This window comes from Flavobacterium sp. NRK1 (genome assembly GCF_024054175.1).
Taxonomy (GTDB): domain Bacteria; phylum Bacteroidota; class Bacteroidia; order Flavobacteriales; family Flavobacteriaceae; genus Flavobacterium.
Map to the genome: position 1 here is coordinate 2,248,651 of NZ_JAMXLA010000001.1, position 111,885 is coordinate 2,360,535.

Sequence of the window (111,885 nt, forward strand, 5' to 3'; positions counted from 1 at the left end):
TACTTCATGATGTTGCGGTTTTTAGTTACTGGTTATTGTTTGCATGCTTCCAGATACCATGATCAACTTATCTTGAAAGCCAATTGTATAGTTTTTCTGCATTTTCTATTGTAAAAAGCCCGGTACCTTTGCTCATGGTAGTAGCTGTACCACACGCAACGCCCATACGGGCCATTTCGGTAATGCTGCCTCCTTTTGCAAGTATTGCGGTCATGCCTGCTACCATGCTGTCCCCTGCGCCTACAGTACTTAATTTTTTTACCGATGGTGCCGGCACATGTACTGTTTCATTTTTTGATATAAGATAAGCCCCCTGAGGCCCCATAGATATAGCCACAACTTCGGCTTTGCCCTGGGCTATAAGTTTTTTGGCAGCTTCGGCAGCCGAATCATTATCAAGCTCTTCATGGCCTGTGAATTTGCTAAGTTCGCCAAGGTTTGGTTTTATAAGGTAAACACCTTCTTTTAAAATTTCGGTAAGTGCATCGCCCGAGGTATCTGCAACAACTTTTACATTTCGGGCTTTAAGTTCTTTAATAAGTGTTGTTAAAAAACCGGGTTTCAATCCTTCCGGCAGGCTGCCGCTTATTACCACAATTTCAGGAAAAGGCGAAGCATTTAATATTGCTTCATGAATGGTTTCTGCTTCAGTTTTAGAAACAGCTTCGCCGGGCATGCCAAAGCGGTACTGACTATTATTAGAAGTATCAACAACTATAAAGTTCTCTCTTGTTTCGGCTTCGGTTTCTACAGCCAGAAAATGTATGTTTTCTTTTTTAAGAAGATCCTGCATCAATTTGCCTGTGCGTCCTCCTGAAGGGAATAATGCCACTGAAGAAATACCAAGCCGCTCTAAGGCACGTGATACATTTATACCGCCACCGCCGGGTTCATAAACAGGGGCAGAGCACCTTAGTTTTTTTTCCGGCTGTATATTGTTTACAGTACTGCTTTTGTCTACTGCAGGGTTGAGTGTTACGGTAAGGATTCTTGAGGTCATGGCAAATAAAGAATTTTGGTAAAAGCTAATTTACCAATTTTAGTTATATAAATGCCATAAGTGTGTGTTAATAGTAAGCCGGGGGGACTTGGCTTAATCTGCGAATCTTTGTAGAATACTGTATTCATTACTCAGTTCGATGTAATAGCATCCCTGAGGAATTTCAACATCCAGCCGCGAAATTTGATTTTCGCTGTAACCACGTTGTTTTAATTCGTCTTTTGTGTGCAGCAAAACAGGTTCGTCACCCACGTAGTATAAATTATCTTCAGATTTATTTATTTCAGATACAGGGCCTGAAATTCCATAATCCATAGAATTATACAACAACTCCTTTTCAAGTTCTTCGTCAGACAATTTGCTGAGCCAAAGTTTAAGTTCTTTTAACTTCATTGTTGTTAATAAATTAATTAATAGTAAGTATTTTTAGCTGTGGAGCCGTAACCCTTTAATAACAAAGAATTAACGGGATAAATATATATAATATTTGTAAGAAGGGCTTAATTTTTATGCGGATATTTTACAATCAGGTAGTTATGGTATATTTGCAACTATGGTTCTGAACGTTAAATTTATTCGCGGATGCTTTATTTTAATTGACTTTGGCAATTTGTGAAGCCAATTGGTCTGAGTTTCGCCTTTCATTACCAATAAACTTCCGCTATCCAGAATTGTATCTCTTTTCTCACCGGTTCTCTTATGCTTGAAACTGAATTTTCTTACAGCTCCAAAACTAAGAGAGCCTATAACGGTATTTTTTCCTAAAGATTTTTCATCATCACTGTGCCATGCCATGCCTTCGTCGCCATCATGATAAAGATTTAAAAGGCATGAGTTAAATTTTGTCTCACACTTTTCTTCAACAAGTTTTTTCAGTTCCAGTAACTCTTTTGTCCATAGCAATGCGGTTTTGGTAGTGCCCGAATAGGTATAGCTATAAGTATCATCACCATACCAGGCTACTTTTCGTTTAGTAACTATTCTTTTGCCATAAATAACTGCTTCATCATATTGCCAGGGTATCTGGTTAAGCAAAATGTTATAATAATGTTTTGCATCATTCTCATTAAGTATATGTCCGTAATATATAACCTCACCATCATAGGGTAACAGGTTGGTTTGTTCTTCGGTATCAAATAAGTTCATTGTTTTGCTTCCAAGTTTTATATTCCTGTTTCATGCAATGTCCGCAGGGTCTAAACCCAAAGTGTTTGGCTTCATATACGTTCGAAAAGAATACACGGTTTTGTTTTAGCATCCTTTTTCCTGAAGGGCAGTTTAATTTGCCATATATCTTTAGTTTCCGGTTGCCTCCCAATGTTATTACACCTGCTTTTATAAGTGCTCTTACATCAGTAGCAATAAGCTTGCCATGTATGATCATGTTACAGCATCGTGAAAAACAATTCCCATAGCCATTCGTTCTCCTTTATGTATCTGGCTTATGCCGTGTTTCATACTGGCACGATAGTAGCCATTGCTGCCTTTTACAGGTCTGAAATTTGTAGTAAAAATAAGCATGTCACCTTTTTGAGGGGTTAAAACAATAGCTTTAGATTGTGCTCTTGGCACCTGCTCCGTCAGTACAAATTCGCCGCCTGTATAATCTTTGCCATACTCGCTAAGTACAATAACTGCCTGCATAGGAAAATATACGTCACCATAAATATCCTGATGCAGGGTATTAAAACCACCTTCACCATATTTTAAAATAAGAACGGTAGGTTTTGTCTGATTATTGTCTGTGCATTGTTTATGCAGGGCTTCAATGCGGGACGGGAAAGAGTTGTTTATATTAAGGGCTTTCATCCATGTATTGGCTATTGCCGAGAGATACGGATAAATATTTTCTCTTATTGATGCTATAGTTTCCGGCAGCGGATAATTGAAATATTTATATTCGCCAAGGCCAAAACGGTGTCTTTCCATAACAACAGTTTTTCTGTATAATAATGGATTGTCATATAGGGCTGATAAGCTATCACATTGATAATTATCTAAAAATTGCGGTATAATGGCATAGCCCTTATCATTAAGGCTTTCGGCTATGCAGCTCCATTCCAGTGTAGCTGTTTTTTGTTTAATGCCTTCCATAGTGTTTTTTATAGTTCTGCTTTTGCCATTTCCCAGCCTACCATGGCTGCCTTTCGGTTACTGCCCCAATGATAGTTGCCTAAAACCCCTGTAGATTGTATAACCCTGTGACAGGGTATTATATAGGCTACAGGATTATCGCCCACGGCAGATCCTACTGCTCTTGATGCTTTTGGGGATGCTATAATTTTAGCAATACTACCGTAAGTTACAAGGTTGCCCGTAGGAATATTTAAAAGGGCTTCCCAAACTTTAAGCTGAAAAGCCGTGCCTTTAAGATGCAGTTTTATTTTCTCTGCCGATGATGGTTCGTGCAAAAAAGCGGTAAAAGCTTTTTGGTGATTCGTGTCCTGCAAATGTTTATAAAGAGCATTTGGAAATTTTTGCATCAACACATTAACAGCATCGGCTTCATTATCGGCAAATGCCAGATGGCAAATACCCTTAGGGGTAGATGCAGCCAAAATAACACCAAATGGCGTTTGGGCGAAGCTATAGTTAATACTAAGGTTTTCGCCACCATTTTTATATTCGCCAGGAGTCATTCCTTCAATAGTTATAAAAAGGTCGTGCAGTCTTCCTGTGCCCGAAAGACCTGTTTCAAGAGCAGTGTCAAAAAGGGTGGAAGAGGTTTTGGCTAACAGTTTTTTTGCATGTTGTATACTTAGGTACTGTAAGAACTTTTTAGGACTCACCCCCGCCCAGTCTGTAAACAGTTTCTGAAAATGAAACGGACTAAGGTGTACCTTACCTGCAACCTCATCTAAATTAGGCTGATCTTTAAAATTATCTTTAAGATAACCTATCGCCTGTGTTATTCTTTCAAAATTTATATTATTTTGCTCTTTCATGGTTTATTTGCCTTAGTATTACAGTACAAAGGTATTTTTAGCACTTGTGTGCTGCAACCCGAATCTTGCCAACTTTTGTAATTGCAGGTTTTCAATAAAATTACATAAAGTTGCGTTATAGTTTTGTTTTTAAGTATATAAGATCAGTATTTAATAATGAGAAAAATAGATAGCCGGCACCTTGTATTTCATATTTTAGTGGCCCTTTATTTTATATGGATGGTTGTTTTTGCAATACTATTAGGTATGGCAGTTTACAATACCTACGGCAATAGAGCCAATTCTTCATTATCGATGCTTTTTAGAGACTGGATACTTACCAATCTTGTAATGGGTTCTGTACTGTTTATGGTAATACGTATGTTTAGAAACAGAACTCTGCTGGATAAAATTATATTTTACTCTTTTTGTTTTATGGGAACGGCTTCTATTATTGTTCTATTACTGCAATAATTTTAATAAAAAAAGACCGCTGCATGAAGTCAGCGGTCTTTTCAAAATAACCAATTCATAACCTAAACCTATATGTTATAGATGCTAAAAAATAAAAAGGTTGCGTAAGGATATAATTTTTTTTATTTTACGCTTGAAAAGAATACGCGCAGGTTATAATTAAAATACAGAAAACGCAACACTTAGTGCCTAAAATAAAAAAACAATAGCAAACCGTTAATAAAGCGCCAGAGCTTGATATTTTTTTAGATACTTGGTTCTATATACGTATATTTGCCTTTATTTTATGACGAATGGATAAGAAAAGCGAAGAATTTTACGCAAGGCTAAAACAGGAACTTACTGATTCTACCCTGTGGCCGTCGGAATATTTATTTAAATTTATTGTACCATCACTTCCTGCCAATGTAGAGAAAGTTGAAGATGCTTTTAATAACATGGGCGCAGTTATAGAAACTAACCAGTCGAAAACGGGTAAATATACCGCTGTTTCTATAAATGTTAGAATGGTAAGTGCACAATCGGTTATAGATAAATATATTGAGCTCTCTGAAATTGAGGGAATTATATCATTATAAAAAAACCATTAACAACAGATGAAGCGATATCACCCTGAAGAAGCCGTTAACTATCTTGAATACAATGCCGAAAGGCCTCACCTTATTATACCGGAATATGGCCGCCACCTGCAAAAACTTATTGAGCAGGCTGTTGCACTGGAAGATAGAGACGAGCGAAACAAGGCTGCGAAATATATAATATCTGTAATGGGCAGCCTTAATCCGCATCTTAGGGATGTGCCTGATTTTCAGCACAAACTTTGGGATCAGATATTTATAATGTCTGATTTTAAACTGGATGTAGATTCACCATACCCGACACCTTCTAAAGAGTTACTGCAACAAAAGCCTGAAAGGCTGGCGTATCCGCAAAATTTTCCTAAGTACCGTTTTTACGGCAACAACATTAAGTATATGATTGATGTTGCCAATAAATGGGAAGATGGCGAAATGAAGAACGCACTGATCATGGTTATTGCTAACCATATGAAAAAATCATACCTGAGCTGGAATAAAGATACCGTAAAAGATGATGTGATATTTGAACATCTTTATGAACTTTCTGGAGGTACTATAAATCTTCAGGCTACAGAAGAAGAGCTTTCTAACTCTACTGACCTGATGAGGGTTAACAAAAAACTGAGCAACAAAACTCAGTTTGGCAACCCTAAACAAAAAATGCAGCACAAAAACAATGGCAAAAACGGCCAGAACAATAAAAACAACCGAAAAACATAAATTCTATTATCACACTGCATGGGAACATTTAAAATTGAAGGAGGCACACCCTTAAAAGGTGAAATTACGCCTCAGGGCGCTAAAAACGAGGCATTACAGGTACTGTGCACCGTGCTTCTTACACCCAAAAAAGTAACCATAACAAATATTCCGGATATTATAGACGTTAATAAGCTTATAAACTTATTGCGCAATCTTGGGGTTAAAGTAGAAAAACTTGCTCACGGTTCCTATACGTTCCAGGCAGATGAGGTAAATATGAGCTACCTTGAGTCTGAAGCTTTTAAAGAAGAAGGCAAATCGCTAAGGGGTTCAATCATGATAGTAGGTCCGCTATTGGCACGTTTTGGAAAAGGTTACATTCCTAAGCCGGGAGGTGATAAAATAGGCCGCAGAAGGCTGGATACCCACTTTGAAGGCTTTATAAATCTGGGTGCTACCTTTAGATATAACAGAGAAGACCATTTTTATGGTGTTGAAGCCGACAGGCTAAAAGGTACTTATATGCTTCTTGATGAGGCATCTGTTACCGGTACTGCAAATATTGTTATGGCAGCCGTACTTGCCGAAGGTAAAACAACAATATATAACGCTGCCTGCGAACCTTATTTGCAGCAGCTTTGCAACATGCTTAACCGCATGGGTGCAAAAATTACGGGTGTAGGCTCTAACCTTCTTGAAATTGAAGGTGTAGAAAGCCTTGGCGGATGCGACCACCGCATACTTCCGGATATGATCGAGATAGGAAGCTGGATTGGCCTTGCAGCTATGACACGCAGTGAAATAACCATTAAAAATGTTAGCTGGGATAATCTTGGTGTTATACCGGGTACTTTTAGAAAACTGGGTATTACTTTAGAGCGCAGGGGAGACGATATTTATATTCCGGCTCATACCGATGGTTATGAGATTCAGAATTATATTGACGGATCTATACTTACTATTGCCGATGCGCCCTGGCCTGGTTTTACTCCCGATCTTTTAAGTATTGTGCTTGTTGTGGCAACACAGGCAAGAGGAAGCATACTTATACATCAAAAGATGTTTGAAAGCCGTTTGTTTTTTACAGACAGGCTTATAGATATGGGTGCAAAAATTATTCTTTGCGATCCGCACAGAGCTACTGTTATTGGTCTTGACTTTAAATCTTCCCTAAAAGGTATTACTATGTCATCTCCGGATATCAGGGCGGGTATATCATTGCTTATTGCCGCGCTTTCTGCAACAGGAGTAAGTACTATTCAGAACAGCGACCAGATTGACCGTGGTTATGAAAGAATAGATGAAAGGCTTCGTGCAATTGGTGCTAAAATTGAAAGAATAGACTAGCTATTGGTCACCGATATCATACTATAGAGACCGCTTTGTGCGGTCTTTTTTTGTGTAAATTTGTAAGGCAAACTCAAGTACTTTTATGGATAATCCTCTTTTTATAGAAAAACAATACTTCAGGCAATGGTGGATATGGACACTGCTTTTAGGCTTAAACGGAGTAACAGTTTTTGGTGCTATTTCGCAGGTAGTTTTTGGACATACCTTTGGCGATAAGCCTATGAGCAATATTGGAATTATTATATTTACAATCGTGTTTGCTGTATTCATGATCTTTTTCCTTTCTCAAAATTTAACTACTAAAATTGATGAGAAAGGAGTTTATATAAAGTTTTTCCCCTATCATAAAAAATGGCGTTTATACACATGGGAACAAATTGCCAATTGTGAAATTAAAAAATATAAACCTCTTTCCGATTACGGTGGCTGGGGAATAAGGCAGGGTGCTTATAGTATGTCCGGTAATAATGGGTTATTATTACAATTTAAAAGTGGCAAACCCAGTCTTATGATAGGTACACGAAAACCGGAAGAAATGCGGGTAGTATTGGAGAAACTGAATAAATTATAATTATGGCAGTTACTAACCGACGATTTAAATGTGTTATTGATTTAGAAAAAGAACAGTAAAATTTGTAATTTATAGATAGATAATAGTATGAGTAATAAGATATCTGTTTCTGCAACAATAAATGCAGATGTAAAAAAGGTCTGGGATTATTATACGGCCCCTGAACATATTACAAAATGGAATTACGCAGATCCTTCATGGCAATGTCCTTCAGCTACAAATGATATGCGTGTAGGCGGTAAATACAGCGCCAGAATGGAGGCAAAAGACGGAAGCTTTGGCTTTGATTTTGAAGCCACCTACAACGAAATTGTCAAGGGCAAAAGCTTTACCTATACAATGCCTGATGACAGGGTGGTAAATGTTGTGTTTGATGGTGATGGAGATAAAACATCTATAAACGTAACATTTGATGCTGAAGATCAAAATCCTGTAGAAATGCAGAAAAATGGCTGGCAGGCAATACTTGATAATTTCAAAAAATATACCGAAGCAAACTAAGTCGTAAAGAATAGTCTAGTTAATTGAGAGCTAAACGCAGTCTAGTCGATGACCTATTACATACAATATTATTTTGAAATCAGGATTTACGTATATACTTACTAATTACAATAACACAACATTATATGTTGGCGTTACTTCTAATTTGTATGAAAGAGTAAAACAGCATAAACAGAAGTTTTATCCAAATTGCTTTACAGCTAAATATAACTTAAATAAGTTAGTTTATTTTGAACAATTTCAAATGATAGGAGATGCTATTGGCAGGGAAAAGCAACTGAAAGCAGGCTCAAGAAAAAAGAAAATAGAACTTATACAAAATATTAATCCTGAATGGAAGGATTTATACTTTGAAGATATTTTTTAGATTGCTTCGTCGTTTCTCCTCGCAATGACGGTACGCAACGTGTTTTGCATATAGCTGGTCATTGCGAGCGAAACGCAGTGTAGCGTGGCAATCTATTATACAAGGTGTTTTTGAGACAGTATTTATTAATTACACTAACACGAGATTGTATGTGTTAGATTGCTTCGTCGTACCTCCTCGCAATGAAGGTACGCAACGTGTTTAATTAATCTAAAAAGAAGTGCAATCCAAATATCACTCCATCCGTTTGGAAACCGCCCTGGTAAGAGCGCACATAATCAAGTCTTAAAAACCTGAAAGGGCCAATACCTACATTATCAAAACCTAAGGTAAACTCATGGTATGGTTTATAATCAGGCGATGCTACGCTGTGGTAACCTGCAATAAGATTCCATTGCAGATAGTTTAAAACGGGGATCTTGTTCATAATATAGCCTTTAAAGTTATGCTCTATATGCGTTTCAAGATAAGAATCGTTTGTGCTGTGGCTGTAGTAGGGTAACAGGTTAAATACATCCAGATAACTTTCTTTTGTACCTATATGGGTTTGGTTTCCGTTAAAATGTTTGTAATCCATAAAGGCAATGCCGTCGGCATTAAAAAACTTACCGGCTTTAACGCTAAAACCAAACTTACCTTTGTTGTCTATATCAAATTTGTAGGATGCCTGTGCTGATATAAAATCGTATTCGTATTGCTTTATACTTCCGGCAAAAGCCTTTTGGTACATAAACGATATATCAGGATAATTACCGCCATATACGGGTGACTTGTATTTACCGTAAGAAATATAGTCTTTAGTAAATACAATGCTTCCGCTAATGGTGGCTTTTACAATATTATGTTTTTCAAAAGGTGCAGACGTATAGTTGTAAGGATCTATGGGATTATTTGAAGTATAATCGTGATCGTTTTTTATAAATACCCAATCTGCATTGTTATATAAAGGCCTCCTGCGCAGGTATTCTACACTACCGTTTAAAGCTAATTTTTTAAAGAGTGTTCTTCCGTATGAAATCTTTGCAAAAGTATTATCATAGAGCTTCATGTAATTGTCTTTAAAAAACAATGTGCTTATACTGTTTATTAATGGCGAAATGGGTTCGTTAGGATTAAACTGCTCTATAGTATTTCCTCCTGAAAAAAAGAATGTGCCAATTTTGCCTATACGTTTGGAAAACTGTCCACTAACTCTTAGGCGATCTTCAGCAAAACCATAATTGAATTTGGCAGAAGCAGAAAAATATTTTTTCTTTTTTGCATTAGAGTAAGTAAAAGATACGTCCGACGTAAGATTCCAGCCCTGCACAGTATTGTAAGCAGGCTTGTCCAGCAGTCCCGAATAATTAAATGATTTATAACTGATAGAATCATTTTTGTAGAAATTATAACCACCAACTATATCGAAAACATTAAACTTGTTTCTGTTTTTATATATGGAATCCTGAAAGGTTTTTGATTTTTTTACAGTTAATATGCTGTCTTTCTTTTTATAATCGGCTACTTCATCTATGCTTAACGGTACAGGACGGGTAGTGTTCCAGTAGGTACTGTCTTTTTTACTGTAGCCATCTTCTATAATAGCTATTTCTTTTCCAAAAGTGTCTTTGTCAAACTCTTTATGAAACACATAGTTGCTGTACACATGGGTATATTTGCCCGAAAACGTCATGCCAAACATTCCGGCAGTAAAGTCAAGCGTTTGCGAGTTTTTTGCCCATATTCCGTTTGTTTGGTTGTAGCTGTAGTTTTGCTGCAGGTTAAAGTTTTGAATTATAGGTTGCTGTATTCTGTACCCTTTAATGTTAAGATCTACTGCATAAATGGCCCAACTGCCGTCTATAATATAAATATACCCTTCAAATACAGGTTCTTTATCACGGCGTGGTATTACTTTTATCTTGTTTATTATAGTGTTATTATCGTCAAAAGTACTGCCTTCAAATTTATATTTATAATACCCCATAGCACCTTTGGCTATAGGAGATATCATTTTAATATCTTCAAACTCTATGTAGTCGTCATAAAAATTATAATTGTTCTCACGGGCCGCATTATAGCTAAGGCCATTATCTGTACCGCTTACTTTTGAGGCTATTACACGCTCTTTTATTTTATCTGGGTGTTGAAAAGTAATATGCGATACCGTTTCGGAAAGATAAATAATACCACTTCGTGTGGAGTCCAGCACTTCTCCCTCGGTATCTACCTTAATGCCCATTATTTTTTTGGGTACATTTTTTACCCTGTACATTCCTTTAGAGTAAAAATCGGCTTCAAAGCGTCCGCTTTTTTCACCATTTTCCTGTCTGTGCTTTATAGCCTGTCTAATAATAGCATAGGCAGGGTCTTCACTGTTGGATATGGTAAGCTCTTTCAGTTCATAATTTTCGTCAGCCAGCATAATATCAAGCAGGTGAGGAAATTTATCTATCCTGGCAGTTACGGTTTTTGTTTTAAAACCAATAGACTGAAATACTATGGTATAATTACCGGGTGCTTTTATTGGCAATTCATATTGTCCGTCTTCATTGGCAGTAGTACCAATATAAGTGTTTTGTATAGTGATGCTCACAAAAGGAATACCCTGACCGTTACCCGAAGTTACTTTTCCTCTTATTTGGCTGTGCATAACTATACCTGATAAAAGAAAAAGGGCTGTAAATAATTTTTGCATGGTTTATAAAGTAGGTATATGCATGTCCGTATTGCGGAGATGCATAGTATAAGTTTTATTTAATATTAATTAAAGGTATTGTATTAATCAAGAATACCAAGGAATTTAAGACCGAATACAACACCGTCTGTCTGGAAACCACCCTGATAAGCACGAACATAATCTATACGCAGCATTCTAAATTTGCCAAAGCCAATATTGTCAAATCCGGCTGTAAATTCCATATAAGGTTTATATTCGGGAGTTGCAATTTGGTGATAACCTACAACCAGGTTCCATTGCAATAGGTTAAGTACAGGTATTTTATTCATTATATAGCCTTTAAAGTTATGCTCGGCATGGGCTTCAAAGTAAGAATCGTTGGTGCTGTGGCTGTAATAAGGCAATAGATTAAATACATTAAGATAGGATTCGCCTGTACCCACATGCGTTTGGTTTCCATTAAAATGTTTAAAATCAGGGAAAGCAATACCATCAGCATTAAAAAATTTACCTGCTTTAAGATTAACGCCAAAGTCGCCTTTATTACCAAAAGAGGTATTATACGTAGATCGTACGGCTACAAAATCATACTCATATTTTTTATCGCTGCCAGCAAAAGCCTTGTCATATTTAAAGGACAGGGTAGGGTAGTTGGTTCCTCTAACAGGTATTTTGCCATCTGGGCGGGTAATGTATTTCATACCAAAACGAACAGCTCCGCCAATACTGGCTTTATATAGGGTATGAGTGTCAAAAGGTGTTGAGGTATAGTTGTTAGGATCAAGCGGATTATTCGATGTATAATCATGATCGTTCTTTATTAAAACCCAGTCGGCGTTGTTAAACAAAGCTTTTCTTCTAAGGTATTCCACACTGGCGTAAGCATTAAAACCTGTGGTAATTTCTTTGTTGTATTGCAGTCTTGCAAAGGTTTTATCATACAATTTCATATAATTGTCTTTAAAAAACAATGTGCTTACTGCATTTACAATATCGCCTATTGGTTTTTCAGGATTAAACTGTTCTATAGTATTACCTCCCCATAAATAAAATGAACCTGAATTTTTGCTAAAGCTTTTCATGATCCAGCCATTAACACGCAGTCTGTCTTCTGCTAAGCCATAATTAAAACGGGCGCCTGCTGAGAAATATGAGTTTTTCTCTTCATTATTTTTAAAGAAAGACAGGGAAGAAGTAAGATTCCATCCTTGTACAGTATTGTACCCCGGAAGTTTTAATATACCATCATAATTAATATTGTATTTCTTGTCGGAGTTTTTATAGTTATAGCCGCTTACAATATCAAAAATCCTAAACTTATTATTCTTTTTATCTATAGAATCTAAATAGGTTTTAGACTTATGCAGCGTTTGTATGCTGTCTTTTTTAGTATAATCGGTAACTTCTTCTTCCGTAAGCGGAATCGGTCTCATTGCATTCCAGTACAGAGAGTCTTTTTTGTTAGCCTCTTCTTCTATAAACACCACCTCTTTCCCAAAGGTTTTCTTCTCAAAACTATCGTGAAATACATAGTTGGTATATACATGGGTAAACTTACCAGTAAACTTAATACCGAAAGCTCCGGCTTTAAAATCAAATGTCTGAGAGTTTTTAGCCCATATTCTGTTGGTGCTGTTATAGCTAAAGTTTTGCTGTAGCTTAAGCGTTTCCAAAAAAGGCTGCTGCATTCTGTAGCCTTTAATGTCAAGATCTATGGCATATATCGCCCAACTGCCATCTACAATATAAATATAGCCTTCAAATACAGGCTCTTTATCACGGCGGGGTATAACTTTTATTTTATTAATCTGGTTATTGTTCTCGTCAAAAAAAGTACCCTCCATTTTAAAACGATAGTAATTAAAAGCACTGTTTGCAAGGGGCGACACCATTTGTATATCAAACTCTACATAATTATCATAAAAGTTATAATAAGTACTTAAAGCAGTATTATAACTAAAACCATTGTCGTTTCCGCTAATTTTAGAAGCAACAATACGTTCCTTTAATTTATCGGGCTGTTCAAATGTTATGTGTGATACAGTTTCTGAAAGGTAAATAATACCGCTTCCGGTAGAATCAACCATGCCATCAGGGGCATCAACCTTTACACCCATTATTTTTTTAGGAAGGTCTTTCACTCTAAAAATACCCTTAGAGTAAAAATCGGCTTCAAAGCGTCCGGTCTTGGCTGAATTTTCTTTTTTATGGGCAATAGCCTGACGGATTACCTCATAAGCAGGATCTTCCGTATTAGAAATAGTAAGCTCTTTAAGCTCATAATTCTCATCTGCCATTACGATATTAAGTACATGCGGAAAAGATTTTGCATCTACAGGTACTTTTTTGGTTTTATATCCTATAGACTGAAAAATAACGGTATACGTACCTGGCTTTTTAACGTTAAGCTCATACTGGCCTAATTCATTAGATGTTGTGCCGTTATAGGTGTTTTCTATAGTAATACTTACAAAGGGTATTCCTTCACCATTGGCTGAGGTTATGTTTCCCTTAATTTGGGAATAGGATACTACTCCTGTTAAAAAGAGTATAGCGGTTAATAATTTGTGCATTGGTTGGTTATAGTTAAGGTTATTGAGTACTAAATATAAGACGTATCCCGTCTTAAAATGGTTGCATCATGTGTAAAAAATTATAGCTACAGCAATAAATAACGCAATTGCATTTGTTTTCTTACAAATACTTCTTTTAAATAACAATAAGTAAAAAACTTTAACAAGAGATTGAAAGCAAAACCTTTTAAATTTGCGGCATGAGAGAAAAACGATTTAACCTTGCCAGCAGGCTTCTTCACTGGGCTATTACATTTACCTTTTTATATATTCTGTTAACGGTATTCCTTAGAATGGGATGGATGAATAAAGGAAGTGTGGGAACTATAATTCATGATAATCTTGCCGAGCAGAATGTTGTTATTACTAATGATGCCGCTGCCACTATAGGTAAAAAGGTACGCAGGCCTATGTGGGAAACGCATATTATAGCCGGTTATATAATGGTTGGGTTGTTCGTGCTGCGCATTATATTAACCTGGGTACAGGGAATGGGTTTTGCTAATCCGTTAAAAAAAGGCATATCGCAATATGATAAATTTAAGTCGTGGGTATATATTGTTTTTTATCTGTTGCTTGGCGCAGCCCTCTTTACAGGTATGATGAAAGAACTTGGACCCCGAAGCATTGGGCATATTATGGAAGATATACACGTACAGTCACTCTATTTTGCCATTCCTTTTATTGTACTGCATACTTTTGGTGTACTTATTGCCGATGCTGGTAAAGAAAGAGGAATTATCTCTAAAATAATTAGTGGGGACAGACCTATAGAATAACATTCTTACTTTTATGTTCTATTGCGTATTTAGGTTATCTTTGAATAAATATGAATTACCATGACCACAATACAGGATCTTAGGCTTGCTGTTTTAATTGATGCCGATAATGTACCTTATGCTAATGTAAAGGAGATGTTTGAGGAAATAGCCAAATATGGTACGCCTACTTTTAAGCGTATTTATGCCGACTGGACCAAACCAACCGTATCAGGATGGAAAAAAGTACTGCTTGAAAATGCTATTACTCCTATACAGCAGTACAGCTATTCTACAGGTAAAAACGCTACCGACAGCGCTATGATAATAGATGCTATGGATATACTATATACAGGTAAAGTAGATGGTTTTTGCATAGTTTCGTCTGATAGTGATTTTACAAGACTTGCCACCCGGCTTAGGGAAGCAGGTATGAAGGTAATAGGTATAGGCGAGAAAAAAACACTGGTTCCTTTCATTTCGGCTTGCGATAAGTTTATTTACATAGAAATTTTAGGTGGCGGAAAATCGGATACAGATCATGAAGATGATGCTAAAGAAGAGAAGGCAGCACCTGTACAAAAAGAGACTATAAGCAAGGTAGATCCGGGGTTTATAAAGTTACTAAGCCGAAGTATTAACGATGTTGCCGATGAAAACGGTTGGGCATTTTTGGGTGAACTGGGTAATTTAATACTTAAAAAACGACCTGATTTTGACCCCCGCAACTACGGATTTACCAAAATGCTGGCACTTATAAAAAGTATAAACCGTTTTGAGGTTGATGAGAGAAGTACAGGAAAAAGCAAGATTAAACACGTATTTGTAAAAAATAAATAATTACTGCATTACAAATGAAAAAGCTCACCGAAGCAGTATTGCAAAAAGATACTACGGTAAACAAAATACAATTTGATAAAGAATGGTTCTATTCTGTAGAAGATCTTGAAGATTATCTTAAAGAAGACCTTACAGGTATAGAAGCCGTAACACTTCCGTTAGATTTTGACGGTGTAAAATATCCCATAAAATGTACTACATGGGAAGACCTGGGACGTTTTTTACAAAAAGATCCTGTAGAAGGTTTTAGAGGTAGTGTTTTAAGAAAGAAGAAATAGCATCTCTTTAAGAGTAGATGCTATTCAAGTATATCCAAAAACGTTAAGCCAAAAACTACTCCATCGGTTACAAAGCCGCTTTCATAGGCACGCACATAGTCTATCCTCAAAAAGCGTGCTTTGCCCCAGCCTACATTGTCCAGTCCTGCAGTAAACTCCATATATGGGCTGCGATTAGGTATTGCAAGTAAATGATAACCTGCAACAAAATAATAGTTAAGCTTATTTATCAGCGGAATAGAATTGGCTAAAAATCCCTGAAAATTATGCTCCATATGGGCTTCAAAATAGCTGTCGTTGGTGCTGTGGGAATAATAAGGCAGCAAATTAAAAACATTTAAATAACGTTCTGATTTACCAACATGAGTTTGGTTTCCATTAAAATGTTTATAGTCAGTAAAAGCAATGTTGTCAGAATTAAAGAATTTCCCAACCCTGAAGCTCGTGCCTAACTCTCCTTTATTACCAAGTGTAATATCATAATTCACTTTTGCCGATACGTGATCAAAATTATAATCGCTTATACTTGATTCAAACCCTTTTTCATACTTAACATATAATAGAGGGTATTTTTCATTGCTTATAGTTTGTCTGCCGTCAGGTCGGGTTCTGTATTTTTGCCCAAAACTTATGCGCGCAGCTATAGAAGTTTTAAACATGTGGTGCTTTTCAAAAGCATGTAGATCGTTATTGTATTGTGTCGCGGGATCATACAATAACAACGGATTGTTTGATGTATAAGGTTTGTACAAATTTTTAAGGGTAGAAAAAGTAGTGTTATTAACGAGGGGACGTTTTTCGGTATATTCTGCCGTACCATACAGGTATATACCGTTTATTACTTCTTCCTCATAACTAAGGCGTAAAAAACTATTATTATACAGCTTCATATAATTATCCCTGAAAAATAACGTGCTTATACTGTTTACAATTTTATTAATTGGGTTTTCAGGATTAAACTGTTCAATACTTGCACCTCCTTTTAGGGTTACTATCCTCTTAGAAAAATTATTGAATTTATGCGAAATAGTTCCTGTAGCCCTAAAGCGTTTTTCCGCAAATCCGTAGCTTAGATCTGTTCCAAAAGTTGTGTATTCTGTTTTGTTGGCGTTATACTGAGTAAAATAAAATCCGGGTGAAAGATGGTATGCCTGAACAGAGTTAAAGGCAAGCCTTCGTATTATTCCTGTGTAGCTTATCTCCCAGTTTTTATAAGAGTTATGATAGGTGTATCCAACAGGTATTGAAGTCCATTTGAATTTATTTCGAGCTTTATCAAAAGCTTTCATATATTCTTTAGTGTTTCTTATTTCCTGAAGACTGTCTTTCCGGCTGTAATCTTTTATTTCTTCCTGTGTTAATGGTATTGGGCGGTTGTTTTTCCAGTAAGAATCAGTTTTTTTATTGGCATCGTTTTCAAAACGCTGTATCTCGGCAGTAAAAGTTTTGTCTTCAAATTCCGGATTAATTATGAAATTACTGTACACGTAAGAAAATTTTCCCTCTAAGCTTATACCAAAAAGGCTTGCATCAAAACTAAGTACCTGAGTGTTTTTTGTCCATAAATGCTCTTTGGCATTATAACCAAAATACTGTCTTATATTAAGGGTATTTAGCAATTCCTGTTCAATCTGGCTGCCTTTAATATTCAAATCTACAGAATAAAGCTGCCATGTACCATCAATGATATAGATATAACCATTAAAAGCGGGTTCCTTTTCCCTTTTTGATGTTACCTTTATTTTATTAATAAGTGTATTATCAGGGGTGTAAAAAGTACTTTCTAAATGGTAGATGTAATAGTTAAAACCATTATCAGCAATAGGGGAGACAGCATTTACCTCAAAGGCAAGGTAATTATCATAAAAATCGAAATCGGCGGCTTCTGCATTATTAAAGCTAAAACCACTATTATTTCCACTTACTTTAGAAGCTATAACCCGCTCATTTATTTTGTTAGGTTTCTCATGTTTGACTTTTGATACTGTTTCCGACAGATAAATTATTCCGTCACCGTTACTATTCAGTGATGCGCCCAAATCACCTATTTTTTGCCCCAGTATTTTATCAGGTACATTTTTTAGTTTTATTACACCCCGTGAATAAAAATCGGCTTCAAACCCTGATATTTTATTACCATTGAGATCTCTGTTTTTTATTGCATTACCTATAATTATATCGGCAGGATTTTCTGTATTTGATATAACCACTTCATTAAGCATAAACTGTTCTTCTTCAAGAGTAACATTAAGTATGTGCGGAAATGAGGTGATATCTACTGTTACTTCACGGGTTTTGTAACCAATAGACTGAAATATAAGTGTAAAAAGCCCTTTTTTATTGATGTTTATAGTATAGCTTCCATCTTCATTAGAAGAGGTGCCGTTATACGTATTGGCAACAACTATGCTTGCAAATGGAATGGGTTCGCCACTCTTTGTTTTTACCCATCCTTTTACCTGCGCTAAAGCCGGTATTCCGATAAGGAGGAAAAATAATAAAATGGCTTTTTTCATATATAATTTATGGTAAAAATGATTGTATAGCCAGTTCGTAACTCCTTAAGCCAAAGCCTATAATTACACCTGCAGCAACAGGAGAAAGATAGGACTTGTGCCTGAAACTTTCGCGTGAAAAAGTATTGGAAATATGTACTTCAATAACAGGAGTAGTTATTGCCTTTACGGCATCTGCAATGCCTATAGAAGTATGTGTATATGCACCTGCATTAAGTATAATTCCATTATAAGTAAAACCAATATCCTGAATTTTGGTAATAATTTCACCCTCAATATTACTTTGATAATATTCCAGCTTTATACCTGTAAATTTCTGCTGTAATTCTATAAGATAGTCTTCAAAAGAACGACCGCCATATATTTCAGGTTCACGGGTTCCCAGTAAGTTAAGGTTGGGCCCATTTATTATCATGATCTTCATAAGGTGTTTTTTGTAAAAGTAATTATAAGGCAACAAGTGTGTATATGGTTTAATATTATTTTTAACATTTAAGGATATAAAAAAACCGGCTTGACCATAAAAGACAAACCGGCTTTGTTATTATTAGCTCTTTTTAAAAAAAGTATCCTACAGATAATTGAAATACATTGTTTTTAACATCAAAATTTCCTTCGCCGTCGTTAACATTGCTTAAACCAACATTATAACGTGCCTGCGCAAAAAGGCCTGCAATAATTTTAAGTTCTACACCTCCTGAAGCAGCAAGGTCAAATTTCTTAGTTTCAAAAATGTCGTCGGCATCATTTACAAGAAAAGAGAATTGGGGACCTGCAGTTATACTAAGCCTGTCTGGTAATACATAAAATTTAGCAAGAACAGGTACTGCGATATAATCAAGATTGATGTCTTTTGTTACAGCTACAACGCCGCCATCATCATAAGTTGACTTACCGCCCTGAGAAGAGAATAACCCTTCTGCCTGAACAGAAAACATTGGAACAATGTTAAGTTCAAGAACTGCACCTGCATGGAAATTTGTTATTCCGTCAGAATCAATGTCTCCCGAAAAGTTAGCAAAGTTAGCTCCGGCTTTAACACCAAAATTTATGCCCTGTGCCTGCATTGCAAAGCTTCCCGCCAGCGCAGCAAATAAAAAAATGATCTTTTTCATGGTTATGAATTTATTAAAGTTGGTTAAAATAAAAATTCAATAATAAGCTTTATTATGTTTAGGCAAAAGTAAGGAAAAGTAGTACTAATAAAAGTTTTTTAACCCTATTTTGGCTTTTTTAACCCTTATATTTGTCAGATAAAAGTTTAATCAGAATGTAAAATAAGTATAGAATGAATATAGGGTTTTAGCGCAAGGAAGTTATATTAATACATAAGTGTTTTCTTAATATTAATTTACTGTAAATTTTGTTTTTTATTAAAAATACCTACTATTAGGTAGTCTTTTTGTTAAATATTTTGATATTTTTGCTTCACACAAATCTAAAAATTAAACACAAAATGAAAAAAATCTTATTATCAGCTGCTGCTGTTATTGCTTTTAGTTTTGCAGCACAGGCACAAAGTGAAGAAATTAAATTTGGTGTTAAAGCCGGAGCTAACTTTACCAATTTTGGTGGAGATGCCGATACTGACGGGAAAACCGGATTTTATGTTGGTGCGTTAGCAGATCTTCCAATTTCTGGTAATTTTCATATTCAGCCAGAGGTTCAGTATTCTAATGAAGGTGCTGACGATGATAACAATATTGATTACATCAGAATTCCAATCATGGCAAAATATTATGTAATGGAAGGGCTGAGTTTACAGGCTGGTCCGGAAGTAGCTTTTAAAATTGCTGCTGATGATTTTGTTGATGAAGCTACTAAATCTATCGACTTTGGTCTTGGCGGTGGCGTAGGTTATGAATTACCTATGGGATTATTTTTTGATGCCAGATATAATGTAGGTCTTTCAAACATAAGTGATGTTGATGGATTTGACCTTAAAAACACAGGATTCCAGATTGGTGCAGGATACCGTTTCTAAGAATTCTAAAAATATATTTCTTAACCTCTGCTATAGCAGAGGTTTTTTATTGAGTGAAATTAAGAAAAAGTGAAATCATTAATCTACAATATTTTACTTGTTAAATTTTTTTATAGATTTGTTTAAAATTTAAAAATAACCAATATCAATCAAATGAAAAAAATTTTATTATCAGCCATAGCTATTATGGCTTTCGGTTTTGCAAATGCTCAGGATTCGGAAACTGCAGGTTTTTCTAAAGGAGATTTTTTTGTTTCAGGTGGCTTAGGCTTCAATTCAACAAAGACAGGAGATTTTAAAACAAATAATTTTAATTTTTCACCAATGGCAGCCTATTTTATAACCGAAAATATTGCTCTTGGCGGACAATTAAACGTAGGTATCGGTAAAAGTGAGGCAGGTGATTCAGAAACTAAAAATACTTCTTTAGGAATTAATGCTATAGGAAGATATTACTTTACACCTGGTAATGCGTTTTCAATTTTTGGCCAGGCCCAGGTGGGATATTTCAGTAACAAAATGAATCCTGAATTTGGTGAAGATGTAAAAACAGATGGTTTTAATATTGGTGTAGGTCCTGGAATGAATTATTTTGTATCAAGCCACTTCGCTTTAGAGGCCGGTTTGGGTATTTTAAGTTATTCAACTGCTAAACCTGACTTTGATGGTGCAGAGTCTACAGATACTTTTAATCTTAACCTCAACCTGAGTAATGTAACTTTTGGTGTAGTATATAAATTCTAATTTTTTAGTATTTAAAAATACAAAATCCCCTGCATTTGCAGGGGATTCTTATTTTAAGGCAATGGCGCAACCTTAAAATTTATATCCTATTCCTATCTGGAAAACAGAGTTTTTTGCATCGCTGTTTTCAAAAATATCAGTTACACCCATAGTGTATCGTCCTGAAGCAAATAGTCCCATTTGTGTTTGAAAAGTTACACCTGCCGCAACACCAAATTCAAAATCTTTAGCTTCGTCAAGATCAAGGTCTCCGTCGTCAGCATTAGCATCGGCATCAACTTCCTCATTTACTTTAAAACTTGCCTGCGGACCAACTTCAAGGCTAAATCCTTCCAGTAAATAGACTTTGGCTAATACCGGTACATTAATATAGTCAAGCTGATATTCTACTTTACCATCTCCACCAAAAATACCGCCGTCCACATCACTTTTAAATCCTTGTCCGGAATATAATGCTTCTACCTGTAGTGAAAAGATTTCTGCTAAAGGAAATTCTGCCAATACACCTACATTAAAGCTGGTTCTTGAATCCGGGCTGTCAAAATCGTCACCTGTTATAGTTGCAAAGTTAACACCACCTTTTACTCCAAAACTTGGAGTCATCCCTTGTGGGTTTTGTGCATAACCAATTGTACCTGCAAATAATAATGCACTTACTGATAATAATTTAAATAGCTGTCTCATTTTTATAAGTTTTAGTTTTGTATTTCAAAATTATAGCATTAAAATTGGCGCAATTCTGAAAAGATTCTTAATTCACATAACTTTAACCGTGTATGAAAAGTTGGATTAAATTTATAAATGACTATAAGACCTACCTTAAAATTGAACGGGGACTGTCTGTGAATTCAATTGAAAATTATTGTTTTGATGTGCAAAGACTGGTAGATTACCTTAATAGCAAGTCTATTGAAGTTAGCCCGGTGGCAATAACTGAAGAAACAATTCAAGAGTTTATATACCATATTGCGGCAGAATTAAACGCCCGAAGCAGGGCGAGAATAATATCGGGCCTTAAGAGTTTTTTTAACTATTTAATATTTGAAGATTATAGAAAAGACACTCCTATGGAGCTTATTGAAGTACCAAAAATAGGCAGAAAGCTGCCAGATACGCTTTCAACTTCAGAAATTGATGCATTAATAGGAGCGATAGAACTGAATAAAGTGGATAAGGAAGGTAAGTCGCAGGGAGAACGTAACAGAGCTATGCTTGAAACTCTTTATAGCTGCGGGCTTCGTGTATCTGAGCTTGTGAATTTAAAATTATCAGACCTTTTTTTTGACGAGGGCTTTATAAAAGTTACAGGAAAAGGCAATAAGCAGCGCTTTGTGCCAATAGGCATCTTTACACAGAAATATATTAATATGTATATAGAAACAGATCGCAATAAACTGGCTATTCAGAAAGGTCATGAAGATACCCTTTTTCTTAATCGCAGGGGAAAAAGCTTAACCCGTGCTATGGTATTTACCATTATTAAAGATCTTGCTGTAAGAATAGGACTTAATAAAACAATAAGTCCGCATACTTTTAGGCATTCTTTTGCAACACATCTGCTTGAAAATGGAGCAGATCTGCGTTCTATCCAATTAATGCTGGGCCATGAATCTATCACGACTACAGAGATTTATATGCACCTGGACAGAAAATTCCTTAATAATATTTTAAATACATACCATCCGAGACGATAATTTTTAAGTAAAAATCCGTTTTTCTTAATAAAAGTTCTTAATTTTAAGACGTACACTAATTTTCAAAAAGGGGGGAATGAAGATTTTTGATAACCCGGATTTACATGATGGCGAAAGCTTAAATGCTTTTTATAAAAAACTGCTGGACCAGGTGCCGGATCTTATTTTTAAGATACGCTGGGATAATAAAACCGAAAAATATTCTATTGTTTTTATAAATGAGAGCATTAATGATCTTTACGAAGTGCCTCACGATTTATTCAGGGTAGACCCCCGCAGGGTTTTTTATGAAAGAATGGTGCAGGATGATATTGAGCCTTTTATTAAAAGCCTGCAGGCATCGAGAAAAAATCTTACTAAGTGGGATCATAGCTACAGGCTTCAACTACCAGAAAAGGGATTGCGATGGATGCGGATTACGGCAAAACCGGAACTGACTCCAGACGGTTCTGTTAGTTTTTATGGCAGGGCTATAGATATAACAGACCATAAACAGCAGGAAGAAAAACTACATATTTCCGAAGAGCGATACCATTATGCTTTAAAGGCCGCATCTGAAGGGATATGGGATTGGGACTTAAAAACTAATATTGTTTATTTTTCTGCACAATTAATGAAAATACTGGGTAAAAGAGAAGTGCCGGGTTATTTTCCCAATACTTTCTGGTTAAGCAGGATACACCCTGATGACATAGAAGCTTATAATAAAAGCAAATGGGATTATTTTAAAAGGAAACAGACTTCTTACGAAAGTATTTACAGAATACTTACCGACCAAGGTAAATACCGTTGGGTGCTTAGCAGGGGAAGTGCTGTTAGTTTTGATGAAAATAATAAACCTACAAGAGCCATAGGTACGCTTAAAGATATCAATCAGTTAAAAGAAAAAGAAGTTGAACTGGGAAACACTATAAATATTATAGTAAGCCAGAATAACAGGTTAAACAATTTTGCACATATAGTATCTCATAACCTTCGTTCGCATGCAAGCAATCTTAAAATGCTGCTTGACCTTTTTAAAACAGCAAATGAAGAAGAAAGGCAGGAGATGATGGAACATCTTGAAGCAATATCGGACGGATTAAGTATTACTATAGGGCACCTAAAAGAACTGGTAGAAATTCAGACTGAAATTAAAAATGTAAAAGAAGAACTTAATCTAAGGCATTATCTTAAGAATATTCTTAATATATTACATAATGAGATTAAGAAGCATGGTGTAGATATTGAAATTAATATACCTCTTGATGTGACAGTAAGTTATAATCCTGCCTACCTTGAAAGTATATTGCTTAATTTTACTACTAATGCTATTAAATATTCAAATCCTGAAAGAAAACCTATGATTTCTTATGATTTTGAGATCATTAATGGAAAAAAAGCGCTCTCAATAACAGATAATGGATTAGGTATAGACCTTAAAAAGCATAAAAACTCTCTGTTTGGAATGTATAAAACCTTCCATAAAAACCAAAATGCCAGAGGTATTGGGCTATTTATTACCAAAAATCAGGTTGAGGCTATGGGAGGAAAAATTGAAGTTAGCAGTGAATTAAATAAAGGAACTACATTTAAAATTTACTTTAATGAAGAGGATTAGCAACCTTTATGTAATTGATGATGATAAGATTTATCATTTTTTACTGAAAAATCTGTTTAAACAGAATGGAATAGATGTAGCTTCAACATTTTTTATAAATGGATATGATGCTATCGAACATATTAAAAGCAATAAAGATAAGGATTCAGATATTTTACCCGATCTTATACTTTTGGATGTTAATATGCCTATTATGAACGGATGGCAGTTTTTGGAAGAATTTGGTAAACTGTCCCCGGGCTTGCAGAAAAAACCAACTATATATATGATAAGCTCATCTAACAATGAGGTTGATATTAATAAATCGAAAGAATTTGAAGGCGCAGTTAAGGGCTACTTTTTAAAGCCAATATGCAAAGAAGACCTTGATAAAATCTTTGTTTAGCAAAACTATAAATTTTGGCTATACTTGCTATAAGAAAAAGTGATAAAGAAAAATTGTAAACATAAAATATAAGGTATTACCTTTGCTTAACGCTGTTAAGTAATTTAAAAGCTATAAAATGGGAAGTAAAGAGAGAATATTAAGACAGAAGGAAGAAACCCGTTCTAACATACTTAAAGCAGCCAGAAGCATTGTAAAAGAAGAAGGATGGCAGGGCTTGAGTATGCGTAAAATTGCAGATAAAATTGAATATACGGCTCCTATTATTTACGAATATTTTTCTAATAAGGAGGCTATATTACAAGAACTTACCTGTAAAGGGTTTAGTATTTTATCAAAAGACCTGGAAGCTGCAAAAATTGAATCGGTAGATCCTGCCGAACAGCTTGAAGCCATGTGGCTTGCTTACTGGAACTTTGCTTTAAAAAACAAAGAAATGTACCAGCTTATGTATGGCGTAGAAATGACGTGTTGTGCACAACGCAATACAGAATCGGATTATCCGTATGTATTAATTAGCAATGTTATTGCAGAGCTAATGGGTGAACAAGATCCCAAGCCTGAAATAATTAAGCAAAAGTATTTTACTTTTTTTTCGGTTATACATGGCCTGATATCTATAAATATTGTGGGTAACGGTTTATCTGATGAAATTAATAAGCAAATATTAAAAGATGCTATTACCGGCATAATTCGGTATATAAAAGAATAAAAATTTTTTTTCATTTCACTTAACACCATTAAATAATTTAATACTATTATATAAATCATGAACACACTACTTTAGTTTTTTTTGCCTAATCACTTAACGTTGTTAAATGGTTTATGAGGCATAAATCAAATCACATCAATCACATTAAAATTTTTTTGGACTATCACTTAACATCATTAAATAATTTAATACTATTATGAAACGTATAATTTTAATCATAGCTATTGTACTGGTTGCAGGTATTGCTTTTTACGGATTTTCCGGTAAGGGCGAACAACAGGCAGCTGCACCTCAAGCTGTTTCGGTTCCTGTACTTACTATAGGGTCTGCTAATGCAGTTACCTATCAGGAATATCCGGTAACTGTTGAAGGTAGGGTGAATGTAGAAATTCGCCCGCAGGTAGATGGCTACTTGGATAAAGTATTTGTAGATGAAGGATCTTTTGTAAAAGCAGGACAGCCTTTATTTAAAATAAACGAAAACCGTTACCGTGAATTGCTTAATAACGCTCAGGGATCATTAAACGGAGCCGAAGGAGCACTTATAAATGCTAAACTTGAGGTTGAAAAAATGACACCGCTTGTAGAAGGGAAGGTAATATCTGAGTATCAGCTTAAAAATGCTAAAGCATCTGTAAAAATAGCAGAGGCTAATAAAAAACAGGCAGAGGCTGCTGTTGCTTCGGCAAAAATAAATTTGGGCTATACGCTTATTACAGCACCTGTTGACGGATATATTACAAGATTGCCTAAAAAACAAGGTAGCCTTGTATCGGCAGCAGATCCTACACCGCTTACATTATTATCAGATATTAAAGAAGTTCATGCTTACTTCTCAATTGGAGAGTCGGAGTTTATTGCATTCAGAGAAAAATATGCAGGCAACAGCATAAGCGAAAAGCTTAAAAACCTGCCGCCTGTAACATTAGTACTTGCAGATAATAGTGAGTATGAGCAAAAAGGTAAAATTGATATGGTAGATGGCCAGTTTGACAGAACTACCGGAGCTATTACATTGCGCGCGAGTTTTCCTAATGCAAAAGGTTTTCTTCGTTCAGGTAATACAGGCAGGGTTCGCCTTGGTATAAGCCATGAAAATGCTATTGTAATTCCACAATCTGTAACTGCAGAAGTTCAGGACAAAGTTTTTGTTTATATAGTAGATAAAGACAACAAGGTGACTAAAACACCGGTAATAATACTGGGTAAAAGCGGTACAGATTATCTTATAAAAGATGGCCTTAAAGCAGGCGACAGAATTGTATTTAAAGGCTTTGAAACCCTACAGGATGGCACTGTTATAATTCCTGAGAAAATTCAGGAAGAAGTTGCTGTTAAATAATTACATACTAATCACTTAAGTAAAAACAAAACATGTTAAAAAGATTTATAGACCGGCCGGTTCTGGCTACGGTCATATCCATCCTATTGGTAATTTTGGGGGTTCTTGGCCTTGTAAATTTACCTTTACAGCAGTTCCCTGATATTGCTCCTCCGGCAGTTCAGGTAACGGCACTCTACCCGGGTGCAAATGCAGAAACCGTACTTAGGTCGGTAGCACCATCGCTGGAAGAATCTATAAATGGTGTAGAAAACATGACCTATATGAGCTCTACTGCCAGTAATGACGGATCGCTTGTAATTACAGTTTATTTTAAACTGGGTACAGATCCTGATCAGGCGGCAGTAAACGTTCAGAACAGGGTATCTCAGGCAACGAGTCAGCTGCCTGCCGAGGTTATACAGGCAGGGGTAACAACTGCAAAACAGCAAAACAGCCTTATTATGGTGGTTTCTATGTATTCTGAAAATGAAACTGCTTACGATCAGACATTCCTGGCTAACTACTCTCAAATAAATATTATTCCTGATATTAAAAGGATTCCGGGTGTAGGGCAGTCAATGATCTTTGGAGGAAATAAAGATTATTCTATGAGGGTATGGCTTAATCCTTCCCAAATGAGTTCTTACAATATTACTCCGCAGGAAATAACTGCTGCAATACAAGACAAAAGCCTTGAGGCTGCTCCGGGTAAATTTGGAGAAAACAGCCAGGAATCCTTTGAATATGTAATCAAATATAAAGGAAAGCTTAACAAGCCGGCAGATTATGAAAATATAATTGTACGTACAAATCCTGACGGTTCACTTTTACACCTTAAAGATGTGGCGCGCGTTGAGTTTGGTTCTTATTCTTATGGCAATTTTACCAGGGTAGATAGTAAACCGGGCGTAAATATTGCAGTTATACAGTTACCAGGGTCAAATGCTAATGATATTCAGGTATCTATAGCAAAGCTTATGGAAAAAGCATCTAAAAATTTCCCTAAAGATGTTAAGTATCTTATACTTTATAATACTAAGCGTAATCTTGACGCATCAATATCTCAGGTTGAACATACATTATTAGAAGCTTTTATTCTTGTATTCATTGTGGTTTACCTTTTCCTTCAGGATTTCAGGTCAACATTAATTCCTGCCATTGCGGTTCCGGTAGCCATATTAGGTACATTCTTTTTCATGTCGCTATTTGGTTTTTCCATTAACCTGCTAACCCTGTTCGCGTTAGTACTGGCTATCGGTATCGTTGTGGATGATGCCATTGTGGTTGTAGAAGCAGTACACTCCAAGCTTGAAAGGGGTTATCAGCCAAAACAGGCAACCATTTCTGCAATGAGCGAAATCACCGGAGCCATTATCTCTATTACGCTGGTAATGTCGGCGGTATTCCTTCCGGTAGGTTTTATGGAAGGTTCAACGGGGGTATTCTACAGGCAGTTTGCCCTTACCCTTGCTATTGCTATTGTTATTTCGGCAGTAAATGCCTTAACGCTTAGTCCTGCTCTTGCAGCCTTATTCCTTAAAGCACATGACAATCACGGGCATGGACATGGTAAAGACCACGTTTATAAAGCACCTAGCTTTAAAGAAAAATTCTTTAAAGGTTTTAATGTTGGTTTTGATAAAGTAACCAACCGCTACATAGGCAGCCTTAAGGTACTTGTAAAATACAGATGGTTAAGTCTGGGAGGTCTTGCTGTAGTTGTTTTGGCAACAGCATGGATGATAAAAACCACCCCATCAGGATTTATACCTTCTGAAGATCAGGGCTTCATAGCCATATCGGCTTCCATGCCGGCAGGTACATCATTAGAGCGTACAACACAGGCTTTATCTGAAGTTGAAAAAGTACTGGGTGCTGCAGAATATCAGCGTACTATAAATGTACTTTCCGGATTTAATATGCTTACACAATCCTCAAGTCCATCATTTGGCGTAGCATTCGTGCTGCTTAAAGAAGATAAAGAAAGAGGTGCAATACGTAACATAGACGAAATTATGAATGATGTAAGACAAAGGCTTTCGGCTATAAAAGGCGCTAATTTCTTTGTATTTACATTCCCAACCGTACCGGGTTTTAGTAATATAGATGGTTTGGATTTTGTACTTCAGGATCGTACAGGCGGTAAACTGGATAAGTTTAGCGGTATAGGTAATAACTTTATTATGGAACTGATGAAAAGGCCGGAAATTGCCGTAGCATTTACTCCATTTAGAGCCGATTACCCACAGTATGAGATGATGGTAGATGATGTTAAAGCCGAACAGCTTGGCGTTAGCGTTAAACAGCTTATGCAAACCATTCAGGCGTACTATGGTAGTGCCCAGGTGTCAGATTTTAACCGTTTTGGTAAATACTACCGTGTAATGGTTCAGGCAGATAAAGATACCCGTGCTACACCGGAATCTTTAGGAGGCGTGTTTGTGAAAAATAAAACAGGTGAAATGGTACCTGTAAGCACTTTGGTTAAACTTGAAAGAGTTTACGGTCCGGAGAATGCTTCAAGGTATAACCTGTTCAATTCTATGGGAGTTAATGCTATTCCCAAACCGGGCTATAGTTCGGGAGCTGCTATTAAAGCTGTTGAAGAGGTAGCTGCAAAACATTTACCACCTGGATATTCTTATGAGTTTTCGGGTATGACCAGGGAAGAGATCATATCAGGAGGTCAGTCTGCGGTAGTGTTTATGCTAAGTTTACTATTTGTTTACTTCCTGCTTGCAGCACAGTACGAAAGCTACATACTTCCAATGGCGGTAATTCTTTCTATCCCTACAGGAGTGTTTGGAGTATTTGCAGCTATAGGTTTAACGGGTATATCTAACAATATTTACGTACAGGTGGCACTTGTAATGCTTATAGGCCTGCTCGCCAAAAATGCCATTCTTATTGTAGAGTTTGCCGTACAGCGCCGAAGAGCAGGCAAAACATTGCTGTCTTCTGCTTTAGAAGCTGCCAAACTTAGGTTACGACCTATTATTATGACATCGCTGGCGTTTATCGTAGGGCTTATACCTATGATGGGTGCGGTAGGGCCATCTGCTCAGGGTAACCATTCTATTAGTATTGGCGCAGCAGGAGGTATGCTTACAGGTGTTGTGTTAGGATTGTTTATTATACCGGTGTTGTTTATAATATTCCAATATCTTCAGGAAATGGTAACCGGTGTGCCTAAAAAAGCAGAAGGTGCCGAAGCATTAGAGCATCTGAAAGAGGAATTAGAATTAGTAAAATAAGACAATAATCCCCTCTGCGGAGGGGAAACTTAAAATATACCACCATTAAAAATGAAAACATATAATATTTATCTTCTCTTTACAGTATTCCTGGTACTTACAGGCTGTAAAGTGTCTAAAGATATAGAAACTCCACAGCCGGAACTGCCGCAGGACTACAGGAATGCTGCCGTTACTGCCGATACTACAAGTATTGCAACCGTAGAGTGGAAAAAGTTTTTTCCTGATGTAAGTCTTCAGGAGCTTATTGGTAAAGCAGTTACTAATAATTATGACATGCAGACTGCCCTTAAAAATATTGAGGCTGCACAAATGCAATTACGCCAGACAAAATGGAATAATGTACCACAAGCTAATTTTGGAGTTACTGCAAATACATCTATTCCGTCTAAAAACAGTTTGAACGGTATAAGCCTTAATAACTTTTTGAATACAAGCCATATTGAGGATTATAATGCTAATTTTTCGCTGTCATGGGAGGCCGATATATGGGGAAAACTAAGAGGACGCAAAAAAGAAGCTCTTGCCCAGTATCTTAAAACCGAAGAAGCGAGAAAACTGATTCAGACTAATCTTGTGGCAAGTGTGGCTCAGGGATATTACAACCTGCTTATGCTTGATGCCCAGTTGGCAATTGCCAAAAAAAACCTGGCACTTAATGAAAACACATTGCGTATAGTAAAAATGCAGTTCGATTCGGGGCAGATTACATCGCTGGCTGTACAACAAACAGAAGCGCAAAGGCTTAGAGCTGCACAAATAGTTCCGCAGCTTGAAAAAGAAGTTACCATTCAGGAAAACGCATTAAGTATATTAACAGGTGCGCTTCCTAATGAAATAGTAAGAAACTCAACATTAGATCTTACACCGCTTCATGATGAATTATCATCAGGAGTTCCATCATCAATCTTAAGTCAAAGACCCGATGTAAAAGCATCAGAATACGAGCTGGCAGCAGCCAATGCAAGGGTAGGGGTAACAAAAGCCTCTATGTATCCGGCATTGAATATTACAGCTCAGGGCGGACTTAATTCTTTTAAATCGAATAACTGGTTTAACATGCCCGCGTCATTATTTGGTATAGTGGCTGGTAGCATTACACAGCCACTGTTGCAAAGAAGGCAGCTTAGAACACAGTATGAAGTTGCAAAAGTAGAGCGCGAAAAAGCAGTTATTGCCTTCAGGCAGTCTGTACTAAAAGCAGTAGGCGAAGTATCAGACGCGCTGGTGAGGGTAGAGAAACTTAAACAGGAGCAGGAGTTTGCGGCAGAAAGAGTGGCCAACCTGCAAAAAGCTACAACCAATGCAGATATGCTGTTTAAAAGCGGTATGGCCAATTATCTGGAAGTGATTACAGCACAAAGCAATGTACTGCAAAGCGAACTGGATCTGGCAGCATTAAAAAGAGACCAGCTTAACGCTGTGGCCCAATTATACAGGTCGCTAGGCGGAGGCTGGAGGTAATGGTGTTATTGTTTTAAGTGGAAGAAACCCTTCTCTGTTAGTTCAGGGGAGGGTTTTGTATTTTGTATAGATTTATGATTGCAAAGCCCTGATCGCTGGCGCGAGCGTCTCGCTCGTGCCTATGTATGTACGAGCGAAACGCTCGCGCCAGCAGGGTAAACTTCCTACTATTCTTTACTACTCTTGCTTTGTGCTTTAGATAATGCCTTTGTAATATTTTCTTTAATCTTACTATAATTAAGTTTATTAACTTTTTCCAGAATAGTATTAATTAAATACTTATCATTTACCGGATTTTCCAGCTCTTTTAAAATAGTATCAATTTTAAGATTATTGGTATTACTGTTCAATAATTTAATGAATTGCTTAGGATGCTTATATAAGCATTGAAACAGAAGCTCATTACTATATTCAGAATATTCAATATTATTAGTGCAGGATATGTCAAACGTATATAAAAAGTTTAAAATATCTTCATCTTCAGGATTATTAATTTTGTTCTCTAATTCAATTAAATATTTTAAGTTACACTTTATGGAATCATAAGATTTTGAACTTTTTCTTTCTTCATTTATGACGATGCTGCCTTGCTTGTTTTCTTTTTCATTTTTCCCATTGAAAAATGTGTCCGAATGTAATTTGTTTAATGTATTACTACTTTTAGTTTCTTGACACGACAAAAATAAAAAGCAGCTTGTTATTAAAATTAAAAAAGATCCTAACTTAATTTTTTTATAATGATTTAAGAAATCGTTCATGTCTATCTGATTTTATATCATGTAATTTCACCTCTGGCGAGCGTCTCGCTCGTGTCCATGTAGTGCTTTTCAAATATAATAAATTTGGAATAAGCACGAGCGAGACGCTAGCGCTAGCAGGGGGTCACGTTCGTGGTAGAAAGTATTAAAATATTCTATTTATTAATTCATTTAAAACTTTAAAATATTCATTTTTACTTATCTTAAAATAATTGATTCTTAAACTTTGATTATTTAGATCAAGGAATGGAGTATTGTTTGAAAGCAGTTTCCATACAATATTAATTTCATCATCGTAAATAAATGAAAATATAATAAAATCATCACAAAACGTACCAAAAGATCTAATACTATATTTTAGTTGTTCTGGGTTATGAGAGTTATTAATTTTTGCAATAAAGAATTTGTATAAATCTTCTTTATTCATAAGTTTAATATTCAATTCACTTGAGTTAGCAATTTCTTGTAAGCCAGCTGCTAAATAACCCCTTAAATATATCAGATCTTCGCTTGTGCCTAATGATTGGCTTCCTAACCAAATTTTAGAATAACCCATTGCTTTATCGGTATCGGTCATTTTATATTCAATCGCGAATAATTCTTTATTACCTATTAATATCATATTAATATCTTAATTTTTGTATTTACCGCTGGCTGGCTTTAGTTTCTCCTCGCTGGCGTGAGCGTCTCGCTCGTGTCTATTTTAGGAAAATTGCTTTTCAAATATAATAAATTTGGGAGTAGCACGAGCGGTCTATTCATTGTTAAACCACCCCGGCTTTCAGCCACCCCTCCAAAGGAGGTGAATGCCAAACTCTAATATAAAATAACAATTTCCCCTCATTTGGAGGGGTGCCCGTAGGGCGGGGTGGTTTAATTATATAGTATTAGTTTCAGAAATCTTTATACAAAAAAAACTCCGAAGTTACCTCCGGAGTTTATATAATCAGAACGAACGTTCTTAATTAACCTTATTTCGCAATATTCACTGCTCTGGTTTCCCTGATAACGGTAATTTTTACCTGTCCCGGGTACGTCATTTCAGTTTGTATTTTATGTGATATTTCAAAAGAAAGATTTGCTGCCATATCATCGCTTACTTTTTCGCTTTCTACAATTACACGTAGTTCACGTCCTGCCTGTATAGCATAGGCGCTTTTAACACCCTGGAAACCGTAAGCAATATCTTCAAGGTCTTTAAGACGCTGAATGTAAGAGTCAAGAACCTGTCTTCTGGCACCCGGTCTTGCACCCGAAATAGCATCACATACCTGAATGATAGGTGATAACAATGATTTCATTTCTATCTCGTCGTGGTGAGCACCAATGGCGTTGCAAACTTCTTCTTTCTCTCCATATTTCTCAGCCCACTGCATACCAAGTAATGCGTGCGGAAGATCGCTTTCTGCATCCGGCACTTTACCAATATCATGAAGTAAACCTGCTCTTTTGGCAAGCTTAACATTAAGGCCAAGCTCAGCAGCCATAATTCCACAAAGTTTAGCTACTTCACGCGAGTGTTGTAGTAAGTTTTGCCCGTAAGAAGAACGATATTTCATTCTGCCTACTATCTTAATAAGTTCAGGGTGTAGTCCGTGAATACCAAGATCGATCACGGTACGCTTACCTACTTCAATAATTTCGTCTTCAATTTGTTTTGCAGTTTTCGCAACCACCTCTTCAATACGTGCAGGGTGAATCCTTCCGTCAGTAACAAGTTTGTGTAATGCAAGACGGGCAATTTCTCTTCTCACAGGGTCAAAACAAGAAAGGATGATAGCCTCAGGGGTATCGTCAACAATAATCTCAACACCTGTTGCAGCTTCAAGCGCACGTATATTACGGCCTTCACGACCAATAATACGGCCTTTTACATCGTCAGATTCGATGTTGAATACAGATACACAGTTTTCTACTGCTTCTTCTGTACCTACACGCTGAATAGTGCTGATGATAATTTTTTTAGCTTCCTGCTGTGCTGTAAGCTTAGCCTCTTCAATAGTGTCCTGAATATGAGACATAGCATTGGTTTTAGCCTCAGCTTTAAGGCTTTCAATAAGCTGGTTTTTAGCTTCATCTGCCGATAATCCCGAAATAACTTCAAGTTGTTCAACCTGGCTTTTGTGAAGCCTGTCTATTTCCTGTTGTTTTTTATCAAGATAGTCTATACGGTTATTATAGTCGGCGATTTTTGCTTCCGCCTCATCATTAATTTTTTTAGTTTTAGCCAGTTCGTTAGATACCTGCGATTCTTTATCGCGGGTTCTTTTTTCAGCTTCGGCAATTTTTTTGTCTTTGCCTAATATTACCTGCTCATGTTCTGCTTTTAGCTCAAGAAATTTCTCTTTAGCTTGCAGTAATTTGTCTTTTTTTATCGCTTCTGCTTCAGTTTTGGCGTCTTTAAGTATAGAACCGGCCTCTTTTTTAGCATTTTTTATCAGATTTGATACATTTTTCTTCTCCAGGAATTTCGCGACCCCAAATCCGGCCGCTGCCCCTACAATCCCGATAATTATTATTAAAGTAATGTCCATAGATTATGTTTGGTTTTTATATAAAAAAGCCTACATCAGAAGAATTGTATAAACTCGTAAAGACAAGTTTTGGGCTAACCCGCTGTTCAAGGATCTGCTCAAGGCAGCATGCTATAGTAGCGACGATTCACCCATTTTAAAGTATTGGCGTTGAGTTTATCAAATTTGTACTAATGTAGGCAGTATTTTTGACGTATGTAAAGAACGTATTTTATTATTTAGAGAGAAGGGCACTCACTTTTTCATCCATTTTTCTAAGCCTTTCAAAGGCTGTTTCCAGATCGGCAGACTTATCTATCTGCTTTTGTTCGGCTTGCGCTGCAAATTGTAGTGCACACATTGCCAGTACATCCTGTTTATCGCGAACTGCATAATTTTCTTCGAACTGCCTTATCATGGCATCAATTTTTTTGGAAGCGCTTCTCAGCCCCTCTTCCTGTGCCGGATCTACATTTAACGGGTAAACCCTGTCGGCAATTGATATCTTAATTTTAAGCTTTTCGTCCATCTTCTGTGTTAATCAGAGAGTTGTGCTATACAGTAATCAATTTCGCGGATCAATGAATTTATTTTGAGTTTTGTTTCTCTTTTATTGTCGTCACTGCCGAGTAATGAATTGGCCATCCTTAAAGATTCGTTTTGCTGTTTAAGCGCTACAATATCTTCACTTTGTCTTTTTAAAGCCAAAGCTGACCGGGAGACCTCGTTTTTCAGTTCCTGATTCTCACTTTGCAGCCTGTCCAGTTTTTGAGACAGCTTTTCAAGTTTAATCTCAAGAGCATCAACTATTTCGGATAATCCGTTCATAACAGTCAACTTTCATTACATGATTTTACAAAGTTAGTATTACTTTAATTAGAAACAATAGTTTGTGTAAAATTTATACGAAAAATTTCGCAGGCGTGTAATAAATTGAAGGGTAAACAGTTATAAGATTAAGCCAAAGCCAGTTGTTTTTAAGCTGCTTTTTTATATTTTAGCCCTATGAGATCGTTTGTTTTATTCCTGTTTTTTACTACAGCTTTATGGGCACAGCAGCCTTATCCACAAAATTATTTCCGTTCACCTATGGATATTCCTATACATCCGTCAGGAACCTTTGGTGAGCTTCGCACAAATCATTTTCACGCCGGACTCGATTTTCGTACACAACAGCGTGAGGGATTGCCAGTATATGCCGCCGCCGATGGTTATGTTTCACGTATCAGGGTATCAGCCTACGGTTATGGTACTGCTTTATATATAGATCACCCAAATGGGTATACTACGCTTTACGGTCATCTTCAGGCATATTCTGAAAAGATAGATGCTTATGTAAGGGCGAAACAATATGAAAAGAAATCTTTTGATATTGAAATTTTCCCTGCTAAAGATGAGATTAAAATAACCAAAGGAGAATTAATAGGACTTTCCGGTAACACAGGAGGTTCCGGAGGGCCCCATCTTCATTTTGAATTTAGGGATACCAAAACCGAATGGGTTATTAATCCTCTGTTATTTGGATTAGATAAAATAATGGAAGATAAAAAAGCTCCATCTGTTTACGGGCTTATGGTGTATCCGTTAAGCGATGATGCTGTGGCAAACGAATCTGCTAAGCCTATGCCCGTACATATACGTTTGCAAAAGGATGGAACTTATCTTGCCGATAAGATACTTGCAAGAGGCAAAGTAGGTTTGGGTATTAATGCGGCAGATAAATCTACAGGCAGCCTGGGTAATAATGGCGTTTATAATGTAGAGACTTTTGAAAATGGTAATCCATACTTTCATTATACCTTTAGTACTTTTGCGTTTAGCGAATCGCGTTACATTAATAATTTTATAGATTATTCACGTTTCTATCATACTGGGCAGCGTTTTCAAAAGCTGTTTATTAAAACGCCATATCCTTTTTCTGTAATAAAAAACAATATTACAAACGGTCAGTTTGAAGCTGTTGAAGGTGAGGTCAAAAATTACAGGATAGAGATAAGCGATTTTCATGGCAATAAAACCATTATCAACGGAAGTATTGAATATTCTTACAAACCCGCAAAAGTAACTGAGCCAAAACACGTGACGCCTTATTTTGTTCAGGCAGAAAATGACCATAATTATACAAAAAACGGGGTCTCTGTATTTATTCCGGCCAATTCTTTTTACGAGGATTTTTATATGGATTTTGATGTGGAAGATTCAATACTACATCTTCATAATCCTACAGTGCCGGTACATACTCCATTAACAGTATCATTTGATGTTAAAGGCCTTTCAAATGAAGTGCTGCAAAAAACCTTTATTGCCACTTTTACCGATAAAAGAGTTTCTTATAACTCGAGTTATATGGAGGGCGGGAAATTAACTGCAAAAGTCAAAACACTGGGCGACTTTAAGCTTATGCAGGATAACAATCCACCAAAAATTTACAGTCCGAGCTTTGCTGAAGGTAAATGGCTTACAAAGAGTAAACAATTTAGCATGAAAATAAGCGACGACCGCTCAGGCATAGCAACTATTGATGCATGGCTTAACGGTAAGTGGATTCTTATGCACTACGATTATAAGACCCGTATTATTTTCCATAATTTTAGTGATGGTATTGTGGACGAAGGGCGTAACGATTTAAAAGTTACTGTTACTGATAATGTGGGAAATTCTGCTACCTTTGAAACGCATTTTTTCAGAACACAAAACACGACCTCTGTTGAAAACGATAAATAAACTATTTACTGTGCTGCTTATACTGGCAGGTACAGCCACTTTTGCACAAAATAAAGCCCTTATATATGGTGTGCTATTAGATGAAAGCCGACAGCCCGCTGAAGGTGTTACCGTTAAGTATGATGACAATAAAGGTAACACAGGAGAAACGGTATCTGATAAAACAGGGTTTTATACGCTTGAAATTCCTGCAGGTAAAGAGGTAATATTATATTACCTTCATGTAAGTTATGTGCCTGCATCAGTACCGGTTACTCTTCCTGCTAATAAGAAAGGTGAAATAAATGCAGTGCTTATAGCTGCAAGCAGGCAGCTTGAAGGCGTTACTATTACAGGAGAAACAAGCCGCCAGAGAGTACAGGGTCTTACAAAGATTTCACGTGAAGTAATTAAAAATATTCCCGGAGCGAACCCCGGAGTTGAAAATATAATCAAACTATTAGGGGGTAATTCTAATAATGAGATGAGTACACAATATTCTGTACGTGGTGGTAATTATGATGAAAACCTTGTGTATGTTGAAGATATAGAAATATACCGTCCTTTTCTTATACGTTCAGGCCAACAGGAAGGATTAAGTTTTACCAACACGGCAATGGTTGAAAATGTAGAATTTTCTGCCGGTGGATTTCAGGCTAAGTATGGTGATAAAATGTCATCTGTGTTAGATGTTACTTATAGAAGGCCTGTAAGAAATGGTCTTAAAGCCGAAGCCAGTTTTCTTGGCGGAAGCATTACTGCCGATGGTATTTCTAAAAACCAAAAATGGAGTGGTATTGTAGGAGCGCGTTACAGAGATAACAGCTTACTGGTTAACAGCCAGCAAACCAAAACTAATTATAAGCCTACGTTCACCGATGTTCAGGCTATGCTAAACTTTACGCCTAATGCGAAATGGGAACTTAGCTTTTTGGGTAATATTTCACAGAATAAATACAATTATCAGCCTTTAACAAGGCAGACTAACTTTGGTACTATTGATGATCCTATAGCGTTGCAGATATTTTATGATGGTCAGGAAAAAGATCAATATACAACTTATTTCGGAGCATTTAAATCTACTTATACCGTATCAGAAAATTTCCAGTTTAAGGTCATAGGTTCATTATACCATACACAGGAGCAGGAACATTTTGATATTCTTGCACAATATAATCTTGGTGAGGTAGATACAAATATAGGGTCTGACACTTTTGGGGATATTAAGTTTGCACGTGCAGTGGGTTCTCAGCTTAATCATGGGCGCAACGATCTTGATGCGTTAATTGCTAATGTTGAAGTAAAAGGATATCACATCATAAAAAGAGACAGGCTTGAATGGGGTGCAAAATATACCCGTGAAGATATTCGCGACCGTTTAATGGAGTGGGAAGTTATAGATTCCGCAGGATTTTCTTTAAGGCCACCGGTTGTAGATATTGTTAATGACCAGCCATACAATCCTTTTACAGGCGATCTTGTTCCGTATAACAATATACGATCTACCAATTTTGTGCAGATAAACCGTTTTTCGGGTTTTGTGCAATGGAGCCACAGAACTAAAATTGGAGAGGCAGATTTGTTTATGAATGCAGGTGTTAGGGCACACAGCTGGAAAGTGACAGGAGATGTGGAAGGTAAGGCACAAACCATAGTTAGTCCCAGGGGACAGCTTACATTAAAGCCGGCATGGCAAATGGATATGCTTTTCCGTCTTTCGGGAGGATTGTACAGCCAGCCGCCTTTTTACCGCGAGCTCCGCGACTCATTAGGGCAGGTTAGGCCTAATGTTAAAGCACAAAAGTCTATTCATGTGGTATTAGGTAATGATTATAGTTTCAGGATGTGGAGCAGGCCGTTTAAGCTTGTATCTGAAGCCTATTATAAAAAAATGGATGATGTAAATACATATACCATTGAGAACGTACGTATTCGTTATCGTGCTAATAATGATGCAGTAGCCTATGCATATGGTCTTGATTTAAGAATGAACGGTGAGTTTGTACCGGGAACAGAATCATGGCTTAGTTTTGGGTACATGAAAACAGAGGAAAACATAAATGACAGGGGATATATTGCAAGGCCTACTGACCAGAGACTGAAGTTTGGTATTCTTTTTCAGGATTATGTGCCTAATATTCCTAATCTTAAAGTGTATCTTAATATGGTATATAACACAGGTTTGCCGGGAGGTTCGCCTTCTTATGCCGATTCTTATAAATATCAGTCGCGCCTTAATGATTACCGCCGTGTAGATGCAGGTTTCGCCTATGTGTTTACCGATTCAAAAACAGTATACCCTAAAGGGCACTGGCTCTCTCCTTTTAGAGAATTATCCTTAGGGCTTGAGATATTTAACCTTTTCAATAATCAAAACTCTATTACTAATACATGGGTGCGCGATGTATATACCAAAAGCCAATATGGTATACCTAATTACCTTACCAGCCGTGTATTTAGCCTTAAGTTGAATGTAAGTATTTAATTTATTGAAACATTTTGCTTATTTTTGATACTATAACCTCTCTGAAAAATGAAAAAAGCCTTAATAGTTATCATATCAGCGTTTTCTTTATCCTTTGTTGCCTGTAACGACGAAGAGCCTAAACCTAAGGTTATTTATGATGCAACGAGGTCTGTTAAGGCCCCGATAAAACGAATTGATTCTACACAAATAAAAATAGCCGATCTTCCTGTTTATATGGAAGGGACCAAATATCTTATACACCCAATAGGGGATATAAGAATATATGACGACAGTAACAGAAGTTATGGGTCAAGCCGAACTAATGGCAATGTAAGCTATGCTATTTCAAACTATAATCGTTTTGAAATTACAGGTTATTTTGAGAATCTGAAGTTTCAGCATATAGACTCTACTGCTTTAAGGCCGCTTACCGATAAGAAGGTCCAGATACAAACGGCTACCTATCTAAATACCATTGCCGACAGATATAAAAAGCAAATATTACTTTATACTATTGTAGATTCTGATACTAATCAGGACAGCAAAGTTGATGCTAATGATATCAGGTCTTTATATATAAGTGATGGTGCCGGCATGGGCTTCAGGAAATTATCTCAGGATGTACAGGAGCTGATTGACTGGAATATTGTTGAAGTACAGGGCAGGGTTTACTTTAGGACTATAGAGGATATTAATAAAAATGGTGCTTTTGATAAAAATGATAAAGTGCATTATCATTATATAAATCTTCTTGCTCCTGACTGGCCTGTTACCGATTATGAACCGGTAAATTAAAGCATACTTATTTTTTTGATGCTTTTGCAAACGGATTAAAATCCAGGCATAACTGTAGCCAGCGTTTTAAATCTTTTTGGGTTTTAAAGCCATCTTCAGAAACATAAACATATCCTTTCATTTCTTTTCCGGTAAACTGCATCGGGCTAACGTAATTGCTTTCAAGAGCTTCATCATAGGCATCTGTACCTATACGACACATTAGCATATCTTCGCCGTTGTTTTTGTCTATATGCGTCGCACAGCACATTTTGTTGTTTACCATAAAGCACACGCCGCTAAACATTTTCTTCTCGCTGAATTGTGCATTTTTTTCAAAGAAATATTACCTTATTCTTTGTACGGTTTCTTCATTATATGGCATAGTATTTTTAATTTAAGTTGTTAAATTAAAATATCGCTTTCAAGATCCGATTTTTCTATTTCAAAATCAAATCCAAGTTGCTGCATAAGCTGTATTACAAGGTTTTTATACCAGTTTTCAGATTTGGGATGAATGTATATCTTGTCTATAAGTTTATGTATATCTACATTAGCTTTAACACCTTCGTTTATATGCATGTTGTGAGAGGAAAGGTCGGCAATTATCCTTACTTCACGTTCGTACTGAAAGCTTTTTCTTTTAAACAGGAAAGGGAAAAAGATGTTCTCCAATGGAACATACTCCCTTTTATAATCAATATATTTTACAGCGCCTATATGCTGTTCATAGCGGTTTTCGGGTCCTAACGCTTCCTGCATTCTGCCTAAGGTAGATTGTATTGCCAGGCCTTCATTATTTTTTGTGAATATCTGCCACATGGCAAAAGATTCATATTCATTAATATGCCAACTGTTTATAACCACATTTTTACGATGATACTTATGATGGTTCAGGAATTCAGGATTGTCTTCAGATAATTTTTTAAGCTCTTCGTAGGTAGGTTCGCTAAAAGTACCTTCATACTGATCTTCAAATTTATCGGAACGCGACATAAAAAGTTGCCTGCATAGCAGCATATCCAAAAATTTGGATAAGTCCATGTATTTCCAAACGATTGTATCGTTATCAGGCAGGCTAATCTGGTCATTGGGTATGTACATGGGGTTTAGGAATTAAGGTAAATGTCTTTTAATTCGGCAAAGTGTGTAATTTTATAAGTGGCTGCATTTGCATCCTGTTCATTATGTTTATCATAAAGCACTGTGGGTATATTAAGAGCTTTTGCAGCAGCTATTTCACTTTCAGGATCATCACCTATAACCAGTACTTCTTCAGGCTTATAGCCGTATCGTTTTAATATATCTGCAAAAACTTCTTTTTTAGATGTTTCTACAGGGTTTACCACATGAATTTCTTTAAAGTCATCGGTTATACCCAGTTGCCTTATTTTGCTTCGCTGCATAGTGTTAAATCCGGTGGTAACAAGAAAACGCTCTCCCGGTATGTTTTTTATTTCGGGGTAATCTTCAAAAGTGTTTATTTCATCCTTGTAGTCTATGATTTCCTGTATATCAATGCCTTTTTGTGTAAGCTCTTCGCTAAAGTTATGGCTTTGCGCCACCAGCCTGAAAGGGGTGCGCATAATTGCTTTACGAATAGCATCCATGCTGTCATTATGCTGTCCGTTTTTTTCTATAGCCTCAAACAGAGGTGCAAATAATTTATCGCCAATAGAACTTACAGGATAAATAGTATTGTCAAGATCGTAAATAATAGCTTTTTTGGACATATAGCAATTTAAATTAATGCTTAAAGTTACGGTATAAAAAAATAGCTGCAAAAAATGCAGCTATTAATCAAATGTTATTATTTATTGGTAAGTAATAACTGATAAACAGGGTTTTATTTTTTGATGAATTTCAAATAGTTATTATTGATTTTTAAGAAGTAAATACCTTTATCTAAGTTTTCAATATTTATTTGTGTATCATTTGCAGTGTCGGTTTTACCGTCAGCTACTAATTTTCCTAGGATGTTGTATATACTATATTCTGAAGCTGTAAAGTTTTCAGATTGAATGTTTATAACAGATGAAGCTGGGTTTGGATATAAACTGACAGTTGATGATGAAAAATCGTGTAAACCTGCAACTTGAGATATTTCCAGTCTGTAAACCGTTCCATTTGCAGGATAGGCGTCGGCAGAGAATGAATCAGGTAAATTCTGAAGTGTAAATTCTCCGTATGTTGGTTGCGTACTTTGACCATACATAACGTAAATTTTTTCATTACTGTATTCCATACCAGCTAAAATACGCTCATCCGGCTCGGCTATATAAGCAATGTCTGTTATGTTATGATCTCCATATCTGAATTCAATAGCATTATCTGCCTCATAAATCCATATTTGGTTGTTTAAATAAAAATGATCTTCTGCAAAGTCAAGTTCTGTAGCATTTTCTAACCCGGCATTTTTTATTTCCAGTTTTAGAATGCGACTACCAGTTTCTCCTTCAATTTTATAGCTTATAGGTGAACTGGAAACATTACTGCTATACGTTCTATCTTGTATTAATGCAGCAGAAGGATAGATATAAAAAACACCAGTATCAGTATCATAATCGCCATTTGGAGTTATAAAAGCAAAGTAATCATCTGCAAAAAGAAATTTATTTACAGTTTGTCCGCCTATTGAAAGGTTGAAAGGAAGATTGATAACTTGAAATTCATCGTAATCCCAAACTGCATTATTGTTGATAGATGTGCTGTTTTCAAGATCAGAATAATCTTCCTGAAATGTTGTGAAATTGTAGAAATTTTGTGCTTGCATGCCACTGGTAGCCACCAATAATAATAAAAGCAACGTAGTTTTTTTCATGACTAATTTTTGATTGGTTATAGGCACGAATGTAGTGAACTAAATTCAATTACAGATATGTGAAAACTAAAATTATTAAAGTGCTTTGATGTAAAAAAATAGCTCCGATATACGGAGCTATTTTTTTATTTAAATGTAAATCAAAGTTTATATTACTCAAAAGACTGCATCATAACCAGTTTTTTGTAAGTGCCTTCACGTGCTATAAGTTCGTCATGTGTACCCTCCTCAACAATACCGCCTTTTTGCATTACAATAATCTTATCTGCTTTTTGAATGGTAGATAATCGGTGTGCAATTACAATAGATGTTCTGTTCTGCATCATGTTCTCAAGAGCCTGCTGAACCAGCCTTTCACTTTCGGTGTCAAGGGCAGAGGTAGCTTCATCCAGAATCATGATTGGAGGATTTTTAAGTACAGCGCGCGCTATGCTAAGGCGTTGCTTTTGTCCTCCTGAAAGTTTATTGCCGCTATCGCCTATATTAGTATCAATACCATCAGGCAGATCTTTAACAAACTCATAGGCATTGGCAATTTTTAGTGCTGCAATAATTTCTTCTTCTGTAGCATTCTGTTTACCTAAGGCTACATTGTTGCGGATAGTGTCATTAAATAATATACTGTCCTGCGTTACCAGTCCCATTAGGTTGCGAAGCGATTTAAGTTTGATATCACGCACGTCAGTCCCGTCTATTTTTATACTGCCATTCTGCACGTCATAAAAGCGGGTAAGTAGGTTAGCTATAGTACTTTTACCACTTCCTGACTGTCCGACAAGGGCAACAGTTTGTCCTTTTGGTACAGTAAGGGAGAAGTCTTTCAGTACATTTTCCTGCTCATAACGGAAGTTGATGTTTTCAATAATAATATTGCTTTCAAACGTATTTTTATCACTCGCTTCTGGTTTGTCCAAAATCATTAGCTCTGTTTCAAGCAGGCCAACTATTCTCTCTGCAGACGCAGTACCTCTTTTAAGGCTATAGCTTGCTTTTGAGATGTCTTTTGCAGGGGTAAGAATGTTATATGCAAGCAGTATGTATCCTAAAAAGAAACCTGCTTCCATACTACCATCTTCAAAAACCAGATAGCCACCATAGACTAACAGAATCCCGATTACTATTATACCAAGCAACTCGCTTAATGGTGAAGCAAGGTTTTGCCTGTTAGATACTGTGTTGGAGTAATCAAATAAGCTTTTGTTGGTGTGTTTGAATTTTGATTCAAAAATATTTTCTGCAGTAAAGGATTTTATAACCTTAAGTCCGCCTATTGTTTCTTCAAGCGTAGAAAGTATTTTTCCTTGCTCTAATTGTACCCTCATTGATTTTTTCTTCAGGGATTTACCTACTTTAGAGATAATGAATCCTGCAATAGGTATGAAAACAAGTACAAACAAACTAAGCTGAATGCTAAGCCAGAACATTGCTATCATAGTAAACAATATAGTAAGTGGCTCTTTTACTATCATCTCAAGAATGTTAAGGAATGAGTTACTTATCTCGTTTACATCCGTAGTAACTTTTGCTATTACATCACCTTTGGTTGTAGCAGAATAATATGAGGCAGGAAGCCTTACGATTTTGCCATATAATTCTGTTCTCATGTCTTTTATAACACCGTTTCTCATATGAGTTATAAAATAAAGAGCAAGATAATTACAAAGATTTTTTAGCAGGAAAATAGCAATTATAAAACCTATGATAAACATAAGTACTGTAAACTCTCCATGCTCACTTATCTCTGTTGTCAGTACATAATTCAGGTAATTTTCTGAAAATTCTTTTAATTCACTTATTCCCTGATATACTGGCTTGGTTACTATTGTTTTTTTATCATCAAAAATAACCTTAAGTACAGGTATTACTGCAATTAATGATAATGTACTGAATAGCGCATAAAGGATATTAAAGAAGATATTGGAATATATCTGCTTTTTATAAGGTATCGCAAAGCGATAAATTTTTTTATAATAACTCATTAAATAAGGTTCATCTCTTCGATGATGTTTTTAATCTTAGCGTCTAATGATGCTTCAACAGCCTTAAAGTTGGCAACATCATCAAGTGGTTCATTTACGCTAAAGTAAAATTTAATTTTAGGTTCGGTGCCGCTTGGGCGGGCACATATTTTTGTTCCGTCCTCAAGGTAATATATAAGTACATCAGATTTTGGAAGTTTAAGCTCTTCAATTTCATCTGTAAACAGGTTACGTGCTGTAGATGCCTTGTAGTCTTCTACCATTACTACACGCTGGCCGTTTATTTCTTTAAGCGGATTGTTACGTAGGTCAAGCATCATCTGTTTGATCTCTGCGGCGCCATCAATACCTTTTTTTGTTAAAGAAATAAGATATTCTTTATAAAAACCATATTCAGCATATAGTTTAAGTAATTCCTGGTAAAGCGAACTTGCATTGGCTTTCGCCTGTGCGGCAAACTCACAAAGCAGCAGGGTAGAGGTAACGGCATCTTTATCACGTACAGCATCGCCTACCATATAGCCGAAGCTCTCTTCGCCGCCACCTATAAATTTCTGGTCAGGGAAATCTACTATCATTTTCGCGATCCACTTAAATCCGGTAAGGCCTACTTTAAAGTCCACATTGTAGGCAGAAGCAAGCTCCATAAGCATTGGAGTAGATACTATAGTAGAAGCTATGAATTCATTGCCTTTGAACATATCTTTTTTCTTCCATTGCTCTAAAAGGAAATGCGTCATAAGCACCATTGTCTGGTTGCCGTTAAGAAGTGTCATTATGCCGTTACCATTGCGTACAGCCACACCAAGGCGGTCGCTGTCAGGATCAGTACCTACAACAATATCTGCATTTACCTGGTCTGCAAGTGCAATAGCCATTGATAGTGCTTCGGGTTCTTCAGGGTTTGGTGATTTTACAGTAGGGAAGTTTCCGTCAGGAACAGCCTGTTCTGCAACTATATCTACATTGCTGTAGCCTGCATCTTCAAGTAGATCAGGAATAAGCTTTATAGATGTGCCATGAAGCGGTGTAAAAACTACTTTTAATGCATCTTTAGCTTCTTGTGGAGTATTAAAAGTAGCATTTAGTAATGATGACTGAATAAATGCTTTATCCAGCTTGTCATCTATATATTCTATCAGGCTTTCATTGGCTTCAAACTTTATCTGATCATAGTTTAAGGCTTCAATAACTTCAATTAATTCACCATCCTGTGGTGGAACCAATTGGCCTCCATCCTGCCAGTATACCTTATATCCGTTATATTCCGGTGGATTATGAGATGCTGTAAGCACTATACCTGCATGGCAGTTAAGTTGTTTTACTGCAAAAGACAGTTCAGGAGTGGGGCGCAGCTCAGAAAAAAGAAATACCTTAATTCCGTTAGCCGAAAATACATCGGCAACTACTTTAGCCAGTGTGTCGCTATTATGCCTGCAATCGTAAGCTATAGCAACTTTAAGTTCTTCTCCCGGAAATGAAGTTTTTAAATAGTCAGATAATCCCTGTGTTGCCTTACCAAGCGTATATTTGTTTATACGGTTGGTACCGGGACCCATAATACCTCTCATACCTCCGGTTCCAAACTCAAGATTCTTATAAAAAGATTCTTCCAGTTCTTTAGGGGAGGAAGTCATCATTGCGGTTATTGCCTCGTGTGTAGCAGTATCAAAAAACGGTGTTAACCAAACGTTTACTTTGTCTAATATAGATTGTTCAATGTTCATTTTTCTTTTAAAATTTAGAGGATGTTATTTGTAAGTCAAGTTACAAAATACGAATTATAAAATATTGCTAATTTTATATCGTTCCTCATTGTTTTTTGTGCGAAGTATAATTTCGCCAAGAAAGCCTGCCAAAAATAGCTGAGTGCCTATAATCATTACAGCCAAAGCAATATAAAACCAAGGGTTGTCGGTAACTAATATGGCTTTTTTATGCTGCGCAAGGTGTATTAATTTTACAGCACCAATATATATAGAGGCTAAAAAACCAATAAAAAACATTAATGCACCCAAAGCCCCAAAAAGGTGCATAGGCCTTTTGCCAAACCGTGATAAAAACCATATAGTAAGAAGGTCAAGAAAACCGTTTATAAAGCGTTCCATTCCAAATTTTGTAGATCCATATTTGCGTGCCTGGTGTATAACCACTTTTTCACCAATTTTGGCAAATCCGGCATTTTTAGCCAGTACAGGTATATAACGGTGCATTTCACCCGAAACTTCAATGTTTTTAACTACTACATTTTTGTAGGCTTTAAGTCCGCAGTTAAAATCATTCAGCTTAACGCCTGACGTTCTTCTGGCAGCCCAGTTAAAAAGTTTAGAAGGAAGGTTTTTTGCTACAACAGAATCGTAACGCTTTTTCTTCCATCCTGATACAAGATCAAATCCCTGACCCGTAATCATATTGTAAAGTTCAGGGATTTCATCGGGGCTATCCTGCAGGTCGGCATCCATCGTAATAATAACGTCTCCCTGAGCTTTGGCAAAACCGGCATGCAATGCCTGTGATTTGCCATAGTTCCTCTGGAAACGTATGCCTTTTATATTAGGGTTTTGGGCAGCAAGCTGCTCAATAATATTCCAGGAACCGTCGGTACTGCCATCATCAATAAAAATAACTTCATAACTGAAATTATTTTCATTCATAACCTTCACGATCCACTGGTGTAATTCTTTTAAAGATTCCTCTTCATTAAGAAGCGGTATTACGATAGATATATTCATTTAGTTAAAGGCTCCCGGGTTGTCTTTTTTAACAATAGCTCCTACTATTAATGAAATGATAAGACCTATAAAGGCATAAATTAGAATTGAGAAAGGTATCATTACATAAGGTTTTGTAAATATCTCTGTCATTTTTAGTGCCATTTTCATGCCTTCAGCAGTCATGCCTGGCTGGGCGGCTAAAGAAACTTTAGTTTGCTCCAGTATTTGTGTTTTAGCTTCCGGTATAATAATGTAGAATAATGAAGTGGTAATTGATGAAACAGCTGCAGCTATTACAGATACTGAAACGCCAGCTTTTAAAGATTCACCAAAAGATATATAACCTCCGTTAATTTTGTTTTTGTAATTGTTGCACGCAAGCAAAATAAAAAGAAAAGGGAATAAAATGTTATTAAACAAAAACATAATTACACCAATCATTTTATTTTCAGCTGAATTAAGTCCGAAAGCATAAGATATAATAAATTCGACAAATAAAATTAGACCAAATGTGATACCATAGGGTAGTGTTGACTTTGCTAATGAAGGCTTTTTTACAATTTCTGTATTTTCCATGTTTTCCATTTTTTGATTTGGTTGGTTAAAATAATTCACAAATATACTAATTACACTTTTATCAGTCGCTAAAAATACAGATGTGTTACACTGAAAAAAAATAAAGTAAGTGTTTGATATTAAAAAAATAATTGTAATTTTGCACACTCAAATAAAAAGTTTAAAAAACAAAAAGCTGCACATTGTTTACACCTTTCGTAATGAAAGCTTCAAAATGAGGTATAGCCAAAACAATAAAAATTTATCAAAATGAAAAAAGGTATTCACCCGGAAAATTACAGATTAGTTGCATTTAAAGACATGTCTAACGACGAAGTTTTTATTACTAAATCTACTGCTGACACAAAAGAAACAATTGTACACGAAGGTGTTGAATACCCTGTAGTGAAAATGGAGATATCAAGAACTTCTCACCCTTTCTATACTGGTAAATCTAAACTTATCGATACTGCAGGACGTATTGACAAGTTCAAAACTAAATATGCTAAATTCAGCAAATAATTGCAGGATTTTAATCATACAGAAAAGCCTTCCTTTCGGAGGGCTTTTTTATTTTAATACAGTTTAATTTTTTAGTTTTAAACTTTGTAACTTTGAGACTTTATAACATACAAACTATAAAATGAATTACATTCTCTTTGACGGAACAGTGCGCAATGCCCTGCTTCCTTTTACCTATACAAGGCCTGTAGCCGATATTCGTGTGGGTATACTTACTATTCGTGAAAAATGGGAAAAATACCTTGGCTATACTACCACAACTTTAACTGAGGAATATCTTATGGAAAAATTCCCAATGGTAGAAATGGAAGAGAATGTAATGATAAATGCTTCTTTTCTGCCTAATGAGGTTTTAGCTGAAATGGTAATGGCTCTTGAAGCTAACCAGGCTATTTTTCAGGGAGAAGATGTTATTGCATTTTACACACAGGATACGCAGGAAGAAGTAGATTTTGATACTTACGAAATTATAGAATTTACAGAGGAATGCCTTAGGATTGAAAACCCGTGGGATATTTTCCAGAAAAATGATGCTGCTATTCGTGAAGATTTTGAACTTTTAACTGAAGGACGTTCTTCCGAGCCTATTCCTTCAAGCGTAAATGTAATTAATCCCGAAAATGTATTTATAGAAGAAGGAGCTAAGCTTGAGTTTGTTACCCTTAATGCTTCTACAGGGCCTATTTATATTGGTAAAAATTCCGAGATAATGGAAAACTCGGTTATTCGCGGCCCGTTTGCTTTGTGTGAAGAAGCCCAGGTTAAACTGGCTGCAAAAGTGTATGGGGCAACAACAGTTGGTCCGCATAGCAGGATTGGTGGGGAGGTAAGCAATTCGGTATTATTTGGTTACTCTAATAAGGGGCACGATGGCTTTTTAGGTAATTCGGTATTGGGTGAATGGTGCAACCTTGGTGCTGACACCAATAATTCTAACCTTAAAAATAATTACGAAGAGGTTAAATTATGGAGCTTTGAAAAAGAAGGTTTCGTAAAAACAGGTCTTCAGTTTTGCGGCCTTATGATGGGCGACCATAGTAAATCGGGTATTAATACCATGTTTAATACAGGTACGGTAGTAGGGGTAAGTGCTAACATTTTTGGGAGTGGCTTCCCCCGCAATTTTGTACCAAGTTTTTCATGGGGCGGGGCTTCAGGCTTTACTACCTATGTTACTAAAAAAGCTTTTGAAACTGCTAAAATTGTAATGGCCCGACGTAATGTTGAGTTTACTCCGGAAGATGCTGCTATTATGGAGCACATATTTGAAGAAAGCAAAAAATGGAGAAAAGACGATTAATGTAACGATTTAAGAAGTTGACAAAACGTAAAAAACAATCAAAATATACTATAGGAAGCCTGCTTTTTTTGCTGGCTTTCTGTTTTTATATGGTCTATGGCCCGGGAAGGCATAGGCAAGGTAAACCTGATAATCCTAAAACTGAAAATAATGCTGTAAAAGTAGATACTGCTATAGTAGAACAATTTGTGGGAAAAGTTACTGGCATTAAAGATGGTGATACTTTTGAGGTGCTTTATAACGGGGAACCGGAAAGAATACGACTTTCAGATATCGATGCGCCCGAAAGTGCCCAGCCATTTGGACAGGCAGCAAAAAAGTATGCTTCAAAATTGTGTTTTGGTAAAACCGTAACGGTTATGCCTCAAAAAAAGAGAGATCAGTACGGACGCATATTGGGTACTGTTTTTGTTGACGAGACTATTAATGTTAATGCCGAGCTTGTAAAAGCAGGCTATGCATGGCGTTATAAATATTCGCCGAATAAAGATCTTAAAGCTTTAGAAGATAAGGCGCGTTATACACATGCAGGATTATGGCAGGATGAAAAGCCTGTTGATCCGTGGCAATGGAGAAAACAGCACAAAAGCACTTACTCCCGCAAATAGTATAAATAAAACGAGGTGCAAATCAGCACCTCATTTTATATTTAGTTTAATCGTCTATCCTCAAAAATTTGCCATTGGTATCAAATTCCAGTTCTGTACCGTTAGATAATTCAATATCATATCCGGCGTGTTTCTTGTCTATCTGTACCACACCTTGTCCTTTATAATTTGATGATATATAGTTGTTTATTGCTGTAGGTATTACAGATACAGGTAATGCATTGTGGTTACCGTCTATTTCTTTCCAGTTGCCTTTTTCATCAAACTCTATTTCTGTGCCGTTAGAAAGTACTGTTTCATAATCTATATCAAACATTTCTTTATCCATTTTGGCAGCCGTTACGGTTTGATCTTTAAAATGCTGTTTGATAAAATTTTGTGCTGCTGCAGGCAGTTCTGCCGCAGATATTTTCTTATCCTGTGCACTTACCGATAATCCGGTAAATAAAGCTGTTATAGCTAAAAGTGTTGCAAAACGATTTTTAATTTTCATTACAATATTTTTAAAGTTTCTTATACAAACCTATAACCTGAATCTGGAAACATTTAGGAATGTACGCTGGCTTTTAAGTTTTTAAGGAAAAATTATCTTAAAGATGTGATTTCCGTTATATGAATAAGTAACAGATAATTTATAATTAGTGACTATAGAGTTAACAATGGAAAGTCCTAACCCTGTTGAATGCTCATTATTACCATCTCTGTAAAAACGTTTAAAAACATACTCAGGATTTAGTGCTTTATTATGTCCGGTATTTATTATGCTGATACTTTTATTTTCTATCTTAATAGACACTGTACCGCCTGAATGGTTATGAACTATAGCGTTTTTGAGTAAATTGCTAATTAGGGTTATGGCAAGCCCTCTGTTCATAGTAAAATTTAACCCTGCAGAGTTATCTATAGTTATGTTTATGTCTTTATAATTTGCAAGATCTGTATAATCTTCTGTAAGCTGTAGCAGTAACTCATTAAAATTAATACTTTCTTCTTCGGCATATTGCCTGTTTTCAATTTTAGAAAGCATAAGTAATGATTTGTTTAGCCTTACAAGTCTGTTTAGGGTATCGCTTATTTTTCCTAATTCCATCATTTGCTCTTCAGGCAGGCTATTGTTTTCTGCAAAAAGCTCAAGCTTATTAAGGCTTACCGCTAAAGGTGTTTGCAGCTCGTGCGATGCGTTTTCAATAAATTGTTTCTGACTGCTGTAAATTTCTTCGTTTCGTTTAAGCATGCTTTCAAGTTCGTGGCCCAGAACTTTAAATTCTTCCACAGGTGAGGCAGGTGCTTTAAAAGCGGCTCCGGCTCCAATCCGGAAATGTTTTAGCCTGTCAAGCATCTGGTAAAACGATTTCCATACTTTACGTAATATGATATGGTTTAATAAGGCTATGCTTATTACCAGCATTATATAAAGGGCTATAAGTGCAGTAAGAAGGTCTTCGAGTAATTCATCTTCCTCTACCATAGAGGCACGTATTGTAAGCAGATGCGGATTTCCATGAGCATCATTAAATACAGTCTTAAGAAGCCTTACAGGTTCATCGTCATCATCATATTCCATAAATTCAAAAGTGTTTATGAATTTATCTTTATAATCATAATCACCTTTGGGTAATGGTTTTATAGTAAATTGATTAATGCCGTATTCCGGGGTATTCAGTATTTTTTCGTTGGCAAATGCTTCCCGGGTAATAAGAATCTTAGAGTTTTTAAGTCCGTCATCTATATTATCATATACTTCTTCCAGCATTACGGCGTAAAATAATCCTGCCCATACCGCTATAACCCCCAAAAGGGCAATAACAAGATAGCGGAGTGTATAGTTGCGCAGTTTCATTAACTCATTTTGTATCCCATGCCATATACAGCCTGTATATCAACTTCGGCATTGGCCTCTTTTAATTTTTTACGTAGATTTTTTATCTGAGAATATACAAAGTCAAGATTATCAGCCTGATCTATATAGTCGCCCCATACCGACTCTGCAAGAGCAGTTTTATTGATCAGTCGGTTTGGATTTATTATGAAATAATATAGAAGGTCAAACTCTTTACGGTTTAATACCATATCTATACCGTTTACTACTACAGTTCGTTGTTCGGGAGAAAGTTTAAGATTGTTCCACGTAATGGTAGTGTCACCGTCATGGTTTTTTCTTCGTATTGCCGATTTAATACGGGCATGCAGTTCGGCAAGGTGAAAAGGTTTGGCAAGATAATCATCAGCACCAAGATCGAGTCCGTTTACTTTATCATCAACGGCATCTTTTGCAGAAATAATAATAACAGCTTCTTTTTTGCCAAGGCTTTTTAACTCGCGCAGTAAATCAAGTCCGCTGCCGTTGGGCAGCATAATATCTATAAGTACGCAATCATAATCATAAGACCCTATTTTGTCTATACCGGAAATATAATCATTAGCCGTTTCTACAATATACTTTTCTTTTTCGAGAGATTCACGGATAACCTCTCTAAGGCCTTGCTCATCTTCTATGATCAGGATTTTCATAGTTTTGCTTTGCTTTTTGTATATCAAATATACCGATTAAGCCAGCAAGGTAATATTGAATTTTGGAAACATTTAGGAATAATCTAATAATTGCCAACTACCAAAGTGCCCTGCGCGTCAAATTTTAGTTTAACGGCATTGCCGTTGCTTAATGCCAGCCTACATTCAGAATTGCATCTTTCAATTCGGGTAACAGCTTCATTGGCGTGGTTAGCTTTTATATATTCTACAATTGGCTTGTCAAGAAATTTATAAGGAACGGGCTTACCCTTTCCATCTACAAGGGTCCAGATACCTTTTTCAGAAAACTGAATAAGTGTTTTATCATTAAGCACTATTTCATAAATAGTACTAATATCATCTGTTGCGCGTACCGCATGGTTAAACGGACTTCTGAAGTAAGAAGCAAGAAATGAACGGGCTTTAGATGGAATTTCAGATCTGTAAACGGTTTCCTGTTGTGCCTGCATAGTTAGTGTGCAGGCAAATAATGCAATGGCAGATAGTAATGTTTTCATATTTCAGCAATTTTGGTTTTCCTAAGTTACCAAAAAAAAGTATTGCCTTATATGTTTTATGATTTATTTAGATGGATATAAGAAACTTTAACTTTTAATTGAATCAGGATCAGGATTTTTTTACACGTTTTAAAACCAGTAAATTTAAAGGGTTTATGCCCAGTCCCGATATATTTTTATGTGTAAAGCGCGATGCCTTATCATAAAAAAGTGGTACTACAGGAGCTTCTTCTATCATAAGCGCATCCATTTCTTTATAAAGTGCATGCCTTTTTTTATCGTCGGTTTCTAAAAAGGCAGCTTCATAAAGCCTGTCAAACTTCTCATTTTTAAAATGGGTATAGTTAGGGCCTCCCGGCGAAAAGTTTTTACTGTAAAATAGCGAAAGATAATTTTCTGCATCAGGGTAATCTGCTATCCAGCTGGCTTTAAAAAATGATACTTTTCCGGTAGATATAGATTGCGTAAGTGTTGACGGCGGATTAACATCTATCTCTACAGTAAGCCCGATTTTTTGCCATTCACGCTGTAGGTATTCTGCAATATCCAGATAAGAAGCACTTGTACTCATTTGTATTTTAGGAGAGCTGTCTCCGGTTTGTGTTTTGTATTCAGTTACCAGCTCGCGTGCTTTTTTAATATTATAATCATATCCTTTAGCTCCAAAACCACCAAGCCCGTTAGGTATCATGCCGCTTGTGGCAGGTGTTCCCATACAGTTGCGCAAAAAGAGTATCATTTTTGAGCGGTTAAAACCATAATTAAGTGCCTGGCGTATGCGCTTGTCTTTAACGGCTTTATCTGCACCATCAAGCCTGAAACCCATATATTCGGTATTCAGGTAAGGCCCGGTAATCATTTTAACATCATCACTGTATTTTGGCTGTAGTTCGCCTTTTGGTGTAAGTATCTCATCTTTATAAGAAGGGTCTAGTCCGGATACGAAATCCAGCTTACCCTGTACGAATTGAAGAAATCCACTTTGTTTATCAGGTAAAAAAGTAATAGCAACGGCCTCCATATAAGGAAGCTGAATTCCTTTTTCATCTTTTTCAAAATACAAAGGATTTTTTCGCAGTACGAGTTTTACGTTTTCTTCCCATATTTTAAACTGAAAAGGGCCTGTTCCGATTGGATTAGCCCTAAAGTCATAATCTTTTTTATCAAAAGCTTCATGGGGTACCACCGATGCATATTCCATAGTTAGCAGTCCCAAAAATGCTGGAAAGGTTTTAGTAAGTTTTATTTCTAAAACCGAATCGTTTACGGCTTTAAAATCATCTACATTTTGCAGGATCCATCCTCCGGGGGCGGCTACATTTTCGTCGCGCAGTCGGTTTAGGCTGTATTCAAAATCACTTGCTTTCACTGTTCGTGTACTATCGATTCCAAACAGAATGTTTTTATGAAAATACACATCATTACGCAGTGTAAACGTATAGGTTTTGCCATCTGGCGAAATTGTCCATGCTTTAGCAATATCGGGTTGTATGTTCAGGCTGTCGTCTAATTGTACAAGGCCATTATATAACTGATTGCAAACCCAGATAGAAGGACGTATTTTAGCAAATGCAGGATCTAAAGAGTTAACAGCAGCATTTTCGTTATAGCGAAAAACAAGGTTGTCACGGTTTTCTGAATTGGTTTTAGCACAGGAGAAAAAAAATAATATTAAGCAACAAATTGATATATAGTATATTATTGATTTCATCAAGTCGATTTTTGTGTGTAAATTTGCAACCTCTTTTTAAAAGGGGTAAATATAATTAAAGTTACTACTTTAAAAGTAGCTTATACAATGGAAAACAGGAAAAAAGTAGCTTTTTATACATTAGGATGTAAACTGAACTTTTCAGAAACATCTACTATTGCCCGTAATTTTCAGGATGAAGGTTTTGACCGCGTTGATTTTGAAGAACAGGCAGATATCTATGTTATAAACACCTGCTCGGTAACAGAAAATGCCGATAAGCAGTTTAAACAGATAGTAAAAAAAGCACTTAAAAATAATGATAAGGCATTTGTTGCCGCTGTAGGATGCTATGCACAGCTTAAACCCGAAGAGCTTGCTGCTGTAGATGGTGTTGACCTTGTACTGGGGGCAACTGAAAAGTTTAAGATTACCGATTACATAAACGATCTTTCTAAAAATGATATGGGAGAGGTACATTCCTGCGAAATATCAGAGGCAGATTTTTATGTAGGTAGTTATTCTATTGGCGATCGTACACGTGCATTCCTGAAAGTACAGGATGGCTGCGATTATAAATGTACATACTGTACTATTCCTTTAGCACGTGGTATTTCCCGAAGTGACACTTTAGAAAATGTGCTTAAAAACGCTAAAGAGATCTCTCAGCAAAATATAAAAGAAATTGTGCTTACCGGCGTAAACATCGGTGATTACGGTAAAGGCGAATTTGGTAATAAAAGACATGAACATACATTTTATGAGCTGGTTCAGGAGCTTGATAAAGTAGAAGGGATTGAGCGCTTGCGTATTTCTTCTATAGAGCCTAACCTGCTTAAAAATGAGACTATACAGTTTGTGTCACAAAGCCGTACTTTTGTGCCGCACTTTCATATTCCGTTACAATCGGGCAGTAATGATATACTGAAACTAATGCGTCGCCGTTACCTTCGTGAGGTATATACTGAGCGTGTAAATAAAATACGCGAAGTTATGCCGCATGCATGTATTGGGGTAGATGTTATAGTAGGTTTTCCGGGGGAGAGCGATGAGCATTTCCTTGAAACGTACAACTACCTTAATGAAATGGATATTTCTTACCTGCATGTATTTACCTATTCTGAAAGGGATAATACACCTGCTGCCGAAATGGAAGGTGTTGTACCGACTAATGTTAGGGCAAAAAGGAGCAAAATGTTAAGAGGATTGTCGGTTAAAAAACGTCGTGCTTTTTACGAAAGCCAGTTAGGTACTACCCGTACCGTATTATTTGAAAGTGAAAATAAAGAAGGATATATTCACGGATTTACAGAGAATTACGTTAAAGTAAAAACGCCGTGGAACCCGGAACTTGTAAATACTTTACACGAAATTAAACTTACCACTATTGATGACGACGGTATGGTAAGAATGGAATTTGTTAACGCTCAGCCGGAAGCAATTACTACAAGTGTATTTAAAGATATTTCTGCGTAAAATATAGACTCAAAAAATAAGCCCGAAAGTTATTAATAACTTTCGGGCTTTTGGCTTTAATACTTATTTTTATAAAAAATAAGTATTAATTTTTAATAATTTTCTGAGTAAGAACTTCACCGTTATTAGTAGTGACAGTTAATATGTAAATACCTTTTTCAAAATTAGATGTATTAAGATCATAAGAGGTTTCATTTACCGTAGTATTAAATATAAGCCTTCCTTCTTTTGTATAAACATTAATATCTATAATATTTGATCCAGTTAAAGCTATTTTAGCAACATCAGAAGCTGGATTAGGATATACTGTTATTTTAGTAAGAAAGTCTTCTGCACTTTTATATATAACTATAGGTTCCTGTTTTTGTACTTTTAAAGATTTTGCAGCAGCAGGTGTACAGCCATCAATTTCAGCTGTAAATACTGAATTTTCTAAAATGGTTGTTTCAGGTAGCATTAACACATAATTACCAGCTTTTAAACTAACCGTTTGACCTGTATTTACAGTATATTGATTGTTTGTAGTAATAGTTGCTGAAACCTGATGTGTTACGTTATTAGTTTCCGGCACACTAAGTATCAAATTTTCCCAACATCCAGTTTCTGATCCATCTATAGCATCAATAAGTGGCGGTAATCCAGCTTTTACTGATGAGCCAACATTTATTGCTTGTGGAACAAAATCAGAAAGATATAAGTCATTTTGGTTTGTGATCACGCCTAAAAAATTATTATTATTTGAGGTAGAATTCTTAGCTATATAAATTTTCCCATCGGTAGCTTTTTGAATATAAGAATTTGAAAAATTATTCGTTCCAGCATAAACTAATTGATCGTAGTTTGGCATACCAGGTACCCATGTAAGATCAAAGTTATTTATACTTCCATTTGGACTTATTCCGTATAGTATATCTCCATTTTCTGAAAATTCTGTAGAAGTGAAACCAAATGGAATTGTACTCCAAAAGTAATCGTTAGTAATAGCACCTGTACTATTATCAAATGAAAATACTCTTGGGATATTGTGATTGGTTACAGTGCCTGAAGACCTTGAAATTGAAATAAGGTTAGTGTAAGGTCTGTTATCAAAGGTTTTAGATACTCTAATATGAGCGCGGGCATTTGCAAGATATGGACCTGGATTTGCTGTAGGTGTTGGTAGGCTACTCATTACGGGTAGTATGTTAAGGCCATTTGAATCTATTCTGTAACTATATATTTTTTCATCGTTATAGAACAGTAACCAATAGCTTTTTTTGTCCGAATGTGCTATGAGTGCTGCATTCTCTGATGAATAAGTAAAGGGTAGGCCAGCTTGATTTAATAATGAAACATTTTTTATTGTTGTCACATCACCTAGAGGTAACCCGTTTGAACCTATTGTACCTATGCTCATGTCTACGATGCTATAAGTGCTTGGAACACTAGAGCCATATACTCCCATTGCAAAAATATAATATAAACTGGTACTACCGGGATAAGGAGAGATAACAACTTGTTGAGTGTTTCCAGTACCTGAAAGACCAGTACCATTGGGCATTAACTGGTGTTCTCTATTCCATACACTCATTCCATTAGTGTAAAATAAAAGATTACCGTTTTGATCACTTACGGTTGCAGTAGCTGCCGGAGTTGTAATTTGACCACCGTATAACGCTGTAGGGGATGATGATGAAAAATTCACACCTCTGCCACTACCAAAATACCAGTTGTCATTTTCTCCTTGAGCGAAACCTATAAAACCTATTAATAGGACAATATATACATATATATATTTCATAAGTATTATTTTTTATCGATTAAAAGCTTAACCATAACTTTAAGCTCTTCAATTTCTTTTGCCTGCTTTTGGTTTACTTTATTTTGTTCTATAATGTAAAGCGTAAGTTCTTCCACTTTTTCCATAAGCTTGGCATCCATTTGTGCTACATCAAGACCGTTATTAACCATTTCTTCAGCAGAAGGCACATTAGGTAAATGGTTGTTTTCTTTAGTAAATTGCTCTACTTCGTTAAGTGGCATAAGTTTATAATCCGGTGCAAAAACATAATCAGCCCAGTTTGTAGTAGTTTTTACAGCAACTTTAACTTTTTCGGTTAAAATACCATCTTCAACAAAAAGTTTATAACCATCAGGAGTTTTAATATCATTAGCTCCATTTCCAATTCTTACTTTTCCATCCTGGTTCACACGAAAAAATTCGACATTATTATATCCAATAGAAACCGCACTTCTTGTAGTATTTGAAGTTATTGGGGCATTGAATTCCAAATATGAGGATGTTGGATTGTCTGAAGAGATCATTTGCAGTCTTGTGCCAGAGGCAGAGTTTGGAGATGGATAAGTAAGTTCCTGAATCAGAAGTCCGCTTTTTGCACCAAAAGATCCAACAAGCGTACTTCTAAAACCAAAAAAGGCATAATTGTTATAAACAATATTTGGAAATGCAACACTTAGTCCTCTCGTTACTTCAAATTTGTAAGTTGGTGCGGTATTACCTACAGCTGCATTACCGGTTGTAGGAAAGGTGTTAGATTGTGAATACCCAAAAGCTGCACAAAGTGCAAATGACAATGTTAAAATTTGTTTTTTCATGATAATAATAAGGTTGATTAATTTTATATCGTGAAAATAAGTAAATAAATTATCGGTTTCATTTTAAAGTTTTTTCTTACTATTTATCGTTTAGATAATTGTGTATTTAAAATGTGAATTAAAATTGGTTAATCTTTTTATTGTAGGATTTAGCTTTAGTTAATAAATGATTATCACAAAAAACATAATTTTTGTGATTTAATAAAAATGTAGCTTTATTACATAGCAATGCTCTAACATCTACTAAACAAAAACACCGCTAATTAGCGGCGTTTTTGTAGATATTAAAAGGATTGTATTTATCTCTTGATATCTTTGCCAATAAATTTTTCAAGTTCAATATACATGTCTTCTATAGATAACACTTTAAGGTCGGGATGGTTTTTAAGCCATTTAGCATTTAGTTGTACCAATGCTTCCGGTATTTCAAAATAGGTATCATCATCTATTTTAGCTTTAACGGGGCTTTTGCCAAACTCCTGTTCCATAAAACCATCAAATTCCTTGCGGGTAAGCGCATCAATTTTTTCGGTTTGTGCCTTAAAGTAATCAAGATGTTCCTGCGAACCAACCTTTACAAATGCTTGTTCCAGCATATTGTTAAGGTCTTCTGTCCATTGAGAACTATGTACAAACTTGGCAAAGCCATCACTATTTACATGAGTGGTATAATAGTCAAGGTAATAGCTTAGTAGTGCATCTTCGTGAATGTCTTCATCTTTAACGCCTTCTTCGCGCATAAGATTGATCACAGCAATATTAGAATTTATTATGTCGTTAACTTCAGTGCTGTTAAAAGCATTTTCAGATACAATTATCTTATCAAATTTCATGGTGTAAGTGCTTTATATATGAATTCTTTACATTTATAGTTCTAGGATAATGAGCCTGTTATCAATAGTTACTCTTTTAAAATCAAAGGTAGTTTTTATCCATTCAAAAGCTTTAGCGTGGTATAAAAAAACGTGGGTATGGTCATTTTTATAATACCAGGTAGCAAAATCTATTTTTTCATTAAAAAGGTCGGTCATTACATATAGTTTTCCGTTAGGGAGCAAAAGTTTTTTAAGGAGTTCAAATTCTCTGTAAGGCGCTTTAAAATGCTCTGCTACTTCGGTACAGGTAACATAATTATACTGTTTTTTCAGTACATCAGGATTATTATGAAAATAAAGGTCATATTGATCGATATCGTAATTATTGTCCTGTAAAACTTTTACAACAGGGGAGCCTGTACCTGAACCAAAATCGAGACCTTTATGAGTGCTTTCAAAATTTTGTAACACGACTGAAGTTACCGGACTCACAAACTTTTGGTAGCCTGAATCTTCGGGATTATTATTATGAAGTTCATAATGTGTTTTTTCTTTTTCTGCAGACATATAATTTGCAGGGTTTAAAAAAACCGAAAGGCAAAAGGAGCATTGAAAAAACTCCCTCTGCCCTGTAGTGTAATAGTGGCTCGATTTTCCTCTGCATAGCGGGCAGTCAGTACTATTCATATTGGTAATTACGGATTGGTTGACCAAATACCGCTGTCTTTTATAAATACCCTTTTGTTTAGTTTAAGCTGGGCTACTATAAGCTCTGCTATATCTTCAGCCTGCATTACTTTTTCAGGGTTACCATCGGTAAGGTTAAGGTCTATAGCCATATCTGTAGCTACTGTGCTTGGTGTAAGTGCTGTAACACGTATATTGTGTTTGCGTACTTCCTGCATTAATGACTCTGTAAGACCCATTACAGCAAATTTAGAAGCACTGTAAGCACTGGTAAGGGGCGAGCCTTTTAACCCTGCAGTAGATGATATATTTATAATATCTCCGCTTTGCTGCTCAATCATAACGGGTAAAACTGCACGTGTAGCGTAGTAAATACCAAACAGGTTAACTTTTATTATATTTTCAAATTCGGCAGGAGCAAGGTCAAGGAATTTGCCAAACTTACCTATACCGGCATTATTAATAAGAATATCTATAGTTTTAAATTCGGTAATGGCATTGTTTACAGCATCATTAACCGAGTCGATATTAGCAATATCGGCAGTAAGTATAAGTGTTTTTACGCCAAAGTTTTGGGCTTCGGCAGCCACCTGTTCCAAATCTGTTTTGGTTCTTGCTAACAGAATTACATTAACACCTTCGGCAGCAAGTGCAAGTGCTACGGCTTTACCGATACCTTTACCTGCACCTGTAATAAGCGCATTTTTGTTTTTTAAACTTTGCATTATTTTATTTAGAATAGAATTAATTAAAGGCGTATTCCGGGAGGAAGCATCTCTTTATATTTTGGATTTTTTTTAAAAAAAGCGGCTACTTTCGGATGCGTAGGAACAACTCTCAGCCTTTTTTCTTCGGCAATATCGAGTATGTTTTTTATAAATTCAGATAAAAGCTCTTCATTATCAAAGTCATCCGGTAAGTTTACCCTGGTAAGAAATAATTTTCTTTCCTGGGCAGAATATTCTATTGAGAGCATTTTGTCATCTACGATGGTTTCAAATTGTCTTGAGAATTCGTTGTCTTTTATTTCCATAGCTAATCTTTAAACTTCATTGGTATTTCTATAATCAATATTTTGGCAGTCGATTTTGTTACTATTTCAACACTGTTAAATTCTATAATGCCATAGGCATCGCGTTCATTTACCGTTTGTCCATTAATTTCGATCTGTCCTTCGATAAGAAAAAGGTAAAGGCCATTTTCAGGTATTTTAACCTCATAATGTATAATCTGTCCGGCATCAAAAACACCAAGGGAAAGAAATGCCTGCTGGTGAATCCATAAAGCATTACCATCATTTTTGTCTTCAGGTGATACAATATTTACAAGGCTGTTGCGATTGTTTTCAAGATCAAAAGCCTTTTGGTCATATCTTGGCTGTACATCTTCTTTTTCAGGAAAAATCCATAGTTGTAATGTCTTGGCCTGTTCAGTTTGGCTGGCATTCATTTCACTGTGCTGAATACCCGTTCCGGCACTCATAACCTGTACTTCGCCAAAGCGCACAGTTGCCTGGTTGCCCATGCTGTCACGATGGGTAAGGCCCCCTTCAAGCGGAATGGTAATAATTTCCATATTGTCATGCGGATGGGTGCCAAACCCCATTCCGGCAGCTATTGTATCGTCATTTAATACCCTCAGCATGCCGAACTGCACTAAGTCAGGATTGTAATATGGACCAAAGGAAAATGAGAAATTAGCCTGTAGCCAACCATGATTTGCAGTGCCTCTTTGGTTTTTAGGAAAAAGTCGTGTCTTCATAACATATTGATAAATTAAAATCATTACGCCTATGATTTTGAGCGAAAAACTTTAATTTTATACAAATTTCGGAATAAAAATTGATTATACAGCTCTTAAAGCGTTAAAACACAGCAAATGGACAAAATACCTGTTTATTTTATGCCCGGCCTGGCGGCAAGTCCTAAAATATTTGAAAATATAAAATTGCCGGAAGACAGGTTTGAAATGTTTTATTTAGAATGGTGTTTGCCTTTGGATGATGAGTCTATTGGAGGTTATGCTAAACGGATTGCTGCAAACATTAAACATGATAATCCTGTATTGATTGGTGTTTCTTTTGGAGGGATATTGGTACAGGAAATAGCGGCTATTATAAAAGCCAGAAAAGTAATTATAATATCTAGCGTAAAGTGCAATACGGAATTTCCTAGAAGAATGCGCTTTGCAAAAATGACAAGGGCTTACCGCATCTTTCCTACCGGAATGATGCAGAATGTTGACTGGCTTGCAAAAATAGCTGTGGGTAATAATATGATAACAAGGCGACTTAACCTTTATGAAAAATTTCTTTCAATAAGGGATAAGAAATACCTTGACTGGGCGTTAAAAACTATTATATTGTGGGATAGAACCCTACCCGATGAAACGGTAGTACATATACATGGAGATGCCGATGAGGTTTTTCCTGTAAAGTATATAAAGAATTACATACCTGTAAAAGGAGGTACTCATATCATGATAATCAATAAAGCTAAATGGCTTAATGAAAATCTGCCGAGTATTATTTTAAAAGAATAAAGGAAAATTAAAAATAGAAACAATGGAACTGATTAAAAAAACAGGAATTATCGCTTCGGTGATACTAATGAGCGGGATGCTTGTGCGTACTGCGTACAATAAAACAGAGGAGAAGGAAACTGTAAAGAAAGAAAACCATTTTCCTGCCAATATAGATTTTGCGGGTGAAAAAACCCCTTTAACCATATCAGACGTACGTGAGCGTTTTGACAGGGAGCTGCTTGTAAATGCTAATCTGGATGCTACGACAAGAATTATAATTAAACGTGCTAATCGTGCCTTTCCGGTAATTGAACCTATTTTAAAGCGTTATGGTGTGCCCGACGATTTTAAATACCTTGCGGTAATAGAAAGCGGACTTGTAAATGCAGTGTCTCCTGCAGGAGCAAGGGGTGTATGGCAATTTATGCCTGATACGGGTAAAGAACGCGGACTGGAAATAAATGATGTGGTAGATGAACGTTATCATCTTGAAAAATCTACTGAGGCTGCCTGCCGCTATCTTCTTGATGCTTATAAAAAATTTGGATCATGGACGCTTGCTGCTGCTTCTTATAATGGTGGTGTAACCGGTGTTAACAGGCAGATTACTTTTCAGGGAGTTGATAATTATTATGACCTGCTTTTAACCGACGAAACTTCGCGCTATGTTTTCAGGATACTGGCACTTAAAGAAATCATGCAGCACCCGGTACAATATGATTTCGCAATGATGCCTCAGGATCTGTATCAGATATTGCCGGTTAAAAAGGTAATAGTTAATTCTTCTATACCTGATCTTGCAGTATTTGCTAAAGAACAGGGTATTAATTATAAAATACTGAAAATTCATAACCCATGGCTAAGGGATAGAAAGCTGGATGTAGCTGAAGGAAAAACCTATACAATAGATATTCCAACTCAGGGCTATTAGTTTAAAATAAAACCATTAAAAAATCCGCTTCTAAAAGCGGATTTTTCGTTGTATAAAATGATGTAAAAAGGGGTATTAGTCTGTATTAGCATGCTCTTTTTTGGCATCGTGGCTTGCTATTATTGTAGATAATCCATCTAAAAAAGAATTGTAGTTTAAAGCTAATGATTTTTGACTTTGCTCTTTAGCTACAGGTTTTGTAAATACACCGCATCTGCGTATATCTACAATTTTTCGATCGGCATCAAGAAAATAGGAGGTAGGGAAGCCTAAAGTGTGTTTAAGGGCAGCTACTGTCCGTGCATCGGTTTTATAATATTCATGGGCATAGCACACTGTTATTTTATGGCTAAACCTGCGTTTTAGCTTTTTCATCTTGTCTTTACGGTCCCAAAACAGTACCACAATTTTAACGTCTTTTCCGTATTTACGGGCCAGTTTATTCAGTGCCGGTATTTCGCCCTGATTGGGCACACACCATGAAGCGTAAGTAATAAGAAAGAGTGGTTTTTGTATTGAGCTTAGTTTTAATCTTGAACCAGATGATTTTTTTAAAGTCAGGTTATCAAAAGTAGTACCTATAAGCCTGTGTTGTACCAGTGAATCAAAAAGGAATTGTCCTCTTTCCACATCTCCTGTCGCAAAAGCCAGGGTGCTTTCTTTTTTGTATTTATAAAAATTAATTTTTATGGCATTAGAAAAGTAGAGGCTATCTGCAATCTGGCAGTTAGCTATAAAAGGAAAGAGAATAATTATTGTAAGGCGAAATAAATAACTCATCTTTTTAGTTAAATTGATGAGTAAATTTAGTTAAATTTTTTAAAAATATTAAAGTAAATTAATTAAATATACTTTAAGAAAAGGTTGTGCCTTAAAATTATATTCCGTCTATGAATTTTTTAGCTTTACGACCAACAAATCTACGTCCGGGATTATCACCAGCTATCCACTCGTCAATACTAAAAAGATCAAAAAGTCCTACTTTAATTAAAGTGGGTATTGATGCTTCAAGTTCAAGTTCCACATTTCCGCGTTCTCCTGCATTGTAAAGTTTTATATTATACAGCATAGTAGCTATTGTTCCTGTTTGTACAGATGAACCATCTTTTAATTTCACTAAAGGAAGCTGTTGACCTTCAGCAAGTATTTTTTTATTAATAATTGACAGTTCTTTGTTATTGTTTTCTGTTTCCATAACTATATTTTTATTACAATGCGGCTGCCTGGATTCTCTTTTTGAGACCATACATTTTCCACATTTTTAAGTTGCTCAATTTCAATATCTATTTTTATTTTTCCTTGTGCTGCAAGTTGGAATACCTGAGGTAATTCTTCAGACATGTATTTATGAATGTCAGAATATGGAATACTGCCAATGCCGGAACCCAGAAGTTCTATCTGAGTGCTTCTTAATATGGCAGAAGATAAAGTAATGTTTGCGCCAGCCATGTTGCCGATAGTAACAATTTTTAGCTTACGGGGTTGTAATGTGTTAAATGCCTTAAGGATGATTTCAATAGTAGTTCCCCATAAGTAATCAAGTACAATATCAATAGGCGTGTTTTTATGTGATTCCTGTATTTGGTTGATAATAGCACTTTCTTTTTGGCTAAGTGAAATAATCTCATCGGCACCTAAGCTTTTTAGCTCTTCCAGTATTTTTGGATTTCTTCCGGTAACAATTACTTTGGCAGCACCTCTAAGCTTTGCCATTTGTACGGCAACTTTTCCTGTAAAGCCTGTTGCTCCGTTTATAAGTACGGTCTGCCCCGGCTGAAACCCGGCTCTGTATAATAATGCGGTATCAGAACCTATAAGTGCATTGGGTAATGCTGAGGCTGTTTCAAAAACGAGATCATCAGGAATTATAGTCCATTTACCTTTTTCTACCAATGCTTTTTCGGCAAGCATTCCTGTTTTGCCCCATGCGTATATTTTAGTGCCATCATCTAAAATACCGGCACCATCAATACCTATTGTTGTGGGAAATGAGGGGTAAGAGGTATAGTGTTTCCCCGCCGCTTTCATACGGTCAACATTTTTAAGGGAAAAGGCTTTTACGTTTACTATAACTTCATTTTCGTTATTAGGAATAGGAATATCAAAATCTTCAAATTTAGGATTGGTTCCTGCCTGATATAAAACTGCTGCTTTCATAATTGTTTAATTTTAAAGCAAAGTTAGATAGCCAATAACTGGTAGGCGATAACAATTGTTAAGAAATGAAGCTACGGTTTTCTGTTTCTTATCCGGCTTAGCGATACAGGGGTAATACCTAAGTAAGACGCTATATAATGCTGAGGAACACGCTGCAATATTTGCGGATGTTTCTTTAAGAGTTCGTTGTAGCGTTCCTGTGGCTTATTCTTTAAAAAAGAAAGCAGGTGTTTTGAGTAGTAAAAGAAACGCTCTTTAAACAATTCATCGAAGTATTTTTTAAAATCAGAATCATTTTCAATCAGATCATTGAATTGTTCTTTGCTCATTAACTGCAGCGTGCAGGGTTCGAGACTTTCCATTGTAAATTCACTGGGTCTGCCTGTTAAGAGGCTTTCCATTGATGCAACACTTTTTCCTTCAAAAAAGAACTGGGTGGTAATCTCATTACCATTGTGATTAGTCCACATTCTTAAACACCCTGATTTTACAAAGTATATAAACTGCGATTTCTCTCCTTCCTTTAGTAAAATCGTTTTTGCAGGAATTGTTATCTCTTCCGGATCGTATTTTTGGATCAGGGATAATATATCTATAGATTGAAATGCGGTCAAGTCTTTGTATTTAATTCAAATATACTAAAAACAAGAAACCGCCCTTATGAGGCGGTTCAATATTATTTCATGGAAATATAAATATCTACTTCTGCATTGTTAAGATCCTGGCTTTTTTCAGAATAGATCTCGAAATCATAGCCGTAAGCACGGTTTGCATCATTTTTTTTCCAGATATCACGCCAGGCGTTGGCGATACAATCGGGCATTTGACCTTTTGCTGTAACTATCTCATATTGCTGTTCGGGGATTGTTATGCTTTCCAACCCTGTAGGTACTGCGGTATTTTCGGTTACCGGGCAGCCAATAAAGTAGGCGTAGGGTTGTGTATAATCGCCATCATAATCATAATAAACGGCATAAATGTTATTGTTTAATTTACCTGAGATCTTAGAAGCTACAAAGCTGCCTCCAAACTGCTGCCATAAAGCACCGCAGTCTTCCATTGCTTTTTCGTTTTCATTTGTAGTTTTATAGCCTAATGAAATACCTATAAGTTTAATTGCCGGTTTTATGATTGTCATTTTTTGATTGATTTTATATTTACTTAGTAGCTGTAAAAGTAATAAATAGCATAAAAAAACCGCCCTCATGGGGCGGCTCTCGTAATTAATATCTTCTCTGTTGTACCTGAGGGCCTTTTTTTAGTTGGGCCTTCATCATAGTGATCTGTTCTTTCAACATTCCCTGTTTGTCAAGCTTCTTTGCTTCAATAAGCAGCCTTTCTGCTTCAATCTTACGGTTCTTACTCATTGCTATACCTGCAAGATTAAGTTTTGCCATTGCAAGATCCTGATCCATATTAAGGCCAAGCTCTACCGCTTTTTTAAGGTATTTCTCGGCAGCGTTAAGATTGGTTTGCGATAACATTAGTCCGTTAAGGTAATTATAGTAACCCTGTTGTTTGCGCACAAGTGCAGTTTCAGGATTCTTTATTTTATTAAGAATTTTGGTAGCTCCGTCAAAATCCTGTTTTCTTAGTTTAAGAAAAGCAAGAAGTATATATTCATTTTTAAAATACAATAGTATAACCAGTGCGGTAATAAGGAGTAAAAAAATGCCGTTTCCTATGTTGCCTTCTGTAAATTGCCATACGGCTGTGATAACTAATAAAGCTGCAATTGCAAGCTTGATATTTTTATTAAACATAATTTTGTTTTATTTTTGCGACTGCAAAGGTAAGAAAACCGAATAAAAGGAATTGCAAAATATTTTTCAAAAACTACTTGCAGACAAAAAAAACCTTTGTATATTTGCACGCGGTTTTGGAAAGATGGTCTTCCTGATGCCCGAGAAAAGATATTCACTAAGATTTAAAGATACAAAGCAATGAGCAAGAGAACATTTCAACCATCGAAAAGAAAAAGAAGAAACAAACACGGCTTTATGGAAAGAATGGCTTCTGCCAACGGAAGAAAAGTACTTGCCCGCAGGAGAGCTAAAGGAAGACATAGATTAACTGTTTCCAGCGAACCAAGACATAAAAAATAATGTTTATATTAAACATACATAAAGGTGTTACTTATTTTTAGTAACGCCTTTTTTTATACCTAATCAAAAATTAGCCCCCATTATAAGGGGGATTTTTTTGAAAATAAAACACTAAATTTGCAAACGCTTCCGCAGGGGAGTAAATTTTAATACAACTTCAAAGAATACGATGCCTAAAGACACTTCAATTAAATCAATTTTAATTATCGGTTCAGGACCTATCATCATTGGTCAGGCCTGCGAATTTGACTATGCCGGCTCTCAGGCCGCACGATCTATTAATGAAGAAGGTATAGAGGTTATACTTATAAACTCTAATCCGGCTACCATAATGACAGACCCTTCGATGGCTGACCACGTGTATCTGAAACCGCTTACCACAAAATCTATTGTGGAGATATTGAAGGCACATCCGAACATTGATGCAGTTCTTCCTACTATGGGAGGGCAAACAGCACTTAACCTTTGCCTTGAAGCCGAAGAAAAAGGAATTTGGGCCGATTTTAACGTAAGGCTTATAGGTGTTGATATTAATGCAATTAACATTACAGAAGACAGGGAGCAGTTTAAACAGCTTCTTGAAAAAATAGGCATTCCTGCCGCACCTGCCAAAACAGCCAATTCTTTCCTTAAAGGAAAAGAGATTGCTCAGGAGTTTGGTTTTCCTTTAGTTATTCGCCCATCATTTACACTGGGTGGTACAGGCGCAGCTTTTGTGCACCAAAAAGAAGATTTTGACGAATTACTTACACGCGGACTTGAAGCTTCGCCTATACATGAAGTCCTTATAGATAAAGCTCTTTTAGGATGGAAAGAATATGAGTTAGAGCTCCTTCGCGATAAAAACGATAATGTAGTTATTATCTGTTCTATCGAAAATATGGACCCTATGGGTATTCATACGGGAGATAGTATAACGGTAGCACCAGCAATGACATTATCTGATACAACTTATCAGAAAATGAGGGATATGGCTATCAAGATGATGAGAAGCATAGGAAACTTTGCCGGAGGATGTAATGTACAGTTTGCGGTTAGCCCGGATGAAAAAGAAGATATCGTAGCTATTGAGATTAACCCAAGGGTGTCAAGATCTTCGGCTCTTGCTTCTAAAGCTACAGGTTACCCGATTGCTAAAATAGCTTCTAAGCTGGCTCTTGGATACAGCCTGGACGAACTTCAAAACCAGATTACAAAATCAACTTCAGCTTTATTTGAGCCTACACTTGACTATGTTATTGTAAAAATACCACGCTGGAACTTTGATAAATTTGAAGGCGCAGACAGAACACTTGGACTGCAGATGAAATCTGTAGGAGAGGTAATGGGTATAGGACGCTCTTTCCAGGAAGCACTTCATAAAGCTACCCAGTCTCTTGAAATTAAACGTAACGGGCTTGGTGCCGACGGTAAAGGATATACTAACTACGAACAGATTATAGATAAGCTTACTCATGCCAGCTGGGACAGGGTGTTTGTAATTTATGATGCAATTGCAATGGGTATTCCGTTGAGCCGTATTCATGAAATTACTAAGATAGACATGTGGTTCCTTAAGCAGTATGAAGAGCTTTATCTTCTTGAAAAAGAAATCTCTACCTTCAAGATAGATGACCTTCCTAAAGACCTGCTTCTTGAAGCAAAACAAAAAGGTTTCGCCGACAGGCAGATAGCACACATGATGGGCTGCCTTGAAAGTCAGGTGTATAATAAGCGTGAAGAAATGGGCGTTAAGCGTGTTTATAAGCTGGTAGATACCTGCGCAGCAGAATTTGAAGCTAAAACACCTTACTACTACTCAACTTTTGAAGCTGAGATTGAAAAGGCAGACGGTACAAAATATGTAAGCAACGAAAGTGTTGTTTCAGACAGGAAAAAAGTTGTGGTTCTTGGTTCCGGCCCTAACAGGATAGGACAGGGGATAGAGTTTGACTACTCTTGTGTACACGGTGTACTTGCCGCTGCAGAATGTGGTTATGAAACTATAATGATAAACTGTAACCCTGAAACCGTATCTACTGATTTTGATACAGCCGACAAGTTATACTTTGAACCTGTATTCTGGGAACACATTTACGACATTATCAGACATGAAAAACCGGAAGGTGTTATAGTACAGCTTGGAGGGCAGACAGCTCTTAAGCTTGCTGAAAAACTTGACAGATACGGTATAAAAATACTGGGTACAAGCTTTGATGCGCTTGACCTTGCTGAAGACAGAGGACGTTTCTCTGACCTGCTTACTGAACTTGGAATTCCTTTCCCTAAATTTGGTATAGCTGAAAGTGCAGATGAAGCTTCTAAACTTGCAGATTCATTAGACTTCCCGTTACTTGTAAGGCCATCTTATGTACTTGGCGGACAGGGAATGAAAATTGTGATTAACAAGCAGGAGCTTGAAGAGCACGTTATAGACCTTCTTAAGAGTATTCCGGGTAACAAACTGCTGCTTGATCATTACCTTGACGGAGCAATTGAAGCTGAGGCTGATGCAATATGTGATGGTGAAAATGTTTACATTATCGGTATCATGGAGCATATAGAGCCTTGTGGTGTACACTCTGGCGATAGTAATGCTACATTGCCTCCGTTCAATCTTGGAGAGTTTGTAATGCAGCAAATAAAAGACCACACTAAAAAAATCGCAATAGCGCTTAAAACGTTAGGCCTTATAAACATACAGTTTGCAATTAAAGATGATACGGTTTATATTATCGAAGCTAACCCGAGAGCGTCACGTACAGTGCCGTTTATCGCGAAAGCTTACGGAGAGCCTTATGTAAACTATGCAACTAAAGTAATGTTAGGACACAATAAAGTAACTGACTTTAACTTTAACCCGCAGCTTAAAGGATTTGCCATTAAACAACCGGTATTCTCTTTCAATAAATTTCCGGGTGTTAATAAGCAATTAGGTCCTGAAATGAAATCTACAGGTGAAAGCATCCTGTTTATTGAAGATCTTAAAGATGACCAGTTCTACGAACTGTACTCAAGAAGAAAAATGTATCTGAGCAGATAATCACTGCCTGCATAATACTAAAAAGCGCTCTACAGTTAGTTGTAGGGCGCTTTTTTTATGGTTTCATTCTAACGATAATTTTATCCAGTCTTCGTTTATTGTATTGCTGCAATAGCGGTGGGTACAAGTGAAAGATAATGTTACAGATAAAAAGGGGAATAATTAAACCTGTACGATAGTTTGAGATATATAAGATTGGCAATAATAGTAATATTAATATAAAGCAGATAAGGTGGCTGATTTCTGCATAGGTCATTTCTTTTCTTACTTGAATAAGTGTTTCCCTGTTCCTTTCTTTAACTGTTAGAAGAGGATTAAATTTACCCCAAAAAGAATGCAGTATAATATATTTAAGCACAAATATTCCCAAAATCCGGTTTGCTTTTTCCTGTCTTACAAAATTGAAATTCGTAAGTGTATTATAAAATCGCTTGTGTTTAATGGCATTGTTAATGAGTAGGCCGAAAACTGAAAATCCGAATGCTACAAATACCGCTGTAAATATATTGTATAAAATCATATGTAAGATAAACCCCAAATTTATATATAAATTTAGAAATTTCTTATTTATTATTTTATGTTTATTTAATTATAAGTTATTGTAAACAAATTACTTCTATATTTGTTAAAAATATCTTAAAAACACTATGAATAAAATTTTACTTCTTTTCCGAAAGAACGCTCTTTTAGTAGTATTACTATTAGGAGCCGTTTCGTATGGTCAGGTAAACTTTACTGACAGTAACCTGCCTATTTTTATTATTACTACAGATATTGATCCTGATACAGGAGAGCCTATAGAAATTCCAGATGATCCTAAAGTATGGGCCAGCCTTAAAGTTATTTATCATTCTGACGGCAGCCGTAATTATATGACAGATGCAGATATAGAAGAATTTCTTAATTACAATGCACGTATTAAAATTGAACTTCGCGGCTCAAGTTCGCAGATACTTGAAAAAAAACAGTATGGATGGACGACTTATGATAATGAAGGCACAAAACAAAAAGTAAGCCTTTTAGGGATGCCAAAAGAAAACGACTGGATATTAAACGGACTGGCTTTTGACGGATCATTAATGCGCGATTATATTAATTATAATCTTGCCAGAAGTATTGGACAGTATGCTACACGAACACAATATTGTGAAGTGGTAATTAATGGTGATTACAGAGGGCTTTATATTCTTCAGGAAAAAATTAAGGATGACTCTAACCGCGTTAACATTGATAAAATCAGTGATGACGATATTACAGGCGGTTATATAACAAAAGCTGATAAAGATACCGGAGGTGACCCTATTGCCTGGACAATGGATTCATATGCCGGCTTTACAGATTTTATTCATGAGCTGCCTAAACCTGAAGATGTTACTGAAGCACAGGCTAATTATATACATTCTCAATTTACAAATCTTGAAACTACAGCGGGAGAGCATAACCACGATGCTGCAACCGGCTATCCTTCAATAATTGATATACCTACATTTGTCGATTTTATGATCGTTAATGAATTTTCATCTAATGTAGATGCTTATCAGATAAGTACATTTTTTCATAAAGACAGGGGCGGTAAATTGAGGGCAGGGCCTGTATGGGATTTTAATCTTAGTCTTGGCTTGGATGTATTTGAAGACAGAAGTAAAACGGATGTATGGCAGTTTAGCAATGGCGATAATGAGGGAGCAAAATTCTGGACAGATCTTTTTAATGATGATACTTACAAATGTTATTTTGCCAAACGCTGGAATCAGCTTACTATGGAAGGAGAGCCTTTAAATTATAATAGTCTTTCTGATTTTATTGATGCAACTATAGTATTAATTGAAGAGGCTTCTGAAAGAGAACAGCTGCGTTGGGGTACAGTACCAGACCTTGAAGGTGAAACAAATGCAATTAAAGATTTTATACAGGCGAGACTGCTTTGGATAACAGAACACGCAGGCAGTTTTACGGGATGCAGTGATGTTGAGGTTCCTTCTTTAGTTATAAGTAAAATTAATTATAATCCAGGAGAGACAGATGAGTTTCCTGAATCGGATGATCAGGAATTTATTGAAATTACCAATACGGAATCTGCTGCGGTTGATCTTACAGGTATATATTTAAGTGAACTTGGAGTTTCTTATCAGTTTCCTGCAAATACAAGTATTGAAGCAGGAGAAAAAATATATATAGTGAGTAATGCTGATATATTTGAAGCTAAATATGGTATAACTGCTTTTGGAGAGTTTGTTAGAAATATGTCTAACAGTAATCAGAATCTGGTACTTTCTGATGCATTTGGTAATAAGATAGATGAGGTACATTATTTTGACAGCGAACCATGGCCGGATGCTGATGGGAATGGTAAATTTCTTACACTAACAGATGTTACATCTGATAATACCCTTGCATCAAGCTGGATGGCAGTTGACGAAACTTTACTTTCTATCAACTCATTTACAGATCCGGCTGCTATAATTGTATATCCTAACCCTGTAAACGAAAGACTTACAATTTCTTCTGATAAAATGCTTAGAAATATTGAAGTATATGACATTTATGGAAAGCAGCTTCAAAATTTACATTTAAATTCAAACTCAATTGTTGTTAACTTTGCACAATATGCGTCAGGCATCTATTTCATAAAAATAGACGGTGAGATCGGAACCCTGACGCGAAAAATTGTAAGGCAGTAATTGATATATGAAGCTATTTAGCAGTATAAACGAAAAAGCAAAATCAAGTGATAATACCGGCTTTGGCAGTAACCCTTCGCGTTACGGAGGCCGGTTTGTAAACAAAGACGGCTCCGCTAATGTAGAAAAGCGCGGGCTGTCTTTTTTTTCAAGAATAAGCTGGTACCATACCATGCTTAAAATGTCAGGTTGGAAATTTTTGGGTATCCTTTTGGCATTTTATGCGGGTATCAACTTCATATTTGCATGTTTATATTATCTTATTGGTATAGAATATCTTAACGGAGTAGATGGGACCGGTTCTGAAATCTTAAAATTTGGAAAGGCCTATTTTTTTAGTGCGCAAACCTTTACTACTGTAGGTTATGGACATATAAGTCCTAATGGATTTTTAACCAGTGCACTTGCTGCAACCGAGGCTCTTACAGGGTTATTATGTTTTGCTATAGCAACAGGTTTATTTTATGGTAGGTTTAGCAGACCAGTAGCTTATATTAAGTTTTCTCATAATGCTATTATTGCCCCTTATAAAGGAGGCAAAGGACTTATGATTCGTATGGCGCCATATAAAAACACAAATATTATTGATGCCCACGCAAGAATAACTGTAGGTATAAGTGTTGAGGAGAATGGCGAGTTTGTAAATAAATTTTATAATCTTCATCTTGAAATAGATCATATAAATTCATTGTCATTAAGCTGGACATTAGTACATAAAATTGATGAAAAAAGTCCTTTTTATGGTTTTACAAAAGAAGATTTTGAAAATGCTGAAGGAGAAATTATTTTATATGTACGCGCATTTGACGATCTTTTCAGTGCAACCGTAACAACCAGTACTTCTTATACTTTTAATGAAATTGTTTACGGAGCTAAATTTGTTTTAATGTACTCCGAAAATGAGGATGATACTAAAACAATTTTGGAGCTTGATAAACTGGACACTTTTACAATGGCTAATGTAAATTAGATTATTCTTCAAATACTAAATGGTATCCTGTAAATACTAATTCATAGTTGGTTATTACTCAACAGTAGCTCTTTATTATTGTTAAAAGAGTGTACTTTGTGTAAAATAAATACAAAATTATGAAAGGAAAATTACTTTTAGGGATGCTTTTAGCTTCTTTAGGGCTAAGTGCCCAGACAACACATCATATCGACTGGTTTATGGGAGTTAGCAATACAGCTGCCAGTATGACCATAGATCAAGGCGATACAGTTATGTGGACATGGACAGATAATCTGCCTCATACAGTGAGCAGTACGACAGGTACCGAAACTTTTGATAGTGGCACGCTTACAGGTAACGGCCAAACATTTTCTCATGTTTTTGATAATGTTGGTGAAACAAATTACAAATGTAATATTCATGCTATGATGCAGGGAGCAATAACTGTAGATGCTGTTGCAGGAATTAAAGATAATCAGGCAATTATATTTGAATATTTTCCAAATCCCGTTACCGACATTCTAACAATTAATGCTAAAGATACTATTGATCATATTGAAATATATGATGTTAATGGTAAAGAGGTTATGAACTCTGAATCAGGAAACCGAACAAGTAAAATATATATGTCTAACTATAGGGCAGGAACCTATTTTGTAAAAGTATTTACAGGTAATGAATCTAAAAGCATTACAATTGTAAAAAACTAAACTAACGAATGATAAGTGTGTTTTTAGATAAAAAATCCCCAATCGTTTTCATGATAGGGGATTTTTTTATTTATTAAACTATATTAGCTTTTCTTTAAAAGGACTTTTTCCTGAGTAAACTGATAGGCAGCATCAAGAAAATCTACCATATTTTTCCAGTTGGCATTAGGCTCAAAGTAATTTGCATAGTATTTATAGGTATTTACAATAAGTTTGTTTCCTTCAATTTTTGCAGAGCTTTCAAAACCACCGGTAGTATTTTCTACTTTTTTATTCAGCTTGTCTAATCCGGATACGGTATAACCATCAGGAATAGTAAACACTATTTCATTTTTAAAAGAACGCGGAAAAGCCATGTAAATATTGTTTGTTCTTTTATTCTCTTTTTCTTCAATTTCGGCCTGCTGTCCAATTAGTTTGCCAATTTCAAAAACATAATTTGTGCCGGCTTTTTTAAGCAGGTTGTTTTTAACGGTAAAGTTCTCATTAAAGCTGAAAGGAGTACTTTTCCCAAAACGTCCTGTATTTGTTATGCTTAAAGAATGATCGTCAATTTCAAAACCAAATTCTGCTTCGGTTGATTTTTTAAATTCTTCCTTCTGCTTTTCTTTTAGTTTATTTTTAAGTGCGTCAAACTCATTAGTGTACTGCTCTCTCCTCTTTTTACTTTTTACTAAGTTTAGCAGAGGCTCAGTACCATACTTATCGTAGTCTTCAGTTACATAATCAAAAAAGTACATTTTATCAGGTTGTTCTGTATCTTTATTATGGCCGTAAAGTGAAGATTCTTTTTCTATTTTTAATGAAGCAAAATCAGGATCGATACTTACGCTTACTTTTCCAACAGTTTGATTATCTTTATAGGTAGATGATGGAAGTTTAATAGTTTCTATATCGCTGACTTTTTTCCGCTTCACAACATGCAGCGCATAGGCATCACTGTTTTCAACGCTGTAACTTATCTGGTCAGCATTTGTATAAGGATTAAAAAAGTGTACGTAAACAGGGTTTTCTGTATTCACTTTAAGCATCACCGCTGCGTTGTTTTCTATAAGCAGGTCTTTAATTGGCCCATTACCTCTTGGCGTTGCGATAATTATATCATAATCTATTTTATAATCTTTTAAGAACGCCATAAAATGGTTTATAAACTGTATCTCGGTATTAAAAAATATTGGGTAATTGCCATATAAGTCAAATGGATACATAATATTAGCCTCTTTTATTACAAAGGCTTCAACATACCTTGTATAATATTGGTGTCTCATATAGTAGTAAACTTCCCTAACCTTTTCTTCATCATTTTTAAAGGTTTTGCCTTTTAAAAATTTAAAAATATCCCCCAGGTCGCCAAAAGGCTTAAATTTCTTTTCATAATAGTTAAAAACATCAGTTTCGGAAACTGTTTTTTTAATAATACTCTCTTTCTCCGGTAGAAATGCTGTAGCTCTGGCTTCAAAGTTTCCATTACGTGCAAAGTAAACCTGGAATTTATAGCATGGTAATTCGGCAAGTGGATAAAACCATCTTGGAAAATCATTTTTATCAATATCTGTAGCTATAAGCTCATACTTACGGTCACCGCCTTTCGTTTGTATTTGTTTTAGTTCCGGAGCACCATTATAAGTATTGAAGTTTACAAAAAAATCATTTTCAGTTGTAAAGGTAAGTTTCAAATCCATAATAGGATAAGTGTCTCCCAATGTGTTCTCTTCCGGTTCAAAACCATATTCAGCAGCCATTTTAAAAGGCTCCACAGCATAATAATAGTAATCTAATATATCGCCCGGTTCAAGATTTGGTATGGCTATTTTCTTTTTATCATCTGCCTTAACGGCTTCTTCGTCAACATTAATTATTTTTTCAGACCCATCAGGTTTTACTACTTTAATACCAATTATATTAGTTCCTTTTCTTAATGAAAATCCTCTTGAAGAATAAAAGCGGTCTTTAAACGAAAATTCTGAAAATTCTGTAATAGCAGCCTGATCCTGAAGTTTTATCCTTTTTCTGATAGAAGAAGTGTAGGTAATATTTGTTCCGAACTTATGGAAGTCATAATTTTCATTTTTGTAGATTACAACAGCCGATTCGTTTTTCCATTTATCAGGAATAGTCATAGCTGATTTGTAGGCATCATCTTTGCCCCAAAACAATTCCTGCACTTCATCTTTTTTCTGGGCATTAGCCATGCAGCCGTATAAATACAGCAATACAATTAAAAATCGGGTTTTCATTAGCTTTTGGTTAGGGTGATTTGGTCGTTATAAAGTTTTTTAAGGCTTTCTATAGATTGATTCCAGTTTTGAAAATCTGCCTTTTTAATTGTACCGTTATTTATTGTAAAACGCTTCTTATAAACAATAGTATTACCTTTTTGTTCATATGAAATATTCATACTGTAAGCATCATTTTTTGCAGTATAGGATTCAGGAAGGCGTGATACTTTATACCCTGCCGGTATTTCTAACGTAATTACAGATTCATAATCTTTTTTAAAGCTGAATTCATAATCTCTTTTTCGCTCTTTGAAATCAAGGTTGCTAAACTCCTCCATATAGTCAAGGTCAACATACATTTCGTTGTCGAAAGATGAAACCCTGTTCTTTAAATTTGCATTATACTCCATGGTAAGGGTTTTGTCCCTGTCAGTCAGGTCTGAAGTTATAATGTTTGAAACCGAGAAGTTTTTATCGCCTCGTGATATATAATACTGTAGTGCATTCTCTTTTTTGTCTTTTCTGATATTGTTATAACCATAAAGAAAAGAAGCGCGGCTTTCTCCTTTCATATTTCCGCTTACTTTTCCAACCAGTGCTTCATCTTCAACGTGAAAAGTGGAGGTATATATCTCTTTATTGGCAGAAGCTGTAAGTACAGGAACTTTCTCAATTATAAACTTATCACCATCTTCAATCATTACCTCTTTACCCTGTATTCTGTCAGCATATTCTCCAAATGAATTATATTTTTCTGTTCCGTCCAGGAAATATTTTTTGCCATCTTTAAAAAGGGTACATATCATATGATTATCTACTACTAAAGAAGGAATACTGTAATTGTAAGCAATATGTTTTGTACCTATCCACGTAAGTCTTGCGTCAAACCCAGCTTCTTTAAGCATTTGTCGGGTTAAGTTGGCCATACCTTTACAATCTCCATAACGTTTCTGGAAAACGTTTTGCGATGCATCAGGTTTAAACCCTGCAAGTCCGTCTTCAAAGGCTATATAACGTATATTGTCCTGAACCCAATAGTAAATATTTTTTATTTTTTCTTCATCAGTTTTCGCATTAGCTGTAAGCTCATTTACTTTGTCTTTTAGCGCAGAAGGATTTTCATCCATACTGTCTACAAGTGATTTATACCATTTATAAAGGTCTGCTGTAGAGTTGAAAAGTGTAGTTTTGGTATTGTTTCTGGTATACGATTTTGCAATTACAAGCAGGTGCGGATAATAGTAACTCATACCCGGGGCATTATCATCTTTTGCAATAGCATCTGTATTTTCAAGCGTATAAGTGTAAATAGTACTTTTGCTTTTTGCATCAGTTTTTTGTGTTTTTTTAATATCGAATCCCTGGAAGTTGAATTCTTTTATTTCGATTTCAAGCCAGTCAGGTACAACAATTGTAAATTCCTTTTTTAAGGTAGGGTAGGTATCATGAAAATAAAGTGTAGTAAAGTACTTTACATCCTTATAATTTTTGGTAAGCTCATAATTGTAGGTATAACCCTGTACAGGAAAATCTACATTCATGTATTTTACCCTGTAATCATTAAAGAACAAATCATCGCTTTTATAAAATTCATCCTTTACAGCAAATCCTGCTGCCTTATCATTACGATACTTAATCTTAAAATCTTCAAGTTCTGACTCACTGTCGTAAAACTCATATTTCTGAATATCTGCCCTGTGGTTAATATTCATCATTTTTTCTTCAATGCTGTGTTTTACAGTAACATTATCTTTAAAGTCAAATGTTACTTTTTCAGAGCCATTTAGTATTACAACATCATCTTTAGTGTATTTATCCCGTAATTTTTTTGCAAGAGCAATATCTTCAGGAGTGGGGTCAATGTTCTTTTGAGCTGTTACAAACTGCAGGGCTGTAACAAGCAGAATAATAGTAAAATGGATGCGTTTCATGGTTGGTTTTAAACCCGCAATATATAAAAATTTCTAATATCGGTTTAACATTTTTTTATGTTAAAAAAGTTCTCTTTTGTTAGTTATAATGTTAGTGGTATTAGCTCATTTTATATTACGGACATGGGTTTTCCATTGCATCAATCCATTCATTAATAAGGGCAGTACCTTCACGATGCGAAGTTGTCCTTCCTATAGGAGGCATCATTTCAGACTGTTGTGTTGATTGCATTTTGAAGGGAAGCAAAGACATCCACGAGTCCTGAGCTGCAATAATATAGGTTTGATTACCACTTACAAAATCATGTGGTTCTACACATATCCCAAGATTAATAGGGTTTGTAGTTGCCACAAAAGCAAGATTTAAAGGCATATCGTCACAATTTCCACCGGGAGTATGGCAATGCGCGCAGTTAATATCAAGATAGGAACGTGCCCTCAGGTCAAGCGATTTACTTTCATCTTCCCAGTTTACAGTTGCGGTTGTATTTTGAGCATAATCGTTAATATAACCTTCTGACTTCCATTTTTCCAGTTGATTTTGCTCTCCCGTTGTATAGCTGAAATTTTTAAAAAGATTTTGTGGTTTAATACCTATTGGAGTATATATACTGTTGCTGGAATGGCATGTAGTACAGTCATTACCATTGGGAATAACATAATTTACAGATTTTTCACGTTCGTTCTGCATCCAGGTTACAGTTGTAGTGCTGCCATCCATATCAAGAAAAGCCTCAGTCTGGTCATTATTCCATACATAGCTGGCAAAAATCCACCCGTCTGCTTTTTTAATCATTACACGGGTTTCAATTATGCGGGTAGTATTGGCGGGTAAAACATTTTCGTAATAAAAATTTTTTATTAGTGCCGCGCCTGTTGGGAAATTCAGAATCTCACTATCTGAAGTATAAATAGCATGAGAACCTTCGGGCATCCATACAAAACGTTTTTTTAGGGCATAATCTGTAAATAATGAACTGTTTAAATCGTAGGGGAGAACTTTGTAAGCCGGTTCGAGATTTTTAAGTTCTCCTTCAAAAAATTTATAATCGGATAGCTTAGGATAGGGTACAGTAGTAAGATCTACTACTACAGGAGATAAGTCTTTGTAATCTGAGCTATCATCAGATGATCCGCATGATATAATAGTTGCAAACGCAGATAATAGTAAAAAAGTAATTAAAAGGTAATGTTTCCTCATGCGATTTTTTAATAACAGTTTTTTACAAATATATATTATTTGCTTATATATCAACTATTTCTTTAAAAATCGGCAGAGGTATAAATTTACAGATCAAGTTTTATATTATATTTTGATAATTCTTCAAGAGCCTGTGGGGAAGTATAGTCAAAAGTTTGAGAATGTTTAAGGTGTTCTTTTTTCTGGTTGATACGTATTACAGCTTTACAAAAACGGCGTACTTCATCATCATTTGCCAGGATTAGGTGCGGCACCGATACATTTTTACCATTGGCATCTTTTGCTACCATAGTAAAATAAGATGAATTGCAGTGTTTTATCTTTCCGGTCTGTATATTTTCAGATGTTACTCTTATACCAACAACCATAGAGCTGTTGCCCACATAGTTTACAGATGCTTTCATAGTTACCAATTCACCTACTTCTATAGGATTAAGAAAATCTACGGTGTCAACAGATGCTGTTACACAATAGGTGCCTGAATACTTAGAAGCAGCAGCAAAAGCAATCTGATCCATGAGCATTAATATATATCCGCCATGTATTTTTCCACTAAAGTTAGTGTGGGATGGCAGCATAAGTTCTGATATAGTAACTCTTGAACTGTTTACTTTTTTATATATTATGTCCATTACATTAAGGGTTTAGCAGGTTTTCATCATTTAGTTCGGCATCTTCTTCCTGCTGAAGAGCGCGGTTAAGTATGTTTTCCGGAAGCGACTTTTTGGCTTTTGCTCCCATCTTTTTAAGTTTTTCTATACTTGTAATTATATTTCCACGGCCATCTACCAGTTTGCCCATTGCATTTTGGTATTCGTTTTGGGCGTCTTTCATTTTGTTGCCTACTTTGGTAAGATCGCCTACAAAACCTTCAAATTTATCATAAAGTGCTCCGGCCTGGCGTGCAATTTCGTATGCATTTTCCTGTTGCTTCTGGTTTGTCCACATACTGTCTATGGTGCGTAAAGTAGCTAATAGCGTACTAGGGGTTACAATTACTATATTTCGCTCAAAAGCTTTACCATACAAAGATGAATCTTCATTAAGGGCAATTGCAAAAGCAGGTTCCATAGGTATGAAAAGCAATACAAAATCAGGACTTTCAATTTTATAAAGATCATGATAGTTCTTTTCGCTTAACTGATCTACATGTCGCTTAATAGAGTTAACGTGTTCTTTAAGATGTACCATTCGTAACGGATCATCTTCTTCATTAACATAACGCTCATAGGATACAAGCGAAACCTTTGAATCGACAATCATCTTTTTGCCATCCGGCAGATTAATAACTACATCGGGCTGTACACGGCTGCCTTCATCAGTTATATGGCTTTGCTGTACATAGTATTCACGGTCTTTTTCAAGTCCCGATTTTTCAAGTACACGTTCCAGTATAAGCTCCCCCCAGTTACCCTGCATTTTGGTATCGCCTTTTAGGGCACGTGTAAGGTTAAGCGTTTCTTTGCTCATTTGTTCGTTCATATCGCGCAGGCCAATAATTTGCTGGCGTAATGCGGCGTGATAGTCAATACTTTCTTTATGGGTATCTTCTACTTTTTTTTCAAAAAGGTGGATTTTTTCCTGAAGTGGAGAAAGAATATTTTTAAGGTTTTCGCGGTTCTGTTCGGTAAATTTTGTCGATTTCTCTTCTAATATCTTATTGGCTAAGTTTTCAAATTCTTTGGTAAACTTTTCGCGAAGCTCATCGGTTTCCTGTCGCTGTTCGCGCATGCGTTCCAGCAGGTTATCAAAATCAGTTTCTTTTTTTGTAAGCTGAATGGAAAGAGCATCTTTAGCCAGTCTTAAGCTGTCGCGTTCGGCATGTGCCTGTACTAGTTGTTTTTCTATGCCTAAAAGTTCGTTTTGCGATTGCTGTTTCAGTTGTTCAATTTGCAACTGCAGATTGTTATTACGTTCTTCATGTATTTTTTTATCAGCATTGGTTTTAGATGAAAATACGATCTTGCCAATGTAAGTACCTATGGCAAGGGCAATAATAAAAGCAAGTAATAATGTGATAGTATCGGGCATTGATGTAGTTTTTGTAAGAGGTAAAAATAATGAAAATACTTCTATCTTTGAGAACTAACATTTTCTAAATGAAGTTAACAAACATTTTTACTTTTATTCTCTTTTGTATAGTGCATTATGTGAATGCTCAAAAGATAAAAGTTAATAAAAATTTGGCTGTTGAACAAAGTAAAATATTCTATAAAGGATATGAACCTAATAAGCGACAACTTTATTGTTATGATATCATGAATAATGATACAATCACTGTTTATATCGTTAAGCCAGCATTAGAAGGGTATACTTTTAAATTGCAATTTTTTAAAGGGAATGTAGTTCCTAAAGTCGTAAAAATTACAGATTATCCCGCATTTGATGGGAAATCTTCGATTGAACTTGAGCTATCAAAATCCGAACTTGAGATTAATGATACTGTTTTTAAATCTGGAGATACACTACGTGTAAAATTTATGGTTATATCCAAAGATCATAGGTATTACGAAAAGAAAAAATTTAAAGGAGAGATTTTTCATATAATAGGAGGTAACAGGTATGTATGGGAAAATGGAAAGTCTATACATCATAAATTTTGGAAAAATGGAAAAACAGTTTACTCACTTCAAAAACCTAAAGAAGACTAATCCATAAAACTATAAAACATCAAACGCAAACATATAATGTCTCAAAACTACGTAACGTTCAAAAAGTTTCCTGATATCACTCAGGCAATGGCACTTCAGCAATTTTTAATTGATAATGGTATAGAATGCATTTTTCAGGATACTTCGCCTACTACGGGTAGTGCTATTTCCGGCGATTATATGAGGGAATATGAAATACAATTGCGCCCGGATACCTTTGAACAAGCCGAAGAACTATTAGAAAAACAGGCAGAAACAATGCTTACCGATCTGCCGGATGATTATTACCTATTGTCATTTTCTGATAAAGAACTGTTTGACGTTGTTTTAACGCATGATGAATGGAGCGAATTTGATTATATACTTGCCCGAAGATTACTTGAAGAAAGAGGAAAAGGTATTGATGAAGCTCATTTAATAGCAATGAGAAAACAGCGAATAGCTGATCTTGCTAAACCGGAAAAAGATCAGACGGCTTGGGTAATTGCAGGTTATATACTAGCTCTTTTAGGTGGGTTTTTCGGTATTATTACAGGTTATGTACTTTATACTTCACAAAAAACACTTCCTAATGGCCAGGTGGTATATACCTATAGCGATAAAGACAGGAAGCAAGGTAAAAATATACTCATATTGGGTATAGTAATGATTTTGGTACTTATAGCTATGAAAGTATTGCTTTATTCCTAATATACAAGCTTTAAATTATTGTCTTTATTAGCTCTTACAATTTGTTTATTAAGTAAATTGCAGTAAAAATAAGGCTATGCAAAAGAGTATTTTATGGGACGGGATAAATAACGATACAGATGAGCATTGTGCTGTAAATTATCTGGCAAATTGTATCGTGGTCCGCTCAGAAATTGAGGGGTGGGCACATGGTGTACCCGTGTATGCAGACTATACTTGTAAGCTAGATCTGTCATGGAATGTACAGGAGTTTGATATTAATTTTCATTTAAGGGATACGCAGCACAGCTATGGGTTTTTATGTGATGCTAATGGAAAATGGACAGATGCTTTAGGAAAGGTTTATCCTGAATTTGAAGGCTGCAGATATATAGATATTTCGCTTTCTCCTTTTACCAATTCTTTACCTGTTAATGGCTTAAATCTTTCTGATAATGAATCTGCCGAATTAGATCTTGTTTATATAGATATTATAAACAATCAAATCCGTAAAGAGCGCCAGCATTATACCAAACTTAATAAAAGCACCTATCGTTTTGAAAGTAACCAAGGTGCGTTTAAAGCCGATATTTCTGTTGATGAGGATGGTTTTGTAACCCATTATCCGGGTTTATTCAATATGATTCAGGCAAAATAATAAAATGGCAAACGGCTTTATTATTCATAGAAAAAACTAAGAATTTGATTAAATTTGGGGAAATTGCCGCCAATCATGAATATTAAAGTTATAGCTTTTGATGCCGATGATACCCTATGGGTAAACGAACCTTTTTTTCAGGAAACCGAAAAGAAATTTTATCAGTTGATGGAAGATTATCTTCCGCCTCATAGTATAGCTAAAGAATTGTTTAAAATTGAAATAGAAAATCTGGTGCTGTACGGTTATGGTATTAAGGCTTACATTTTAAGTATGATAGAAGCTGCCTTGCATATATCTGAAAATACTATTAGCGTTGAAGCTATAAGTAGGATAATTGAGTTTGGTAAAGAAATGCTGGACAAGCCAATTGAACTTCTTGATGGGGTAGAAGATACTCTTAAAGCCCTTCACGGTAGATATAAACTGGTAGTAGCCACTAAAGGTGATCTTAAAGATCAGCATAAAAAGCTGCATGAATCGGGTCTTGGACATTATTTTCACCATATTGAGGTATTATCAGACAAGCAAAAAATAGATTATCAAAAAATGCTCAAAAGGCTGGAGGTAGAGCCATCAGAATTTTTCATGATCGGGAATTCTTTAAAGTCGGATGTATTGCCGGTACTGGAAATAGGAGGCCATGCCTGCCATATTCCTTTTCATACTACATGGGCACACGAACAGATAGATCATACTATTGAGCATCCTAATTTTAGGGAGGTGGAAAGTATTTCACAAATTCTGTCGCTGCTCTCTTAGATTTGTATCATTATATTTGAAAAACGGTATAGAATGGAACCTCTTTTTTTTAAAACCCCTAATGATTTCAGGCAATGGCTTAGCAAGAATCATGATAAAGAAACTGAGCTTTTAGTGGGTTTCCATAAAAAAGGAACCGGGAAACCAAGTATTACATGGCCTGAATCTGTAGAGCAGGCATTGTGTTTTGGCTGGATAGACGGTGTTAGAAGATCATTTAATGAAGATAGCTACACCATACGCTTTACACCCCGAAAAGCAACCAGTACCTGGAGTGCAATAAATATAAATAAGATAGAAGAACTAATTGCTGAAAACCTTGTAAATGAAGCAGGTCTTTCTGCCTATGCAAAAAGAAAAGAAAGTAATTCTAAAATCTATAGTTATGAGAGGGAAGAAGATGCAGAGCTTCCAAAAGCTATGGAAAAAATATTTAAAGCAAATAAACCTGCGTGGGAATTTTTTATAAAACAGCCTCCTTATTATCGTAAAATAATGCTGCATCATATTGTGTCGGCAAAGCAGGATAAAACCAAACAGTCCCGTTTTGATGCTTTGGTAAAGGCATGTGCCGAGGAGAAAAGATTGCGTTGAAACAGCAGCAGCTACGATGTATAGGTATTATATTACAATTTTTTATATTATATTTGAGTTATATACATATAAGCCTGATTATTAATCTAACAACCAATTTAATATGAAAAAATCAATCAGAATTTTTGCGCTGCTGGCTATTGGAATATGTTTTGCTTTTGCATTGCCAAAAAAAGGGGAACCTAAAAAGATCAATGTACTTATAGATGCCGGACATGGCGGTAAAGATTATGGGGCAGTTCATAATGCTTTTAGAGAAAAGGAGATTACAAATCAAATTGCGGCTAAAATAATGGCTGTAAACAGCGATAAAGAAATAGTGCTGCACTTTACAAGAGAAGAAGATGCTTTTGTTGACCTTAACGAACGTGTAGAGGCAATGAATACTATTAAGCCAGATCTTGTACTGTCTTTACATGTAAATTATACTAATAAAGAAGAGAGCCGTTCAGGGATGGAGTTTTTTGTGTGTAAAGATGCAAAAGAAGCTTCAAAATCTATAGCTTATGCCAATAAGTTGTCGGATAAATTTGAAAATAAAGGATATAAAGTTGCCGAACTAAAATATGCTAACTTTTACACGTTAAAAAAATCTGAAGTACCAACTGTTGTCATGGAATTGGGGTATCTTTCAAACGAAATTGACAGGGCTTACCTTACTAACAATAAAACACAGGATGAAATTGCCGGTATTGTGGCAGACTTCCTTAAAGAAATAAAGTAAAAATATCATGGCGCAACAAAGCTATAAAAATCATATACGGTTTTATACACCTCATCATTTTGTGTTTTATCCGGTAATGCTTGTATTTATTATAGCTTCGGCATGGTTGGCATTTTCAGATAGCGATAATATGCTTATATGGCTTTTTATTACTTCTGCATTTATAGCCATAACATTATTAAGTTTTATGATGCGCCAGCACTATGCATTAACCCTGCAGGACAGAATTGTACTGCTGGAATTACGTTATCGTTTTTTTGCAACTACAGGCGAGCGTCTTGAAATGTATGAAAACATGCTTACCGAGGGGCAACTATTTGCCTTACGTTTTGCACAGGACGATCAGTTACTTCTACTAATCCGTAAAGCTATTAATGAAGAATTATCTCCTGATGCTATAAAACAATCTATTAAAGACTGGAAAGCAGATAACAGGAGGGTATAATATAAAAGCGGGGCAATTTAAATTGCCCCGCTTCTTTTAGATTAGGTTCGGAATTTTCTATTGAAAGATTCTTACCTCTAACCTGTTATCTTAAAAATCATCTCCGCTGTTATTTCTGCTGCTGCTGTCACTGCGCCTTCTGTCATTTTCATCATCATACCTGTACTCATTTTCAGAACTTGAAGATGATGTGCTTCTGGTTTCTTCATTTTCTGTTCTTCCCGGGCTGCGTTGCATCTGGTCGTTTTGATTCCAGTCATTATTTTCTGTGCCGCGGTTAGCTGAAGTGCTTCCCATTCTTTTTTCTTCTTCCCAAGTATCTTCATCCTCATTATAGGTTTTTGAACCCATTGAAAATGATTCTTCCTTACTCATATTTCTGCCTGAATCACTTCTGCGGTCTGTAGTATCCCAATTTTCATTATCAGGATTGGTTCTGCCGGCCGTTTCTCTTTTTTCGCCCAGATTGCCTGTATTTTCATTTCTGTTTTCACGGTCGCGATTATTCCAGTCGCGGTTGTCGTTGTTGTTTGTTGACATAATATTTATTTGTTTGGTTGTTAATATTTGTTTTTATATTCTTCTGTTTTGCCGTTCTGAATTTTTTGAGCTGTTTTGGTAGCAGTAGTTTTTTTTGCTGCACCTTTTTCAGCCTGATTCATTGTTTTTTTAAGGTTAGATTCAGAAGGATCTACCGAAAGATCATGTTTAGGTTTACTTGATACTTTTGGTGCCGGTGTTTGGTCTTTTCCTGCCATGATATTGTTTTTTAAAAGGTTACAATACAAAGTTCGTAAAGGGTAATAAAGGTGTGGTTGCCAATTAACGTTCTGTTTAATTGAAAATGTTATAAAAAACCTTAACAATCAATTATATAGCCAGTGTTTTCGGGGTTTTAGTAAATTCCGGTTTATATTATGGTCGTAAAGTTTAACAAACAATTTTGGCTGCCGTGTAAAATCGAACAGTATTATATAAGTACCTTAGTGGTGATTTAATAAGGGTTTACGGGTAAAATTTTTTTCAAAAAAGCTTTTTATCCTTAACTTTAAACATTACTAACTTAACTGTATATTATGGCAACAAACAAATGGGTTCTGGATCTGGCACATTCTGAAGTGCATTTTAAAATAAAACACCTTGTTATCTCTACAATAACGGGTTCATTCAATATTTTTTCGGGTACACTTGAAACTAAAGAGCATGACAATTTTAATAATGCGCATTTTGAAATTAGTATAGATGTGTTTAGTATAGATACTAATAACTCAACAAGGGATGAGCATCTAAAATCTGAAGATTTTTTTAATGCAGATATATATCCTAAAATTAATTTTTCATCAACAGGATTTGTTCACACCGGAGGAGATAACTATAAGCTTACAGGCCAGCTAACTATAAAAGGGGTTACAAAACCGGTAGTGTTTGATGTATTGTTTGGTGGTGAGGCTAAAGATGGTTTTGGTATAAACAGGGCCGGTTTTGAAATTGAAGGTAAAATAAACAGAAACGACTTTAATATTCATGCTCCTGATGTCACAGAAACAGGTGGACTTGTGCTTGGTGAAGATATTAAGCTGCATGCCAATGTGCAGTTTACAAATGAAACAAAATAATAAAAGGGCTTTAAAGCCCTTTTATTATTTTCCGGGATCAATATTCCCCCTTTGTTTTTTATTGTCAGGATGTGAAGCAGGATAACGATCTTTTTCGATATCAGAATTAAAATCACGGTTTTCCGCTGTTTCAATATCTTCATCTTCATTTGCAGTACCACGGCTCTTGCTCACTACTTCGCCATCATCTCGTGTAGTATGGCTGCTCTGGCTTACAGGCGCTGCTTTTTTTTCATCTACATCGCGGGCTCTTTTTACAGTTTCGGTATCACCATCGATATCCTTATCTATTTCAGTTTTCAGTTTATCTTTAGAAGGGTTGTAGTTTTTAGGAAGATTCTCGCCGCTAAAACCTTCATTTTTTTCGCTGAATTTCTCCTGATTGTTTATCTTTTTAGATCCAAGATCTTTAGGATCATCTGTTCCTTGTATCATAGCAATAATTTTTAAATTTATAACTTGTTACCTGAAGTTTATAATATAATTATGGTAGGAGGTAACCATTTCATTTACCGTTTTTTCAAGTGATGGCTTTAAATTTTCATAGCCGTCTTTAAGTTCTCCTTCAGATGTAAAATAATCGGGGAGCTTATATTCAACCAGATTATCATAATCTGTATAAATATCACTAACTGTAAACTTTAAAGTATAGTAATCGCCATAAAAAGTAAGTTTTATATCGTAGCGTATAGTATAGCTAAAGGTTTCACCTTTATTTCGAATAAAAAAGGCATTTTTTTTTAAGGCGCTTATACTCATTGCATTTTGCTGTACATCATACACATCATAGCCTTTTTTGTTTGTACGGTTATATGACGCTGCCCATGCCTTTGATATTTCCAGCAGTTTCTCATTTGAGGTTGCTGGAATATCTGCCTGTACAGGTTCAAAACCCTGCGGTGTAAGTTCAAGCCTGGGCTGTGCAATAGCAGAAATAATTATAAAAAAGCAAAGTAAAGTTAGCAGCCTACGCATGATTATACTTTTTTAAGTGCCTTTTCAAACTCATCCTTTATCATGCCATGCGATAGTAAAAAAGGTTTTTTATCTATGGTTACGGTAATATTATCACCTTGTATAGTATAAGATCCTGCAAATTTTCCAAGCGGGGTATCTCCTTCAAAACTGCCCTGATCTTCATTGCCTGCAAAACTTCCTTTTTCTCCTACGGTACTCCTTATTTTGTTTAAAAGCTGGGTTTTATCGCCCGGGTAACTTACTGTAAACTGGTTAGCCATTGTTAAATGATTTTGTGTTGATAGGTAAATTTAGTCAATACAAAACCTTTTTGTGTTTAGCTTTTGTTAAAGCTGATTATCCCTTACTACAAACCCGCCTTTTTCAGTGTCAAAAAAAATACTTTCCTCATTAAACAAATGATCAAAAGTTTTGTTTTTAATGTGATTTTCAGGTGTGTCCTGTAAAGTGTTTTCTGGAGTCATTACTACAATTTCGTCACTAAGCTGTAACGCGAGATCAAGATCGTGGGTAGAATAAAGTATGCATTTTCCGGTTTCCTGAGCAAGTTTTTTTAAAAGCCTTATAAGGTTTACTTTATGCAGCAAGTCTAAGTGGGTAGTAGGCTCATCAAGTATAATAAGGGGCGTGTCTTGCACTAATGCACGCGCAATAAGTACTTTTTGCAATTGGCCATCGCTAATTTCAAAATGCTTTTTGTGTATAAGCTGCTCTATCTGTGTCAGGGTAATAGCTTCATTAACCTTAGTAAAGTCTTCGGGGCTAAGAGATCCCAGCCAGTTGGTATAAGGCTGTCGGCCTAATGCAACCAGTTCAAACACTGTAAGGTTACTTGGAGGGAGGCTCTCGGTTAATACCACAGCCAGATTTTGAGCCAGTTCTTTAGCGCTGTAAGCTGTAATATTTTTGTCATTTAAGAGTACTGAGCCTTTTAATGGTTTTTGTATTCCGGTAAGTGTTCGCAGTAAAGTAGATTTTCCTATACCATTGGCACCAATAAGTGCAATAAGATTTCCTTCAGAAAATTTCAGGTTAATATCATGGGCTATGGCATTGGTCTCTTTTTTAGTATGATAACCAATACTTATATCCTGTGCCGATAGTATGATATTGCCTTTTTTCATGAATTAACTGTATATAGCTTTTCGTTTACGCATTAAAAGCCAAATTACTATTGGTGCACCTACTATAGATGTTACAGCATTTATAGGCAGTACAAATTCTGTACCCGGTATTTGGGTAAAAGTATCACAAAGCAGTAAAATTATTGCTCCTGATAGCAATGTACCTCCGTATAAAACAAGATGACTACTGGTTTTAAAAACAAGTTTGGCAATATGGGGTACAACTAACCCAATAAAAGCTATAGGGCCTGTAAAAGCTGTAACTGTACCTGTAAGCAGGCTTGTTGCAAGAATAATAGTCAGCCTTGTTCTGCTAAAGTTTATACCCATGCTTTTAGCATAGCGTTCGCCTAATAAAAGGGCATCAAGTGGTTTTATACATATTGCAGCCATAGCAAGACCTATGCAGCATGTTAGTGCAAGTATAATAATATGTTCCCATGGCAGATTGCCAAGACTGCCTAACACCCAAAAAGTATATTTTTGAAGTTGTTCGGCACTGCTAAAAAAAGTGAGTACATTTACAATGGCTCCGGTAAAGCTTGCAAACATAAGCCCTATAATAAGCACCGCCATAGTATCCCTAAGCCTTTGCGCTACTACTAATACAGCTAATAAAACTAAAAAACTACCGGTGGTAGATGCCAGAACAATACCATAAGGAGAAATAAAAAAGCCGGCCAGTATTCCCGGTACTAAGCCTGCACCAAGTATTACAAATGCTACACCCAGACTGGCTCCCGAGCTAAGGCCTAAAACGTCCGGCCCTGCAAGAGGGTTTCTAAAAAGGGTTTGCATTAGCAAACCGCTTACAGATAATCCCATGCCTACTAATAAGGCGGTAATAGCCTTTGGCAGCCTGTATTGTAATATGATATAGTGCCATGTGCTTTTAGATGCTTCGCCACCTGTAAGGCTCAGTACAACATCTTTAAAAGGAATTTTTACTGAACCTAAACTAATATTTAGTAAAAACAAAAATATTAGGGCAATACCCAGGGAGCTAAAAATTATTATGTTCCTTTTCTTATTAAGCAAGGGGATTATTTTAGTTTTTCAAAAAAATGTAGTTCGTAATCCGGCAGTAATTCAGGATGGAATATATATATAAGGTCTTTAAGTACCAGGTCAGGACGGTTTGGCGCCAGCTCATAATATATAAGCCCGTCGGTTGCACCCTTTTTACTGCTGTACGAATATACGTTTTTAGTTTTGAATGCCTTAAATTGAGCATAGTGTGGATTTGCATCTACCATTTGCTTAAAGGTAGTAAACTGGCTGGGGCCTATCCAGTAATCGGCATTTTCAGCTTTATCAAGTACTGTTTCAAAACTCAGGTTAAGGCTTCCTGTACCTTTAGAATCAGCCCATAAGTAATCGGCTTTAGCATCTTTTAAAAACAGGGCTGCCCAGCTTCCTCCCTGAGGCAGGTACCAGTGATCCTGAAACATAGCACCGCTTAAAACAGTAGGTTTATCGGTAGCTTTTTGCGCTAATGCGAATGCTTTTTTATATTCGTTTTCTATATTATTAAAAATTTTATCAGCTTTATCTTCTTTATCATATAATGCGCCAAAAAATTTTATCCATTCAGCTTTGCCAAGAGGTGTTTGCTCTGTCCAGTCTCCATTATATAAAATTTTTAACCCGCTTTTTTCAAGGCTGTTTAGTGATTTATTATTACTGCTAATACTAAAACCCACTACAGCATCGGGGGCAAGATCTATCATTACTTCTGTATTAAGGCTCTCGTTTGCACCTGCTTCTTTAACCTTACCGCTATCTATTCGTGCCCTTGTCTTTTTAGATGATATAAAATCGGTACCCGGAAAACCAACCAGTGTATTTTCTACACCCAGGGTTTCCAGCGAAGGTATATGTGTAGTTGAGGTTACCACTACTGCTTTAAGCGGTACCTGAACGGTTGTGTAATTTTTAAGGCTATCAGGAAGTATCCCTCCTTTTTTTTGCATTACATAAGTGTATGCTTTTTTTGCATCAGGCCACGGATTTGTAACTTTTACAACAGTAAAACCATTGTAACGGTATATTTGTAAGCCTTTGGCGTGTTTTACTGTATTGACAGGAGCCAGACTATTTGCACTCGTGGTTTTAGTATCGTTTTTGCAGCCGGATATTGTTAATACTACAAAAAGAAGCAGGTAATAAAGGTTTCTCATAAAAAATATTCAACAGATGCAAATGTATAAATTAAATATCTCAACATAAATACTATATTTGCACCACTTAAGGTTGTAATGCTTTTTTTAAGCAATTACATTAAAAGGGAATCAGGTTTAACACCTGAGCTGTTCCCGCAACTGTAAGCTTATCCTTAAAAGGGAGGCTGTTGTAAGCTACAAACCACTGTGCATTACGCACGGGAAGGTAAACAACAGTACGCAAGCCAGGAGACCTGCCTTAGGTATAACTAATATCGGGCCTTCGGGAAAAAGGGCTTGCGAATTATGAAACTGAACAAAATCATTTTATCGTTGTTATTACTGATGTGCCAGATTGTAGTGGCGCAAACCGATACTATTGCTCTTAAAGAAGTAATTATATCTGATACGCAATTACGCGATTTTTCTACCACACAATCGGTGCAAGTACTTAATGACTCTGTTATTAGTAAAAATGCAGCATCATTAACATCGCTACTACAATATAATACTGCTATTTATTTTAAAGAAAACGGTTTGGGTATGGTATCATCGCCATCGTTTAGAGGAACAACAGCCTCTCAAACTGCCGTAATATGGAATGGTATAAACATTAATTCGCAATTATTGGGGCAAACCGATTTTAATGTTCTTAATACCCGCGATTTTAGTACTATAAGTGTTAGGGCAGGGGGGGGAAGTGTAGCCTATGGAAGCAGCGCGATTGGAGGAAGTATTCATCTTACTAACGATTTGTCTTTTGGAAATAAATTTGAAAACAGTCTGCGCGCAGATTATGGCAGTTACAATACGCTTGGGGTAAATTATCATCTTAATGCATCTTCAGATAACGTAAGTGCTACAGCCAGTATAAGCCACAATAGTTCTGATAACGATTATGATTATCCGGACACCAACCAAAAAAACGAAAACGGGGAGTATTACAATACAAGTATTAATACAGCATTTGCTTATAAGGTTAATGCTGAAAATATATTTCGCTTTTACAGTTATATTTTTGATGGTGAAAGGCATTTTTCGGGTACTCTGGCAGCAAGTTCCCGTAGTAAATATCAGGATACCAATACGCGTAACCTTTTAGAGTGGACAGGTAACTATGGTAAATTTACTTCAACGCTTAAAGGAGCATATCTTAATGAAAAATATAAATACTTCGAGAATAAAACGAATAACATATATAGTTTTGGCGAGGTAAAAACATATATAGCAAGGTACGACCTTACTTATGACGTAACAGATGCCATTAAGCTAAATACGATACTTAACTATACTCATAATGATGGTGAAGGATCTGATATTGAAAATAAAAAAAGAGATATTGGTTCTGTTAGTTTGTTAATGAAACACAGATTAAACAGCAGGTTACAATATGAATTTGGTATTCGTAAAGAAGTTACAGATATTTATGAAAGTCCTGTTCTTTTTTCATTGGGAACTAATATTTCGGTAGCGCGTTTTTATGATATAAAACTAAATGCTTCACGCAATTTCAGGATACCTACTTATAACGATCTTTATTGGGCTGGTAGTGGTAATCCAGATCTTAACCCCGAAACCTCTTATCAGGCAGAGATCGGTAATGTATTTAAAGTAAATTCTTTTACGCTTAGTATTACCGGATATTATATTAAACTGAGTGAAATGCTTAGATGGGTACCGTCAAGCAGTGGTATCTGGATGCCCGAGAATGTAGGCAAAGTAAATACTTATGGTATTGAGACTATACTTAACTGGAGGAAAAAAATAGGCGGGGGCAGTTTAGAATTTGCAGGTACTTATGCTTACACTGTTTCAAGAGAAGATGGAACAAGTGACCAGCTTATTTATGTGCCTTTTCATAAAGCAACTGCTTCTTTGGCGTATTCTTATAAAAATGTATCCGGTTATTACCGCCATTTGTTTAATGGAGAGGTTTTTACTTCTTCGGACAATTTTTATAAAATAGATCCTTACAATGTATCATCAATAGGTGCTGCATATACTTTTAAGCTCCTTTCAGGATTTGATGTTGGCTTTCAGGTAAATAACCTGTGGAATGCTGCTTACCAAAACGTAGCTGTAAGACCAATGCCTGGTCGCAATTATAACATGTATCTTAATTTTAAATTTTAAATATAAATGAAACTACACAAACTAATCTTAACAGCCATAGCGGGATCGCTTTTGTTTGTATCATGTAGCGATGATGATGCGCAGAATAAACCTTCGGGAGCTTATGATAACGGAGTTCTTATTCTTAACCAGGGCGTTTTCGGACATGGTGATGCTTCAGTATCATTTCTTTCAGATGCTATGACTATTGAAAACAACATTTTTGCAGCGGTTAACAACAATGCGTTGTTAGGAGATACGGGACAAGACATAGGCCTTAACGGAGAGTATGCTTATGTGGTTATGAATGTTTCAAATAAAATAGAAGTTGTAAACCGTTATACATTTGTAAAAGTGGCTACAATTGCCAACGGACTTGTTAATCCAAGATATATCGCTTTTGCTAACGGAAAAGCTTATGTAACTAATTGGGGTGATGGTTCTGACACAACAGATGATTATGTTGCTGTAATTGATCTGGCAACTAATGCTGTTACATCTAATATTCCTGTGGCCGAAGGTCCTGAAAGAATTGTTGAAGAAAATAATAAACTATATGTTACTCATAAGGGTGGATATAACTATGGTAATACTGTAACGGTAATCAATTCTTCTAATGATACTGTGGCTACAACAATAACTGTGGGCGATGTGCCTAATACTCTTGAAATTGAAGATGGAAAGCTTTATGTAATGAGTGAAGGTACTCCGTCATGGGGTGGAGCTGAGACGGCAGGCCAGCTTGATATTATAAACCTTAACAATAATACTGTTAGTAAAACTATTGCTTTTACGGCTACACAACATCCTTCGAACCTTGTAATTGATAATAATAAAATATACTATACAATAGACAATGAAGTATATGTTATGGCATTAAACACAACAACTTTACCTACTATTCCGTTATTTACTACAGAAGAACAGGATGTTTACGGTATTTACAGCTTTGCGGTAAATGATAATCATATTTATGTAGGTGATGCAGGAGATTATACTGTTAACGGTAAGGTGTTTGTATATTCTACAGCAGGTGTAATGCAAAACGGTTTTACTGTAGGCATGGTACCAGCCGGTTTCTATTTTAACGACTAAAGTTCTCTTATTTATGTTTGGTTTAATTCCTGCGGGCTAAGTTCCGCAGGTTTTAATTTTTAAATAAAAATACCACGTTAGAAATTAATGTTTAGACTACGTTATTTTTTAATTAGAAAAGGCTTCCGTTTTTCCGGAAGCCTTTTTGTTTTTTTATTGGAGTTGTTTAAGCAGGTCTAAAGAGCCCTCGGGCATTTCATCTATATACATTTCTGTACCAAATCGGCGCATATTTTTGGTGTTTTTAAAGCTTTCAAAATCTTTAGCCTGTTTTTCCCTGCCGGCAGATCTGCCTCCGGTTCCGGTAATCTGTGCAATGGCTTCGGCAAGCAGTGGTTCTGTTGCATTGCCAATAACACCCATATTGCCAATATCCTCTTTATGTTCAATTGTAGGAGCAATACCATTGCTGTATTCACCAAAGCCCTCTTTATTTACAGTTCTTATAACAATAGGCTGCATAGCATATCTATGACTGCCGTTAACATCTTTTTTTGAAAAAGTAGGCGAATCATATAAAGTAACCGATCCTACATTTTTACCTACTGTTGTTTCGCCTATAAGGGTAACATTAATATAAGGCTTAAGGCAGTTTATAACAAGCTCACTGGCTGAAGCAGTAGCATCTGTAGCGATTATATATACTCTGTTGAGGTTAAGGTGGTTTATGCTGGTTCCGTTGCTTAATTTGTCTGAAAAAAGGTTTACAAGAGCTTCAGGATTCTTATTTTCATAATACGCCTGCAGTTTTGAGTTCCATTGCTGTTTAGCAAATAACTGGCCTGTAAACTGACCCGTTATCATACTGGCAAGATAGCTTGCTGTACGCACAGACCCCCCGCCATTATAACGAAGGTCTAAAACAAGATCATTAACACCCGCAGAAGAAAGCTGCGCAAATGCATTATTAAGATCGGCATCATAAGTATTATAAAAACCATTATACATAAGGTAGCCTATTTTGTGGCTTCCTTCTTCAATAACGCTTACATTATATACCGGGTTCTCAGCGTATTCTGCTTTTACAAGATCTACAGTAACGCCTGTTGGTACAACTGTCTCATCTATATAATTAGCAAGGCTAAGAGTATATTGGCCGGCACCTAAAAGTTCCTGATAATTAGATACCGTAAGCTGTGTGCCGTTTACGGCATAAAAAATGTCGCCACGTTTAATGTTTTTTGTAGCGGCATCTGTTCCGGGTAATATGTATCGCACATAGCCAAAAATAGTTGTTTTGCTTTCATCGGCATATACAAGCTGATAGTCAACGCCATTGCTTGTTGCAACACCCTGCAATACATTTTCAAGTACATGGAAGTCAGAAAATATAACACTAAAGCGGTCAGCTTTTGTTCCGTCAGGATATTGTCGGTATAAAAGGCTTTCAAACAAACTCTCCGGTGAAGAATAGCCTTCTAAGAAGTTATTTAATTGTTCCTGATTAGCAAATCGGTCATCAGCAAGATTAGGCACATTTTCCTGCCACAGATAGTAAAGATTTAAACCCTTCCATATAAAATCGTTTACAGGAACGGCGTTATCATCCATATCTTCACATCCCTGAAAAGCAAATGCAGCTAATACAAGGCTCGCTAATAGTATTTTAATCTTTTTCATCCGGGGTTTATGTTTAGTAAAAGAACGTAAATTTAATTATTTTTAATATGCTTGTAACAAAAATTGTTACTATTCGTCTTCCTTTTATAAACCAATAACAAACCCAAGACCGATTATGAATCAGTCAGACTTCATAAAAGTCATCACTCCTTTTAAAGACCGGGTGTTCCGGTTGGCAAAACGATTGCTTGTAAGCACCGAGGAGGCTGAAGACGCTACGCAGGAAGTCCTAGTTAAGCTGTGGAACAACAAAGGTAAGTTAGAATCTTACTCAAGTGTGGAAGCCCTGGCAATGACCATGACAAAAAATTACTGCCTGGACCAGCTCAAATCAAAAAGAGCTACAGAGATGCGTATAGTACATAGTAACTATACCGACAGGCAGGCAGGATTGCAACAGCAAACCGAAGACCGCGATAGCTGGAGCTGGGTTGAGAAGATTATGGAAGCGCTGCCCGAACAGCAAAAAATGATATTGCAAATGCGGGATGTAGAACAATATGAATTTGAAGAGATTGCCAAAATTATGGATATGAATGAGACCGCCGTTAGAGTGGCGCTCTCCAGAGCGAGGAAAATATTGAGGGAAGAACTTACAAAAACACACAGTTATGGAATTAAGAACAATTGAAATATTACTGGATAAATACTTTAACGCAGAGACTACTATTGCCGAAGAGCAGGATTTAAAGCTTTACTTCTCTTCACACAATGTGGCGCCACATCTGGAGCAGTACAAACCTTTGTTTGGGTATTTTTCTAATGAAGGAAAACAACAGTTTGACAAACCGCTGCCATTAAAAGCTAAAAAACGTTATGGCGCATGGATATCGGTTGCGGCAAGTGTTGTGCTCCTTGGCGGAATGCTTACACTATACAATTCGGAACAGGCTTCTCAGGATGAGCTTGGTACTTTTCAGGATCCTGAAGTAGCTTTTAAAGAAACCCAGAAAGCGCTAAATATGCTGTCTAAAAATGTAAATGTAGGTATGAGCAGTGTACATTATGTTACAGGTGAATACGAAAAATCTAAAGAAACAATTTTTAAAGAAGTAAAAGAAAAAAAATAACATCATGAAAAAGTTTATAACAACCTTGGTACTGGCAGCTATGCCGTTTGTTACCTTTGCGCAAAATAATGCTTTCAGCAAATTTGAAGATGTAGATGGTATACAGAGTATAACAATCAACAAAGAAATGTTTGATATGTTTAGCAGTATAGGAGATTCTGCCAGTGATGAAAAAACAAAGAGCTATTTTGACATGGCGGGCGATATTGAAAATCTTAAGGTATATATTACTACCGAAAAGAGATACAAAAAGCAGATAAAAGACGCGGTTGCCGATTATTTAAAAGGTAATGCGATGGAGCAGTTAATAAGTATTTCTGATAACGGTTCCAAAATAAAAATCTATGTAAAACAGGGCAGCAGCGAGTCTATTATAAAAGAAGGCCTTGTGTTTGTAGAGAATGACGAGAAAAAAGAAGAAGCCGTACTGATATCTTTTACAGGTAATGTAAACCTTAAAGATCTAAAAGATTTTAAGGGTTTTAAAGGCAGCAAGGGCGATAAAGGCGCTAAGTAAAAAATGAAACAGAAACAAAGTAATACAACTACAACAACTATGAAAAAGTTAATAATCACATTACTATTAGCAGTACTTCCATCATTAATTTTTGCACAAACCACAGCGTTTGACAAATTTGAGAAAGACGGTGTTGATGCAGTAATAGTGAGCAGGAAAATGTTTGAACTTATGGGTAATGTAAAAATGGACCCTAAAGATAAAACTGCCCAGCAATATCTTGACCTCATAAAAAAACTTGATAACCTTAAAGTGTACAGCACTACAAACGGCAAGATAGTGTCTGAAATGAAAAGTACTGTTGACGGTTACCTGAAAAAATACCCTCTTGAAGAGCTAATGCGTATTAATGAAGGAAACAGGACAATAAAGATATATGTAAAATCAGGTGCTACCTCGTCTCAGGTAAAAGAGCTGCTTATGTTTATGGAAGGGGGAGGCCCTAAAGACAGTACGGTACTTATGTCGCTTACCGGTAACTTTGACCTTAGCGAAATATCTTTCCTTACTGATTACATGAAATTGCCGGGCGGTGCTGCTCTAAAAAAAGCATCTAAAAAATAAAGCTATGAAAAGTCATTTATATATGTTCGCTGCTCTAGTATTATTACTGACATCGTGTGACAGGAAACTAACTTTGCAAAAATACTTTGTAGAGAAGGGTGAAGCTAAAAACTTTTCGGTTGTAGATATAGCGCCAAGCTTTATGAAAACAGATAAGCTTGATCTTAATGAAGACCAAAAAAAAGCACTGGACGCCATGCATAAGCTTAATGTATTAATATTCAAGTCTGATAAAAATAATGGTAAAGCTTATGATACTGAAAAAGCAACCATAAAAGAGGTTTTAAAGTCAGATCATTATGATGAATTGATGAAAATGAACTTTGGTGATGGCGGTTTATCTGTAAATACTAAAGGCGAAGGCGAAAATATAGAAGAATTTGTTTTGTTTTTACATAATAAAGAGAGTGGTTTAGGCGTTGTAAGAGTATTGGGTGATGATATGACCCCACAGGATGTAATGACAATTGTTGGATTACTGCAACAAACAAAGACAGGCAACGGTCAGTTCCAGCAATTACTTAATATAATGAAAAAGAATTAAATTGAGCTAGTTAAAATTGAAAATCCCTGTCAGGAAACTGACGGGGATTTTTGGTTATTTTATCTTTATTACATCCTAGCTTTTCTTCCAATATTTATAAGGGAACAACAACATTCCAAAACATTCACCATGCTCTTTATTAATATGTTTATGGTGCATTTTATGTGCACGGCGTACTGCTTTACCATAGCGGCTGTTGGCATTACGGAAAATTTTAAAACGCTGGTGTATAAAAATATCGTGTACTAAAAAATAGGTAAGTCCGTAGGCAAAAATGCCAAGGCCTATTGCCAAACCAATTGCAAGAATATCATAACGCCAAAGCAGAAAAAAGCCAATACTTACCAGTGCGTAAAAAATGAAGAATGTATCATTGCGCTCAAACCAGGAATCATGATCTTTACGATGATGGTCTTTATGCAGACTCCATAAAAAGCCATGCATTACATATTTATGGGTAAACCACGCCATAAATTCCATAATGAAAAAGGTTAGTACAAAAACAAGTATATACAGCCACATAATGGAAATTTTTTAAATGATATTTAATCGGTAATTTACATAGCATTTTGCTAAGAGCCCTATTTTTTCGTAGTCAGGAACACGAATACGCGTAGCCCTTATTTGAAGCGGGGGAGTATTTTTAAGCTTTTTAAGCAGTTTTTTATAATAAACATAGGCAGTATATACCCCAAATTTTGCTTCGGCAGGCAAACGGACTATTCCTTTATAGCCTTCTGCAAGATCAGCTTCAATTTCAGCTATGATCTGGGCTTTAGTTTTATCATCTATTTCACTTAGGTTAAGCATAGGGAAATAGTTGCGTTCCAATTCTTCAGTATCGGCTTTGAGGTCACGTAAAAAATTAACCTTTTGAAATGCCGACCCTAATCGCATAGCGTACGGTTTAAGCTCATTATAGCGTGCATTGTCATTGCCTGTAAATACTTTAAGGCACATAAGGCCTACAACATCGGCACTGCCATAAATGTACTCATTATATTCTTCAAATGATGAATAGTCTTTTTTAATCAGGTCCTGCTTCATGCTTTTCATAAATGCACCTGTAAGGCTGCTGTCAATATTATATTTTGCAGCTGTGTGCTGGAAAGCATTTAAAACAGGATTCAGACTTATACCATCATGAATTGCTTTATCAAGGTCATTTTCAAAAAGTGCAAAAAGCTCTTCTTTATTATAATCGTGAAATGAATCTACAATTTCATCTGCAAATCTCACGAAACCGTAAATATTATAAATGTCCTGCCTTATAGAAGGGGCAAGCATACGAACGGCAGAAGAAAACGAAGTGCTGTAAGCACGGGTTACATTTTTGCTGCAGTCAAATGAAATTTTGTCAAAAATAGCTTTCATATTGGTTGCTTTACGGTTTTGTTAATTGCATTTGTATTATATTTTTCTATCAGTCCGGCCACAAGTTTACCTGATATAAGTGCGGGCGGTACACCCGGGCCGGGAACTGTAAGCTGGCCTGTAAAGTAAAGGTTTTTTACTTTCGGGCTTTTTAGCTTGGGTCTTAAAAAGGCAGTTTGAAGCAGCGTATTCGCCAATCCGTATGCATTGCCTTTATAGGAGTTGTATTCTTTTACGAAATCATTCAGGCAGAAGGATTCCTTAAATATAATATTTTTTTTAACTTCCTGGTTAGTGAGTTTTTCTAAACGGGTTATTATTTTGTCAAAATAACGTTCTCTTAATTCCGGAGTATCTTCAATGCCCGGTGCTAAGGGAATAAGAAATATACCTGCCTCTTTTCCTTCGGGAGCACTTCCTTTGTCAGTTTTGGATGGGAAGCTTGCATAAAACAAAGGTTTTTCAGGCCATTTAGGGTTATCATAGATGTCTTTCGCATGAACATCAAAATCTGTATCGAAAAATAACGTATGATGTTCGGTATTGATTATCTTCTTGTCAAACCCTACGTAAAATAATAAGGATGATGGAGCAAAAGTTCGCCTGTTCCAGTATTGTTCTGTATAGTTACGGTACTTTTTGTCAAGTAATGTTTCGGTATGGTGGTAATCGGCGCCGCTTAAAATAACATCAGCAGTAATGGTTTCTCCGTTTACAACTATAGATCCTGCAATTCCATTCTCTACATTTATTTTAGAAACATTGGCATTGGTTACTATTTTAACGCCAAGCTCAGTTGCCAGCTTTTCCATAGCGAGTACTACACTATACATACCGTTTTGTGGATGCCATGTGCCCAAGCCAAAATCTGCAAAATTCATGAAACTGTAAAATGAGGGTGTGTCTGATGGTTTTGCACCCAAAAACAGTACAGGAAATTCAAGTATCTGTATAAGCTTCTTATTTTTAAACCGCTTTCTTATGTCTTTAGATATATTACCAAAAAATTGTCCCACTTTCAACATGGTTTGCGGGGTTATAAGTTCTAAAGCAGATTCACCCGGTCGGTAAACCAGGTCTTTTATTGCTATATCATAGTTGCTTTTAGCTTCATCTATAAATTCTTTTAATAGTTTGCCGCTGCCTTTTTCTATATCCTCAAAGGTTTTTGTAATGACATCCATATTATCGGCTATAGTCACGAAATCAAGTGTGTCAAAATAAACACTATAAGCAGGAGATAATTTTTTAAGAGTATAATAATCAGAAGGTTTTTTATTGAAGTCAGAAAAAAAACGTTCAAACACATCTGGCATCCAATACCATGTTGGGCCTATATCGAAAGTAAAGCCATCCTTTTTTAATTGCCTTGCACGGCCACCCAAAGTTGGATTTTTCTCGTATATAGTTACATCATATCCCATTTTTGCCAGATAACAGCTGGCTGATAATGATGAAAATCCTCCTCCTAATATTTTTATTTTTGTATTCATGTTTAACAAATATATTAAAATATTAAACAAAAAGTTTTAACTATTTGTTAATTGCAGTGTGTCTGTAAACTCGTCAATACTGTTAAATATCTTTATGTTTTCATTTATTAAGGCAGGGTTTATATGGTGTGCATTCTTGCCAAACAGATAAAGCATGGTGTTCTCATCATTAACAATTTCAGATTTTACAGTTCTGATGTATTGATTAATGTCTTCCGCAAAAGGATATGATATACTGTAAGTAATAAAGGTGATATTATCAAAATGATCTTTTATACTTTTTAAAAAATTAACAGGCATGCTTTCACCAATGTATAATGTTTTATAGCCATGTAAAAGCAATTCATAATTAATAAGCATAAGCCCTATTTCATGTATCTCATTTTCGGGAAGGTATAATACGTAAACTCTGTCGGTTTTAGTAGGGGGTATAAGCTGTAGTTTTTCTGTATTTGCCGCTATTTTTTGCCTGATCAGTGCACTTATAAAATGCTCGTGTGCAGGCGTTATAGTTCCGGTCTGCCATAAATGGCCTATCTCTGCCAGCAGCGGCATAAAGAATTCATAAAATATAGCCTTAAATGATTTTTCGGACTGCAGTGTAGCATAAGTAGCGGAAAATAATGGCAGGTCAAAATTCATCATTGCCATTTTAAAATTATTAAGCACGTGATTGCTCATGCTTTTATTTGAAAGAATCTCTTTTACCAATGCCGGTATTTTCTCCAAAGGCATTTTTGCTATAGCAGATATTTTATAACCAAAAGAATTAAGGGTGCTTACATTGAGTAATTTCTGTAGGTTATACGTGTCGTAATAGCGGATATTGCTTTCAGTCCGCATGGGTTCAAGCATATTATACCGCTTTTCCCACATCCGTATAGTATGTGCTTTTATGCCTGAAAGATTTTCCAGGTCCTTTATTGTAAAAGCATTTTTAATTTTGTTTGACATTATATTAAAATAATTAAACAAAATTAATTAAAAATTAAATAGAAATAACAAAAGGCTTAGTTTAAATTTTAAAAGCATAATTGGTATGTTAACTTTAGGTAAACAGTTTTATGAAATCAGTTCAAGAGAGTCTGCTTATGAGCACTTTTTAATGCTAAAAGTTTGATTGTTTGATATGCTTTATTGTAACATGCTCAAATACAGAAATAAATAAAACCTAACCTGCTCATAACTAATGTTTTTTTTGTCGAAATAATGTGTACATTTGCACCTTCAAAAAAAATATATAATGGAGTCCATTAGAAACATTGCAATCATTGCCCACGTTGACCACGGTAAAACTACACTGGTTGACAAAATCATGTACCACTGCCAGCTGTTTCGTGAAAACGAGAACACGGGAGACCTTATCCTGGACAACAATGACCTGGAGCGTGAAAGAGGTATTACTATTACTTCTAAAAACGTTTCGGTAACGTATAAAGGAACTAAAATCAACATTATTGATACTCCGGGCCACGCCGACTTTGGTGGTGAGGTAGAGCGTGTTCTTAACATGGCCGACGGTGTATTGCTGTTAGTTGATGCCTTTGAAGGGCCAATGCCGCAAACACGTTTCGTGCTTCAGAAAGCTATTGATCTTGGTCTTAAACCATGTGTTGTAATCAATAAAGTAGATAAAGAAAACTGTACTCCGGAAGAAGTACATGAGAAAGTTTTTGACCTTATGTTTGAGCTTGGCGCTGAAGAGTGGCAGCTTGACTTCCCATCTGTTTACGGTTCTGCTAAGCAAAACTGGATGAGTACAGACTGGAGAAACAAAACTGAAAATATTGAGCCGCTACTTGATATGGTACTTGAGCATATTCCTGCTCCTAAAGTATCTGAAGGTACTCCTCAAATGCTTATTACATCACTTGACTTTTCAAGTTTTACAGGCCGTATCGCGATTGGCCGCCTTCAAAGAGGTGTTCTTCGTGAGGGTATGAACATATCTCTTGTTAAGCGTGACGGTAAGATTATAAAATCTAAAATAAAAGAGCTTCATACTTTTGAAGGTCTTGGACGCAGAAAGGTAGAGGAAGTAATAGCAGGAGATATTTGTGCTATTGTAGGTCTTGAAGGTTTTGAAATTGGTGATACTGTTGCTGATTTTGAAAACCCTGAGGCATTAAAATCTATTGCTATTGATGAGCCTACTATGAGTATGCTATTTACTATTAACGATTCGCCTTTCTTTGGTAAAGAAGGTAAATTTGTTACATCAAGGCATATTAAAGACAGGTTGTCTAAAGAGCTTGAAAAAAACCTTGCACTTCGTGTTGCTGAAACTGACAGTGCAGATAAATTCATGGTGTTTGGCCGTGGTGTACTTCACTTATCTGTTCTTATTGAAACAATGAGAAGAGAAGGTTATGAGCTTCAGATCGGTCAGCCACAGGTTATTATAAAAGAAATTGACGGTGTTAAATGTGAGCCGATAGAAGAACTTACTATTGACCTTCCTGAAAATCTTTCAGGCCGTGCTGTAGAGTTTGTTACTATGCGTAAAGGTGAAATGCTAAGCATGGAGCCTAAAGGTGAGCGTATGATCGTTAAATTTAATATTCCTTCAAGAGGTATTATAGGTTTAAGAAATCAGCTGCTTACAGCTACTGCTGGTGAAGCTATTATGGCACACCGTTTCTTAGAGTATCAACCGTTTAAAGGTGAAATTCCAGGACGTTTGAGTGGATCGCTTATCTCTATGGAAAATGGTAAAGCAATTCCTTATTCTATTGATAAACTTCAGGATCGTGGTAAATTCTTTGTAGATCCTAACGAGGATATTTATGAAGGACAGGTTATTGGTGAAAACTCTCGTGGTGACGATATGGTTGTTAACGTAACTAAAACCAAAAAACTTACTAACGTTCGTTCATCTGGTGCAGATGATAAAGCAAGAATTGTTCCTGCTATCAAATTCTCTCTAGAAGAAGCTTTAGAATATATCCAGAAAGATGAGTATGTAGAGGTAACGCCTAAAAGCTTACGTCTTCGTAAAATCTATCTGAATGAAAACGACAGAAAACGTTTTAAAATAGCGTAACTACGTTGATGGTTATTATAAATAATTAACTATCAGATTATATAAAAAACGCTCCGCAACTGTGGAGCGTTTTTCTTTGATGTAGCTGTCTGATTATATTTTTTATCGTATTAGGCTAAAGTGCCCTTTCACGGTGCGTCCGTCATCTAGAGAAACTACATACCAGTAGTCGGTTGCAGGCATTCGTTCTCCGTTAAAGGTACCGTCCCAGCCTATACCTTTCGGATTTACATCTGCAATTAATTTGCCATAGCGGTCAAATACATATATCTTGCTGTTTGGGAAAAAGAATGCGTTGATACCTATAATATTCCAGGTGTCATTTACGGAGTCTTCATTTGGGGTAAAGAATTTCGGAATAGATAATATGGTAATCTCCTGAGATGTTATTCCGCATCCCTGAGTATCTTTTACATATACAGTATGAAGCCCCGGGGTAAGGTATTCAAAAAAGTTTGAATCCTGAAAAGGGCCATTAGGTTTATCGATGCTATATTGATATTCTGTTACGACACCTGATGGTGGAGAAGCTATTATAGTTGCTGTGTTATTTTCACGAAGGTCTTCAACAATGACATCATTTATAATTGCTGCATCCGAAGGCACTACTATAAAAGTTCTGTCATTGCTACAGCCCAGTTTATTTGTAATTGTAACGGTATATGCACCTGTGGAATGTATGATGATTTTATTAGTAGTTTGCCCCGTAGACCATTCATAGTCATATTGTAATGATCCTGTATCTACAGCGGTAAGTGTGAGTCCATTGGGATCATTAAGACAAAGTATTGCCTGCTCAACATTATTTACAACAGGGCTTTTTAAAGCATTTATTAAAAAACTTGTAACCTCATAACATTCAGGGGTTGCACTGTTTTGTATGCGGGCGTAAATAGTTTCAGGATTGCTATGATTTATATAAGCTGTCTCATTTAACTCTGAAACATTTTCATCGGCATCATTTATGGAGCCGAAATACTTTACAGTATGGGTTGTATTGCTCTGGCTTCCGAGTATAATAGGGGTATTTTGAGACAAATTGAAAGTAGTAATTCCATCGTTATCAGGATCGCATGACGTTATAGTGACAGGGGTATTTGCTATTGGTACAGAAGCAATAATAATATCTGTATTTGCAAAAGATATCTCTCCCTGATGTGTTATTTTTGCAACTACGGTATATGTCCCTACTGCTGCATACTGATGTGTAGTACCAATGCTTGCAGAAGGAGCGGTTAAAGGTGTTCCGTCTCCAAAATCCCATTCTACAGTGTCAAAATCGTCATCAATATTAAGCTCAAACTCTGTAATATCATTAAAACATTTTTTACGGCTTATAATACTTACCGAGAAGTAGGATGTTATAAAAGGGGGAAGGCCAAAAAATGATTCTCCGTTTCCAAGAGATAAGCCATTTTGGACATAATCGCAAAGTGTCCCGTCTTCTTCAGGAGCATTTATGACGTCTAAAGAAGGGCTGCTGACCACCGCTCTGTATATCTTTCCGTTTGGACCTAATTGAAGCGACCCGCCCTGACTTGTATTTGCAAGCAAGACATCTGGCTCTCCTATGTTTTCACTTAAAAGGTCATATTGATGTACGCCGCCAAAGCCGTTAGCATTGTCGTAAGATACATATAACTTTCTTGTTTTTTGAGAAAACTCAACACCATAAGGTAATGTGTTTTCACTTATTATTACAGGGTTTGAAAGTATTCCGGTAGTTGTATTGAAGTCATATAAGCGTACAGTTCCGTTTGTTTCTGTAGATCCTGTAATCGTTGACATCTGCATATGAGCAACGGCAATTTTTTTTCCATTAGGGGATGCTTTTATACAGCCAATGGCATTTCTTCTATAACCGGATGTTGGTATTACAGGAGCTAACTGTGTTACAACAGGGGTTTCATTAACCCCGGCCGCTGTTACCTCAAAAGCATAAAATTTATCAATAAAGTGCGTAACAACCCAGTAACCGGTCCCGTTGCTGTTTTTTAAAGCAGTAACCTTTTCAGAACATTTATATTTAATTTCTTCAATGTTTGCAGGATCATAAGTTACCAAATGTGTATTACGCGTAGTAACATCGCCAATGCTTCCGTTTGTTCCGGTAACCGATAAATCTACAATAGAATAATTAAAACCATTATTAAAACCATCATCTTCGCTTGGTACAGTACCGCCGTCTTCATAACTTCCTGTAAATTGTTCGGGATACACAGCTGCATTTTGATGGTGGGGTTCATCTACTGTAAAAATGTAGTATGTAGTATCGTCTCCTTTTTTGGGAACTATTATTGCCGATTGCGTGCTCGATGGATCTCCTAATAGTCCGGTGCCAGTATTATAATTTCCATTAGGCATCAAAACATGATTTCTGTCCCATACGTTTCTGCCATCGGTATAAAAAAGTAAATTTCCTGATGAATCTGATATGGAGCTGCAGCCTTCGTTAGTTTCTATAGCACTTCCCGTTAATATATTTACACTGCCATCATCCTGAAAATGTATTCCGGCAAAAATGCCAAAAAACCAGTTGTCTGCCTCTTTCTGGGCAAACGTGTTTAAAGATGAAAGTAATATAAAAAGATAAATACTTTTTTTCATAGCGGGGCAAAGCCTTAAAGTTACATTTTTTATCTTAAAAGTGAAAAATGTGCTTTAAATACCTTTGTAATTTCTGTAGTACCGTTATATTCTCTGTAGGTCACTGTAAACCAATAATCAGATGCGGGTAAATCTTCACCATTAAAAGTTCCGTCCCATCCTTCGCCTACAGCGCTTATTTGTTTAAGGAATTTGCCATATCGGTCAAAAATATAAATCTTCGCATCTTCCTGTTCCAATCCTATAATATTCCATGTATCACGGAAAGTATCTTCGTTAGGGGTAAAAAAGTTAGGGTAATCAATTACGCTTACTCCTGTAAGCATTATTTCTTCACAGCCATCAGGGTTTACATCTTTTATATATACTATATGGCTTCCGGGGCTAACATCCCTAAATACATTTGAGGTTTGCCAGTTTCCATCCTCATCAAGTTTGTATTCATATTGGCCATAGCCATTTACCATTACTGTTATGGTTTGCTCGTCACTAAAGGCGTTGGTTACATAATATCCTTCTTTTATAGGAGTGGCAGGGCCGCTTTTAAGCACCATTACCGGCACTATAGGAGCAGAATTACAGTTATTAGCACTGATGGCAATGACTGTATATTCTCCTTCTTCGGTAACTTCAAGTGTCGGGCCGGTTTCATTAGGTACTAATTGCCCATTATGATACCATTCAAAAGTATAAGTTGCATCAAGTCCTGTATCTATAATGTGACTGCGAAGTACATCCCCTGTAACAAAGTCGATACATAATGTACCGCTCTGCAATTGAGGTTCTGCAAGACGCTCCACATGCATGGTGAAGGTAGTGATATCATGGCATTTGCTTAGTGTAGCGGTATTGGTCACCCTTACCCAGATGGTCTGGTCATCGGCTATAGTATTGGTATAGGCTTCAGGGGTGGCTATGGCATTTTCATAGTTCTCTGCATCTTCAGGGCTGGTGTAATACGTTACCTCATAGTCTGCAGGGTCCTGCGTGCCCAGTACTTCACCTTCTACAACCGTAAGGTCCCAGGTGCTGATGATACCGTCATTGGCACCGTCATAGTCACATTCATCAAATACAGTAGTAATTGGATTGGCGATAGCGGCTTCCTCTACTAACAATGTTAGCTCTTTTACGATTATACAGCCTGTCTCGTTATTGGTTACCCTTACATATACCGTTCCGCTGCCTCCTGTTACAGGATAAGCTGTTACCGGTACTGCCGGGGTGGTAAGTGCCGCGTCTTCAAAGAAGTCTACATCATACTCATCCGCTTCATTGCCGCCAAGGGCATTGTTTACATACTCCTGGATGTTAAAATCATAGGCACCGTCGGTATTCTGCTCACAATGCGCAAATGGCTCAAGGTCGGCTACCGGCGGAAGCGGGTTAACGATAAGCGGCAGCTCAACGATCTGCGCACACATCGGCTCTGCAGGGTTGTGCGTATCAAGGGCTACACGTACCCACACTGAACCTGTCCCGCTTTCATAGGCTGAGGGGTCAGCTATCGGGTTTACTTCATTCTGCGCATCTTCCTGCGTAGTATAGTAGGTAAGTATGTAGTTGCTACCGTTATCTTTTATATCGGCTGCGGCCTGGGTAAGGTCAAATTCCTCTACACCATCGCCGTCTCCGTTGTCATCACACAGCACCAGTGCATCAGGGGTGGTATCCGGGGTTGGCAGCGGAAGTACCTTGATGGTAAGGGTCGTATAGCTCACACATCCATCCTGGGTGGTAACCTTTACAAATAATGTTTTTGGGTTACCTGCC

At 36.1% G+C, this 111,885-nt stretch carries 113 protein-coding genes, 1 other RNA gene, 1 pseudogene and 1 riboswitch (1 of these 116 only partly in view); of the genes and pseudogenes, 49 read left to right on the top strand and 66 right to left on the bottom strand.

The window, feature by feature from the left end; translation table 11 throughout:
* The 7 genes from NHE85_RS10225 to NHE85_RS10255 all read right to left on the bottom strand — a co-directional run.
* Window positions 1–8: the start of a hypothetical protein gene (locus NHE85_RS10225; RefSeq protein ID WP_252811926.1), read on the bottom strand. It extends 277 nt beyond the left edge of the window; only the first 8 of its 285 coding nucleotides appear in the window; its start codon is at window positions 6–8; its stop codon lies off the left edge, out of view.
* A gap of 59 nt (window positions 9–67) precedes the next feature.
* Window positions 68–1,000 (bottom strand): 1-phosphofructokinase family hexose kinase, encoded by a 933-nt coding sequence (locus NHE85_RS10230; RefSeq protein ID WP_252811927.1) that lies wholly within the window; start codon window positions 998–1,000, stop codon window positions 68–70.
* A gap of 93 nt (window positions 1,001–1,093) precedes the next feature.
* A complete protein-coding gene (locus tag NHE85_RS10235; RefSeq protein ID WP_252811928.1) occupies window positions 1,094–1,393 on the bottom strand; it encodes a hypothetical protein in 300 nt (99 codons plus the stop codon).
* A 141-nt stretch (window positions 1,394–1,534) separates the two neighbouring features.
* Window positions 1,535–2,146, bottom strand: a complete 612-nt coding sequence (locus NHE85_RS10240) for an alpha-ketoglutarate-dependent dioxygenase AlkB (protein ID WP_252811929.1) — start codon at window positions 2,144–2,146, stop codon at window positions 1,535–1,537.
* Complete coding sequence (locus NHE85_RS10245; RefSeq protein ID WP_252811930.1) at window positions 2,133–2,384, bottom strand: Ada metal-binding domain-containing protein; 252 nt, start codon at window positions 2,382–2,384, stop codon at window positions 2,133–2,135. Before NHE85_RS10245 ends, NHE85_RS10240 begins: the two co-directional genes overlap by 14 nt.
* Window positions 2,381–3,094, bottom strand: a complete 714-nt coding sequence (locus NHE85_RS10250) for a 2OG-Fe(II) oxygenase (RefSeq protein ID WP_252811931.1) — start codon at window positions 3,092–3,094, stop codon at window positions 2,381–2,383. The genes NHE85_RS10245 and NHE85_RS10250 overlap by 4 nt, the downstream gene beginning before the upstream one ends.
* A gap of 8 nt (window positions 3,095–3,102) precedes the next feature.
* Window positions 3,103–3,945: a methylated-DNA--[protein]-cysteine S-methyltransferase gene (locus tag NHE85_RS10255; protein ID WP_252811932.1), complete on the bottom strand. Its 843-nt coding sequence runs from the start codon at window positions 3,943–3,945 to the stop codon at window positions 3,103–3,105.
* A gap of 156 nt (window positions 3,946–4,101) precedes the next feature.
* On the opposite strand from NHE85_RS10255, the gene NHE85_RS10260 reads away from it, so the two are divergent.
* From NHE85_RS10260 to NHE85_RS10290, 7 genes are all read left to right on the top strand, one after another.
* Entirely contained in the window at window positions 4,102–4,398 is a 297-nt protein-coding gene (locus NHE85_RS10260) for a hypothetical protein (RefSeq protein ID WP_252811933.1), read from the top strand.
* Window positions 4,399–4,691: 293 nt separating this feature from the next.
* Window positions 4,692–4,976 carry a DUF493 family protein gene (locus tag NHE85_RS10265; protein ID WP_252811934.1) on the top strand — a complete coding sequence of 95 codons (285 nt, stop codon included), beginning with the start codon at window positions 4,692–4,694 and terminating at the stop codon, window positions 4,974–4,976.
* Window positions 4,977–4,994: 18 nt separating this feature from the next.
* On the top strand, window positions 4,995–5,696 hold the full coding sequence (locus NHE85_RS10270; RefSeq protein ID WP_252811935.1) for a DUF4290 domain-containing protein: 702 nt from the start codon (window positions 4,995–4,997) through the stop codon (window positions 5,694–5,696).
* Window positions 5,697–5,714: 18 nt separating this feature from the next.
* Entirely contained in the window at window positions 5,715–7,025 is a 1,311-nt protein-coding gene (murA, locus tag NHE85_RS10275; RefSeq protein ID WP_252811936.1) for a UDP-N-acetylglucosamine 1-carboxyvinyltransferase, read from the top strand.
* A gap of 85 nt (window positions 7,026–7,110) precedes the next feature.
* Window positions 7,111–7,599 (top strand): DUF6141 family protein, encoded by a 489-nt coding sequence (locus NHE85_RS10280; RefSeq protein ID WP_252811937.1) that lies wholly within the window; start codon window positions 7,111–7,113, stop codon window positions 7,597–7,599.
* An 87-nt stretch (window positions 7,600–7,686) separates the two neighbouring features.
* Window positions 7,687–8,100 carry an SRPBCC family protein gene (locus NHE85_RS10285; protein WP_252811938.1) on the top strand — a complete coding sequence of 138 codons (414 nt, stop codon included), beginning with the start codon at window positions 7,687–7,689 and terminating at the stop codon, window positions 8,098–8,100.
* Between the two features lie 73 nt (window positions 8,101–8,173).
* Entirely contained in the window at window positions 8,174–8,467 is a 294-nt protein-coding gene (locus NHE85_RS10290) for a GIY-YIG nuclease family protein (protein ID WP_252811939.1), read from the top strand.
* Window positions 8,468–8,672: 205 nt separating this feature from the next.
* On the opposite strand, the gene NHE85_RS10295 is transcribed toward NHE85_RS10290, so the two are convergent.
* Window positions 8,673–11,144 carry a DUF5686 and carboxypeptidase regulatory-like domain-containing protein gene (locus NHE85_RS10295; protein ID WP_252811940.1) on the bottom strand — a complete coding sequence of 824 codons (2,472 nt, stop codon included), beginning with the start codon at window positions 11,142–11,144 and terminating at the stop codon, window positions 8,673–8,675.
* Between the two features lie 83 nt (window positions 11,145–11,227).
* Window positions 11,228–13,699: a DUF5686 and carboxypeptidase regulatory-like domain-containing protein gene (locus NHE85_RS10300; RefSeq protein WP_252811941.1), complete on the bottom strand. Its 2,472-nt coding sequence runs from the start codon at window positions 13,697–13,699 to the stop codon at window positions 11,228–11,230.
* Between the two features lie 200 nt (window positions 13,700–13,899).
* Here NHE85_RS10300 and NHE85_RS10305 point away from each other — a divergent pair, with 200 nt between their 5' ends.
* From NHE85_RS10305 to NHE85_RS10315, 3 genes are read left to right on the top strand one after another with little or no spacing between them, the layout of a single operon-like run.
* Complete coding sequence (locus NHE85_RS10305) at window positions 13,900–14,478, top strand: cytochrome b/b6 domain-containing protein (RefSeq protein ID WP_252811942.1); 579 nt, start codon at window positions 13,900–13,902, stop codon at window positions 14,476–14,478.
* Between the two features lie 60 nt (window positions 14,479–14,538).
* Window positions 14,539–15,297, top strand: coding sequence for an NYN domain-containing protein (locus NHE85_RS10310; RefSeq protein WP_252811943.1), 759 nt, complete (start codon window positions 14,539–14,541; stop codon window positions 15,295–15,297).
* A gap of 14 nt (window positions 15,298–15,311) precedes the next feature.
* Entirely contained in the window at window positions 15,312–15,575 is a 264-nt protein-coding gene (locus tag NHE85_RS10315; protein WP_252811944.1) for a hypothetical protein, read from the top strand.
* A 20-nt stretch (window positions 15,576–15,595) separates the two neighbouring features.
* Here NHE85_RS10315 and NHE85_RS10320 read toward each other — a convergent pair whose 3' ends face one another.
* The 3 genes from NHE85_RS10320 to NHE85_RS10330 form a co-directional block, all read right to left on the bottom strand.
* Complete coding sequence (locus NHE85_RS10320; protein ID WP_252811945.1) at window positions 15,596–18,091, bottom strand: DUF5686 and carboxypeptidase regulatory-like domain-containing protein; 2,496 nt, start codon at window positions 18,089–18,091, stop codon at window positions 15,596–15,598.
* 7 nt (window positions 18,092–18,098) lie between these two features.
* Entirely contained in the window at window positions 18,099–18,515 is a 417-nt protein-coding gene (aroQ, locus tag NHE85_RS10325; RefSeq protein ID WP_252811946.1) for a type II 3-dehydroquinate dehydratase, read from the bottom strand.
* 133 nt (window positions 18,516–18,648) lie between these two features.
* The gene (locus NHE85_RS10330; RefSeq protein ID WP_252811947.1) at window positions 18,649–19,206 is read right to left on the bottom strand and encodes a porin family protein; all 558 of its coding nucleotides are present in this window, start codon (window positions 19,204–19,206) and stop codon (window positions 18,649–18,651) included.
* Between the two features lie 341 nt (window positions 19,207–19,547).
* On the opposite strand from NHE85_RS10330, the gene NHE85_RS10335 reads away from it, so the two are divergent.
* On the top strand, window positions 19,548–20,075 hold the full coding sequence (locus NHE85_RS10335) for a porin family protein (RefSeq protein WP_252811948.1): 528 nt from the start codon (window positions 19,548–19,550) through the stop codon (window positions 20,073–20,075).
* 153 nt (window positions 20,076–20,228) lie between these two features.
* Entirely contained in the window at window positions 20,229–20,819 is a 591-nt protein-coding gene (locus NHE85_RS10340; protein ID WP_252811949.1) for an outer membrane beta-barrel protein, read from the top strand.
* 72 nt (window positions 20,820–20,891) lie between these two features.
* Here NHE85_RS10340 and NHE85_RS10345 read toward each other — a convergent pair whose 3' ends face one another.
* Entirely contained in the window at window positions 20,892–21,503 is a 612-nt protein-coding gene (locus tag NHE85_RS10345; RefSeq protein ID WP_252811950.1) for a porin family protein, read from the bottom strand.
* Window positions 21,504–21,595: 92 nt separating this feature from the next.
* On the opposite strand from NHE85_RS10345, the gene xerA reads away from it, so the two are divergent.
* The 7 genes from xerA to NHE85_RS10380 all read left to right on the top strand — a co-directional run bounded on the left by xerA (window position 21,596) and on the right by NHE85_RS10380 (window position 31,252).
* Window positions 21,596–22,513 carry a site-specific tyrosine recombinase/integron integrase gene (gene xerA / locus NHE85_RS10350; protein WP_252811951.1) on the top strand — a complete coding sequence of 306 codons (918 nt, stop codon included), beginning with the start codon at window positions 21,596–21,598 and terminating at the stop codon, window positions 22,511–22,513.
* Between the two features lie 76 nt (window positions 22,514–22,589).
* The gene (locus NHE85_RS10355) at window positions 22,590–24,113 is read left to right on the top strand and encodes a PAS domain-containing sensor histidine kinase (RefSeq protein WP_252811952.1); all 1,524 of its coding nucleotides are present in this window, start codon (window positions 22,590–22,592) and stop codon (window positions 24,111–24,113) included.
* A complete protein-coding gene (locus NHE85_RS10360) occupies window positions 24,100–24,498 on the top strand; it encodes a two-component system response regulator (RefSeq protein ID WP_252811953.1) in 399 nt (132 codons plus the stop codon). The genes NHE85_RS10355 and NHE85_RS10360 overlap by 14 nt, the downstream gene beginning before the upstream one ends.
* 118 nt (window positions 24,499–24,616) lie before the next feature.
* Window positions 24,617–25,210 carry a TetR/AcrR family transcriptional regulator gene (locus NHE85_RS10365; protein WP_252811954.1) on the top strand — a complete coding sequence of 198 codons (594 nt, stop codon included), beginning with the start codon at window positions 24,617–24,619 and terminating at the stop codon, window positions 25,208–25,210.
* Between the two features lie 196 nt (window positions 25,211–25,406).
* Complete coding sequence (locus NHE85_RS10370; protein ID WP_252811955.1) at window positions 25,407–26,552, top strand: efflux RND transporter periplasmic adaptor subunit; 1,146 nt, start codon at window positions 25,407–25,409, stop codon at window positions 26,550–26,552.
* A 32-nt stretch (window positions 26,553–26,584) separates the two neighbouring features.
* On the top strand, window positions 26,585–29,788 hold the full coding sequence (locus tag NHE85_RS10375; RefSeq protein WP_252811956.1) for an efflux RND transporter permease subunit: 3,204 nt from the start codon (window positions 26,585–26,587) through the stop codon (window positions 29,786–29,788).
* Between the two features lie 51 nt (window positions 29,789–29,839).
* On the top strand, window positions 29,840–31,252 hold the full coding sequence (locus NHE85_RS10380) for a TolC family protein (RefSeq protein ID WP_252811957.1): 1,413 nt from the start codon (window positions 29,840–29,842) through the stop codon (window positions 31,250–31,252).
* A gap of 167 nt (window positions 31,253–31,419) precedes the next feature.
* Here the strand turns inward: NHE85_RS10380 and NHE85_RS10385 are convergent, their stop codons facing one another.
* The 6 genes from NHE85_RS10385 to NHE85_RS10410 all read right to left on the bottom strand — a co-directional run bounded on the left by NHE85_RS10385 (window position 31,420) and on the right by NHE85_RS10410 (window position 35,351).
* Window positions 31,420–32,010 carry a hypothetical protein gene (locus NHE85_RS10385; protein ID WP_252811958.1) on the bottom strand — a complete coding sequence of 197 codons (591 nt, stop codon included), beginning with the start codon at window positions 32,008–32,010 and terminating at the stop codon, window positions 31,420–31,422.
* A gap of 145 nt (window positions 32,011–32,155) precedes the next feature.
* A complete protein-coding gene (locus NHE85_RS10390; RefSeq protein ID WP_252811959.1) occupies window positions 32,156–32,632 on the bottom strand; it encodes a hypothetical protein in 477 nt (158 codons plus the stop codon).
* Window positions 32,633–32,981: 349 nt separating this feature from the next.
* Window positions 32,982–34,544 carry a ribonuclease Y gene (gene rny / locus NHE85_RS10395; RefSeq protein WP_252811960.1) on the bottom strand — a complete coding sequence of 521 codons (1,563 nt, stop codon included), beginning with the start codon at window positions 34,542–34,544 and terminating at the stop codon, window positions 32,982–32,984.
* A 50-nt stretch (window positions 34,545–34,594) separates the two neighbouring features.
* Window positions 34,595–34,700: non-coding RNA, 6S RNA (ssrS, locus tag NHE85_RS10400), on the bottom strand.
* A gap of 58 nt (window positions 34,701–34,758) precedes the next feature.
* Window positions 34,759–35,052 carry a cell division protein ZapA gene (locus tag NHE85_RS10405; RefSeq protein ID WP_252811961.1) on the bottom strand — a complete coding sequence of 98 codons (294 nt, stop codon included), beginning with the start codon at window positions 35,050–35,052 and terminating at the stop codon, window positions 34,759–34,761.
* A gap of 8 nt (window positions 35,053–35,060) precedes the next feature.
* A complete protein-coding gene (locus tag NHE85_RS10410) occupies window positions 35,061–35,351 on the bottom strand; it encodes a hypothetical protein (protein WP_252811962.1) in 291 nt (96 codons plus the stop codon).
* A 177-nt stretch (window positions 35,352–35,528) separates the two neighbouring features.
* Here NHE85_RS10410 and NHE85_RS10415 point away from each other — a divergent pair, with 177 nt between their 5' ends.
* Genes NHE85_RS10415 through NHE85_RS10425 form a run of 3 tightly spaced genes read left to right on the top strand, consistent with a single transcriptional unit; the run spans window position 35,529 to window position 40,488 of the window.
* The gene (locus tag NHE85_RS10415; RefSeq protein WP_252811963.1) at window positions 35,529–37,247 is read left to right on the top strand and encodes a M23 family metallopeptidase; all 1,719 of its coding nucleotides are present in this window, start codon (window positions 35,529–35,531) and stop codon (window positions 37,245–37,247) included.
* On the top strand, window positions 37,231–39,711 hold the full coding sequence (locus tag NHE85_RS10420; RefSeq protein WP_252811964.1) for a TonB-dependent receptor plug domain-containing protein: 2,481 nt from the start codon (window positions 37,231–37,233) through the stop codon (window positions 39,709–39,711). The genes NHE85_RS10415 and NHE85_RS10420 overlap by 17 nt, the downstream gene beginning before the upstream one ends.
* Window positions 39,712–39,759: 48 nt before the next feature.
* Window positions 39,760–40,488 carry a hypothetical protein gene (locus NHE85_RS10425; protein ID WP_252811965.1) on the top strand — a complete coding sequence of 243 codons (729 nt, stop codon included), beginning with the start codon at window positions 39,760–39,762 and terminating at the stop codon, window positions 40,486–40,488.
* A gap of 7 nt (window positions 40,489–40,495) precedes the next feature.
* On the opposite strand, the pseudogene NHE85_RS10430 reads toward NHE85_RS10425, so the two are convergent.
* The 8 genes and pseudogenes from NHE85_RS10430 to NHE85_RS10465 form a co-directional block, all read right to left on the bottom strand.
* Window positions 40,496–40,783 (bottom strand): annotated as a pseudogene (locus NHE85_RS10430) (TfoX/Sxy family protein); the annotation flags it as partial.
* Window positions 40,784–40,872: 89 nt separating this feature from the next.
* Window positions 40,873–41,571: a hypothetical protein gene (locus NHE85_RS10435; protein WP_252811967.1), complete on the bottom strand. Its 699-nt coding sequence runs from the start codon at window positions 41,569–41,571 to the stop codon at window positions 40,873–40,875.
* 5 nt (window positions 41,572–41,576) lie between these two features.
* Window positions 41,577–42,200, bottom strand: coding sequence for an HAD family hydrolase (locus tag NHE85_RS10440; RefSeq protein WP_252811968.1), 624 nt, complete (start codon window positions 42,198–42,200; stop codon window positions 41,577–41,579).
* A gap of 113 nt (window positions 42,201–42,313) precedes the next feature.
* Complete coding sequence (locus NHE85_RS10445; protein ID WP_252811969.1) at window positions 42,314–43,288, bottom strand: T9SS type A sorting domain-containing protein; 975 nt, start codon at window positions 43,286–43,288, stop codon at window positions 42,314–42,316.
* Window positions 43,289–43,440: 152 nt separating this feature from the next.
* A complete protein-coding gene (locus tag NHE85_RS10450; protein ID WP_252811970.1) occupies window positions 43,441–45,267 on the bottom strand; it encodes an ABC transporter ATP-binding protein in 1,827 nt (608 codons plus the stop codon).
* The gene (locus NHE85_RS10455; RefSeq protein ID WP_252811971.1) at window positions 45,267–46,994 is read right to left on the bottom strand and encodes a phospho-sugar mutase; all 1,728 of its coding nucleotides are present in this window, start codon (window positions 46,992–46,994) and stop codon (window positions 45,267–45,269) included. The genes NHE85_RS10450 and NHE85_RS10455 overlap by 1 nt, the downstream gene beginning before the upstream one ends.
* A 54-nt stretch (window positions 46,995–47,048) precedes the next feature.
* Complete coding sequence (locus tag NHE85_RS10460) at window positions 47,049–47,999, bottom strand: glycosyltransferase family 2 protein (protein ID WP_252811972.1); 951 nt, start codon at window positions 47,997–47,999, stop codon at window positions 47,049–47,051.
* Window positions 48,000–48,557 (bottom strand): DUF4199 domain-containing protein, encoded by a 558-nt coding sequence (locus NHE85_RS10465; protein WP_252811973.1) that lies wholly within the window; start codon window positions 48,555–48,557, stop codon window positions 48,000–48,002.
* A gap of 249 nt (window positions 48,558–48,806) precedes the next feature.
* Between NHE85_RS10465 and NHE85_RS10470 the strand changes: the two genes are divergently transcribed.
* From NHE85_RS10470 to NHE85_RS10480, 3 genes are all read left to right on the top strand, one after another.
* Entirely contained in the window at window positions 48,807–49,058 is a 252-nt protein-coding gene (locus NHE85_RS10470) for a type B 50S ribosomal protein L31 (RefSeq protein WP_252811974.1), read from the top strand.
* 121 nt (window positions 49,059–49,179) lie between these two features.
* Window positions 49,180–50,358, top strand: coding sequence for a GlmU family protein (locus NHE85_RS10475; RefSeq protein WP_252811975.1), 1,179 nt, complete (start codon window positions 49,180–49,182; stop codon window positions 50,356–50,358).
* A gap of 17 nt (window positions 50,359–50,375) precedes the next feature.
* Window positions 50,376–50,966 (top strand): thermonuclease family protein, encoded by a 591-nt coding sequence (locus tag NHE85_RS10480; RefSeq protein ID WP_252811976.1) that lies wholly within the window; start codon window positions 50,376–50,378, stop codon window positions 50,964–50,966.
* Between the two features lie 46 nt (window positions 50,967–51,012).
* Here the strand turns inward: NHE85_RS10480 and NHE85_RS10485 are convergent, their stop codons facing one another.
* From NHE85_RS10485 to NHE85_RS10505, 5 genes are all read right to left on the bottom strand, one after another.
* The gene (locus tag NHE85_RS10485; RefSeq protein ID WP_252811977.1) at window positions 51,013–51,459 is read right to left on the bottom strand and encodes a PepSY-like domain-containing protein; all 447 of its coding nucleotides are present in this window, start codon (window positions 51,457–51,459) and stop codon (window positions 51,013–51,015) included.
* Between the two features lie 81 nt (window positions 51,460–51,540).
* On the bottom strand, window positions 51,541–52,806 hold the full coding sequence (locus tag NHE85_RS10490) for a sensor histidine kinase KdpD (protein ID WP_252811978.1): 1,266 nt from the start codon (window positions 52,804–52,806) through the stop codon (window positions 51,541–51,543).
* Window positions 52,806–53,477, bottom strand: coding sequence for a response regulator transcription factor (locus NHE85_RS10495; protein ID WP_252811979.1), 672 nt, complete (start codon window positions 53,475–53,477; stop codon window positions 52,806–52,808). The genes NHE85_RS10490 and NHE85_RS10495 overlap by 1 nt, the downstream gene beginning before the upstream one ends.
* A gap of 83 nt (window positions 53,478–53,560) precedes the next feature.
* Window positions 53,561–53,995 (bottom strand): PepSY-like domain-containing protein, encoded by a 435-nt coding sequence (locus NHE85_RS10500; RefSeq protein WP_252811980.1) that lies wholly within the window; start codon window positions 53,993–53,995, stop codon window positions 53,561–53,563.
* 109 nt (window positions 53,996–54,104) lie between these two features.
* The gene (locus NHE85_RS10505; protein ID WP_252811981.1) at window positions 54,105–55,706 is read right to left on the bottom strand and encodes an ABC transporter substrate-binding protein; all 1,602 of its coding nucleotides are present in this window, start codon (window positions 55,704–55,706) and stop codon (window positions 54,105–54,107) included.
* A gap of 87 nt (window positions 55,707–55,793) precedes the next feature.
* Here NHE85_RS10505 and mtaB point away from each other — a divergent pair, with 87 nt between their 5' ends.
* Window positions 55,794–57,161 carry a tRNA (N(6)-L-threonylcarbamoyladenosine(37)-C(2))-methylthiotransferase MtaB gene (gene mtaB, locus NHE85_RS10510; RefSeq protein WP_252811982.1) on the top strand — a complete coding sequence of 456 codons (1,368 nt, stop codon included), beginning with the start codon at window positions 55,794–55,796 and terminating at the stop codon, window positions 57,159–57,161.
* A gap of 85 nt (window positions 57,162–57,246) precedes the next feature.
* Here the strand turns inward: mtaB and NHE85_RS10515 are convergent, their stop codons facing one another.
* The 7 genes from NHE85_RS10515 to NHE85_RS10545 form a co-directional block, all read right to left on the bottom strand.
* Complete coding sequence (locus NHE85_RS10515) at window positions 57,247–58,941, bottom strand: T9SS type A sorting domain-containing protein (RefSeq protein WP_252811983.1); 1,695 nt, start codon at window positions 58,939–58,941, stop codon at window positions 57,247–57,249.
* Between the two features lie 5 nt (window positions 58,942–58,946).
* Complete coding sequence (locus tag NHE85_RS10520) at window positions 58,947–59,756, bottom strand: hypothetical protein (RefSeq protein ID WP_252811984.1); 810 nt, start codon at window positions 59,754–59,756, stop codon at window positions 58,947–58,949.
* Window positions 59,757–60,055: 299 nt separating this feature from the next.
* Complete coding sequence (locus NHE85_RS10525) at window positions 60,056–60,589, bottom strand: hypothetical protein (RefSeq protein WP_252811985.1); 534 nt, start codon at window positions 60,587–60,589, stop codon at window positions 60,056–60,058.
* Between the two features lie 33 nt (window positions 60,590–60,622).
* Entirely contained in the window at window positions 60,623–61,138 is a 516-nt protein-coding gene (locus NHE85_RS10530) for a methyltransferase domain-containing protein (RefSeq protein ID WP_252811986.1), read from the bottom strand.
* 128 nt (window positions 61,139–61,266) lie between these two features.
* Window positions 61,267–61,983 carry a 3-ketoacyl-ACP reductase gene (locus tag NHE85_RS10535; RefSeq protein WP_252811987.1) on the bottom strand — a complete coding sequence of 239 codons (717 nt, stop codon included), beginning with the start codon at window positions 61,981–61,983 and terminating at the stop codon, window positions 61,267–61,269.
* Between the two features lie 23 nt (window positions 61,984–62,006).
* Window positions 62,007–62,291, bottom strand: a complete 285-nt coding sequence (locus NHE85_RS10540) for a GNAT family N-acetyltransferase (protein WP_252811988.1) — start codon at window positions 62,289–62,291, stop codon at window positions 62,007–62,009.
* Between the two features lie 2 nt (window positions 62,292–62,293).
* Complete coding sequence (locus NHE85_RS10545) at window positions 62,294–63,019, bottom strand: pirin family protein (protein ID WP_252811989.1); 726 nt, start codon at window positions 63,017–63,019, stop codon at window positions 62,294–62,296.
* Window positions 63,020–63,136: 117 nt separating this feature from the next.
* Between NHE85_RS10545 and NHE85_RS10550 the strand changes: the two genes are divergently transcribed.
* Together NHE85_RS10550 and NHE85_RS10555 are read left to right on the top strand one after the other, a co-directional pair.
* Complete coding sequence (locus tag NHE85_RS10550) at window positions 63,137–63,799, top strand: alpha/beta hydrolase (RefSeq protein ID WP_252811990.1); 663 nt, start codon at window positions 63,137–63,139, stop codon at window positions 63,797–63,799.
* A gap of 22 nt (window positions 63,800–63,821) precedes the next feature.
* A complete protein-coding gene (locus NHE85_RS10555; protein WP_252811991.1) occupies window positions 63,822–64,712 on the top strand; it encodes a lytic transglycosylase domain-containing protein in 891 nt (296 codons plus the stop codon).
* A gap of 75 nt (window positions 64,713–64,787) precedes the next feature.
* Here the strand turns inward: NHE85_RS10555 and NHE85_RS10560 are convergent, their stop codons facing one another.
* The 6 genes from NHE85_RS10560 to NHE85_RS10585 form a co-directional block, all read right to left on the bottom strand.
* On the bottom strand, window positions 64,788–65,492 hold the full coding sequence (locus NHE85_RS10560) for a redoxin domain-containing protein (RefSeq protein ID WP_252811992.1): 705 nt from the start codon (window positions 65,490–65,492) through the stop codon (window positions 64,788–64,790).
* A gap of 97 nt (window positions 65,493–65,589) precedes the next feature.
* Complete coding sequence (locus tag NHE85_RS10565) at window positions 65,590–65,907, bottom strand: hypothetical protein (RefSeq protein ID WP_252811993.1); 318 nt, start codon at window positions 65,905–65,907, stop codon at window positions 65,590–65,592.
* A 2-nt stretch (window positions 65,908–65,909) separates the two neighbouring features.
* Complete coding sequence (locus NHE85_RS10570; protein WP_252811994.1) at window positions 65,910–66,869, bottom strand: zinc-binding dehydrogenase; 960 nt, start codon at window positions 66,867–66,869, stop codon at window positions 65,910–65,912.
* A gap of 71 nt (window positions 66,870–66,940) precedes the next feature.
* Window positions 66,941–67,483, bottom strand: coding sequence for a Crp/Fnr family transcriptional regulator (locus tag NHE85_RS10575; RefSeq protein ID WP_252811995.1), 543 nt, complete (start codon window positions 67,481–67,483; stop codon window positions 66,941–66,943).
* 62 nt (window positions 67,484–67,545) lie between these two features.
* The gene (locus NHE85_RS10580) at window positions 67,546–68,007 is read right to left on the bottom strand and encodes a GyrI-like domain-containing protein (protein WP_252811996.1); all 462 of its coding nucleotides are present in this window, start codon (window positions 68,005–68,007) and stop codon (window positions 67,546–67,548) included.
* Between the two features lie 85 nt (window positions 68,008–68,092).
* Window positions 68,093–68,632, bottom strand: a complete 540-nt coding sequence (locus tag NHE85_RS10585; RefSeq protein WP_252811997.1) for a DUF2892 domain-containing protein — start codon at window positions 68,630–68,632, stop codon at window positions 68,093–68,095.
* A gap of 180 nt (window positions 68,633–68,812) precedes the next feature.
* Between NHE85_RS10585 and rpmH the strand changes: the two genes are divergently transcribed.
* Together rpmH and carB are read left to right on the top strand one after the other, a co-directional pair.
* Window positions 68,813–68,974 carry a 50S ribosomal protein L34 gene (rpmH, locus tag NHE85_RS10590; protein WP_252811998.1) on the top strand — a complete coding sequence of 54 codons (162 nt, stop codon included), beginning with the start codon at window positions 68,813–68,815 and terminating at the stop codon, window positions 68,972–68,974.
* 169 nt (window positions 68,975–69,143) lie between these two features.
* Window positions 69,144–71,996, top strand: a complete 2,853-nt coding sequence (gene carB / locus NHE85_RS10595) for a carbamoyl-phosphate synthase large subunit (RefSeq protein WP_252811999.1) — start codon at window positions 69,144–69,146, stop codon at window positions 71,994–71,996.
* 55 nt (window positions 71,997–72,051) lie between these two features.
* Here carB and NHE85_RS16840 read toward each other — a convergent pair whose 3' ends face one another.
* Window positions 72,052–72,516 carry a hypothetical protein gene (locus NHE85_RS16840; protein ID WP_374676561.1) on the bottom strand — a complete coding sequence of 155 codons (465 nt, stop codon included), beginning with the start codon at window positions 72,514–72,516 and terminating at the stop codon, window positions 72,052–72,054.
* 127 nt (window positions 72,517–72,643) lie between these two features.
* Between NHE85_RS16840 and NHE85_RS10600 the strand changes: the two genes are divergently transcribed.
* From NHE85_RS10600 to NHE85_RS10610, 3 genes are all read left to right on the top strand, one after another.
* A complete protein-coding gene (locus NHE85_RS10600) occupies window positions 72,644–74,677 on the top strand; it encodes a CotH kinase family protein (RefSeq protein ID WP_252812000.1) in 2,034 nt (677 codons plus the stop codon).
* Window positions 74,678–74,684: 7 nt separating this feature from the next.
* Window positions 74,685–75,647, top strand: a complete 963-nt coding sequence (locus NHE85_RS10605) for an ion channel (protein ID WP_252812001.1) — start codon at window positions 74,685–74,687, stop codon at window positions 75,645–75,647.
* A 119-nt stretch (window positions 75,648–75,766) separates the two neighbouring features.
* On the top strand, window positions 75,767–76,339 hold the full coding sequence (locus NHE85_RS10610; RefSeq protein WP_252812002.1) for a T9SS type A sorting domain-containing protein: 573 nt from the start codon (window positions 75,767–75,769) through the stop codon (window positions 76,337–76,339).
* An 83-nt stretch (window positions 76,340–76,422) separates the two neighbouring features.
* Here the strand turns inward: NHE85_RS10610 and NHE85_RS10615 are convergent, their stop codons facing one another.
* The 5 genes from NHE85_RS10615 to rmuC all read right to left on the bottom strand — a co-directional run bounded on the left by NHE85_RS10615 (window position 76,423) and on the right by rmuC (window position 83,721).
* The gene (locus NHE85_RS10615) at window positions 76,423–78,576 is read right to left on the bottom strand and encodes a DUF3857 domain-containing protein (protein ID WP_252812003.1); all 2,154 of its coding nucleotides are present in this window, start codon (window positions 78,574–78,576) and stop codon (window positions 76,423–76,425) included.
* Window positions 78,576–80,489, bottom strand: coding sequence for a transglutaminase family protein (locus tag NHE85_RS10620; RefSeq protein WP_252812004.1), 1,914 nt, complete (start codon window positions 80,487–80,489; stop codon window positions 78,576–78,578). The genes NHE85_RS10615 and NHE85_RS10620 overlap by 1 nt, the downstream gene beginning before the upstream one ends.
* Before the next feature lie 115 nt (window positions 80,490–80,604).
* The gene (locus NHE85_RS10625) at window positions 80,605–81,690 is read right to left on the bottom strand and encodes a hypothetical protein (protein WP_252812005.1); all 1,086 of its coding nucleotides are present in this window, start codon (window positions 81,688–81,690) and stop codon (window positions 80,605–80,607) included.
* Window positions 81,691–81,776: 86 nt separating this feature from the next.
* On the bottom strand, window positions 81,777–82,322 hold the full coding sequence (locus NHE85_RS10630; RefSeq protein ID WP_252812006.1) for an acyl-CoA thioesterase: 546 nt from the start codon (window positions 82,320–82,322) through the stop codon (window positions 81,777–81,779).
* 4 nt (window positions 82,323–82,326) lie between these two features.
* Window positions 82,327–83,721 carry a DNA recombination protein RmuC gene (gene rmuC, locus NHE85_RS10635; protein WP_252812007.1) on the bottom strand — a complete coding sequence of 465 codons (1,395 nt, stop codon included), beginning with the start codon at window positions 83,719–83,721 and terminating at the stop codon, window positions 82,327–82,329.
* Window positions 83,722–83,789: 68 nt separating this feature from the next.
* Here rmuC and NHE85_RS10640 point away from each other — a divergent pair, with 68 nt between their 5' ends.
* The 7 genes from NHE85_RS10640 to NHE85_RS10670 all read left to right on the top strand — a co-directional run bounded on the left by NHE85_RS10640 (window position 83,790) and on the right by NHE85_RS10670 (window position 88,193).
* Window positions 83,790–84,341, top strand: a complete 552-nt coding sequence (locus tag NHE85_RS10640; protein ID WP_252812008.1) for a hypothetical protein — start codon at window positions 83,790–83,792, stop codon at window positions 84,339–84,341.
* 36 nt (window positions 84,342–84,377) lie between these two features.
* On the top strand, window positions 84,378–85,031 hold the full coding sequence (locus NHE85_RS10645) for a hypothetical protein (protein ID WP_252812009.1): 654 nt from the start codon (window positions 84,378–84,380) through the stop codon (window positions 85,029–85,031).
* 76 nt (window positions 85,032–85,107) lie between these two features.
* A complete protein-coding gene (locus tag NHE85_RS10650; protein ID WP_252812010.1) occupies window positions 85,108–85,668 on the top strand; it encodes a putative glycolipid-binding domain-containing protein in 561 nt (186 codons plus the stop codon).
* Window positions 85,669–85,743: 75 nt separating this feature from the next.
* Window positions 85,744–86,430 (top strand): HAD family hydrolase, encoded by a 687-nt coding sequence (locus NHE85_RS10655; RefSeq protein ID WP_252812011.1) that lies wholly within the window; start codon window positions 85,744–85,746, stop codon window positions 86,428–86,430.
* Window positions 86,431–86,463: 33 nt separating this feature from the next.
* Window positions 86,464–87,024 carry a YdeI family protein gene (locus NHE85_RS10660; RefSeq protein WP_252812012.1) on the top strand — a complete coding sequence of 187 codons (561 nt, stop codon included), beginning with the start codon at window positions 86,464–86,466 and terminating at the stop codon, window positions 87,022–87,024.
* 103 nt (window positions 87,025–87,127) lie between these two features.
* Complete coding sequence (locus NHE85_RS10665) at window positions 87,128–87,748, top strand: N-acetylmuramoyl-L-alanine amidase (protein ID WP_252812013.1); 621 nt, start codon at window positions 87,128–87,130, stop codon at window positions 87,746–87,748.
* 7 nt (window positions 87,749–87,755) lie between these two features.
* On the top strand, window positions 87,756–88,193 hold the full coding sequence (locus NHE85_RS10670; protein WP_252812014.1) for a DUF6526 family protein: 438 nt from the start codon (window positions 87,756–87,758) through the stop codon (window positions 88,191–88,193).
* A gap of 90 nt (window positions 88,194–88,283) precedes the next feature.
* On the opposite strand, the gene NHE85_RS10675 is transcribed toward NHE85_RS10670, so the two are convergent.
* Both NHE85_RS10675 and NHE85_RS10680 read right to left on the bottom strand, forming a co-directional pair.
* Window positions 88,284–88,733 (bottom strand): hypothetical protein, encoded by a 450-nt coding sequence (locus tag NHE85_RS10675; RefSeq protein ID WP_252812015.1) that lies wholly within the window; start codon window positions 88,731–88,733, stop codon window positions 88,284–88,286.
* 20 nt (window positions 88,734–88,753) lie between these two features.
* On the bottom strand, window positions 88,754–88,951 hold the full coding sequence (locus tag NHE85_RS10680) for a hypothetical protein (protein ID WP_252812016.1): 198 nt from the start codon (window positions 88,949–88,951) through the stop codon (window positions 88,754–88,756).
* Window positions 88,952–89,269: 318 nt separating this feature from the next.
* Between NHE85_RS10680 and NHE85_RS10685 the strand changes: the two genes are divergently transcribed.
* Entirely contained in the window at window positions 89,270–89,809 is a 540-nt protein-coding gene (locus tag NHE85_RS10685; RefSeq protein WP_252812017.1) for a YceI family protein, read from the top strand.
* A gap of 24 nt (window positions 89,810–89,833) precedes the next feature.
* Here NHE85_RS10685 and NHE85_RS10690 read toward each other — a convergent pair whose 3' ends face one another.
* From NHE85_RS10690 to NHE85_RS10715, 6 genes are all read right to left on the bottom strand, one after another.
* On the bottom strand, window positions 89,834–90,244 hold the full coding sequence (locus NHE85_RS10690; RefSeq protein ID WP_252812018.1) for a hypothetical protein: 411 nt from the start codon (window positions 90,242–90,244) through the stop codon (window positions 89,834–89,836).
* 27 nt (window positions 90,245–90,271) lie between these two features.
* Window positions 90,272–90,784, bottom strand: coding sequence for a hypothetical protein (locus tag NHE85_RS10695; protein WP_252812019.1), 513 nt, complete (start codon window positions 90,782–90,784; stop codon window positions 90,272–90,274).
* Window positions 90,785–90,786: 2 nt separating this feature from the next.
* Window positions 90,787–91,047, bottom strand: coding sequence for a hypothetical protein (locus NHE85_RS10700; RefSeq protein WP_252812020.1), 261 nt, complete (start codon window positions 91,045–91,047; stop codon window positions 90,787–90,789).
* Window positions 91,048–91,113: 66 nt separating this feature from the next.
* Window positions 91,114–91,911 carry an ABC transporter ATP-binding protein gene (locus NHE85_RS10705; protein ID WP_252812021.1) on the bottom strand — a complete coding sequence of 266 codons (798 nt, stop codon included), beginning with the start codon at window positions 91,909–91,911 and terminating at the stop codon, window positions 91,114–91,116.
* 3 nt (window positions 91,912–91,914) lie between these two features.
* A complete protein-coding gene (locus NHE85_RS10710; protein WP_252812022.1) occupies window positions 91,915–92,949 on the bottom strand; it encodes an iron ABC transporter permease in 1,035 nt (344 codons plus the stop codon).
* Between the two features lie 5 nt (window positions 92,950–92,954).
* Window positions 92,955–94,091 (bottom strand): ABC transporter substrate-binding protein, encoded by a 1,137-nt coding sequence (locus NHE85_RS10715; RefSeq protein WP_252812023.1) that lies wholly within the window; start codon window positions 94,089–94,091, stop codon window positions 92,955–92,957.
* Between the two features lie 53 nt (window positions 94,092–94,144).
* Window positions 94,145–94,350, top strand: a riboswitch (cobalamin riboswitch).
* Window positions 94,351–94,379: 29 nt separating this feature from the next.
* Here NHE85_RS10715 and NHE85_RS10720 point away from each other — a divergent pair.
* Both NHE85_RS10720 and NHE85_RS10725 read left to right on the top strand, forming a co-directional pair.
* Window positions 94,380–96,206, top strand: a complete 1,827-nt coding sequence (locus tag NHE85_RS10720; RefSeq protein WP_252812024.1) for a TonB-dependent siderophore receptor — start codon at window positions 94,380–94,382, stop codon at window positions 96,204–96,206.
* Window positions 96,207–96,212: 6 nt separating this feature from the next.
* Entirely contained in the window at window positions 96,213–97,280 is a 1,068-nt protein-coding gene (locus NHE85_RS10725; RefSeq protein WP_252812025.1) for a YncE family protein, read from the top strand.
* Window positions 97,281–97,433: 153 nt separating this feature from the next.
* Here the strand turns inward: NHE85_RS10725 and NHE85_RS10730 are convergent, their stop codons facing one another.
* On the bottom strand, window positions 97,434–98,900 hold the full coding sequence (locus tag NHE85_RS10730; protein ID WP_252812026.1) for a S41 family peptidase: 1,467 nt from the start codon (window positions 98,898–98,900) through the stop codon (window positions 97,434–97,436).
* A gap of 115 nt (window positions 98,901–99,015) precedes the next feature.
* On the opposite strand from NHE85_RS10730, the gene NHE85_RS10735 reads away from it, so the two are divergent.
* The 5 genes from NHE85_RS10735 to NHE85_RS10755 are packed head-to-tail and all read left to right on the top strand — an operon-like array spanning window position 99,016 to window position 101,595.
* A complete protein-coding gene (locus NHE85_RS10735; protein ID WP_252812027.1) occupies window positions 99,016–99,531 on the top strand; it encodes an RNA polymerase sigma factor in 516 nt (171 codons plus the stop codon).
* On the top strand, window positions 99,512–99,970 hold the full coding sequence (locus NHE85_RS10740; RefSeq protein ID WP_252812028.1) for a hypothetical protein: 459 nt from the start codon (window positions 99,512–99,514) through the stop codon (window positions 99,968–99,970). Before NHE85_RS10735 ends, NHE85_RS10740 begins: the two co-directional genes overlap by 20 nt.
* A 4-nt stretch (window positions 99,971–99,974) precedes the next feature.
* Window positions 99,975–100,487 carry a DUF4252 domain-containing protein gene (locus tag NHE85_RS10745; protein WP_252812029.1) on the top strand — a complete coding sequence of 171 codons (513 nt, stop codon included), beginning with the start codon at window positions 99,975–99,977 and terminating at the stop codon, window positions 100,485–100,487.
* 3 nt (window positions 100,488–100,490) lie between these two features.
* Window positions 100,491–101,051 (top strand): DUF4252 domain-containing protein, encoded by a 561-nt coding sequence (locus tag NHE85_RS10750; RefSeq protein ID WP_308219350.1) that lies wholly within the window; start codon window positions 100,491–100,493, stop codon window positions 101,049–101,051.
* 4 nt (window positions 101,052–101,055) lie between these two features.
* Window positions 101,056–101,595 carry a DUF4252 domain-containing protein gene (locus NHE85_RS10755; protein WP_252812030.1) on the top strand — a complete coding sequence of 180 codons (540 nt, stop codon included), beginning with the start codon at window positions 101,056–101,058 and terminating at the stop codon, window positions 101,593–101,595.
* A 75-nt stretch (window positions 101,596–101,670) separates the two neighbouring features.
* Here NHE85_RS10755 and NHE85_RS10760 read toward each other — a convergent pair whose 3' ends face one another.
* From NHE85_RS10760 to NHE85_RS10775, 4 genes are read right to left on the bottom strand one after another with little or no spacing between them, the layout of a single operon-like run.
* Window positions 101,671–102,117 carry a sterol desaturase family protein gene (locus NHE85_RS10760; RefSeq protein ID WP_252812031.1) on the bottom strand — a complete coding sequence of 149 codons (447 nt, stop codon included), beginning with the start codon at window positions 102,115–102,117 and terminating at the stop codon, window positions 101,671–101,673.
* A gap of 12 nt (window positions 102,118–102,129) precedes the next feature.
* Window positions 102,130–102,969 carry a squalene/phytoene synthase family protein gene (locus tag NHE85_RS10765; RefSeq protein ID WP_252812032.1) on the bottom strand — a complete coding sequence of 280 codons (840 nt, stop codon included), beginning with the start codon at window positions 102,967–102,969 and terminating at the stop codon, window positions 102,130–102,132.
* Complete coding sequence (locus NHE85_RS10770) at window positions 102,966–104,462, bottom strand: NAD(P)/FAD-dependent oxidoreductase (protein WP_252812033.1); 1,497 nt, start codon at window positions 104,460–104,462, stop codon at window positions 102,966–102,968. The genes NHE85_RS10765 and NHE85_RS10770 overlap by 4 nt, the downstream gene beginning before the upstream one ends.
* A gap of 36 nt (window positions 104,463–104,498) precedes the next feature.
* On the bottom strand, window positions 104,499–105,416 hold the full coding sequence (locus NHE85_RS10775; RefSeq protein ID WP_252812034.1) for a MerR family transcriptional regulator: 918 nt from the start codon (window positions 105,414–105,416) through the stop codon (window positions 104,499–104,501).
* Between the two features lie 289 nt (window positions 105,417–105,705).
* Between NHE85_RS10775 and typA the strand changes: the two genes are divergently transcribed.
* Window positions 105,706–107,505: a translational GTPase TypA gene (typA, locus tag NHE85_RS10780; protein ID WP_252812035.1), complete on the top strand. Its 1,800-nt coding sequence runs from the start codon at window positions 105,706–105,708 to the stop codon at window positions 107,503–107,505.
* A 102-nt stretch (window positions 107,506–107,607) separates the two neighbouring features.
* Here the strand turns inward: typA and NHE85_RS10785 are convergent, their stop codons facing one another.
* Together NHE85_RS10785 and NHE85_RS10790 are read right to left on the bottom strand one after the other, a co-directional pair.
* A complete protein-coding gene (locus NHE85_RS10785) occupies window positions 107,608–110,112 on the bottom strand; it encodes a T9SS type B sorting domain-containing protein (RefSeq protein ID WP_252812036.1) in 2,505 nt (834 codons plus the stop codon).
* A 29-nt stretch (window positions 110,113–110,141) separates the two neighbouring features.
* Window positions 110,142–111,885 (bottom strand): T9SS type B sorting domain-containing protein (locus NHE85_RS10790; RefSeq protein ID WP_252812037.1); only part of this gene is annotated, 1,744 nt, incomplete at its 5' end.

Bases quoted from the DNA above. Each gene is read 5' to 3' on its own strand.
- NHE85_RS10320 (WP_252811945.1), bottom strand. From the start codon at position 18,091: ATGAAAAAAGCCATTTTATTATTTTTCCTCCTTATCGGAATACCGGCT.
- NHE85_RS10640 (WP_252812008.1), top strand. From the start codon at position 83,790: ATGAAGTTAACAAACATTTTTACTTTTATTCTCTTTTGTATAGTGCAT.
- rny (WP_252811960.1), bottom strand. From the start codon at position 34,544: ATGGACATTACTTTAATAATAATTATCGGGATTGTAGGGGCAGCGGCC.
- NHE85_RS10270 (WP_252811935.1), top strand. From the start codon at position 4,995: ATGAAGCGATATCACCCTGAAGAAGCCGTTAACTATCTTGAATACAAT.
- NHE85_RS10645 (WP_252812009.1), top strand. From the start codon at position 84,378: ATGTCTCAAAACTACGTAACGTTCAAAAAGTTTCCTGATATCACTCAG.
- NHE85_RS10700 (WP_252812020.1), bottom strand. From the start codon at position 91,047: ATGGCTAACCAGTTTACAGTAAGTTACCCGGGCGATAAAACCCAGCTT.
- NHE85_RS10460 (WP_252811972.1), bottom strand. From the start codon at position 47,999: ATGAATATATCTATCGTAATACCGCTTCTTAATGAAGAGGAATCTTTA.
- NHE85_RS10660 (WP_252812012.1), top strand. From the start codon at position 86,464: ATGGAACCTCTTTTTTTTAAAACCCCTAATGATTTCAGGCAATGGCTT.
- NHE85_RS10745 (WP_252812029.1), top strand. From the start codon at position 99,975: ATGAAAAAGTTTATAACAACCTTGGTACTGGCAGCTATGCCGTTTGTT.
- NHE85_RS10565 (WP_252811993.1), bottom strand. From the start codon at position 65,907: ATGGAAACAGAAAACAATAACAAAGAACTGTCAATTATTAATAAAAAA.
- NHE85_RS10340 (WP_252811949.1), top strand. From the start codon at position 20,229: ATGAAAAAAATTTTATTATCAGCCATAGCTATTATGGCTTTCGGTTTT.
- aroQ (WP_252811946.1), bottom strand. From the start codon at position 18,515: ATGAAGATCATGATAATAAATGGGCCCAACCTTAACTTACTGGGAACC.
- NHE85_RS10465 (WP_252811973.1), bottom strand. From the start codon at position 48,557: ATGGAAAATACAGAAATTGTAAAAAAGCCTTCATTAGCAAAGTCAACA.
- NHE85_RS10235 (WP_252811928.1), bottom strand. From the start codon at position 1,393: ATGAAGTTAAAAGAACTTAAACTTTGGCTCAGCAAATTGTCTGACGAA.
- NHE85_RS10615 (WP_252812003.1), bottom strand. From the start codon at position 78,576: ATGAAAACCCGATTTTTAATTGTATTGCTGTATTTATACGGCTGCATG.
- NHE85_RS10630 (WP_252812006.1), bottom strand. From the start codon at position 82,322: ATGGACATAATATATAAAAAAGTAAACAGTTCAAGAGTTACTATATCA.
- NHE85_RS10485 (WP_252811977.1), bottom strand. From the start codon at position 51,459: ATGAAAATTAAAAATCGTTTTGCAACACTTTTAGCTATAACAGCTTTA.
- NHE85_RS10665 (WP_252812013.1), top strand. From the start codon at position 87,128: ATGAAAAAATCAATCAGAATTTTTGCGCTGCTGGCTATTGGAATATGT.
- NHE85_RS10255 (WP_252811932.1), bottom strand. From the start codon at position 3,945: ATGAAAGAGCAAAATAATATAAATTTTGAAAGAATAACACAGGCGATA.
- NHE85_RS10315 (WP_252811944.1), top strand. From the start codon at position 15,312: ATGAAAAAGCTCACCGAAGCAGTATTGCAAAAAGATACTACGGTAAAC.
- NHE85_RS10605 (WP_252812001.1), top strand. From the start codon at position 74,685: ATGAAGCTATTTAGCAGTATAAACGAAAAAGCAAAATCAAGTGATAAT.
- NHE85_RS10550 (WP_252811990.1), top strand. From the start codon at position 63,137: ATGGACAAAATACCTGTTTATTTTATGCCCGGCCTGGCGGCAAGTCCT.
- NHE85_RS10500 (WP_252811980.1), bottom strand. From the start codon at position 53,995: ATGAAAACATTACTATCTGCCATTGCATTATTTGCCTGCACACTAACT.
- NHE85_RS10735 (WP_252812027.1), top strand. From the start codon at position 99,016: ATGAATCAGTCAGACTTCATAAAAGTCATCACTCCTTTTAAAGACCGG.
- NHE85_RS10330 (WP_252811947.1), bottom strand. From the start codon at position 19,206: ATGAAAAAGATCATTTTTTTATTTGCTGCGCTGGCGGGAAGCTTTGCA.
- NHE85_RS10765 (WP_252812032.1), bottom strand. From the start codon at position 102,969: ATGAAAGCTATTTTTGACAAAATTTCATTTGACTGCAGCAAAAATGTA.
- NHE85_RS10560 (WP_252811992.1), bottom strand. From the start codon at position 65,492: ATGAGTTATTTATTTCGCCTTACAATAATTATTCTCTTTCCTTTTATA.
- NHE85_RS10240 (WP_252811929.1), bottom strand. From the start codon at position 2,146: ATGAACTTATTTGATACCGAAGAACAAACCAACCTGTTACCCTATGAT.
- carB (WP_252811999.1), top strand. From the start codon at position 69,144: ATGCCTAAAGACACTTCAATTAAATCAATTTTAATTATCGGTTCAGGA.
- NHE85_RS10570 (WP_252811994.1), bottom strand. From the start codon at position 66,869: ATGAAAGCAGCAGTTTTATATCAGGCAGGAACCAATCCTAAATTTGAA.
- NHE85_RS10415 (WP_252811963.1), top strand. From the start codon at position 35,529: ATGAGATCGTTTGTTTTATTCCTGTTTTTTACTACAGCTTTATGGGCA.
- NHE85_RS10475 (WP_252811975.1), top strand. From the start codon at position 49,180: ATGAATTACATTCTCTTTGACGGAACAGTGCGCAATGCCCTGCTTCCT.
- NHE85_RS10515 (WP_252811983.1), bottom strand. From the start codon at position 58,941: ATGAAATATATATATGTATATATTGTCCTATTAATAGGTTTTATAGGT.
- NHE85_RS10755 (WP_252812030.1), top strand. From the start codon at position 101,056: ATGAAAAGTCATTTATATATGTTCGCTGCTCTAGTATTATTACTGACA.
- NHE85_RS10625 (WP_252812005.1), bottom strand. From the start codon at position 81,690: ATGAGGAAACATTACCTTTTAATTACTTTTTTACTATTATCTGCGTTT.
- NHE85_RS10685 (WP_252812017.1), top strand. From the start codon at position 89,270: ATGGCAACAAACAAATGGGTTCTGGATCTGGCACATTCTGAAGTGCAT.
- NHE85_RS10730 (WP_252812026.1), bottom strand. From the start codon at position 98,900: ATGAAAAAGATTAAAATACTATTAGCGAGCCTTGTATTAGCTGCATTT.
- NHE85_RS10545 (WP_252811989.1), bottom strand. From the start codon at position 63,019: ATGAAGACACGACTTTTTCCTAAAAACCAAAGAGGCACTGCAAATCAT.
- NHE85_RS10690 (WP_252812018.1), bottom strand. From the start codon at position 90,244: ATGATACAAGGAACAGATGATCCTAAAGATCTTGGATCTAAAAAGATA.
- NHE85_RS10610 (WP_252812002.1), top strand. From the start codon at position 75,767: ATGAAAGGAAAATTACTTTTAGGGATGCTTTTAGCTTCTTTAGGGCTA.
- NHE85_RS10300 (WP_252811941.1), bottom strand. From the start codon at position 13,699: ATGCACAAATTATTAACCGCTATACTCTTTTTAACAGGAGTAGTATCC.
- NHE85_RS10360 (WP_252811953.1), top strand. From the start codon at position 24,100: ATGAAGAGGATTAGCAACCTTTATGTAATTGATGATGATAAGATTTAT.
- NHE85_RS10445 (WP_252811969.1), bottom strand. From the start codon at position 43,288: ATGAAAAAAACTACGTTGCTTTTATTATTATTGGTGGCTACCAGTGGC.
- NHE85_RS10440 (WP_252811968.1), bottom strand. From the start codon at position 42,200: ATGTCCAAAAAAGCTATTATTTACGATCTTGACAATACTATTTATCCT.
- NHE85_RS10380 (WP_252811957.1), top strand. From the start codon at position 29,840: ATGAAAACATATAATATTTATCTTCTCTTTACAGTATTCCTGGTACTT.
- mtaB (WP_252811982.1), top strand. From the start codon at position 55,794: ATGGAAAACAGGAAAAAAGTAGCTTTTTATACATTAGGATGTAAACTG.
- NHE85_RS10675 (WP_252812015.1), bottom strand. From the start codon at position 88,733: ATGTCAACAAACAACAACGACAACCGCGACTGGAATAATCGCGACCGT.
- NHE85_RS10370 (WP_252811955.1), top strand. From the start codon at position 25,407: ATGAAACGTATAATTTTAATCATAGCTATTGTACTGGTTGCAGGTATT.
- NHE85_RS10335 (WP_252811948.1), top strand. From the start codon at position 19,548: ATGAAAAAAATCTTATTATCAGCTGCTGCTGTTATTGCTTTTAGTTTT.
- NHE85_RS10280 (WP_252811937.1), top strand. From the start codon at position 7,111: ATGGATAATCCTCTTTTTATAGAAAAACAATACTTCAGGCAATGGTGG.
- NHE85_RS10245 (WP_252811930.1), bottom strand. From the start codon at position 2,384: ATGATCATACATGGCAAGCTTATTGCTACTGATGTAAGAGCACTTATA.
- NHE85_RS10740 (WP_252812028.1), top strand. From the start codon at position 99,512: ATGGAATTAAGAACAATTGAAATATTACTGGATAAATACTTTAACGCA.
- NHE85_RS10435 (WP_252811967.1), bottom strand. From the start codon at position 41,571: ATGTACATACCCAATGACCAGATTAGCCTGCCTGATAACGATACAATC.
- NHE85_RS10670 (WP_252812014.1), top strand. From the start codon at position 87,756: ATGGCGCAACAAAGCTATAAAAATCATATACGGTTTTATACACCTCAT.
- NHE85_RS10750 (WP_308219350.1), top strand. From the start codon at position 100,491: ATGAAACAGAAACAAAGTAATACAACTACAACAACTATGAAAAAGTTA.
- NHE85_RS10260 (WP_252811933.1), top strand. From the start codon at position 4,102: ATGAGAAAAATAGATAGCCGGCACCTTGTATTTCATATTTTAGTGGCC.
- NHE85_RS10355 (WP_252811952.1), top strand. From the start codon at position 22,590: ATGAAGATTTTTGATAACCCGGATTTACATGATGGCGAAAGCTTAAAT.
- typA (WP_252812035.1), top strand. From the start codon at position 105,706: ATGGAGTCCATTAGAAACATTGCAATCATTGCCCACGTTGACCACGGT.
- NHE85_RS10375 (WP_252811956.1), top strand. From the start codon at position 26,585: ATGTTAAAAAGATTTATAGACCGGCCGGTTCTGGCTACGGTCATATCC.
- NHE85_RS10715 (WP_252812023.1), bottom strand. From the start codon at position 94,091: ATGAGAAACCTTTATTACCTGCTTCTTTTTGTAGTATTAACAATATCC.
- NHE85_RS10725 (WP_252812025.1), top strand. From the start codon at position 96,213: ATGAAACTACACAAACTAATCTTAACAGCCATAGCGGGATCGCTTTTG.
- NHE85_RS10650 (WP_252812010.1), top strand. From the start codon at position 85,108: ATGCAAAAGAGTATTTTATGGGACGGGATAAATAACGATACAGATGAG.
- NHE85_RS10365 (WP_252811954.1), top strand. From the start codon at position 24,617: ATGGGAAGTAAAGAGAGAATATTAAGACAGAAGGAAGAAACCCGTTCT.
- NHE85_RS10450 (WP_252811970.1), bottom strand. From the start codon at position 45,267: ATGAGTTATTATAAAAAAATTTATCGCTTTGCGATACCTTATAAAAAG.
- NHE85_RS10770 (WP_252812033.1), bottom strand. From the start codon at position 104,462: ATGAATACAAAAATAAAAATATTAGGAGGAGGATTTTCATCATTATCA.
- NHE85_RS10555 (WP_252811991.1), top strand. From the start codon at position 63,822: ATGGAACTGATTAAAAAAACAGGAATTATCGCTTCGGTGATACTAATG.
- NHE85_RS10285 (WP_252811938.1), top strand. From the start codon at position 7,687: ATGAGTAATAAGATATCTGTTTCTGCAACAATAAATGCAGATGTAAAA.
- NHE85_RS10505 (WP_252811981.1), bottom strand. From the start codon at position 55,706: ATGAAATCAATAATATACTATATATCAATTTGTTGCTTAATATTATTT.
- NHE85_RS10495 (WP_252811979.1), bottom strand. From the start codon at position 53,477: ATGAAAATCCTGATCATAGAAGATGAGCAAGGCCTTAGAGAGGTTATC.
- NHE85_RS10345 (WP_252811950.1), bottom strand. From the start codon at position 21,503: ATGAGACAGCTATTTAAATTATTATCAGTAAGTGCATTATTATTTGCA.
- rmuC (WP_252812007.1), bottom strand. From the start codon at position 83,721: ATGCCCGATACTATCACATTATTACTTGCTTTTATTATTGCCCTTGCC.
- NHE85_RS16840 (WP_374676561.1), bottom strand. From the start codon at position 72,516: ATGATTTTATACAATATATTTACAGCGGTATTTGTAGCATTCGGATTT.
- NHE85_RS10385 (WP_252811958.1), bottom strand. From the start codon at position 32,010: ATGAACGATTTCTTAAATCATTATAAAAAAATTAAGTTAGGATCTTTT.
- NHE85_RS10760 (WP_252812031.1), bottom strand. From the start codon at position 102,117: ATGTGGCTGTATATACTTGTTTTTGTACTAACCTTTTTCATTATGGAA.
- NHE85_RS10680 (WP_252812016.1), bottom strand. From the start codon at position 88,951: ATGGCAGGAAAAGACCAAACACCGGCACCAAAAGTATCAAGTAAACCT.
- NHE85_RS10655 (WP_252812011.1), top strand. From the start codon at position 85,744: ATGAATATTAAAGTTATAGCTTTTGATGCCGATGATACCCTATGGGTA.
- NHE85_RS10470 (WP_252811974.1), top strand. From the start codon at position 48,807: ATGAAAAAAGGTATTCACCCGGAAAATTACAGATTAGTTGCATTTAAA.
- NHE85_RS10250 (WP_252811931.1), bottom strand. From the start codon at position 3,094: ATGGAAGGCATTAAACAAAAAACAGCTACACTGGAATGGAGCTGCATA.
- NHE85_RS10265 (WP_252811934.1), top strand. From the start codon at position 4,692: ATGGATAAGAAAAGCGAAGAATTTTACGCAAGGCTAAAACAGGAACTT.
- NHE85_RS10520 (WP_252811984.1), bottom strand. From the start codon at position 59,756: ATGAAAAAACAAATTTTAACATTGTCATTTGCACTTTGTGCAGCTTTT.
- NHE85_RS10540 (WP_252811988.1), bottom strand. From the start codon at position 62,291: ATGGAAATAAAAGACAACGAATTCTCAAGACAATTTGAAACCATCGTA.
- NHE85_RS10390 (WP_252811959.1), bottom strand. From the start codon at position 32,632: ATGATATTAATAGGTAATAAAGAATTATTCGCGATTGAATATAAAATG.
- NHE85_RS10695 (WP_252812019.1), bottom strand. From the start codon at position 90,784: ATGCGTAGGCTGCTAACTTTACTTTGCTTTTTTATAATTATTTCTGCT.
- NHE85_RS10580 (WP_252811996.1), bottom strand. From the start codon at position 68,007: ATGACAATCATAAAACCGGCAATTAAACTTATAGGTATTTCATTAGGC.
- NHE85_RS10310 (WP_252811943.1), top strand. From the start codon at position 14,539: ATGACCACAATACAGGATCTTAGGCTTGCTGTTTTAATTGATGCCGAT.
- NHE85_RS10230 (WP_252811927.1), bottom strand. From the start codon at position 1,000: ATGACCTCAAGAATCCTTACCGTAACACTCAACCCTGCAGTAGACAAA.
- NHE85_RS10425 (WP_252811965.1), top strand. From the start codon at position 39,760: ATGAAAAAAGCCTTAATAGTTATCATATCAGCGTTTTCTTTATCCTTT.
- NHE85_RS10410 (WP_252811962.1), bottom strand. From the start codon at position 35,351: ATGAACGGATTATCCGAAATAGTTGATGCTCTTGAGATTAAACTTGAA.
- NHE85_RS10620 (WP_252812004.1), bottom strand. From the start codon at position 80,489: ATGAAACGCATCCATTTTACTATTATTCTGCTTGTTACAGCCCTGCAG.
- rpmH (WP_252811998.1), top strand. From the start codon at position 68,813: ATGAGCAAGAGAACATTTCAACCATCGAAAAGAAAAAGAAGAAACAAA.
- NHE85_RS10305 (WP_252811942.1), top strand. From the start codon at position 13,900: ATGAGAGAAAAACGATTTAACCTTGCCAGCAGGCTTCTTCACTGGGCT.
- NHE85_RS10705 (WP_252812021.1), bottom strand. From the start codon at position 91,911: ATGAAAAAAGGCAATATCATACTATCGGCACAGGATATAAGTATTGGT.
- xerA (WP_252811951.1), top strand. From the start codon at position 21,596: ATGAAAAGTTGGATTAAATTTATAAATGACTATAAGACCTACCTTAAA.
- NHE85_RS10525 (WP_252811985.1), bottom strand. From the start codon at position 60,589: ATGAAATTTGATAAGATAATTGTATCTGAAAATGCTTTTAACAGCACT.
- NHE85_RS10530 (WP_252811986.1), bottom strand. From the start codon at position 61,138: ATGTCTGCAGAAAAAGAAAAAACACATTATGAACTTCATAATAATAAT.
- NHE85_RS10455 (WP_252811971.1), bottom strand. From the start codon at position 46,994: ATGAACATTGAACAATCTATATTAGACAAAGTAAACGTTTGGTTAACA.
- NHE85_RS10720 (WP_252812024.1), top strand. From the start codon at position 94,380: ATGAAACTGAACAAAATCATTTTATCGTTGTTATTACTGATGTGCCAG.
- NHE85_RS10490 (WP_252811978.1), bottom strand. From the start codon at position 52,806: ATGAAACTGCGCAACTATACACTCCGCTATCTTGTTATTGCCCTTTTG.
- NHE85_RS10600 (WP_252812000.1), top strand. From the start codon at position 72,644: ATGAATAAAATTTTACTTCTTTTCCGAAAGAACGCTCTTTTAGTAGTA.
- NHE85_RS10775 (WP_252812034.1), bottom strand. From the start codon at position 105,416: ATGTCAAACAAAATTAAAAATGCTTTTACAATAAAGGACCTGGAAAAT.
- NHE85_RS10785 (WP_252812036.1), bottom strand. From the start codon at position 110,112: ATGAAAAAAAGTATTTATCTTTTTATATTACTTTCATCTTTAAACACG.
- murA (WP_252811936.1), top strand. From the start codon at position 5,715: ATGGGAACATTTAAAATTGAAGGAGGCACACCCTTAAAAGGTGAAATT.
- NHE85_RS10405 (WP_252811961.1), bottom strand. From the start codon at position 35,052: ATGGACGAAAAGCTTAAAATTAAGATATCAATTGCCGACAGGGTTTAC.
- NHE85_RS10585 (WP_252811997.1), bottom strand. From the start codon at position 68,632: ATGTTTAATAAAAATATCAAGCTTGCAATTGCAGCTTTATTAGTTATC.
- NHE85_RS10535 (WP_252811987.1), bottom strand. From the start codon at position 61,983: ATGCAAAGTTTAAAAAACAAAAATGCGCTTATTACAGGTGCAGGTAAA.
- NHE85_RS10295 (WP_252811940.1), bottom strand. From the start codon at position 11,144: ATGCAAAAATTATTTACAGCCCTTTTTCTTTTATCAGGTATAGTTATG.